Here is a 113,170-nt window from a genome sequence, read left to right as displayed (position 1 = left end):
AGTCCGTGGTCCAGCCCCTGGTCGCCTGGGCCCTCGCGGCGGGCGTCTTCGGCCTGCACGGTGCCCTGCTGCTCGACGTGGTGGTGACGTCCGCGCTGCCGGCGGCGCAGAACCTCTTCACGTACGCGAGCAACTACCGGGTGGGCGAGGTGCTGGCGAGGGAGGCGATCCTGCTGTCGACGGTGCTGTCGGTGCCGGTTCTGGTGGTGGCGGCGGCGGTGCTGGGGTGACTCAGCCTTCCGGAAACTCGCCGGTGTCGATGACAAGGTCGAAGGGAGCCGGCAGCTTGATCGACTCGCCGAACTTCGCGGTGCCCAGGGGGCGGTAGACATCGCCCTTGGGCTCGCCGTAGAGCGTCACGGTGGGGCCGTCGGCAGCCCAGCGGTCCACGAGGAGGTAGAGCGGAATACCGGCAGTGGCGTAGGCGGCCGGCTTGCTGACCCGGTCGTGGCGAGCGTTGGACTTGGACGTGACCTCGACGACGAGTTCGGCGAGGGCGGCCGGGATGTGGGTGTCCGTGTCAGCGTCCTCCCGCACGGGGGCCACCACGAGATCTGGGATGAGCATGCCGAGACGTGACGGCACGGCGATCGCCAGTGTCTGGAAAATCTCCCAGTCCTCGGGGATCACGGAGTAGAGGCGACGCTGGATGCGGGCCGCGATCACATTGTGGCGGTAAGCGGGAGCAGGTGACACGGTGATGATCCCCTCGATGATCTCCACCTTGCTGCCCTCGGGCCAATCCATATCCTCCCAGAACCGGACGAGGTCGTCCCAGCTCTGCTCGGGGTCCTGGCTCACGGTGAGTGCGCTCATGGCGGGTCTCCCATCGGTGCGTCACCGATCCCAGCATGCCGAACGGGACCGGCGGCGGTCCACCGGTCCCGTTCACCCGAAAGGGAAACCCCCAGGTCAGGCGATGCGTTCCAGCACCACCGGCGACGCCGTGAAGTCGGTTCCCGGGGCCGCGATGTCGTAGGAGCCCTCGACCGCCTGGAGGGCGTACTCGAAGCGCTCCGGCGTGTCCGTGTGGAGGGTCAGGAGGGGCTGGCCCTCGGTGACCGTGTCGCCGGGCTTGGCGTGGAGTTCGACGCCCGCGCCCGCCTGCACCGGGTCCTCCTTGCGGGCCCGGCCCGCGCCGAGGCGCCAGGCGGCGACGCCGATGCCGTAGGCGTCGAGGCGGCTCAGGACGCCGGAGGACGGGGCCTTGATCACGTGCTGTTCGCGGGCCACCGGCAGCGTCGCGTCCGGGTCGCCGCCCTGGGCCGCGATCATGCGGCGCCACACGTCCATGGCCGAGCCGTCGGCCAGGGCCTTCGCCGGGTCGGCGTCCTTCACCCCGGCCGCGTCCAGCATCTCGCGGGCCAGGGCGATCGTCAGCTCGACCACGTCCGCGGGGCCGCCGCCCGCCAGGACCTCCACCGACTCGCGGACCTCCAGGGCGTTGCCGGCGGTCAGGCCGAGGGGCGTGGCCATGTCCGTGAGGAGCGCGACCGTCTTCACGCCGTGGTCGGTGCCCAGGCCGACCATCGTGGAGGCCAGTTCGCGGGCGTCCTCGATGGTCTTCATGAAGGCGCCGGTGCCGACCTTCACGTCCAGGACCAGCGAGCCCGTGCCCTCGGCGATCTTCTTGGACATGATCGAGGAGGCGATCAGCGGGATGGCCTCGACCGTGCCGGTGACGTCCCGGAGGGCGTACAGCTTCTTGTCGGCGGGGGCCAGGCCGTCGCCCGCGGCGCAGATCACCGCGCCGGTGGTGTCGAGGACGTTCAGCATCTCCTCGTTGGAGAGCAGCGCACGCCAGCCGGGGATGGCTTCGAGCTTGTCGAGCGTGCCGCCGGTGTGGCCGAGGCCGCGGCCGGACAGCTGCGGTACGGCGGCGCCGCAGGCGGCGACCAGGGGGGCCAGCGGCAGGGTGATCTTGTCGCCGACGCCGCCCGTGGAGTGCTTGTCGGCGGTCGGGCGGGACAGGGACGAGAAGTCCATGCGCTCGCCGGAGGCGATCATCGCGGCCGTCCAGCGGGCGATCTCGCGGCGGTTCATGCCGTTCAGCAGGATCGCCATGGCGAGGGCGGACATCTGCTCGTCGGCGACCTCCCCGCGGGTGTACGCGTCGATGACCCAGTCGATCTGCGCGTCGCTGAGTTCACCGCGGTCCCGCTTGGTGCGGATGACGGAGATGACGTCCATGGCCATGGATTGGCTTCCTTCCGAGGGTTCCAGAAGCCGCACGGCCCCTCTGAGCCGGTCGCGTGAGCAACTCAGAGGGGCCGCACGGGGGTTACTTGCTGAGGTGCTCCGGGCCGAAGGCCTGGGGCAGCATCGCGGACAGCGGCAGGATCCCCGCCGGGGTCTCCAGCAGGAGGTCCGGGCCGCCGAACTCGTGGAGCAGCTGACGGCAGCGGCCGCACGGGACGAGTGTGTCGCCGTTGCGGTCGACGCAGGTGAAGTGCGTCAGCCGGCCGCCGCCGCTGTTGTGCAGCTCCGACACCAGACCGCACTCGGCGCACAGGCCGAGTCCGTACGAGGCGTTCTCGACGTTGCAGCCGGAGATGATCCGCCCGTCGTCGACCAGGGCCGCGACGCCCACCGGGTAGCCGGAGTAGGGGGCGTACGCCCGGGACATGGCGTCCCGGGCCACCGCGCGCAGCTTCTCCCAGTCGACGGCGGGGCCGGCGTCGGTCACTTGCCCTGCCCCTTCCGGTACGGCATGCCGTTCGCCCTCGGCATCCGCAGCCGCTGCGCGGACAGGGCGAGGACCACCAGGGTGATGACGTACGGCGTGGCGGAGACGACCTGGTTCGGGACCTCGTCGGTGGTCGCGTACCAGGCGAACACCAGGGCGCCGGCGACCAGCGTGCACACGGCCGGGACGTACTTCTTGCGGACGATCAGCCAGACGGCGCCGATGATCAGCAGCAGCGCGCCGAGCAGCAGCAGGGCGTGGACGTTGGAGGAGCCGCCGCGCAGGTTGAGGCTGTCGGTGTAGCCGAACAGGCCCGCGCCGAGGGCGAGGCCGCCCGGCATCCAGTTGCCGAAGATCATCGCCGCGAGGCCGATGAAGCCGCGGCCGCTGACCTGGCCCTCCAGGTAGAAGGGGTTGGCCACGATGGACAGGAAGACACCGCCGAGGCCGGCCAGACCTCCGGAGATGACGACGGCGATGTACTTGTACTTGTAGACGTTGACGCCGAGGGACTCGGCGGCCACCGGGTTCTCGCCGCAGGAGCGCAGGCGCAGGCCGAACGCGGTGCGCCACAGGATCCACCAGGTGGCGGGGATCAGCGCGACGGCGATCAGCGTCAGCCAGGACACGTTGGTGACCAGGCCGCCGAGCAGGCCGGCGATGTCGGAGATCAGGAACCAGCCGTGGGCGTTGAGGTCCCGCAGGGCGTCGGACAGTCCGGGCACCGTGAAGTTCCCGAGGGATTCCACCGCCGGGGACTGCTTGGCGGAACCGCCGGTGTGGCCCTCGAAGGCGAGGGGCGCGAGGTAGCGGGTGGCGCCGAGGGCGAGGATGTTGATGGCCACACCGGAGACGATGTGGTTGACGTTGAAGGTGACGGTGACGAAGGCGTGCAGCAGACCGCCGATCGCACCGCCGGCGATGCCCACCAGGACACCGGTCCACGGGCCCCACTGGAAGCCGGCCCAGGCGCCGAACCAGGTGCCGAGGATCATCATGCCTTCGAGGCCGATGTTGACCACGCCCGCGCGCTCGGCCCACAGACCGCCGAGACCGGCGAGACCGATCGGCACGGCGAGCTGGAGCGCGGTGGACATCTGGCTGACGTTGGTGATGCCGTCGGCGCCCGTGATGATGCGGACGATCGAGGTGAGCGCCAGGCCTCCGGCGATGATGAGCAGCAGGACGGGCCACGACAGGCGGCGGCCGGTCGGCGCCGCGGGCTGCAGCGAGGGCTGGTTGACGTCGGTCGCGGTGGTCATCGGCCAGCCACCTCCTTCGTGTTCTGGGCGCCGAGGACGTGACCGGCGGCGAGTTCGGCACCGACGCGGCGCTGCTGGCGGCGCAGGCCCCATTCGCGGACGGCCTCGTAGGAGACGACGACCGAGAGGACGATCAGGCCCTGCATGATGACCGCGATCTCCTTGTCGTAGCCGTGGAAGTCGAGCTCGGGCGAGGCCTTGTCGAGCCAGGCCCACAGCAGGGCGGCGAAGGCGATGCCGACGGGGCTGTTGCGGCCCAGCAGGGCGATGCCGATGCCGAGGAAGCCGATGCCGGTGGGGAAGTTCAGGCTGTAGGTGTGGGTGTCGCCGAGCAGGATCGGCAGGCCGGCGAGGCCCGCGATGCCGCCGGAGATCAGCATGGCGCTGAGCACCATGCGCCTGGGGTCCACGCCACTGGCCGCGGCGGCGGTCTGCGAGGCGCCGGAGGCGCGCAGGTCGAAGCCGAAGCGGGTGCGGTTGAGGACGACCCAGTAGCCGATGCCGAGCAGCACGGCGAGCAGCACCAGGCCGTAGATCTCGCCGGCCGCGCCCATGGGGATGCCGGGGATCCAGCCGGACTCGTACATCTCGCCGGTCGTGTTGTTGTTGCCGACCTTCACGCCGAAGACGTTCGGCAGCCACAGGTAGGCGATCACGGAGGTGGCGATCGCGTTGAGCATGATCGTGGCGACGACCTCGCTGACGCCACGGGTGACCTTGAGGACACCGGCGATGCCGGACCAGAAGGCGCCGGTGAGCACGGCCGTCAGGAGCAGCAGCGGCACCTGGATCGCGGCGGGCATGTTCACATGGGCGCCGACGATGGCGGCCATCATGGCGCCGAGCTGGTACTGGCCGTCGACGCCGATGTTGAACAGGTTCATCCGGAAGCCGATGGCCACCGCGAGGGCCGCGATGTAGTACATCGAGGCCTGGTTGATGATCAGGACCTGGATGTCGGAGAAGCCGAGCTGCTCGAACATCAGGGCGAACGGCTCGAAGGGGCTCTTGCCCGACGCGAGCAGCACGATCGCGCTCAGGACGAAGGCCACGGCCAGCGCGATGACCGGTCCGGCCACCGCGAGGAGCACGCGCTCCTTGTCGAACTTCTTCATCAGCGGGCCTCGTCTTCCGGAGACTCGGGGGCGTCGGCCTTCGAGATCTCGGGGGTGTCGTCGTGCTCCAGGTGCCCGGTGGCGGCACCGGTCATGGCCGAGCCGAGCTCCTCGGGGGTGATGGTGGCCGGGTCGGCGTCCGCGACCAGCTTGCCGTTGTAGATCACGCGCAGCGTGTCGGACAGGCCGATCAGCTCGTCGAGGTCGGCGGAGATCAGCAGCACGGCCAGGCCCTCGCGGCGCGCCTCGCGGATGTGGTCCCAGATGGCGGCCTGGGCGCCGACGTCCACGCCCCGGGTGGGGTGGGCGGCGATGAGGAAGCGCGGCTTGTGGCTCATCTCGCGGCCGACGATCAGCTTCTGCTGGTTGCCGCCGGACAGGGAGGCGGCGGTGACGTCGATGCCGGGGGTGCGGACGTCGTAGTCCGTGACGATCCGCCGGGTGTCCTCCTGGGCCGCCTTCGGGTCCAGCCAGACGCCCTTGGCCAGCGGCTTCTCGGTGACGTGGCCCAGGATGCGGTTCTCCCAGAGGGGCGCTTCCAGGAGGAGGCCGTGGCGGTGCCGGTCCTCGGGGATGTAGCCGATGCCCTGCTCGCGGCGGCGGCGGGTGGGCCAGGCCGTGATCTCCTCGTCGGCGAGCCGGATGGTGCCGGTGTCGGCGGACCTCAGTCCGATGAGGGCGTCGACGAGCTCGGTCTGGCCGTTGCCCTCGACGCCGGCGATGCCGAGGACCTCGCCCGCGTGGATGGTGAAGCTGATGTCGTCGAGGAGGGCCTTGCCGCCGGGGGCCGCCAGGCGCAGCTTGTCGACGCTGATGACCGGGCGGTCGGTGACCGTGGACTCGGCCGTCTCGGGCGTGGGCAGCTCGCTGCCGACCATCATCTCGGCGAGCTGACGGGGCGTCGTCTCGGCGGGGACGGCCGTGCCGACGGTGGTGCCGCGGCGGATGACGGTGATCTCGTCGGCGACGGAGAGCACCTCGCCGAGCTTGTGCGAGATGAAGATGACCGACAGGCCCTCGGAGCGCAGTTCGCGCAGGTTGGCGAAGAGGGCGTCGACCTCCTGCGGCACGAGCACGGCGGTCGGCTCGTCGAGGATGAGGGTGGTGGCGCCGCGGTAGAGGACCTTGAGGATCTCCACGCGCTGGCGGGCGGCGACGCCGAGCTCCTCGACCAGGAGGTCGGGCTCGACGCCGAGGCCGTAGCGCTCGGAGAGCTCCTTGATCTTGCGGCGGGCCTTGGCGCCGATGCCGTAGAGGTTCTCGCTGCCGAGGACCACGTTCTCCAGGACCGTGAGGTTGTCGGCGAGCATGAAGTGCTGGTGGACCATGCCGATGCCGCGGACGATGGCGTCGGCCGGCGACGAGAAGCTGACCTGCTCGCCGCTCACGGCGATGGTGCCCTCGTCCGGCTTCTGCATGCCGTAGAGGATCTTCATCAGCGTCGACTTGCCGGCGCCGTTCTCGCCGACGAGGGCGTGCACGGTGCCCTTGCGGACGGTGAGGTGGATGTCGTGGTTGGCCACGACACCGGGGAAACGCTTGGTGATCCCGGCGAGTTCGACGGCGGTCACCGATTCGTTGACCGCCGCTCCGGCCGGAGGGCTGCTGGACGCGTTGATGGCGCACTCTCCTGGGGACGGGGGCCGTCTACGCGCGTAGCGCCCCTACGGCATACAAAGGGGCCGACGCCCCGCGGCAACGGGGTACGAGGAGCAGCTCCCCGTACCCCGTCGAGCGGACGTAACCCCGGGGGTTACCGCCTGCTTCGAGGCAGTCGCTCGTCAGCTGCTCTTGACCTTGATCTCGCCGCTGATGATCTTCTCCTTGGCCGTCTTGATGGCTGCCTGAAGCTCGGCGTCGTCCGCGAACTTCGGGTTGGAGTTCGACAGGCTCACTTCGCCGGTCTTCAGATCGCCACGAACGATACCGGTCTCGGGCTTGCCGTCCTCGACCGACTTCGCCAGGTTGTACACCGCCTTGGCGACGTCCTTCATCGCCGAGGTCAGGATGGAGTCCTTGTACTTGGCGAGGGCTTCCTGCTGGTACTGGTCGGAGTCGACACCGATGGCCCACACCTTGTTGGCGGCGGCGGCCTCGATGACACCCTGGCCGGACAGGCCGGCGGCCGCGTAGACGACGTCGGCCTTCTTCTCGATCTGGCCCTCGGCAGCCGTCTTGCCCTTGTCGGGGCTGGCGAAACCGCCCTCCTCGGCCGTCTGGGTGAGGTACTGGGAGAGCACCTTGACCTTCGGGTCGGTGTCCTTCACGCCCTGCGCGAAGCCCGCCTGGAACTTGTGGATCAGCGGGATGTCCACACCGCCGACGAAGCCAACGACCTTGCTCTTGCTGGTCTTGGCGGCGGCGACACCGGCCAGGTAGGAGGCCTGCTCCTCGTTGAAGACCAGGTCGGCCACGTTCTTGGTGTTGATCGTGGAGTCGTCGACGATGCCGAAGGTGGTGTCCGGGAACTTCTCGGCGGCACCCTTCACGGCCGAGGCGTACGCGTAGCCGACGCCGATGACCGGGTTGTAGCCCTGCTTGGCCAGCGACGCCAGGCGCTGCTCCTTGTCGGCGTCCGTCTCGCCCTCGGTGGGCTCCACGTCGGCCGTCTGGTACCCGAACTCCTTCTTCGCCTGCTCCAGGCCCGCGTACGCGGCGTCGTTGAAGGACTGGTCGCCCTTGCCGCCGACGTCGTAGGCGATGGCGAGACCCTTGTCGCCCTTCGAGTCCGACGACCCGGCGGAGGTCGAGGTGCCGCCGCAGGCGGAGAGCGCGAGGGCCAGGGAGGCGGTCGCTGCGCCTGCGACCGTGATCCGGGAAATCCGGCGCATGTGTGGGTGCTCCTGTCGTACAACGAGGTCGCACAGCGCCGGGACGGTTCAGCTTCAGCGCTGGCTTCGCCGCAGATTAACGCGCGTAGACCTGCCTGAAAACCCCTTCTGTCCACCTTGTTATGCGCCCGTGGCCAAGCCATCACCGCGCCTTGGCCGGGGCGTTGCCGACCGCAAACGGGGGGTGGCGCTGGGTGATCCGGTTGCTTGATCTGCTGCGTGAGAGGCCGGAAACGCGGAAGCGGGCGGACACCGTGGGGTGTCCGCCCGCTCTTGCCCTGTGAGGGGTCTGCTCCTACTCGGTCTTCACCTTGATGGTGCCGTCGTCGATGCCCTGCTTCGCCTTGTCCACGGCCTCCTTGAGGCCGGCGACCTTGGCGAACTCGGGGTTCGACTCGGACAGGCCCACGCCGTTGACCTTCAGGTCGAAGGTCTTCGTGCCGGTCAGCGGCTTGTCGTCCTGGACCGACTTGGACAGCGCGTAGACCGCTCCGCCGACGTCCTTGAGCGCGGACGTGAGGATGTAGTTCTTGTACGGGGCCAGAGCGGCCTGCTTGTACTGGTCGGAGTCGACGCCGATCGCCCAGACCTTCGCCTTGGCGGCGGCCTCGATCACGCCCTGTCCGGACAGGCCGGCGGCCGCGTAGAGCACGTCGGCCTTCTTCTCGATCTGGCCCTCTGCGGCGGCCTTGCCCTTGTCCGGGCTGGCGAAGCCGCCCTCCTCGGCCGTCTGGGTGAGGTACTGGGACAGGACCTGCACGCCGGGCTTGGTGTCCTCGACACCCTGCTTGTAGCCGGCCTCGAACTTGTGGATCAGCGGGATGTCCACGCCGCCCACGAAGCCGACGACGTCGGTCTTCGTGGCCTTGGCGGCCGCGACACCGGCGAGGTACGAGGCCTGCTCCTCGGCGAAGACGAGGGAGGCGACGTTCTTGCCCTCCACCACGGAGTCCACGATGCCGAAGGTGGTGTCCGGGTACTTGGAGGCGACGGCCTTCATCGCCGGGGCGTAGGCGAACCCGACGCCGATGACCGGGTTGTAGCCCTGCTTGGCCAGCGACGCCAGGCGCTGCTCCTTGTCGGCGTCCGTCTCGCCCTCGGTGGGCTCGATGTCGGCCGTCTTGTAGCCGAACTCGTCCTTGGCCTTCGTCAGGCCGGCGTAGGCGGCGTCGTTGAAGGACTGGTCGCCCTTGCCGCCGACGTCGTACGCGATCGCGACGCCGCGCTCGCTGCTGTCGCTGTCGCCGCTGTCGCTGCTGGTGCCGCCGCAGGCCGTGGCGACGAGCCCGAGCGACGCGACCCCCACCGCGACGCGGGTCAGTTTGGAAATCCGACGCATCTGAAGTTCCCCATTCTCCAAAGCCCCGCAGTGGGTGCTCGGTTCGGCGCACATTAACGCGCGTAGACACTCCTGGGAACGGTTCGCCGCGGGGCCGTTATCCATTCGTGCCGATGGCCGGTTACGCCCTTGTGAACCACGGGATCGAACGGGGTCGAAAGGTGTACTCGGGGACACGGCGCGTGTCTACCTCGCCACGCGCACCAGGCTGCCGTGAGGCTGCGCCGCTCGCAACCGGGGGGTGTTTCGGGGGTGCTGTCGGGGTGGCCCGGGTGGGGGGGCCGTTTGTTGTGTGCCGGGGCGTCGGGGCTGGTCGCGCCGTTCCCCGCGCCCCCCGGGACGGTCGGGTTCCTCTGTGCCCCGAGAGGGGCGGGGTCTGCCGTACGGGTACGGCTTTGAGGGCTTGGGCCGTTGGCCGTGTGCGGGGGCGTCGTGGCCGGCCGCGCAGTTCCCCGCGCCCCAAGAAGGTCGGAGTCCCGCGTGTCGGTACGAAGCTGGGAGCCCCCGCGTGGGCACGAAGGCCGGGGTCCCCCGGGTCGGGGGCTAGCGGAGGCCGTTGACCAGGGCTGCGGCTGTGAAGAGTTCCACTCCTACCGTGATGGCGGACTCGTCGACGTCGAAGTCGCCCTGGTGGAGGTCGCGCACGTGGCGTTCGCCGGGGGTGCGGACGCCCAGGCGGGCCATCGCGCCGGGGACGTGCTCCAGGTACCAGGAGAAGTCCTCGCCGCCGAGGCTCTGCTCGGTGCCCTCGACGGACTCGACGCCGCGCCGGGCGATCATGGCGTCGCGCAGCAGCTCGGTGACGCCGGGCTCGTTGACGACCGGCGGGACGCCGCGCACGTAGTTGATCTCCGACTTGGCGCGGTGGAGGTTGGCGACCTCGTCGATGGCCGCGACCACGACGTCGGGGGCCTGCCGCCACGCCTCGATGTCGAGGCAGCGCACCGTGCCGGAGAGCTCGGCGTGCTGCGGGATCACGTTCGGCGCGTGGCCCGACTCGACGCGGCCCCAGGTGATGGCGAGCCCGCTGCGGCTGTCGAAGCGCCGGCCGACCAGCGCGGGCACGTCGGTGACGACGCGGGCCGCGGCGGTGACCAGGTCGGTCGTGAGGTGGGGGCGGGCGGTGTGGCCGCCCGGGCCGTCGAGGCCGATCTCCAGCCGGTCACAGGCGGAGGTGATGGGGCCCGCACGGAGCCCGATCTTCCCGGCGTCCACGCGGGGGTCGCAGTGGACGGCGATGATCGCGCCGACGCCTTCCAGCGCCCCGCTCTTGATGGCGTCGGCGGCGCCGCCGGGCAGCACCTCCTCGGCGGGCTGGAAGATCAGCCGGACGGGGCGGGGCAGCGCGCCCCGCCGGTGCAGTTCGGCGAGGACCAGGCCCGCGCCCAGGACGACGGTGGTGTGCACGTCGTGGCCGCAGGCGTGCGCGCGGTCGGGCACGGTCGAGCGGTACGGGCACTCCGTCTTGGTGTCCGGGATGGGCAGGCCGTCGATGTCGGCCCGCAGGGCGAGCATGCTGGGGCCGCCGTCCCACTGCGCGCCCTCCACACCGATGTCACAGACGAGTCCGGTGCCCACGGCGAGGACGCGCGGCTTGAGGCCGGCCCGCTCCAGCCGCTCCTTGATCGCGGCGGTCGTGCGGAACTCCTGGTTGCCGAGCTCCGGGTGCATGTGCATGTCGCGCCGGAACGCGATGAGCTCGGCCCGCAGAGCGTCGGGCAGTGCACCGGGGAGCACGGCTCCGCCGGGAAGATCGACCTCGGACTCCAGTGACATCAGTGGCTTCACCCTTTGAAGGGTAGGGCGCCGAGGCGGTCGACCGACCCTGGATCAACAAAACTTCAACCCGAAAGGGGAAGAAAATATGACCGCCGGACGCATAGCTATCAAGTGAGATGGGTATGCTCGCCTGCCTTTTGGGCCGGGACGGGCCATCCATCTCCCGGAGTGTGACTTCGACCACACCAGCGTCACGACTCCGGTATCCATCCATCCTCTCCACGGATACCACGCTCTGCGCGGCGAACACGGGCTCGTTCATCTGCCGGACGAGCGCCCCGCTAGTCTGCGCCCCGTGCGCGCCCCCGATTTCTTACAGTCCACTCAGGCCTCGTACGACGCCATCGCCGAGGCCTACACCGCCGAGCACTCCGACAGCCTGGCCGGAAGACCGCTGGAGCGGGCCCTGCTGACGACCTTCGTGGAGCTGGCGCGGGCGGCCGGCACGGCCGGGCCACCGGTCGCGGACGTCGGCAGCGGCCCGGGGTACGTGACGGCGCGGCTGCACGAGGCCGGGCTGCCGGTGTTCGGGGTCGACGCCTCCCCCCGCATGGTGGCCCTGGCCCGCCGGGCCCACCCGGAGCTGCGCTTCCACGTGGGCTCGATGACGGCGCTGGACCTGCCGGCGGAGACGCTGGGCGGCATCGTCGCGCTCTACTCGATCATTCATGTGCCGGACGATCACCTGCCGTCCGTCTTCGCCGGGTTCCGCCGGGTCCTGCTGCCGGGCGCCCCCGTGCTGCTCGGCTTCCAGTCCGGGGACGAGGACGGGCACCAGCGCCTGACCGAGCGCTACGGGCAGGAGATCTCGCTCGACTACTACTGGCGCACTCCGGACACGGTCGCCGCGCACCTCGAAGCGGCTGGCCTGGAGATGTACGCCCGGGTGCTGCGCGCGCCCCAGGACCAGGAGTCGATGCCGCGCGCGTTCCTGCTGGCGCGCCGGCCGGTGCCGTCGGGCGCGGCTGTCACGGACCAGGCGCCCGCAGCTCCGGTGCAGGTCACCGACGCAGATTCCGGCTGACCGCCACGCGACGCGGCGCGACGCAGGCGAGCCGGCTCCGCATCCGCGGCCACACGTGCCGGGCGGGACGGCGACCGGGGGAATCCGCGTGACGCGACCGGCCCCGGCCGCGGCGACGGCGCGGCACCGGCGCGGCACCGGCGCGGGCAAGGCCGGGAACGCGGGCAGGTCCCGGTCCCGTCGGATCCGCTCGGCCCCCCGGACGGCCATGACCCGGGGCGTTCACCGGGCCCGCACGGCGCCCGAGCCCGGCGTGCGGGCACCGGCTGCCCGCCGGCCGCTGTGACCGATCCGCCGGGCTCGCCTCAGCCCGCGGCCACCGCGCCGGCGGCCCCGGGCGGCGCGGCCGGGCCGGTCAGACCTGCCGGGCCCGGTGGGGCTGTGAAGCCGGCCGTGCCCGCCGATTGCGTGGGGTCGGCCGGCTTCGGTGTGGCCGTCGGGGACAGCCGGTGGACGTCCCGGGCCGTGCCCGTGACTCCGGACAGGAAGCCCTGGGCGCGCGGGGAGGCGTTCTCGGTCAGCCAGGCCGGGTCGATGTCGCAGACCGCCACGCGGACCTCCGTGCCGGACAGGGCGAGGGGCAGGGTGTGGACGACCGTGGAGGGGAAACTGAGGATCGTGCGGCCGATCGGGCCGCGGCGGGCGATCAGCTCAAGGGGCAGCTCGGGCCGGACGATCTCCAGGCCCGTCTCGACGGCGAGGCGGTGGAGCTTGTCGGTGCCCTCGCGGCGGTGGGCGAAGTAGCGCGTGGCACCGTGGGCCTGCGCCAGGACGCGGACGGCCTCCAGGTAGCGGCCGTCGTCCACCACACCGGTCTCCACCAGGGACGTGCCCACCATGTCGGCGCCCTTGGTGATGCGGGGCGGGCCGAAGCGGGCCCGGGTCCAGGCGAAGGTGTTGGCGCCGACCGTGACGCCCGCGGGGGTCTCCTCCATCGGCATGGAGGAGAAGATCTCGATGCGGCGGCCGGCGGAGGGGGTCAGGCGGCGGCGGGCCGAGGCCGACACGGGTGCGAAGATCACGTCGCGGGGGCCGGGGCGGCCGCCCTTGCGGTGCCAGCGCACCAGCCGTTCGCCCCGGGCCAGCTGCCCGACGAACTCCATGGTCGCCGTGCCGTCGTCGACGACGACCAGGTCACGGGCATGGGTGATCGTCAGCAGCAGCTGGACGTAGCGGGAGAAGGGGTCCCCCAGGACGACCCGGCGTGCCCTGCGGAGCAGGCCGGTCAGGCCGCCGATGGTCTGGAAGGGCGCCAGGGGTCCGCCGCGCGCTTCCTCCCAGCGGACCTGGTGCCCCTCGTCGCGGGCCAGGTCGGACATCCGCCGCAGCTGGCCGCGGGTCATCGGGTCGAGGGGCGACAGCACCACGAGGGTGAGCCCCACGCCGGGCGCGTGCGCGTGCGCCCACTCCAGCACGTTCAGCAGCTGTACCGGACTCTCGACGAAGGCGAGGGTGTGGGGGCCGGCGTTCCCGGCGCGGGGGCTCATCGACGTACGACCGTCCCGTCGTAAGGGGGGTTGTGGGGGTGGTGCGTTCAGACGCCGACCGGCTCGCCCGCGGCCGTGGCGATCTCCGCCTCGGCGACCACGCCGGTGACGCGGCGCAGCTTCTTCATCGGGCCCAGCTCGGACTCGTAGACCTTCTTGACGCCGTCGCCGAGGGAGGCCTCGATGGTGCGGATGTCGCGGACGAGGCGGGTCAGGCCCTGCGGCTCCACGGAGGCGGCCTGGTCCGAGCCCCACATGGCGCGGTCGAGGGTGATGTGGCGCTCGACGAAGGTGGCGCCCAGGGCGACCGCGGCGAGGGTGGTCTGGAGGCCGGTCTCGTGGCCGGAGTAGCCGATCGGGACGTTCGGGAACTCCTGCTGGAGGGTGTTGATGACCCGCAGGTTGAGCTCCTCGGCCTTCGCCGGGTAGGTCGACGTGGCGTGGCACATCAGGATGTTGTCGGAGCCGAGGACCTCGACCGCGTGACGGATCTGCTTCGGCGTCGACATGCCGGTGGAGAGGATCACCGCGCGGCCGGTGGAGCGCAGGGCCTGGAGCAGCTCGTCGTCCGTGAGGGAGGCGGAGGCGACCTTGTGGGCGGGGACGTCGAACTTCTCCAGGAAGGCGACGGCCTCGGTGTCCCACGGGGAGGCGAACCAGTCGATGTTCTTGGACTTGCAGTAGTCGTCGATGGCGCGGTACTCGTCCTCGCCGAACTCCACGCGGTGGCGGTAGTCGATGTAGGTCATCCGGCCCCAGGGCGTGTCGCGCTCGATGTCCCACTGGTCGCGCGGGGTGCAGATCTCCGGGGTGCGCTTCTGGAACTTGACGGCGTCGCAGCCGGCCTCGGCGGCGGCGTCGATGAGCTTGAAGGCGTTCTCCAGCTCGCCGTTGTGGTTGATGCCGATCTCGCCGCAGACGTAGACCGGGCGGCCGGGGCCGACCTCGCGCGAACCGAACCGGCGGATACGGGAGTTGGTGCTCATGGCAGATGTCCTTACTTGGTGAGGGAATCGAGAGAGGGGCCGAGGATCCAGCTGGCGATCTCTCGGATCGCGCCGTCGCCACCGGGGACGGTGGTGACCGCGCGTGCGGCGCCGCGCACGACGTCGTGGGCGCTCGCGACCGCCACGGGCCAGCCCACGAGGGCGAAGCACGGGAGGTCATTGACGTCGTTGCCGACGTAGAGCACGCGCTCCGGCGCGATGCCCTGCTCCTCGCACCACTGCTTCAGCGCGAGGTCCTTGCGGTCGATGCCGTGCAGGACCGGGAGCTTGAGCTTCCGGGCCCGGGCGGCGACCACAGGGTTCTGTTCCGTGGACAGGATCAGCATCTTCAGGCCGCTCCTGCGGAGGGCCGCGATACCGAGTCCGTCCCCGCGGTGCACGGAGACGAACTCCCGTCCGTCGGAGTCGACGAGCACCCGGTCGTCGGTCTGGGTGCCGTCGAAGTCGAGGACGACCGCGTCGATGTCGTCGGCGGTCGGGAGCGCGCCGGGCCGGTCCGCGTCGAAGAGCGGGGCGAGGGCCCGGGCGCGGGCGAGGTCGTGCGGGTCGTCGATCTCCAGCACGCGCGCCGGGTCCGTGCGGACCAGTTCGGTGCGGCCGAAGAAGCGGTGCTGGTGCTTGCGGAAGCCGGTCGCCTCCATGGCGTAGGCGGCGCCGGTCTCCAGCAGGTCCTGCGGGCGGTCCTGGCGGCGGGGCCGGAAGGACTTGTCGTGGTTGACGCCGTAGCCGCCGCCGACGGCCGCGTCGGCCTCGGAGACGCTGCCCGCGGCCACCTCGTCGTCGGCGTCGCGCCAGACGAACCCGTGGAAGGGCGCGACGGTGACGGCGGTGTCGGCGCCGTTCTCGACGATCGCGCCGGCGACCCCGTCGACGTCCTCGCGGACGAGGAACGGGCTGGTGCACTGCACGAGCAGGACCACGTCCACGACCGCACCGTGCAGGGCCTCGTGGGCGTCCATGGCGTGCAGTACGGCGGCCTCGGAGGTGGCGGTGTCGCCGGCGATGGCGGCGGGCCGCAGCACGACCTCGGCGCCGGCCTCCCGGGCGGCGGCCGCGATGGCCTGGTCGTCGGTGGAGACCACGACGTCGGTCACCAGCCGGGCCGTGCGGCACTCGCGCACCGTCCGCGCCACCAGCGGGACGCCGCCGACGGGGAGGAGGTTCTTCGCGGGCACGCCCTTGGAGCCGCCGCGTGCGGGGATCACCGCGAGCACGCGGCGCACGGAGGCACCTCGGCCCGTTTCCGGTCGGGACATGGGGTCTACTCCTTGGGCAGGGGTGTCGGGGCGGCTCACAGCTCGCCCATCCGCCGGATGACGGGCGCCACGCGCTGCACGCCGTGCCGGTAGGCGCCGCGTGCCGCCCGGCGCACGATCTGCCGGACCGGTCCGGGGTCCTTGTCGGCGGCGGGCGCGCCGGGCAGCGGGGCGCCGTCCGGGCCGAGGTGGTGGCGGGCGAGGATCCCGGGCAGATAGCCGGGCGCGGTGACGGGGGTGTAGTACGGGTCCAGCGGGGGCAGGCCGCCGGGCCGGTCGAGCAGCTCGGCGATGCGCCCCCGGGCCGCGTCGAAGGCCGAGGCGTAGGAACCGTCCGCCGCGACGCCCTGCCGGGAGACCCACTCCTCGTCGGGCACGGGCCGGTGCCCGGCGTCGAGCTGGTCCCAGGAGGCGAGGCAGCCGGAGCCCACGAAGTGGTGGTTGCCGAGGGACTCGCGGATGCCGAGGTCGGTCAGGACGACCGTGGGGATCCGTCGGTGCAGCGACTCCAGGGCGGCCGTCGAGCTGACCGTCACCAGCAGGTCGGTCCGGTCCAGAACCTCGCCCATGTTGCCGTACACCAGGCGGAAGTTGGCGGGCGGATCGAGGCGCTGCACCAGCTTCTGGTACGGCAACTCCTCGATGTGGGTGGTGTGTTCGCCGGGCTTGGAGCGCAGCTTCAGCAGCACCTCGCGCTCGGGGTGCCGGCGGGCGTGCTGCACCAGCCGGTTCAGCAGGTACGTACGGTCCCTGCGGCTCTCCGGGACGGAGGGCTGGGCGGCGAAGACGACCGTGCAGGGGTCGTGTTCACCTTCGTACGACGCGCCGCCGAGGAAGGGCAGGGCCACCTCGGTCACCGCCGAGGCGTCCGCGCCGACCCCTTCGTACACGGCCCGGAAGCGGTCCGCGTCCTGGCGGGAGTTGGCGAGGACGAGGTCCGCGCCGTGCCGCAGCAGCAGGCCGTCGGCGAGCTTCTCGTAGACGACGCCGACGTAGCCGGTGACGACGACGGGCCGCGCGGTGCGGTCCTGCCAGGCGTGCTTCAGCCCGTGCAGCATTGCCTGCACACCGCCGCCCACGAGGGAGAGGACCAGGAGGTCGTAGGACTCCTCGGCCATGGCGCGCAGGAACTCGACGGCGGTGACCTCCCGCAGTGAGTCGGCGCGCACGCCCACTTCCTGAAGCTGGCGCGGGGTGGGCGTCGCCCGGCCCCGCAGCAGGAATCCGTCGAGTCGGGGGCGGACTTGCGCGCCCTTGCGCGGTGCGGTTTCCATGGACGGTCCCGGTGCGATGCGGTCCGCGGTCAGCGCACCCCATTTCCATCGGGTGTCGGAGTCCGCAAGGACCGCGATTCGCGGGCGCTTCGGTGTACTTACTGGCACGTCGAAGACGCTAGGAAGCGAATCCTAGGTATGGCGGAACCGCGACTCAACGAAAAGTTAACAACAGCCCACCGAGAGCCGAACTGGCCTGCTGGAAGGCGGGAAGTACACGGGGTGCACCGTTCTGACACATGGAGTTCACCCGGTGTACCTTCATCGGAAAGTTCCACTGCCGGGCGGCCTCCTAACGTTTTGCGGGTGCCTAAGCTTTCCGTGATCGTGCCGTTCTACAACGTGCAGCAATATGCCCCGGACACCCTCAGAAGCCTTCGGTTGAACGCCGACCGCGATTTCGAGTTCATCCTGGTCGACGACCATTCGAAGGACGAAACTCCGGCCATTCTCGAACGAGCCGCCGAGGACCTTTCGGATGTCGCCCAGGTGCGGTACATCCGGCATGAGCGAAACGGTGGGCTCGCCACCGCCCGCAACACCGGCCTGGACGCGGCGCAGGGCGAGTACCTGACGTTCCTGGACGGCGACGACTGGCTGGCCCCCGGCTACTTCGCCGAACTGGTGTCCGCGATGGACGACTTGGGGTGCGACTTCGTGCGCACGGACCATGTGCAGGCCACCGCCCGGGCCCGTTCCGTGAGCAGGGTGCCGATCGGCCGGCGCTGGGAGGTGTTCAGCCCGCGCGAGGCGATCCTGCCCGCCCACCGCTCGACCTCGGTGGACTACGCCTACGCCTGGGCCGGCGCCTACCACCGCCGGCTCGTCGACAAGGGCCTGCTCCACTTCACCGACGGGCTGCGCACGGCCGAGGACCGGCCGTGGATCTGGAAGCTGCACCGCGAGTCGGAGTCGTTCGCCGTGGTGAGCCTGCTGGGCGTGTTCTACCGGCGCGGGGTCGCCTCGTCCCTGACGCAGATCGGCGACGTCCGCCAGCTCGACTTCATCCGCGCCTTCGACCAGGTGATCGAGGAGACGGCCGCGGACCGCGACGCCGACCGGCTGCTGCCGAAGGCGGTACGCACCTACTGCGCGATCATCGCCCACCACCTCTCCAACGAGGAGAGGTTCGAACCGGCCGTGGCCAGGCAGCTGCGGTCGATGAGCGCGGCGGCCATCAAGCGCATGCCGCAGGACGCGCTCGCCGACGCACTGGAGGCCATGGACATGGACCGCTCGTCCAAGCTGCGGCGGCTGCGGCGCCGGGTCACCCCGACGGGAGCGGCCGCCTGATGCCCGGGACCACTCAGATCTTCTGCGCCTCGACGCTCTACGGCGTCGCCACCCTGGCCGCCGCGATCGACTCCGGCCTCTTCGAGGAGCCGGACCGCCGGGTGCTGCTGGTGTTCAACAACTCCACGACCCCGGAGACCACTCCGGCCCTCGACGAGATGCCGGGCTTCGCGCCGCTGCGCGAGCACTTCGACGAGGTGCTGTCCTGGAACGAGGCCATCCGCCCCTTCCACCCCGGGGCCTGGGCGCCGCGCGCCGACGACGTCCCGCTCTTCGAGCGCCACCTGCGGCTGCTGTGGGGCCTCGGTGACGACCGGGTCAGCCTGGTGCTGGAGTCGATCCAGGTGGCGCCCGCGCTGACGCTGGCCCAGCTGTTCACCGACGCGCCCATCGACGTCTACGCCGACGGACTGATGAGCTACGGCCCCACGCGCAACAAGCTCGACCCGCTGGTCGGCACACGCGTGCGGCGGCTGCTGCACCTGGATCTGGTGCCGGGGCTCACGCCGGTGCTGCTCACCGAGTTCGGCGTGCCGGCGCACCTGGTGCCGACGCCGGCGTTCCTGAAGGTGCTCGGCGAGGTCACCGAGACGGTGCCCGAACTGCCGGACGTGCCCGGCGACTCGGCGCTGCTGCTCGGCCAGTACCTGTCCGCGCTGAACATCCTCTCTCCCGAGGAGGAAGAGGACCTGCACGTGCGGATGATGCGGGGCGCGGTCGCCCGCGGCCACCGCACGGTCGTCTTCAAGCCCCACCCGACCGCACCGGCCCGCTACAGCCGTGCCCTGGAGACCGAGGCCGAGAAGCTCGGCGTGGACCTCACGGTCCTGGACACGCCCGTGCTCGCCGAGGTGCTGTTCGACCGGGCCCGGCCCGCGCTGGTCGTCGGCTGTTTCTCGACCGCGCTGTTCACCGCCTCCGTGTTCTACGACCTGCCGGCCGCGCGCATCGGCACCGAACTGCTGCTGGAACGGCTGACGCCGTACCAGAACAGCAACCGGGTTCCGGCCACCCTGGCGGACGCGCTGCTGCCCGACCTGGAGAGCGGCGAGGACGGCGACCTCCTGCCGGCCGAGCGGCTGTCCGGCCTCCTGACGGCCCTCGGGTTCACCATGCAGCCGCAGATCTACCCGGATCTGCGCCCGCAGGCCGAGCAGTTCCTCGCCCGGCACCTCGGGCCGCGCACCCGGCGCTACTTCAAGAAGCGCCGCCTGACCGCGCTCGGGCTGCCCGGCGGCATCCCGCAGCGGCTGGCGTTCCTGCCGCGCAACTCCACGGCACGCCGGGTGGTCCGCAGGGCCCGGGCGCTGCGCAAGGCGGTACGCCGCTGAAGCCGGTCCCGCCCGGCGCCCCGCCCCCGGGCGACATCCAGATGAACCCATGGAGACCGGCGGGCGAAGCCTGTCGCCGTCGAACGCGTTTGCGTCAACTCTCGTCCTAGGGTGACAGGCGCCCGCCCACAGGCGGCCCAGACGAAGGACATACGAGCCACACAGAGGTTTCCAGCGTGACCGAGACGGTCGTCAGCACCCGCAAGCCCCAGCCCGGTGTCGCCGTGCTGGTCGATCCACCGGGCGCCACGACCGTCCCACGGCGCAGAAGGGATTCCGGCGGCCGGCTGCGTGCCCTCGACGGACTGCGGCTGGTGGCCGCGCTGATGGTGGCGCTGTACCACTACGGCGGACGCGGCGGTGAGGTCGCCGAGGCCTGGGGCACCTCGCCCAGGGACCAGTTCCCCACCCTGCACTCGCTGTTCGCCTACGGCTGCCTCGGCGTCCAGGTCTTCTTCGTGATCAGCGGGTTCGTGATCTGCATGAGCGGCTGGGGCCGTCCCCTGAAGTCGTTCTTCGCCTCCCGCGCCTCCCGGCTGCTGCCGGCCTACTGGGTGGCGGTGCTCCTCGTCACGGCGGTGTTCGCGCTGCCGGTGGTGGCCTACCGGGCCGTCTCGCCCAGCGACGCCCTGGTCAACCTGACCATGCTTCAGATGCCGCTGGGCGTGGACCGGGTGCTCGGGGTGTGCTGGACCCTGTGGGCGGAGGTCCGCTTCTACGCCCTGTTCGCCCTGTGCGTCGTGCTGCCCGGAGCGAACCGCCGCCGGGTGGTCATGTTCTGCGCGGGCTGGACGCTGGCGGCGGTGATCGCCGAGAACGCGAACATTCCGCTGCTCGACATCGTCCTGATGCCCGAGTACGCGCCCTTCTTCATCGGCGGTGTCGGCCTCTACCTCGTGCACCGCGACCGGCGGGACGTCTACGGCTGGGCCATCGTCGCCGTCAGCTGGCTGATCGGCCAGCACTACGCGGTGCAGGGGCTGTGGCACGCGCCCGACCCGGAGGCCTTCTCCTACCGCTCCTCGTTCGGGATCGTCGCCGTCGTGACGTTCGGCTTCGTGGCGGTCGCCGCCATCGCGCTGGGCCTGCTGGGCCGCGTGAACTGGCGGTGGCTGACGGTCGCGGGCGCGCTGACGTACCCCTTCTACCTGGTCCACGAGCACCTCGGCTGGGTCGTGATCCACGCCCTGCACCGCGGCCTGGGGCTGACCTCAGGGGTGACCTTCGCGCTGACGGTGGCGTCAATGCTGCTGCTGGCGTGGTTGCTGCACAAGTATGTGGAGAAGCCGCTGACGCCCCGGCTGCGGGCGGCCCTGACGAAGACCCGCTGACCCTGTTCACGGGACGTTCAACCGGCCGTCGATCGGGGCAATGCTCGAAGAGAAGGCTCGCCTCATGACCCAAGCACAAGCGACCGACACGCACCCCGGCGAACTCGCCGACGTCCCGGGCTGGTTCCCGCCGCTGGACCAGACGCTGTTCACCTGGTTCCTCGAACAGCAGAAGAAGGCCGGCATAAAGGGCGACCTGCTGGAGCTCGGCGTCTACATGGGAAAGAGCGCGATCCTCCTCGGCCACCACCTCCAGGACGGCGAACAGTTCACCGTCTGCGACCTCTTCGAGGGCGACGCCCCGGACGAGGCCAACAAGGCGGAGTCCTCGAAGTCGTACGCCTCGCTCACCCAGCAGGCGTTCGAGCGGAACTACCTCTCCTTCCACGACACGCTGCCGACGGTGATCACCGGCCCCAGCTCCCTGGTGGACGAGAAGGTGGCCCCGGACACCTGCCGCTTCATCCACATCGACGCCTCGCACCTGTACGAGCACGTGTACGGCGATATCGGCGCGGCCCACGACATCCTGCTGCCCGAGGGCGTCGTGGTCCTGGACGACTTCCGGTCCGAGCACACCCCGGGTGTCGCGGTCGCCGCCTGGGAGGCCGTCCTCAACCGAGGTCTGCGCCCGATCTGTCTCAGCACGCAGAAGCTGTACGCCACCTGGGGCGATCCGGAGCCGCTCCAGGAGGAACTGCTCCAGATGCTGCGGCAGCGCTCGGACGTCGGGCTGAGCCTCCAGGAGGCGGCCGGGCACCGGCTGATCCGGACCCGCTCGCGGGGCATGAAGCCGCCGCCCTTCCCGCCCTCACGGCACTACGTGGAGCCCGTGGCCGCGCCGGCCCCCGCTCCCCGGGTCGCCGAGTCGGCCGCGGCGCGCCCGGCCCGGCCGGCCCCCTCCCGGGCCCGCCGGCTCGCCAAGGACCTGCTGCCGCCCGTGATCACCCGGGCGGTGCGCCGGGCCCGCGCGAAACGGTCCTGACGCGCCGGACCGCTTCATGACACCCCGTAGCGCGCCCCGATCCCCTCGATCACGAGGGCGAGTCCCTCCTCGAAGTGCCGGTCGTAGTCCTCGAAGATCTCCGCGCCCGCCTGGGCCGACAAGGGAAAGTCGGCCATCAGGCGGGCGCGTTCGTCCATGTCGTAGCCCTCGCGGCGCTCGCCCGGCAGCGGCTGGACACCCTGTTCCTCGGTGACGAAGCCCAGCGTGTACAGGTAGGCCGTGGTGAGCGCGCGGGCCGCCTGAGCGAGGGTGAACCCGGCGGCCGTGAACAGGCGCAGGTTGTCCTCCATCTGCCCCGCGTGCTCGACGCCGGTGAAGCGTGAGCCGCTGAACACCTTCGCACCGTCCCGGTAGCCGAGCAGCGCCGCCCGCAGCCCCCGGTTGGTCCTCAGCAGCCGCTCCCGCCAGGTGTCGGCGGGGTCGAGGACGGTACCGGCGATCATCCGGCGGAACATCTCCGTCGCCATCTCGTCGAGCAGCGCCTGCTTGTCCTTGAAGTGCCAGTAGAGGGCGGGCGCCTTCACGTCCAGCTCCCGGGCGATGGCACGCAGGGTCAGGCCGTCCAGGCCCGTCTCGTTCAGCAGCCGCAGCGCGGTGTCCGCGACCCGGCGGCGGTCCAGGGGCTCGCGTCGTTCCGTACTCACGCTTGACAACTTAACACCGTTAAGGCGACCCTCGTGAAAATGAGCTACTTAACAGCGTTAAGGAGAGGGTTGCCGATGAGGACGACCAGGGACACGGACGTGCTGGTGGTGGGCGCGGGCCCGACGGGCCTGGCACTCGGGATCGACCTCGCCCGGCGGGGCGTGGCCGTGCTGGTCGTCGAGCGGGCGGGGGCGTTGTTCCCCGGCTCGCGCGGTAAGGGGATCCAGCCGCGCACGATGGAGGTCTTCGACGACCTGGGCGTGCTGGACGCGATCCGGGCGGCGGGCGGCACCTACCCGGTGGGGATGATCTGGGAGGACGGCCGGCGGGCGGGCGAGCACCGGATGTTCGACACGGCCGAGCCGACCGAGGACGCGCCGTACAACGAACCGTGGATGGTGCCGCAGTGGCGCACGCAGCGGATCCTGCGGGCGCGGCTGGCGGAGCTGGGCGGCGAGGTGGCCTTCGGCATGGAGCTCGTCGGGCTGACGCAGGACGAGGGCGGGGTGCGCGCGCAGTTCGCCTCGGGCGACGCCGTCACCGCCCGGTACGCCGTGGCGGCGGACGGCGGCCGCTCGACCGTGCGCGGGCTGCTCGGCATCGGCATGACGGGCGAGACCGTCGACCCGAACCCGACGCTGGTGGCGGACGTCCGGATCAGCGGCCTCGACCGGGACAACTGGCACGTCTTCCCACCCGGTGAGGGGGAGGGCTTCCTCGCGATCTGCCCGCTGCCGGGCACCGAGGACTTCCAGTTGGTGGCGCAGTTCCCGGACGGGACGGCACCGGACCTCTCCCTGGAGGGCATCCGGAAGGTCGTCGGCACCCGCTCGCACCTCGCGCCGGAGTGCGTCACGGAGCTGCGCTGGGCCTCGGACTTCCGCCCCCGGGCGGCCCTCGCCGACCGATTCCGCTCCGGGCGGGTCTTCCTCGCCGGCGATGCGGCGCACGTGCATTCCCCAGCGGGCGGTCAGGGCCTCAACACCAGCGTCCAGGACGCCTACAACCTGGGCTGGAAGCTGGGCGCGGTGCTGCGCGACGGCGCCGACGCGGCCCTGCTCGACTCCTACGAGGAGGAGCGGCGGCCCGTGGCCGCCGACATGCTCGGACTGTCCACGCGTGTGCACCGCGGCGAGACCCGGCGCGGCGGAGCCACCCGCCAACTCGGGCTCGGCTACCGGAAGTCGCCGCTCACCCGCGAGACCCGGACGGACCCGGGCCCGCTGCGGGCGGGCGACCGCGCACCCGACGGGACGGTGGCCGGCGTCCGGCTCTTCGACGCGTTCCGCGGCCCGCACTGGACGCTGCTGGCCCTGGGCGGCGCGCCGGCACCGGATCCCGGCGGGCGGATCCGGGTCGTGCGGGGCCCGGCACCCGGCCCGTACGGGCCCGGCCTGTACCTCGTCCGCCCCGACGGCTATGTCGGCTGGGCAGCGGACACGGCGGCAGGACTCCCGGACTACCTGGCCCGCTTCGGCCGGTGCTAGCCAGCCTGCCCTACGGACCCGCCAGCGTCAGCTTCACGGCGAAGCCCAGGAACAGGGCACCCGCCGCCGAGGTCGCCCCCGCCGACAGGCGCCTGCGGCGGCGGAAGGCGGCGGCCAGCCTGGTGCCGCCGAATATCAGCGCGCTGAGGTAGAGCACGCTGGCGAGCTGCGCGAGGACGCCGAGGACGACGAAGGACAGGGCGGGATAGGCGTACGCCGGATCCACGAACTGCACGAAGAAGGCGACGAAGAACAGGATCGCCTTGGGATTGAACAGGCTGACGACGAAGGCGCGGCGGAAGGGCCGCTCCTCGGCCGGCGCGGGCGCCTCGCCACCGGAGGTCCGCTCCCCGCGCTCCCGCCACATGCCCCACGCGGCCCGCAGCATGCCGACGGCCAGCCAGGTCAGGTATCCGGCCCCCGCGTACTTGACGACGGCGAACAGCACGGCGTTCGCCTGGAGCAGCGAGGCGACGCCGGCCGCGGACAGGGTCATCAGCACCGTGTCCCCGCACCAGACCCCGGCGGCGCCCCGGTACCCGGCGCGCACGCCACGGCGGGCGGCCACGGACAGCACGTACAGCGAGTTGGGACCGGGCAGCAGGACGATCAGGACGAGGCCCGCCAGATAGGTGGGCAGATCAACGACGCCGAACATGCGCATGAGTGTCGCACGCGGGTCCGACATCCCCGCCCCGGCAGGCGGTCAGAAGGCGTCCGACGGGACGTACGCCCCCCATACCTCGCGCAGGGCGTTGCAGACCTCGCCGACCGTGGCGCGGGCGCGCAGGGCCTCCTTCATGGGGTACAGGACGTTGTCGTCGCCCTCGGCGGCCTTCTTCAGCGCCGCCAGGGCCGCGTCCACGGCCGGCTGGTCGCGCTGTGCCCGCAGCTCGGCCAGGCGTTCGGCCTGACGGGCCTCGATGGCGGGGTCGACACGCAGCGGCTCGTAGGGCTCCTCCTCGTCGAGCTGGAAGCGGTTGACGCCGACGACGACCCGCTCCCCGGAGTCGGTTTCCTGGGCGATGCGGTAGGCGTTGCGTTCGATCTCGTCCTTCTGGAAGCCGTGCTCGATGGCGTCGACGGCGCCGCCGAGTTCCTCGACCCTGTCCATCAGCGCCACGGCCGCGGCTTCGAGGTCGTCGGTCATCCTCTCGATGACGTAGGACCCGGCGAAGGGGTCGACGGTCGCGGTCACGTCGGTTTCGTGGGCGAGGACCTGCTGGGTGCGCAGGGCCAGGCGGGCCGACTTGTCGGTGGGCAGGGCGATCGCCTCGTCGAAGGAGTTGGTGTGCAGCGACTGCGTGCCGCCCAGCACCGCGGCCAGGCCCTGCACGGCGACCCGGACCAGGTTCACCTCGGGCTGCTGGGCCGTCAGCTGCACCCCGGCCGTCTGGGTGTGGAACCGCAGCATCAGCGACTTCGGATTCCGCGCCCCGAACTCCTCGCGCATCACCCGCGCCCAGATCCGCCGCGCGGCACGGAACTTCGCGACCTCCTCCAGGATCGTGGTCCGTGCCACGAAGAAGAACGACAGTCGCGGGGCGAAGTCGTCCACGTCCATGCCTGCGGCCACGGCGGTGCGCACGTACTCGATGCCGTCGGCCAGGGTGAAGGCGATCTCCTGCGCGGGCGAGGCACCCGCCTCGGCCATGTGATAGCCGGAGATCGAAATGGTGTTCCACTTCGGGATCTCGGCCCGGCAGTACCGGAAGATGTCCGCGATCAGCCGCAGCGACGGCTTCGGCGGGAAGATGTAGGTCCCCCGGGCGATGTACTCCTTCAGCACGTCGTTCTGGATCGTGCCCGTCAGCCGGTCCGCGCCGACCCCCTGCTCTTCCGCGACCAGCTGGTACAGGAGCAGCAGCAGGGCCGCCGGGGCGTTGATCGTCATCGACGTCGACACCTGGTCCAGCGGAATCCCGCCGAACAGCACCCGCATGTCCTCGATCGAGTCGATGGCCACGCCCACCCTGCCGACCTCGCCGTGCGCGATCGGGGCGTCGGAGTCATGGCCCATCTGGGTGGGCAGGTCGAAGGCGACCGACAGACCCGTCGTCCCGTGCGCGATCAGCTGCCGGTAGCGGGCGTTGGACTCCGCGGCCGTACCGAACCCCGCGTACTGGCGCATCGTCCACGGACGGCCCGTGTACATCGACGGGTACACACCGCGGGTGTACGGGAACTCCCCCGGCTCCCCCAGCTTCTCGGCCGGATCCCAGCCCTGGAGGGCCTGCGGCCCGTAGACCGGCTCGATGGGCAGTCCGGACTCCGACTCACGCACCATGGTGGGTTGCCTCCCGCTGAGAGTGACCTCGCTCACCACCATGCCCCCTGGTTCGCGGCCGGTCACGCCCGGGGAACATCTCAGGTGACATCCGGGCACACCGGTGAGACGAGCGGGGGGCCGTGTGCGTACCACGGGCATGGGGAGAGCGTTCGTAGCGGGACTCGTCGTGGTGGCCGCGCTGACCGGCTGCACGGTGCAGACCCCCGCCGGCGAGGGGAAGCGCCGCTCGCCGGTGCACATCGAGCTGCCCAGCGGCACCCCGCCCCCGGGCCGCTCCCCCGCCGGTGACGGCGGCGGGCCGGACCCCACGCCGCGGCCGGACGACGACAAGCCCCGTACCGCACCCGCCCCGCCCCGCGTGCTGTGGTCCCGCGGCGACACCGGCCGGGGCGTCCGGGAGCTCCAGGCCCGGCTGCGGCAGGTCGCCTGGCTGTTCGCCGGGCCGACGGGCACCTACGACGAGCCGACGGAACGGGCGGTGAGCGGCTTCCAGGGCAAGCGCGGGCTGCCGCGCACCGGGAAGACCGACACCGTGACCTGGCAGCGGCTGCTGCGCATGACGCGCGAGCCGGGCCGGTGGGACCTGTATCTGATGGGCGGCCAGCGGGCCGACCCGCCGGACGCGCGCTGCCGGACCGGCCGGGTGCTCTGCATCGACAAGACCAGCAGGACGCTGCGCTGGATGGTCGACGGACGGACCGTGTCGACGATGGCGGTCCGCTTCGGTTCGCGGGGCACGCCGACCCGGGAGGGCGTCTTCTCCGTCTACTGGAAGTCCCGCGATCACGTCTCGACGCTCTACGACTCGCCCATGCCCTACGCGATGTTCTTCAGCGGCGGCCAGGCCGTGCACTTCTCGGCGGACTTCGCCGCCCGGGGCTACGCGGGCGCCTCGCACGGCTGCGTCAACGTGCGGGACGAGACGGCGATCGCGCAGTTGTACGCGCAGGTCCGCAACGGGGACAAGGTCGTCGTGTCCTGGTGACGGCGGGGAGAGGAAGTTGGGGCGCGGGCGGGACCGGGGGAACGTGTCCCGCCCGCGCTCAGGTGCACGAGCCGTAGGTACGGGGGGAACCCCGGCTCTGTGCGACGGCCGATGACCAGTCGGCTCACTCATTACTGCGCCGGGGCGGCCGAAAACGTCACACCCTCGGCCGGAGATTTTTCAGGGAGCGCGAAACCGCAGGTCACCGCGGTGCGAGAGCGCTTCCGTCAGTCCTTCTTCCCCGAGCGCCGATCGGACTTCCGGTCGGACTTCCGGTCGCTCTTCCCGTCCTGCTTCCGGTCCGACGTCCGGTCCTGCTTCCGGTCCCGGTCGTGGTTCCGGTCGTGGTCCTGGTTGTGGTCGCGGCCGCGGTCCGCGCCCTTGCCGTGGTGCCGGCCCTGGTCCGCGCGGTCGTCGTGCCGTCGCTCCCCGGAGCGGGGGCCGGCCTCGGACAGCACGCCCTTGCAGTACTTCCACACCCGGAGGCCGTCCGCCGCGTCCCGCAGGGCGCGCCTGCGGTCGTGGTCGAGCCGCTTGCCGTCGCGGAGGTCGCGGCAGGCTGAGGTGATCTCCTCGTGGTGGCCGCCGGAGCGGCCTTCCCGCTCGTCCGGCTTCGCGGCCGCGCCGTCGCGCCGCTCGTCCCGGTCCCCGGTACCGGACCCGCCCGCCGCCGAGCCGCCCGGGGCGTCGCCGGGGGTGGAGCCGCCCTGCACGGCGTCGCTCGGCGAGGGCGAGACCAGCGGGCGTTCCGGGTGCGTGGCGGCGGCCGAGACGGAGGCGCCGGGGTCGGGCTCGTCGCCGCCGAACGGTGCTCTCAGGGCTCCGGTTCCGGCCGCCAGGGCTACCCCGCCGGCCATGCCGACGGCCAGCACGGCGGCCAGGGCGAAGCGCGCGGGACGAGCCCAGCGGGGCCGGCGGGCGGTCCCGCCGCCGCTGCCGCCGGGGGTACCGATACGGACCAGCCCGGCGTCGGTGATCCCGGCAGCCTGCTGTCCGCCGGTGGCCGCACGGGCCGCGGTCGCGTCGGCGCGCTCCGCGCGGGCCTTGCGGAAGGCGGCCACCGCGGCGGCCTCGCCGGGGAGTTCATCGCTGGTCAGCGGGGGTGTGGCGGACAGTGCGCCGAGGGTCCTGGCGAGGTGTTCGGCCTGGTCCCGGCCGGCGCCTTCGACAGCTCCGGGTGGCTCTCCGCTCAGCAAACGCTCCGCCGTTTCGCGGTCCAGCCACCTGTACTGCTCGTCGGCCATCACACATCCTTCTGCGTCCGCGCAACGCTACGCGTCACACCTGCGGACGTCACGGCACCGCCGCGCGGTTCTCGCTGGGGCGGCAGGGCGTCGAGCACCCCGGCCGATTCCGGATCGGCCTGCGGGTCGTCGCCGAGCAGTTCGGCGAGCCGCTTCAGACCCCGGTGCGCCGCCGTGCGGACCGCGCCCGGACGCTTGCCGAGCGTCTCGGCGGCGGTCTTCGCGTCCAGCCCCACCACCACGCGCAGGACGACCGCCTCGGCCTGGTCCTGCGGCAGCCGGGAGATCAGGGAGAACGCGCCGTCGGTGGCGAGCGCCTCGATGGCCTCGCCGGCGGTGTCCGACTCGGCGGCCCGGCCGGTCAGCTCCGTCTCGTCACCGCCGATCGCGGGCCGGCGCCCGCGCATGCGTATGTGGTCCAGGGCACGGTTGCGGGCGATCCGGGCGGCCCAGCCGCGGAACCGGTCCGCGTCGCCGGTGAACCGCTCCAGATCGCGGGCTATCTGGAGCCACGCCTCGGACGTCACGTCCTCGGCGTCGGGGTCGCCGACGAGCGTCCGTACGTACCCGAGCAGCCGCGGGTGAACGGTGCGGTACACAGTCCGGAACGCGTCTTCGTCTCCGTGCTGTGCCGCTCGCACCGCGGCGGTCAGCTCCGCGTCGTCCCCCAGCACCGCGCGCCCTTCTGCGCCTCGACCGGCGCCGCTCTCGCGGACCGGGTTCTCGCCGTTGTGGTTGCTCAATTGGTGGTTGCGGATACAAGCCCGCAGGTGGTTGCGGTGGTCTTGCCGCCTCCGCGTTGGCGCGAATGGCACGTTACGACCTGAAACCACTCCCCGTCCATGGCCGTCCGAGATGCAACCGAGCCGTGACGCGGCGGGGTGTGACAGAAAACGCACACCGGGCGCTGTAGGGAGTACGGGCCGCCGCGCGGCCCGTGCCGCGCGACGGCCGGGGCCTCTCCTGTGGGGGGTGGCGGCCTCGGCCGTCTCCGCGGTTTAGGGCTCTTACTGGGGATTTGCCTGGATTGTCCCCGCGGAGCATGCCTCCGTCCCGCGCGAAGACGAGACCCTGGTCACCCCAGAGCGAGCCGAGCTTCGCCTTCCAGAGAAACGAAGTCCGGCGTCTCCGCCGACGAGTACGCCCGGGAGGTCGCCGCGGTCGTACAGCCGCTGGGAGGCGACGCCACGACCGGCTCCGATTCCGGGCCGGACGGCGTCATCCTCATCATGGCCGCGATGGCGGTGCTGCTCACCCTCATGCTGATCACCGTGGCTGGTCTCTCAGTACTCAACTCCGTGGTCCTCGACACCCGGGAACGCATCCGCGACCTGGGCGTCTGCAAGGCGATCGGCATGTCGCCGCGGCAGACCATGAGCCTCGTGCTCGTCTCGGTGACCGCGATCGGCGTGATCGGCGGGCTGATCGGCGTGCCGGCGGGGTACGCGCTGCACAGCCTCGGACTGCGGCGGTGGGCCGACCACGAGATCCTCGATCCCGGCCTCAGCGGCGACGCACTGGAGTTCGTCGGTCCTCCCCGGGCCGTCGGCGCACCGACGACCAGCGGCACCTGACTGGTTCGAAGACTGGCCGCTCTTGGTGTCAACTGCTGTAGAGGGTGACCAGATCGACCAGGAGGACGTCGTCACGGCGGTCGGCCAGGTCGACCAGATCGGGGTAGAAGCCGTGCAGGGAGTACAGGGCCAGGGCGGTGGCAGCGGTGTCGTACCCCTGATCCGAGAGCAGGGCACGAATACGTTCCAGACGCTCCAGGTCACCGGTGCCCCGGCGGGCGGCGGTCGCCTTGGCCTCGCCCAGCAGCGCGATCCTCACGCGGGGAGCCTGCGGGCGCTCGCCTGCGGCCAGGGCGATCACGTCGACCTCGTGCTTCGTCCGGGCAGCCTGGTCGGCGACCTCGGTGGTGCCTACCGGGCCGGGCAGACCGCCGGGCAGCAGGGTGTGGGCGTAACGACGGGTGAAGTCGCGGGCCAGGTCCTCGAAGTGCGGCCCGAGGATCTTGGAGTTGAAGGTCGGGGCGGCCTGCTGCCACACCTGCTCGGCGAAGCCCTGCTCCACGGCGGCGGCCTGCGGGAGGGTGATGAGCTGGTTGAAGCGGATCACAGGGTCAGCGAGGGTGATGACGGGGTGCCTGGAGCGGAGGATGTCCTGTTCCCGTCGGATGTAGCCGGTGGATTCCAGCACTCCGAGAGGGTGAGCGACAGCGTTGCGCGGACGCTCCAGCGCGGCACCGATCTTGCTCGGGGTGGTGGCCCCGTTCGCGATCGCGGTGAGGATGTCGTAGTACAGCGTGTGCTGCGTGATCCTCGGGTCCTCGCGCAGCAGGTACTCGGTCTCGGTACGCGAGTACACCGCCCGCCCCGGGTCCAGCAGCGTCCGGGTGAGCCAGGTATCGAAGCCGTCGTCCGGATGCGGTCGGCCAGCCACCGGTCGGTAGCCAGGCGCTCCGCCCAGGACCGAGTGCACCTTCAGCGCGGTCAGCGGGTCGGTGATCTTCCAGAAGTCCCGGCTGTTGCGATAGTCGAAGGCACCCAGCCGTAGGTCGACCACGGCACGTCCCCGCAGCGGCTTGGTCCCCGAGAGCAGCTCGTGCATGACGCTCATCGCGGAGCCGCACAGGATCAGCCGTGGGCCCGGCCCGGCACCGGGCCGGGCGCCCTGCTGGCGCTCGTCGTAAAGCTGTTGCAGCAGTCCCGGAATTTCAGGCGAGTGCTGGAGCAAGTACGGCAACTCGTCGATCACCAGGAGCGGATTCGACGAACGGGCCGTCACATCAAGAGCGTTGGACAGAACGTCACGCCAGTCGGTCAGACGCAGACTCCCTGGCCGAAGACCGGCGTGAGTGGCTACCGCGTCGCTGAAGCGCTGGATTGCGGGCAGCCGCCCCTCCTCCCGGACCGCTGTGACGTACAGGCCGCCGACCTGCTCGGACAGGGCCTGAAGAAGGTACGACTTCCCGTGCCGCCGCCGCCCGGAGACGATGCCGAGCCGCATCGCCGGGTCCGGATCGGTGAGGAACTCCGTGAGCAAATTCCACTCCCGGTCCCGATCGACCACGTCGTCCGGCTTGGCCAACAGGCTCTTCGTCACTCGCCCTCCTACACCTGACCACGACGCATTGCGTCTAAGTATACTTAGACAGATTCCGTCGTACTCGAATTAGCCCCTGGATCGGCCTCACACCACCTCACCGAGCGAAACCAGGCCGAAGTGACGCGTTACGGGTCGTCCATGCGGCCGGTCGTCCCTGCGGCCGACAAGGGCCGACCGAAGATTGGTCACGTGACCAGGCGTGACCAGTAGCGGTCAGGAACAGCCGGAAACACCCAGATGAGGGCCAGGCTGGCCGGGAAGCAAAAACCTGCGCCTAAACAGCAAAGCGCCTGGTCAGAGGCCTCTTATGCCGTTGCCGGGCCAGGGGTGGCGGCCTCGGCCGTTGCCAAGGCAGGTGCCGGCGGCTGCGCGCCCCCGGGCGGTGCCGGCCGGCGCTTCGTGGAATCCCTTATCCCTGACGGCCGTTGGGCCGGCCTTCGGGCTGGGAGCGCTTGCCCTCGCTCCCGCTCCTGCCCGCGCCGCTGTCCGGCCCGTCGTCGGCCGCGCCGTTGTCCTTCCCCTTGTCCGCACCGTCGTTCGCGGCCGGTGCGCCGCCGCCCGCTGCGGGCCCGCCGCTCCCGGGGCCGCCGCTCCCGGCCTTCGGCTCGTCCCGTCGCCCGGCGCAGTAGGCCGTGACGTTCCTCTCACCGCCGGCGGCTGCCACGAGCCGCTGCCAGGCCGTCGCGTCCATGGCGTCGCCGCGTCCCCCGACACGCTCGTAGGCGCCGCAGTGGGCCTCGGTGTCCTGGGCGGGGCCCGGCCGGTCCGGCCGGACCGGAGAAGAGCCGGCGCCGGGGCTGTGGCTGCCGCGGGGCGGCTTCTGCGCCGGGTCGCGCGGGGCGCTGCTCGGCGCGGGCGAGCGGTCGGGGGTGTCCTTCGGGCCCTCGTCGGGCGATCCGGCCACGCCGATCGCCGCCACGGCGACACCGCCCAGTGTGAGGCTGGCGAGCAGCACGGAGAGCGTCGTCTTCAGGGACCGCCCCAGGTAGCGCCGCTGCCGCGCACGCCAGTCGTCCCGGCGGCGGGTGCGCGTCCCCGGGGCTCCGGCGTCCCGGGCGGCCCGGAAGGCGGCCACGGCCCGCTGTTCGGCCTCCGCGTCGACGCCGTCCCGGATGAGGGAGGCGATGATCAGCGCCTCCACGTCGGAGTCGAGGAGGGCGTGACGGGAACCACGGCCGGACAGCCCGCCGTCGCTCTGCCGTTCACCCATGTCCGTTTCCGTTCCTGCTCGATCCGATCGATCCGTCCGCTCGGGCGGCCGCGCCCGGTCCGCCGAGCCCCAGTACGTCACGCCGCTCCGCCCTGTTCAGGACGACGGATCCGCGCGACCCGCCCGGCCCGTGAGCGAAACCGCCGGTTCCGCTCACGTCGACTCACCCAGCGTCCGGGGAGCCTCATCCGTCACACTCTTCTCCGCGCCCAGCTGCCCGGCGAGGCGTTTCAGGCCCCGGTGGGCGGCCGTGCGCACCGCGCCCGGCCGCTTGCCCAGCACCCGTGCGGCGGCCGGCCCGTCGAGGCCCACCACCACCCGCAGCAGCACGGCCTCGGCCTGGTCGCGCGGGAGCCCCCGCACCAGTTCCAGGGCGCGTTCGGTGGAGAGTGCCTCCAGCGCCTGGTCGTGCGTGCTCTGCGGTCCCGGCAGTTCCAGGACGTCCTGCTCCAGCGCGGACGACCGGGGCCGTACCCGCTGCCGGCGCAGGTGGTCCAGCGCCCGGTGCCGGGCGATGGTCGCCGTCCAGCCGCGGAAGCCGGCCCCGTCGCCCCGGAACCGCCCGAGGTCCCGGGCGATCTCCAGCCAGGCGTCGGACGCCACGTCCTCCGCGTCGTCACCGACGAGGCCGCGCAGATAGCCGAGCAGTCCGGGCTGCACGAACCGGTACGCGACCGCGAAGGCCGCCTCGTCACCCTGCTGGGCCTTCGCGACGGCCGCGCCGAGTTCCCCGTCGTACGCCTGTCCGCGCCGGCGTTCCGTTCCCTGACCCAAGTACCGTCCTCGTCCGTGCCGGCAGCGCGTCCTCCCACGGTCATCAGCGCCGGTGCTCGCGGAAGTGTCACAGCGCGTCAGGCTCCGGGCGTGGGCGACCGTTCGGGTCAACCCCGCCCGCCGTCCTCGGGAGCCCGGCCCCGGGGAGGTTTCGGCCAAGTGACGCACCGGGGAGCTCTGCTCGCGATGCCACCGCCCACGAAAGGTGAGCGCCGTATGACACCCCGCCTCCTGCGCACCGCCGTCGCCACCGCCCTGGCCCTCGGTGCCCTCGGCCTCGCCCAGCCCGCCCGGGCCGTCTCCTCGGACGAGGTGCACACCGTCCGGGTGCCGGACGGCGACCCCCACGAACGGTCCCTCGCCCCGCGCACCTCCGAGCCGTTCAGCCTGATCGGTATCACCTGGGACGACCCGGACGCGGCCCTGGACGGCATCGCCGAGGTGCGCACCCGCTCCCGGGAGAGCGGCGCGTGGAGCGCGTGGCGCCCCCTGGAGACCGACGTCCGTGCGCCCGAGGCGGGCCCCGACCGCGATCGGCCCGGGGTGCGCGGCAGCACCCAGCCGCTGTGGACCGGGCCCTCGGACGGCTTCCAGGTACGTGTCTCGGGCACCCGCCTGCCGGCCGGGCTGCGTGTCGAACTGGTCGACCCCGAGGCCGAGTCGGACGCCGTGCACACCGCGGTCGTCGAACCGGACGACATCGCGCCGGACAGCGCCGGGCCGGCCGCCGGGCCGCTCTTCGCCGAGCGTCCCGTCGTGACGTCGCGTTCGGCCTGGGGCGCCGACGAGTCCCTGGTGAAGGACCCGCCCACGATGACCGGCGACACCAAGGCGATGTTCGTCCACCACACGGCGGGCAGCAACGACTACGCCTGCTCCGAGTCGGCGTCGATCGTGCGCGGCGTGTTCCTGTACCACGTGCAGAGCAACGGCTGGAACGACATCGGCTACCACTTCCTCGTCGACAAGTGCGGCACCGTCTTCGAGGGCCGCGCGGGCGGCATCGACAAGCCCGTCCTCGGCGCGCACGCCTACGGGTTCAACACCGCCACCAGCAGCGTCTCGGTGCTCGGCGACTACTCCATGGCGGCCACCAACGCCGCGGTGCGCGCGTCGGTGGCGAAGGTCGCGGCGTGGAAGCTCGGCCTCTACGGCATCGACCCGACCGGGACGGTCGTACTGACCGCCGGTGCCGACAACGGCAAGTACAAGCTGGGGCAGAAGGTTACGTTCCACCGCATCTCCGGGCACCGCGACGGCTACCCGACCGCGTGCCCCGGCCAGAACCTGTACGACGACCTGCCCGAGATCCGCACCCTGGCCGCGAACGCCGGCGAGCCGGCCGCGCCGGCAGTGGAACAGCCCGGGCCCTCGGAGGAGGACGAGGACGTGCTCGGGCGCTGACGCTACCGCCGGGGCCCGGTGCTCACCGCGTCCCGGCACAGCAACCGCAGCGAGCCGTGGCCTGCGTAGCAGCGGCGGGCCTCGTCGATGGGGTCCCACAGCCGCCCGTCGGGGGTGCGGATCCAGTGGTCGCCGCCGGTCGCCCACCATTCGGCGCCGGTCTGACGCACGATCACCTCACCGGTGTAGGCGCCGAAGCCGCGCAGTACCTGGTGGACCGCGGCCTCGGGCGCTCCTTCCCGCCGTATCCCCTCGATCATCCGGTCGATGCTCCACAGACTCTGTGCCGAGTAGTCGAGGCGCAGCCGTGCTCCCTCGCGCATCGTCGCCACTGTGTCCGCCGCCCATCGCAGCGGCTTCGCAGCCGCCGATGGCCTGGTCTCCGCTTGAGTCGTCACATCCCGGAAAGCGCTGCGGCGAAGCGTTTCGTCACCCGGATTCGGCGACTTCCCCGAAGCGGCGCAGGACCGCCCCACCTCACCCAAGGGACAGTCACAGGACTTTCCCAGGAACGGGGTTTACGCCGGTCGGGCACCTGAAGGCCCGCCCCGTCAGTCCTGCTGCCGGTTCCGGCGGGAGACCACCGCGCGCAGCACCCGCCGCCCCTCGGTCGACACCTCCAGCGCCCGGCGCAGCCCGGCCGGGCCGTGTCCGGCCAGGACCTCAAGGACGATGACCTGGCGGCGCAGTTCGGCGGCGACGAGGGGTGACATGCCGTCCGTACGGCCCTCGCGGCGGGAGTCGACGGACGAGGCCTCGTCCTGGGCGGTGTCCAGGAGCCGGTGGATCTGAAGGGAGGCGACGGAGCAGGCGTCGGCCCACACCCGGAGCCCCGGTGCCGAGCGCTCGGCGGGAGCGGCCTCCAGCATCCGGTGGGCGAGCGTGACGGCCTCGTCCCCGGCGCCGGCCGCATCCAGCTTGCAGCGCGCCTGCTCCAGCCGCTCGCCCCACTCGCCGGCGCCGGCGTCGTCGGCGAGGCTCGCCCACACCGGCCGCAAGGTCTCGTCGTCGCCGCCCAGCAGGGGCACGCACCGATCGAGACAAGCCAGCCCGCTCGCGGCCAGCCCGCGTTCGTCGGCCTGTGCGATCAACTCCACCAGGCTCATCCACGCCTCCCTCCGCGGGCCTTCTCAGGGGCCCGATCAGGCCGCCACCAGCCCTCACCCCTCACGGAACCCGCACTTCCCCTTACTGCGCGCAACGGCCCCGGAGTGTCACAGGGGCACCACACCCAGTCGGTCGAGGAAGCGGAACAAGAGGTTTTCGGCCAGGGGGTCAGGGTCTGAAGTCAGTACGGCGAGGACGGCGTCGGCGTTCACATCGCACCCGGCCTCGGCGGCCCAGCGCACGGCGCGCTCGGCGGCGTCACCGGGCTCCAGGAAGTAGTCCTCCAGCGTGAGGCCCTCGCGGCCCGCCCCCAGGTACCCGGCCATCGCGGAACGCGCGAGGCAGGTCGTCCACGCCCCGCTCTCCGGAGCGGCGGCCTCCAGCACCACGCACTCGCTGTTCATGACGTACCCGAAGAGCGCGGGCGCCCCGGTCTCCCGGGCCAGGGCGTTCATGTTCCCGATGTCGCCGTCGCTGCTCGGGTACTCCCACACCTGCCACCCGCCCGGCGCCGAGGCGCGCTGCGTCGGGCCCTCCCCGGCCCCCGCCAGCGCGTCCAGCTCCGGCAGCGGCCGCTCCCCCCGGCCCACGACGAAATATCCCCAGTAGCCCATGTCCCGGTTCCCCCCGGCATATTCGACTCCACTCGCGTCAGAAGACCACCACAGCCGTACGGGAGTTCGCAGCCGTATGCGCCAATTCGTTCCGGTCAGCCGAGCCGGTCCGCCAGCGCCCGGAACTCCGCCCAGGACAGCTCGGGCCGGTCCGGGTCCCACAGCTTCTGGACCGTCGCCCGCAGCGGCATCCGGATCCCGGCCGCCACCTGATCCTGTGTCTGGGAGTCCGCGAGGTCGCACCAGACGGCGAAGGACCCGCCGAGGATCTGGCCGTCGTAGCGCGCCGGGACGGCCGCGGTGCCGCGCAGCACCCGGGGTGTCCACTGCTCGTAGATCCGCTGACCCGTCGGGTACACGAAGGTCTGCGGCTCGCCGAGCACGTAGTACAGGAACTCGTCGTTGTAGTTGATCACCTTGCGGCCGGCCTCCAGGTACTCCAGGGGAGCCCGGGCGCCGATCTCCTTGCCCGTCCAGTAGGCCACCTGGATGTCCTTGGCGGCCTGGACGGAGGTACCGCGGAAGAAACCGTCGTTCCAGGCCCGCGGGACGCGCTGGTGCCCCCGGACGGTGTCGGCCCGGTCGTTCAGCCAGCCGGTGGTGAGGTCGGCGACCGTGGCGCCGGAGCCGTACTTCTCCCGGGCGGCGGCGGCCAGCTGCGGGAACGACGCCTCCGGGTTCGACCGGGTCAGCGCCTGGTACTCGTCGCCGCCGAGGTGCCACGGCCCGCCGGGGAAGAGGTCCGCGTACTCGTTCAGCAGGTCGTCGACGATCTCGGCGCTCTCGGCCTTGGAGATGTCGATGGCACCCTGCACCGCCGAGCCCTGCGCGGAGCGCAGCTGGAGGTCGGGGTGGGCGTCGAGGACCGCGCCGAGGTGCCCGGGCGAATCGATCTCGGGGACGATCGTGATGTGCCGGCTCCGCGCCAGGTCGATGATCTTCCGCACCTGGGCCTTGGTCAGGTGCTGCCGCGAGACGACCTCGGGATGGGAGGAGGACTCGATCCGGAAGCCCTGGTCGTCGGAGAAGTGCAGCCCCAGCTGGTTGAACTTCAGGTCGCCCAGTTCCCGGATCCGGTCCTCGATCCAGCCGGCCGTGAAGTTCTTGCGCGCGATGTCCAGCATGAACCCGCGCTGCGGCTTGGCCGGCTCGTCCTTCACGACGCCCTCGGGCGCCGTGCCGCCGTCGTGGGTCTCCTGCTTGAGCGTGCGGGTGCCGTAGAAGACCCCCGCGTCGGAAGGCCCGGCGATCTCCACCCGCCCGTCGCGCACGGTCATCGTGTACGACTCCGGGTTGGCGCCCTCGTCGCCGTTCAGCGCCAGGCGCAGGTCCCCGGCCTTCTTGTCGGCCTTCTCACCCGCGTACGCCATGCCCAGCTCGCCCGCGACCAGCCGGCCCTCGTCGGCCAGCGCCGGGTCGTCCACGACGACCCGGTTGCCCTTCCCGGGCTGCCAGCCCGGGCCGCGCGCCGGTTCGTGGTCGCGCACGGCGGGGATGGTGCGGGGTGCCTCGGACAGGGGGTAGGAGCGCGTCGGACCGGGGGTCGGGGCCGCCTCCGGCGCCTGGTCCGGGGGCGCGGCCGCCGTGGCCCCCTGCGAGGTTCTGGCCTCCGCGCCGGTGGACCCGCCGTCGCCGCCCGAGGCCGCCCAGAGCCCGAGACTCACCCCGGCCGCGACCACGACCAGGGCTACAGCCATGGCCACGACCAGCACCTGCCGCTGTTTCTCCTGCTTCGCCGAAGTCCGGCGCCTGTGCTGACTCACTCAGCCAACCTAAAACCCGGGGCCGCATGGCGCGCGTCCACCACGCGTGCCGAATCTCTCCCTCCCGGGTGAAATTCAGGCATCCTTCGGACACCTCATGGTCGTACTCGATAGCGTGACGTCACATCTCTCACAGCTCGCCCTGCTGACACACGTGACGCCCACGAGGAACCACGCTGCCTGCGCACCGTCTCCCAGACCTCCCCGGCCGACTCGCCATACCGGTGGAGCACTTCAACGCAGCCTCCCCACAGGAGCTGGAGCAGGCCCTGCTCTCCTGCCTGCGCAGCCTCCGCTGGGCCCGTCGCGTCGCGGACCACCGCCCCTACCCGGATGTGGACTCCCTGCTGGCCGCAGCGGACGAGGCGGCCTACGACCTGTCCTGGCCCGACCTCACGGAAGCGCTGACGGCCGAGCCCCTCCCCACCCTCCCGCCGGACACCTACTCCGCGGCGCACACCGCCCTGAGCGCGGCCCACGCCGCTTACGAGGCCCGCTTCGGACACGTGTTCGTCATCTGCCTGGACGGTCTGTCCCCGTCGGAGACCCTGGACCGCCTCCTCGCGTCCATCCGGTCACGATTGACCAACGATGCCGAGGAGGAGCGGGCGGTCGTGGCGGACGAACTCCGGCGCCTCGCGAGGGGACGTCTGCTGCATGCCCTCAGGGGCGCGGGGAACTGCGCGATCAACCCCTGACCGCCCGCACCCCGGCGACCCCACGGACCCCCACCACCCCCCTGGCCGCACTAGCCCACCAGTACCTCTTTGCGTGCCAGTTTGATCACACCCAGGGACCCCGGCGCAGCCCGGCCGCAGCGCATGGCTACGATGCTGGGGGCCGGTGGACCGTACCCGGCCGGGCCCGACCGACACACCAAGCCGGCGCGGCCCCAATCCCCGCTCCCGGAGGAAACTTCCGTGCCGGCTGGAACGCTGTACCGCGGCCGGGAAGGAATGTGGTCCTGGGTGGCTCACCGAGTCACCGGCGTCCTCATCTTCTTCTTCCTGTTCGTTCACGTGCTGGACACCGCCCTCGTCCGTGTGTCCCCGGAGGCCTACGACACCGTCGTGGCCACGTACAAGACGCCGATCGTCGCGCTGCTGGAGTACGGCCTCGTCGCCGCCATCCTCTTCCACGCGCTCAACGGCCTGCGCGTCATCGCTGTCGACTTCTGGATCAAGGGCGCCCGCTACCAGAAGCAGATGCTCTGGACCGTCGTCGCCCTGTGGGTCGTGCTGATGCTCGGGGCCATCTACCCCGTCCTCGGCCACGCCGCTCGTGAACTGTTCGGGAGCTGACGCACATGTCCACGACTGACAAGACCGCTGCCGGCGTCGGCCCCGTCGAGGGCGGCGCCGTCTACACCGTCGACAACCCGGCGCCCTTCATCGAGGCCCCGCGCCAGCGCACCAAGAAGACCCCGAAGACCACCCGGGGCAACTTCGAGCTGGCCGCCTGGCTCTTCATGCGCCTGTCGGGCGTCGTGCTGGTCGTCCTGGTCCTCGGCCACCTGCTGATCCAGCTCGTGCTGGACGGCGGCGTCTCCAAGATCGGTTTCGCCTTCGTGGCGGGCCGCTGGGCGTCCCCGTTCTGGCAGGTCTGGGACCTGCTGATGCTGTGGCTCGCCATGCTGCACGGCGCCAACGGCCTGCGCACGGTCATCAACGACTACGCGGAGCGCGCGAACACCCGGCTGTGGCTCAAGGGCCTGCTCTACACGGCCACGGTGTTCACCATCCTGCTGGGCACGCTGGTGATCTTCACCTTCGACCCGAACATCCGCTAGGCACGGGGCTGCGAGAATCATGAAGATCCACAAGTACGACACCGTCATCGTCGGCGCCGGTGGCGCGGGCATGCGCGCGGCCATCGAGTCCACGAAGCGCAGCCGCACCGCGGTCCTGACCAAGCTGTACCCCACCCGCTCCCACACGGGCGCCGCGCAGGGCGGCATGGCCGCCGCGCTGGCCAACGTGGAGGAGGACAACTGGGAGTGGCACACCTTCGACACGGTCAAGGGCGGTGACTACCTGGTCGACCAGGACGCCGCCGAGATCCTCGCGAAGGAGGCCATCGACTCCGTCCTCGACCTGGAGAAGATGGGCCTGCCGTTCAACCGGACCCCGAACGGCACCATCGACCAGCGCCGCTTCGGCGGTCACAGCCGCAACCACGGCGAGGCCCCGGTCCGCCGCTCCTGCTACGCGGCCGACCGCACCGGCCACATGATCCTCCAGACGCTGTACCAGAACTGCGTGAAGGAGGGCGTGGAGTTCTACAACGAGTTCTACGTCCTGGACCAGCTGATCACCGAGGTCGACGGCGTCAAGAAGTCCGCCGGTGTGGTCGCCTACGAACTGGCCACCGGCGAGATCCACGTCTTCCAGGCGAAGTCCGTGGTCTACGCGTCCGGCGGCTGCGGCAAGTTCTTCAAGGTGACGTCGAACGCGCACACGCTGACCGGTGACGGCCAGGCGGCCGTCTACCGCCGCGGGCTGCCGCTGGAGGACATGGAGTTCTTCCAGTTCCACCCGACCGGCATCTGGCGCATGGGCATCCTGCTGACGGAGGGCGCCCGCGGTGAGGGCGGCATCCTCCGCAACAAGGACGGCGAGCGCTTCATGGAGAAGTACGCGCCGGTCATGAAGGACCTCGCGTCCCGTGACGTCGTGTCCCGCTCCATCTACACGGAGATCCGTGAGGGCCGCGGCTGCGGTCCCGAGGGCGACCACGTCTACCTCGACCTCACGCACCTCCCGCCGGAGCAGCTGGACGCGAAGCTCCCGGACATCACGGAGTTCGCCCGCACCTACCTCGGCATCGAGCCCTACACGGACCCGATCCCGATCCAGCCCACCGCGCACTACGCCATGGGCGGCATCCCGACGAACGTCGAGGGTGAGGTCCTCGCGGACAACACCACCGTCGTTCCCGGCCTGTACGCCGCGGGTGAGGTCGCCTGCGTGTCCGTGCACGGCGCCAACCGCCTCGGCACGAACTCGCTGCTGGACATCAACGTCTTCGGCAAGCGCGCCGGTATCGCGGCCGCGGAGTACGCGCAGAAGGCGGAGTTCGTCGAGCTGCCGGAGAACCCGGCCGAGCTCGTGGTCGAGCAGGTGGAGCGGCTGCGCGACGCCACCGGCAACGAGCGGGTGGCCGAGCTGCGGCGCGAGCTCCAGGAGACCATGGACGCCAACGTCATGGTGTTCCGCACCGAGCAGACGATCAAGACGGCGGTCGAGAAGATCGCGGAGCTGCGCGAGCGCTACAAGAACGTGGCGATCCAGGACAAGGGCAAGCGGTTCAACACGGACCTGCTGGAGGCTGTCGAGCTGGGCAACCTGCTCGACCTCGCCGAGGTCATGGCCGTCTCCGCGCTGGCCCGCAAGGAGTCCCGCGGCGGTCACTACCGCGAGGACTACCCCAACCGCGACGACGTCAACTTCATGCGGCACACCATGGCGTACCGCGAGGTCGGCGCCGACGGTTCCGAAACCGTCCGTCTCGACTACAAGCCGGTCGTCCAGACCCGCTACCAGCCGATGGAGCGTAAGTACTGATGGCTACTCCCGTTCTGGACAAGGAAGACGCGGCCGGCAAGCCCGAGCCCGGTTTCGCCGACTCCCCCTACATCACGGTCACCTTCCGCATCCGCCGGTTCAACCCGGAGGTCGCCGCCGAGGCGGTCTGGGAAGACTTCCAGGTGGAGATCGACCCCAAGGAGCGTGTCCTCGACGCCCTCCACAAGATCAAGTGGGACCTGGACGGCACGCTGACGTTCCGCCGCTCCTGCGCGCACGGGATCTGCGGCTCGGACGCGATGCGGATCAACGGCAAGAACCGTCTGGCCTGCAAGACGCTGATCAAGGACATCAACCCCGAGAAGCCGATCACGGTCGAGGCCATCAAGGGCCTCACGGTCCTGAAGGACCTCGTGGTCGACATGGAGCCGTTCTTCCAGGCGTACCGCGACGTCATGCCCTTCCTCATCACGAAGGACACGAACGAGCCGACGCGTGAGCGGTTCCAGACGGCCGAGGACCGCGAGCGCTTCGACGACACCACGAAGTGCATCCTCTGCGCGGCCTGCACCACGTCGTGCCCGGTCTTCTGGAACGACGGCCAGTACTTCGGCCCGGCCGCCATCGTCAACGCGCACCGCTTCATCTTCGACTCGCGTGACGAGGCCGGCGAGCAGCGCCTGGAGATCCTGAACGACCGCGACGGCGTGTGGCGCTGCCGCACGACCTTCAACTGCACGGACGCCTGCCCGCGCGGCATCGAGGTCACGAAGGCGATCGCCGAGGTGAAGCGGGCGCTGATCACGCGCCGTTACTGAGGTCGACCGCTTGCGCTTGAGGGCCCCGTTTCCGCTGGAGACGGGGCCCTCTGGCATATGCCACACCACCGGGTGAACGAGTCCGGGACCGGACGTGCGGGGGGTGTCCGACCTACGATGATGCTCTCGACACCAGTTCCCAGGAGGCACCTGATGTCCGCAGCTTCCGTCGAGCAGCCCTTCCACGACGGAGAGCCGGTCACCCTGACGACCATCGCCGACGAGATCATGGAGCGCCATCCGGGCTACCGCGTCGAGATCATCGGAGGCCATCTCCTCGTGACCCCGTCCCCGGATGCACCTCACGCCCGAGCCCTGACCAAACTCATGCGTCCGTTCATCGCAGCAGGACTGGACGACGGCGAAACCGAGGTTCTCCAGAACGTAGGACTATGGCTCCCCACCGGCGCCGAGGACTACGCCATCCCCGACCTCGTGGTGGTGGACGCCGACATCGACGACCACCTCGTCGAGAACAACGCCTACGACCCGGCCTGCTTCCGTCTCGTCCTGGAGGTCACCTCCGGCAACTGGAAGGACGACCTCAAGACCAAGGTCGCCGCCTACGCCGAGGCGAAGGTCCCGGTCTACGTCATCGTGGACCGCAAGCACCAACGCCTCCACGTCCTGACCGACCCGGTGGGAAGCGGCTACGAGAACCACCGCCCCCACGCCCCCGGCGAGCTCGTCACCCTCCCCGACTCCGTCGGCGCGAAGGTGACCCTCGACGTGGCGGAGATTCTCCAGGCCGGCCGGGCGAGAACGAGCGACTGAGTCGCGGGGCCCCGGACCGGCCGGATGCAGGCCGGTTCCGGCCACCCGTCGCAGGGCTCCTGACACCTCCAACGGCACGCTGACGATCCCCCGTTCGTCGTCACCGTCTCCTCCGACGGCATACCGCAGCCCGACCTGACCGCCTCCACCGCACGGCGGCACGTCGGGCCCGTTCGTCTTCCCGCCCTCCGACCGGCTCCTCCCATGCCGGGAACGTACGAGAGGCCACTGGCAAGCACTCCGCGCCATCGTGTTGAACATGTTCAAAAGTAGGTCTAGAGTCATCTCCGACAGCGTTTTGAACGTGTTCAAGAAGGGTGGGGCTATGGACCGCACGGTCATCGCCTACGTCATCTACCTGCTGGTCAGCATCGGCCTGACGATCTGGGTGGCCCGCACGCTCAGCCGGAACGGGAGGGTCTTCCTCGCCGACGTGCTGCACGGCAACGAGAAGCTCGCCGATGCCGTCAACCACCTCCTGGTGGTCGGCTTCTACCTCGTCAACCTCGGCTTCGTGGCGCTGTACCTGAGCGACGACGAGACCATCACCGACGCGCGCGGCATCTTCGAGGCCCTGTCGACCAAGCTCGGCGTGGTGCTGCTGGTGCTCGGCGTGATGCACCTGGCCAACGTCTACGTGCTCAACCGGATCCGGCGCCGGGGCGCCATGGAGCGGGAGCAGGTCCCGCCGGTGCCGCCGCAGGGCTGGGTCGCCCCGCAGGCGCAGGCCTGAGCGGAGCGCCTCGTGAACGCCATCGCACCCGTCCGCCGGCTCACCGTCCTGTACGACGCCGAGTGCTCCCTGTGTGCGTTCCTGCGCGACTGGCTCCTGCGGCAGCCGAAGCTGGTGCCGCTGGAGCTGGTCCCGGCCGCTTCCGAGGAGGCCCGGCGGCGCTTTCCCGGCCTCGACCACGGAGCCACCCTCGACGAGATCACCGTCGTCGGCGACGCCGGGCAGGTCTACCGGGGCCCCGCCGCCTGGGTGGTCACCCTATGGGCGCTGCGCGGGCACCGCCGGCTCGCCCACCGGCTGAGCACCCCGTCCGGCGCTCTGCTCGCCAAGGGGGCCGTGCTCGCCGCCGCCAAGTGGCGAGGGGCTCGGGGGCAGCGCGGCGGCGCGCAGTGGGGCGGCCAGGTGTACCGGCGCGCGGACGGCTGGTCGTACGCTCCCGGCAGCGGGTGGAGCCACACCGCGCCGGGCTGCGCCGACGGCACCTGCGCCCCCCGTCAGCCGCACCGGTGCTGACGTTAGGCTCTCTTCCCGTGCCCGCGATGAACGACGGCCCCGACGACGGCGCCACCCCCACCAAGTCCGAGCAGACCCGCGCCCTGATCCTGGAGACGGCCATGCGGCTGTTCCAGGAGCGCGGCTACGACAAGACGACGATGCGGGCCATCGCCAAGGAGGCCGGGGTCTCCGTCGGCAACGCGTACTACTACTTCGCGGGCAAGGAGCACCTGATCCAGGGCTTTTACGACCGGATCGCCGCCGAGCACCAGGTGGCGGTCCGGGAGATCCTGGACCGGGAGCGCGACTTGGAGGCCCGGCTGGCGGGCGTGCTGCGGGCCTGGCTGGACATCGCCGCGCCCTACCACGAGTTCGCGGTGCAGTTCTTCAAGAACGCCGCCGACCCGGACAGCCCGCTCAGCCCCTTCTCCCCCGAGTCGGAGCACGCGCGCGAGGAGGCCATCAGCGTCCACCGGGAGGTGCTCGCCGGGGCAACCAAGACCAAGGTCCCCGAGGAACTGCGGGACATCCTGCCCGAGTTGATGTGGCTGTCCCAGATGGGACTCGTCCTGTACTGGATCTTCGACCGCACCGAGGGGCGCGAGCGCAGCTACCGGCTCGCCGAGCGCGGCGCCCGGCTCACCGCGCGGGGCGTCGCCCTGGCCCGTTTCCGGGTGCTGCGGCCGCTCGTGCGCGAGGTGCACGAGCTGTTCACGGAGTTCCTGCCGGGGATGACGAACGCCATCCCCGATCCGGCGGCCCGGCGGCGCACCGACCCCTGAGCCGCGGCCGGGCGGGCCGTCAGAGCGTGGTGAGGCTCCACAGCCGGAACACGCCCGTGCCGTCCGACAGGTACTGGCCGCCGCCGACGTCCTCGGTGGTGACGACGTACTCCTTGGCCTGCCACAGCGGCAGCACCGGGACGTCCTGGGCGACGGTCTGCTGCACCGAGCGGAAGTCCTGGTCGGCTTCGGTGCGCTCCGCGAAGCGCCGGCTGTCCTTGATGAGCCGGTCGACTGTCTTGCTGCTGTAGCCGGTGTTCATGGCGCTGCCGGTGCCGACGAGCGCGGCGCCGAAGGTGTCCGGGTCGGGGAAGTCGGCGACCCAGCCGACGGCGTACGCGTCGAGCCTGCCGCTCGCCCACTGCTTCTGGAAGGCCGTCCACTCGTAGCCCTTGAGGGTGACCTTGAACAGGCCGCTCGCCTCCAGCTCCTTCTTGATCTCGGCGCCCTCCTGCTCGCCGGCCCCGCGGCCCTTCGCATAGCCGTAGGTGAAGTGCACCGGCAGGCTCACACCGGCCCGGGTGAGCAGCTGCCGGGCCCTTTCCGGGTCCGGCTTCGGGTAGTCGTCGAAGAACGAGGCGGTGTGCCCGGTGAGGCCGGCCGGGATCAGGGAGTACAGCGGGTCGACGGTGCCGTCGTAGACGGTGGCGGCCAGCCGCTCGCGGTCGATCAGCCAGGCGATGGCCCGGCGGACCGCCGCCTCGTGCAGCGGCTTGCCCGCGCGGGTGTTGAAGTACAGGTTGCGGGTCTCGGACCCGTCGGCCTCGTAGACGCGCTGGCTGGGGTCGCTCGGGTTGAGGCCGGCCAGGACGCCGGGCGGCAGCTGGTCGGTCGCGACCTCGACCTGCTTGTCCTTCCAGGCGGTGTCCAGGGCCTCGGGGGTCGCGTAGTAGCGCAGTTCGACGGGCCGGCCGGTGCCGCTGACGGCGCCCCGGTAGTGCTGGTTGGGCGCGAGGACCGCGTCCCGGTCCTTCGCGTACGAGGTGAGGGTGTACGGGCCCGTGCCGTCGACGCGGTCGCCGGTGCGCAGCTTGCCCGCCGGGTACGCGGTGTGGTCGACGATCGAGCCGGCGCCGGTGGCCACCTTGAAGGGGAACGTCGCGTCCGGCGAGGTCAGGTGGAAGGTGACGGTCATGCCGTCGGCGTCGACGGAGCCGAGCGTGCCGAGCAGGGACGCCGGGCCGACCGGTGCCTTGATCTTCAGGATCCGGTCGAAGGAGTACTTCACGTCCTCGGCGTCCATCGTCCGGCCGCTCGGGAAGGTGAGGCCGCCGCGCAGCTCGCAGCGGTAGGTGGTGAGGTCGCCCCGGACGAACGCACAGTTCTTCGCCGCGTCAGGCACAGGGGCGGTGCCGCCCGGCGCGAAGGTCAGCAGCGACTGGAAGACGTTGCTGAACAGCGCCCAGGAGCCCGCGTCGTAGGCGCCGGCGGGGTCGAGCGAGGTGACGCCGTCCGTCGTGCCGACCGTGATGGTCTTCGCGTCGTCCTGCGACGGCAGGAGCTGCCAGGCGCCCACGCCCACGGCGGCCAGGACGAGCAGCCCCGCGAGTATCCGTATGCGAACCGATCGCATCGGCTGTGCCCTCCCCAGGCCCTTTGAGGCCTGTTGAGGCCCTTGTGCGTATGCCACACCCTTCGTGGCGGGCTCACCCAATCACAGGGTTTTGAGCAGGGGGAAGGGAGATCTGGCGAGTTGGGAAAGAACTTACCGAAGGGCGCTTCCGTCCGTTCTCACAGCGTTCCCACAGAGTCGCCGCGCTCAGGCCTGCCTCGACGCCAGCTCGATCAGGGTGATGTCCGACGGGGCGCCCACGCGGGTGGGCGGGCCCCAGGCGCCGGCGCCGCGCGAGACGTAGAGCTGGGTGTCGCCGTAGCGGTCCAGGCCCGCGAGGGTGGGGTTGGCGCCGGAGGCGATGAGGTTGCCGGGCCAGAGCTGGCCACCGTGGGTGTGGCCGGAGAGCTGGAGGTCGACGCCGTGCTCGACGGCGTCGTGGATCTGGACGGGCTGGTGGGCGAGCAGGACGCACGCGCGTGCGGTGTCCCGGTCACCGAGCGCCTTCGCGAAGTCGGGGCCCTGGCCCTCCTCCTCGCCGGCCACGTCGTTGACCCCGGCCAGGTCGAAGTACGGCATCTCCCTGCGGGCGTTCTCCAGGGGGTCGATGCCCAGGCGGCGGACCTCCTCCACCCACTGCTCGGCGCCGGAGAAGTACTCGTGGTTGCCGGTGACGAAGTAGGAGCCGTGACGGGCCCTCAGCTGCGCGAGCGGGGCGGCCGCCGGCCCCAGGTCCTTCACGCTGCCGTCGACCAGGTCGCCGACGACCGCGATCAGGTCGGGCTGGGTCGAGTTGATCGTGTCGACGACCTTCTGCGCGAAGCCGCGACCCAGGACCGGGCCGAGGTGCACGTCACTGACGACGGCGATCCGGTACCCGTGCGCGGCGCGCGGCAGCTTGGCCAGCGGCACGGTGACCCGCTTGACCTGCGGCCCGCGCAGCACGCCGTACGTCCCGTACCCCACGGTCCCGACGGCGGCCGCCGCGGCGGCCCCGGCGACGACACGGGACACGAAGAGGCGCCGGGTGGGGCCGACGGGGGTGGCGGTGCCGGTGGGAGCCGGGGCGGCAGGGGGCTCCGGGGAGCCCTCGGGCGACGCGTCCGCGCCCTGGCCGCTCGGCAGGTGGGGGACGGTGGCGGAGGCACCGCGACCGGACTGCGCGGCGACTGCGGACGCCGGCTGCCCGGGCGCTGGTGCGTGGGTGGTGGCGGTGCCCGCCCGCGAGCCTGTCGCGGTCCCCGAGGCAGGAGTTCCGCCGGCCTCGGGGGCGGGGGCGGTACCGCTGCCGTTCGCCTGCGGCGCGGCGGTCGCGGCCGCGCCGATACCGCCGTCGTGCTGCGAAGCGGCTGCGGGTGCCGCGGAAGCGTTCGCTCCGCCGCCGCCCGCCCGCGCGCCGGCCGCAGGCACGGGGGTCGCGGTGGAGGCCGCGCCATCGCCGTCGGGCTGCGAGGCGGGGGCCGTGGCCGGTGTGCCCCTGGAACCCGACGGGGCGTGCGGGGTGGGAGTAGCCGGGCCGGGCTGTGCGCCCTGGCCCGTCCGTCTCGCCCGGTGTTCGAGGAAGCGGCGCAGCAGCGGTCTGACGATTTCCCCGGCCAGCACCGCCAGCAGCAGGTATATCGACAGGGCCAGCCACAGGAAGCCCGGCCAGGCGAGGACCTGCTGGAGCCAGAACGGGGCGCCCGCGCGCTCGGCGACCAGGGCCGTGATCGCCAGGATCCAGCCGCCGGCGATCAGGACCGCGCCCGCACGGCGCGTGAGGCCGGCGCCCCGGGTCGTGTCGCGGAACAGGCGGCGCCACACGTACCAGTTGGCCGTCACGATGACGGCCATGACCAGCACGGCGACGAGTACGAAAACGATGACCACGGTGTCGTGTCTCCTGATCGCCCTATGACGTCCGGCGCAGTGCGCGCAGACCACGCAACCCGATGGCCCCGACGACCGTCCCCAATACGAAGGAAACGACGGCGAGCACCAGGTGCACCCAGAAGTACCCCGTGGGATGACCGTCGTCGAACGCGAGCCCGCTGCTGTCCTTGACCAGGTTCTTGACGAAAGTGATCCAGATGACCCAGCTCCACACCCCGAAGGCGAGCAGGAACCAGGAGACGGGGCGGCTGAGCTTCATGCACCCAGTATCGCCAAGCCCTGTCCGGTTCCGTTCGCGGGGTGGGGCCGGAGACGGGACTTCACCCCGTACGGCATGTACGTTTCCGACCGTGCCCGCTCCGAAGCAGACCACCAGGCGATCCCTGCTGGTCACCTCCGCCGTCCTGTCGTCCCTCGCCCTGGCCGCGCCCGTCGCCGTCGCCGCCCCGAAGCCCTCGGGCAGCCCGTCGGCGAGCGCGAGCCCCTCGGTCACTCCCCCGGCCTCGATGTCGGGCGTGGGCGGCGCCCGGCTCGGCAGGCCCGGCACGCAGGTGAACCTGGCGAGTGGCGTGCCGGTGCTGCCGAAGGACCTGAGCGCCCGCTCCTGGATCGTCGCGGACGCCGAGTCCGGGGAGGTGCTGGCCGCGCACAACGCGCACTGGCGCCTCGCCCCGGCGAGCACGCTGAAGATGCTGTTCGCGGACACGCTGCTGCCGAAGTTCCCGAGGGACACCAAGCACAAGGTCGTCCCCTCCGACCTCGCCGGTATCGGCCCGGGCTCCAGCATGGTCGGGATAAAGGAGGACGAGACGTACACCGTCCACGATCTGTGGCTCGGTGTCTTCCTTCAGTCCGGCAACGACGCCGTGCACGTGCTGTCCGCGATGAACAAGGGCGTCGAGAACACCGTCGCGGAGATGAACGAGCACGCCGAGGAACTCCAGGCCCTCGACACGCACGTGGTCAGCCCGGACGGTTACGACGCCGAGGGGCAGGTCTCGTCGGCCTACGACCTGACGCTGATCGCCCGCTCCGGGATGCAGAAGAAGGACTTCCGCGAGTACGCCTCGACGGTCACGGCGAAGTTCCCCGGCGAGACGAAGAAGGGCAAGAAGGGCAAGACGGTCCGTAAGCCCTTCGAGATCCGGAACACCAACCGGCTGCTGGCCGGCGACTCCGACGTGCCCGTCTACGAGGGCATCGCGGGCGTCAAGAACGGCAACACCACCAACGCCGGCGCCACCTTCACCGGTGTCGCCGAGCGCGGCGGCAAGGTGCTGCTGGTCACGGTGATGAACCCGGAGAAGCCCGAGCACAACGAGGTCTACAAGGAGACGGCCCGGCTGTTCGACTGGGGCTTCAAGGCGGCCGGGAAGGTCCAGCCGGTGGGTGAGCTGGTGCCGCCCAAGGGCGCCGAGCAGGCCAAGCCCGGCGCGAACCCCTCCGGCGAGGCGGGCGGCTCGGGGGACGGGGCCGGCGGCACGGCCGGGCCCGGTTCGAAGCCGGTGGCCAGTGCCCCGGCCGCGGACGGCTCCAGCGGTATCGGGACCGCGCTCGGCATCACGGGCGGGGTGCTGGTGCTGCTCGCGGGCGGCGCGTTCCTGGTCAACCGCCGCTGGCCGCTGCCGGATCTGGTGCGCCGCCGGACTCGCCCGTGATCTCGGGGACTTCGTCCTCCTTGCTCTGCGTCGCCGTCCAGGAGGCGCAGAACAGCACCAGCTTCGAGGTGAAGTTGATCCACAGCAGCAGCGCGACGGGCACCCCGAACGCGCCGTACATGCTCTTCGCTGCCACGCCCTGTAGATAGCCGCTGAGCAGCAGTTTCAGCAGTTCGAAGCCGATGGCGCCGGTCAGCGCCGCCACGAACAGGCGGTGGCGCGTCGGCTCGACGCCGGGCAGCAGGGTCAGGACGTAGAGCAGGAGCAGGAAGTTGGCGAGGACGGCGATCAGGAACGCGGCGATGTGCAGCAGGACCCCGCCCCAGCCGCCCTCGTCGATGCCGAGTTCCCGGGTGATCCAGCCGATCATCGCGGAGGCGACGGCGGAGGCGGCGATGGTGATGAGGAGCGCGCCGCCGAGGCCGAGCAGGACCCCCGCGTCCTTGCCGTAGCGCAGGGCGGGGTTCTCCTCCTCGTCGTCGAGCTCCCACACCGCCCGCAGGCACTCGCGCATCGAGCCGGCCCAGCTGACGCCGGTGAAGAACAGCAGCGCGCCCGCGATGAGGCCGATCGTGCCGGCGTTGTCCACCAGGCCTGCGATGTCCAGCTGGTCGGAGATGCCGGGGACCTGCTCGGCGAGCTTGTCCTGGAGCTTCTCCTCCTGCCCCGTGCTGAGCGTGGCGGCGGCGATGGTGGCGGACACCGTCAGCAGCGGGAACAGCGCGACGAAACTCGTGAAGGTCATCGCGGCGGCCAGCCGCGTCCACTTCACGCGGTCCAGCCGTTCGTACGACCGCCACGCGTGCGTGATCATCAGCCGTTCCGCCCACGGCCCGATCACCGGTAGCTTTTTCAGCCAGTCCATGATCCGACTCTGCCCTCCGCCCGGAACACCCATGTACGGGTACCCCAGAACCGCAGGACTGTGGCCAGTGCCATACCGATGACCGCGCCGGAGACGGTGTCCGCGCGCTGTGAGGTGAGCCCGAGGCCGTAGTGGCTGACGGCCAGGCAGAGCAGCTGGACGGCGGCTCCGGCGAGGTTCACCGCGAAGAACACGACGTACGGGCGCAGGCCCGGTGCGCGTGCGCTCCGGTAGGGGCCGAGGGCGTTGCCCGCGTAGGCGACCGTGCAGGCGGCCAGGAAGGACAGGGACTTGGCGGGGAGCGGGTCGAGTCCGGCGGGCCCGCGCAGGTACGTGAACAGGGCGAGGTCGACGGCGTAGGCGAGGAGGCCGACAGCCGCGAAGCCGGTCAGTTCCCGGCGGTCCGGGAGCCCGGTGCTCCGCCGGGGGCGCGTGGTCACCAGTTCGCCACGGCCAGGCCGTACATCGCCACCCAGGCCACGCCGATGAGCGCGAGCGCGCGGTCGCGCAGGACGACGTCCTCGGGTTCGCCGGCCGTGCCGCGGTCGGCGAAGACGGCGTACCGGAGGATCGCCAGGATGAAGGCCACCATGGACAGTTGGCGCCAGGGCAGCACGCTGGTGTGCGGGACGCCGCCCTCCTCCATGGCCCACAGGCAGTAGCCGAGGACGGCGACACCGGCGGCGAGCTGCCAGACGAAGCGGAGGTAGCCGGTGGTGTACTCGGTGAGCAACGCCCGGGTGGCGCCCGCCTTTCCGGCCATCTGGACGGCTTCCGAGTAGCGCTTGGCCGACACCATGAACAGGGCGCCGAAGCCGGTGGTGATCAGGAACCAGCGCGACAGCGGGATGCCGAGGGCGAGTCCGCCGATCATCGCCCGCATCAGGAAGCCGGTGGTGACGACCGCGAGGTCGACGACGAGGACGTGCTTGAGGCTGATGCAGTAGGCCAGTTGCATGGCGAGGTAGGCGGTCAGCAGCGCGGCGACGGCCGGGCCGCACAGCCGGGCCGCGGCGACGGGCGCGAGGATGCCGAGGCAGCCGCCGACGGCGTAGGCGACGGGCACGGGAACCTGCCCGGCGGCGACCGGGCGGTGCCGCTTGACGGGGTGGGCGCGGTCGGCGTCGGCGTCGCGGGCGTCGTTGACGAGGTAGACGGCGGCGGCGCAGGCGGTGAAGAGGACGAAGACCAGCGCGAGTTGGGCCAGGGCGTGCCGGGAGAAGAGCTCGCCGGCGGCGGCCGGGGCGGCGACCACGAGGACGTTCTTGACCCACTGCTTGGGGCGCGCGGTCCTGAGGAGACCGGCCAGGAGACCGCCCTTGCGGGGTGGCGCGGGCCGCTCCTGGTGGGCGCGCTGCCGCAGGACGGCCGTCTCAGTCATGGTGGGCGCCTCCCCGCATCCAGCGGGCGCCGAGCCGGGCCGTGAGGGCGCCCAGGGCCGCGCCGGCGGCGACGTCCGTGGGGAAGTGGACACCGGCCACCAGCCGTGCGACGCACACCAGGCCCGCGAGCGGCGGGACCGCGTGTGCTCCGAGCGCGCCGAAGGCGACGGCGGCGGCCGCCGCGGAGGTGGCGTGCGAGCTGGGGAAGGAGTGCCGGCCGGCGGTGCGCACCAAGGGCTCGACGTGGGCGGGGCGCGGTCGGCGCACGACCCGCTTCACTCCCATGCTGACGAGGTGCGCCCCCACGGTGAGGGCCGTGCCGCGCAGCCAGGCGCCGCGTCGTCCGCCGTCGACGGCGGCTCCGGCGAGTCCCGCCGCCAGCCACAGCGCCGCGTGCTCCCCCGCCCAGGACAGGGCACGCGCGGCGCCGGCCACACGCGGGTCGGTGCCGCACTCCCTGAGCGTCGAAACGATCCGGTGGTCCATGTCGTGCAGGTCGTCGAGGTCGTCCATGTGAACTCACTGTTCACGCCCATCAGACCTGAACTCCGGCAATATTGAGCGACATCCCATTAATCACCCATTTCGGGGAGGGATGCCATGTTCGCGAACTAATCGCTCACACCAGGGCGATACGGTCACGGACATGTCTGCCGAGACCGATTTCGACCCGGACGTCATGGGCATGGACCACACCACCGTGACGGGCTGGGGCCGCACCGCCCCCACCGCCGCCTGGCTGATCCGCCCCCGGTCGTACGAGGAAGCCGCGGCAGCCGTCCGGGACTGCGGGGCCCGCGGCGGGATCCCCCGGGGCCTGGGGCGGGCGTACGGGGACGCGGCGCAGAACGCCGGCGGAGCCGTCCTCGACATGACGGCGCTGGACCGGGTGCACGCGATCGACGCCGACGGCGGCACCGTGCTGTGCGACGCGGGCGTCTCCCTGCACCGGCTGATGGAGGTGCTGCTGCCGCTCGGCTGGTTCGTGCCGGTCAGCCCCGGCACCCGGTACGTCACCGTCGGCGGGGCCATCGGCGCCGACATCCACGGCAAGAACCACCACGTCTCGGGCTCCTTCGCGCGGCACGTGCTCGCCCTCGAACTGCTCACCGCGGACGGCGAGATCCGCACGGTCGTCCCCGGCACGCCGCTCTTCGACGCCACGGCCGGCGGCATGGGCCTGACCGGCGTGATCCTCACCGCGACGATCCGGCTCCAGCCGGTCGAGACCTCGCTGATGTCGGTCGACACCGAGCGGGCGACGGACCTCGACGACCTGATGGCCCGGCTCGCGGCCACCGACCACCGCTACCGCTACTCGGTCGCCTGGATCGACCTGCTGGCCCGGGGCGCCGCCACCGGCCGCGCGGTCCTCACCCGCGGCGACCACGCTCCGCTGGACGCGCTTCCCGCCCGCCTGCGCCGGGACCCGCTGGCCTTCCGCACCTCCCGCCTTCCGGCCACCCCCGCGATCCTCCCCGAGGGCCTGCTCAGCCGGACGACCGTGGGCCTCTTCAACGAGCTGTGGTACCGCAAGGCCCCCCGCACCCGGACCGGCCAACTCCAGCGGATCTCCGGTTTCTTCCACCCGCTGGACGGGGTGCCCCACTGGAACCGCGTCTACGGCCGGGGCGGCTTCGTCCAGTACCAGTTCGTCGTCGGCTACGGCCGCGAGGACGCCCTGCGCCGCATCGTGCGCCGCATCTCCGAACGCCGCTGCCCGTCCTTCCTCGCCGTCCTCAAGCGCTTCGGCGAGTCCGACCCGGGCTGGCTGTCGTTCCCCGTGCCGGGCTGGACGCTGGCCCTGGACATCCCGGCGGGCCTGCCGGGCCTCGGCGCGTTCCTCGACGAACTGGACGAGGAGGTCGCCGCCGCGGGCGGACGGGTCTACCTCGCCAAGGACGCCCGGCTGCGCCCGGAGCTGCTCGCGGCCATGTACCCGCGCCTCGGCGACTTCCGCGAACTGCGCGCCCGGCTGGACCCGTGCGGGGTGTTCGTGTCCGACCTGGCCCGCCGCCTCAGTCTGTGAGCAACCTCTAGGAGCTGTCATGAAGGACGCCTTCGGCCTCCCCCAGTCCCTGCTCGTCCTCGGCGGTACGTCGGAGATCGCGCTGGCGACCGCCCGCCGGCTGATCGCCCGCCGCACCCGTACGGTCTGGCTGGCCGGCCGCCCCTCCCCCGCCCTGGAGGAGGCCGCCGGGCAGCTGCGCGGGCTCGGCGCAGACGTGCACACCGTCGCCTTCGACGCACTCGACCCCGCCTCCCACGAGGCCGTCCTCGGCAAGGTCTTCGCCGAGGGCGACGTCGACATGGTGCTGCTCGCCTTCGGGCTGCTCGGCGACCAGGCCCGGGACGAGCGGGAGCCGGAGGCGGCGGTACGGGTCGCGCAGACCAACTACACCGGAGCGGTCTCGGCGGGTCTGGTGTGCGCGCGCTCGCTCCAGTCCCAGGGGCACGGTTCGCTCGTCGTGATGTCCTCCGTGGCGGGCGAGCGGGCCCGCCGGGCGAACTTCATCTACGGCTCCAGCAAGGCCGGCCTCGACGCCTTCGCGCAGGGCCTGGGCGACGCGCTGCACGGCACGGGCGTGCACGTCATGGTCGTACGCCCCGGCTTCGTCCGGACGCGGATGACCGCCGGTCTGCCCGAGGCTCCGCTGGCGACCACGCCCGAGGCGGTCGCGTCGGCCGTGGAGCTGGGGCTGCGGCGCCGCTCGGAGACGGTGTGGGTGCCGGGGACGCTGCGCGTGGTGATGGCGGCGCTGCGGCACCTGCCGCGCGGGGTGTTCCGGCGACTGCCGGTCTGACCCCGCGGGCGGGTCAGCGGATGGGGACGGAGCCGCGCTCCACCCGCCCGGCCTGCGGGGGGACCACCGAGCCGCCGAAGGGGAACTCGCGGAGCTTGCGCCAGACGCCGTCGGCGCCCTGCTCGTAGAGGGCGAAGCCGGTGCACGGCCACTCGGCCTCGTAGTCGGCGAGTTCCTCGAAGGCGCGGTCCATGGCCGCCTCGTCGATGCCGTGCGCCACGGTGACGTGCGGGTGGTACGGGAACTGCAGTTCGCGGTTGGCCGGCCCGGCGGGGTCGCGGACCTGCTGCTGGAGCAGCGTGCAGGCCTCCGCGCCCGCGACGACCTGGACGAACACCACCGGCGACAGGGGCCGGAAGGTGCCGGTGCCGGACAGCCGCATGGGGAACGCGCGGCCGGCGGCGGCGACCTCGGCCAGATGCGCCTCGACGGCCGGCAGGGACGCCTCGTCGATCTCTGTCGGCGGCAGCAGGGTGACGTGCGTGGGGATGCCGTGAGCGGCGGCGTCGCCGAAGCCCGCGCGCAGCTGCTGGAGCTCGCTGCCGTGAGGCTCCGGGACCGCGATCGAGACACCGATCGTTACGGTCCCCACGTCGTCTCCTGTCGTGTCAGTGTGGCCGCTGATACGACCACCCGGTTATCGACTGTACGGCCACGACCGGGTTACGGGCAGGCGCAACCGGAGTGATGTACAGCGCTGTTCGGTGGTACGGCTGTGTGCGGGGGCGTGGTTCAGTGCTTGGCGGGCAGGAAGCCGACCTTGTCGTACGCCTGCGCGAGGGTCTCCGCGGCGACCGCGCGGGCCTTCTCGGCGCCCTTGGCGAGGATCGCGTCGAGCGTCTCGGGGTCGTCCAGGTACTGCTGGGTGCGCTCCCGGAACGGCGTCACGAACTCGACCATGATCTCGGCGAGGTCCGTCTTGAGCGCGCCGTACATCTTGCCGGTGTACTTCTCCTCCAGCTCGCCGATGCTCTCGCCGGTGAGGGTCGAGTGGATCGTGAGCAGGTTGCTGACGCCCGGCTTGTTCTCGGCGTCGTAGCGGATCACCGTGTCGGTGTCGGTGACGGCGCTCTTGACCTTCTTGGCCGTGGCCTTGGGCTCGTCGAGGAGGTTGATGAGGCCCTTCGGCGTGGACGCCGACTTGCTCATCTTGATCGACGGGTCCTGGAGGTCGTAGATCTTCGCCGTCTCCTTGAGGATGTACGGCTTCGGAAGGGTGAAGGTCTCGCCGAAGCGGCCGTTGAAGCGCGTGGCGAGGTCGCGGGTGAGCTCGATGTGCTGGCGCTGGTCCTCGCCGACCGGGACCTCGTTGGCCTGGTAGAGCAGGATGTCCGCGACCTGGAGGATCGGGTAGGTGAACAGGCCGACCGAGGCGCGCTCGGCGCCCTGCTTGGCGGACTTGTCCTTGAACTGGGTCATCCGGCCGGCCTCGCCGAAGCCGGTGAGGCAGTTCATGATCCAGGCGAGCTGGGCGTGCTCGGGGACGTGGCTCTGCACGAAGAGCGTGCAGCGGTCCGGGTCGAGACCCGCCGCGAGGAGCTGGGCGGCGGCCAGGCGCGTGTTCGCGCGCAGGTCCTTCGGGTCCTGCGGGATGGTGATCGCGTGCAGGTCGACGACCATGTAGAACGCGTCGTGGGTCTCCTGGAGGGCCACCCACTGGCGGACGGCGCCGAGGTAGTTGCCGAGGTGGAACGAGCCGGCGGTGGGCTGGATCCCGGAGAGCACGCGAGGTCGGTCAGAGGCCATGCTCACCATTCTCTCAGGTCCCGGGGGCCGATCCGGAACGGGCCGGAAACAGACGGGAGCCCGTTCGGCCCCGGCGGTGTAACAAGGGGTGAGGCGCGGGACCGCCCCCGGGCGGGCTCACGGTGGGGCCGATGCGGAGGGGGACCGGTGCGGGCACGGGGCGGGGCGGGGAGATGCCGGGGCCGAGCGGGTTCGGCTGCGTTGCGGGGCCGGACGGGTTCGGCTGTGTTGGGGGGCCGGACGGGTTCGGCTGTGTTGCGCGGACGGGTGGTGCGATGGGGGCTGGTGGTGTCCGTGACGGCCGTTCTGGCCGGAGGTGGGACGGTCACGACCGCCGGCGCCGTCCCGGCGCGCGGACGGGACGTTCCCGACGTGGCGATGGTCGTCGCGGGCGGGACGGGGCGGACCGTGGCGGTGCGCTCGGGACAGCGCGACTTCGCCCGGTTGTGGCTGTTGCTGGAGCCCACGCACACGGGGACGGAGCAGGTGCCGGAGGAGTGGGCGGAGGGCAGCTTCCCGCCGGTGCGGCTCACGGTGCTCTGGGGGCTGTCCGGGGTCGGCGGGTGGCCGAGCACGAACCGGCCGCCGGGCGGGGACGTGGCCGTCGAGCGGCAGGACCAGCTGCTGGTGGCCGGGGACGGCACGCCCTGGGTGCGCTCCGATCCCAGTCCCACCGTGGAGGACGACGACATCCGCTGGCACCGGGCACCGCGCTCCGTCTTCGAGCGGTTCGACCTGGCCCGGCTGCTCGGCGACGCCGAGGGCGGGCCCGTCGCGAGCCCGGCCGCCGCCGCGGACCCGGACGGTCCGCTGCGGGACGTCGTCCGGTGGGCGGTGACGGCGGCGGCGCTGGGGCTCGCGGCCGGCGCGGGCGGCACGCTGCTGATACGCCGCGCGGCGGCCCGGCGCGCAGCCGGACCGCCGCGGGAGGAGCCGCGTCACGTGCTCATCGACCTGGACGAGTGACGGGCCCGGGGCGTCAGCCCAGGTCGATCTCCGGGTACAGCGGGAAACCGGCCACGAGGTCGGTGGCGCGGCGGGAGATCTCGTCGGCGATCTTGGCGTCGAGGACGTGGGACGCCTTGGAGGGGGCGCCCGACTTGGTCGTGCCCGCCTCCGCGGTGGTGAGGACGCGGTCGATGAGGCCGGCGACCTCGTCCATCTCGGCGGTGCCGAGGCCCCGGGTGGTCAGGGCGGGGGTGCCGATGCGGATGCCGGAGGTGTACCAGGCGCCGTTGGGGTCGGCGGGGATGGCGTTGCGGTTGGTGACGATGCCCGACTCCAGCAGGGCTGCCTCGGCCTGGCGGCCGGTGAGGCCGTAGGAGGAGGCGACGTCGATCAGGTTCAGGTGGTTGTCCGTGCCGCCGGTCACGAGGGTGGCGCCGCGGCGCATCAGGCCTTCGGCGAGGGCGCGGGAGTTGTCGACGATGCGCTGGGCGTAGTCGCGGAAGGACTCCTGGCGGGCCTCCGCGAGAGCGACCGCCTTGGCGGCCATGACGTGCGGGAGCGGACCGCCGAGGACCATCGGGCAGCCGCGGTCGACCTGGTCCTTCAGGGAGTCGTCGCACAGGACCATGCCGCCGCGGGGGCCACGCAGCGACTTGTGGGTGGTGGTCGTCACGATCTGGGCGTGCGGGACCGGGTCGAAGTCGCCGGTGAGGACCTTGCCCGCGACCAGGCCGGCGAAGTGCGCCATGTCGACCATGAGCGTCGCGCCGACCTCGTCGGCGATCTCGCGCATGATGCGGAAGTTCACCAGACGGGGGTAGGCGGAGTAGCCGGCGACGATGATCAGCGGCTTGAACTCGCGGGCGGAGGTGCGCAGCGCCTCGTAGTCGATGAGGCCCGTGGCGGGGTCGGTGCCGTAGGAGCGCTGGTCGAACATCTTGCCGGAGATGTTCGGGCGGAAGCCGTGGGTGAGGTGACCGCCGGCGTCCAGGGACATGCCGAGCATGCGCTGGTTGCCGAAGGCGCGGCGCAGCTCGGCCCAGTCGGCCTCGGAGAGGTCGTTGACCTGCCGGGCGCCGGCCTTCTCCAGGGCGGGGACCTCGACGCGCTGGGCGAGGACCGACCAGAAGGCGACGAGGTTGGCGTCGATGCCGGAGTGCGGCTGGACGTAGGCGTGGCGGGCGCCGAAGAGCTCCTTGGCGTGCTCGGCGGCGAGGGACTCGACGGTGTCGACGTTGCGGCAGCCGGCGTAGAAGCGGCGGCCGATGGTGCCCTCGGCGTACTTGTCGCTGAACCAGTTGCCCATCGCCAGGAGTGTGGCCGGGGAGGCGTAGTTCTCCGACGCGATCAGCTTGAGCATCTCGCGCTGGTCGGCGACCTCCTGGCCGATGGCGTCCGCCACGCGGGGTTCGACGGCGCGGATCACGTCGAGGGCGGCGCGGTAGGCGGTGGAAGCGGTGGAGAGGGGCTCGGCTGACATGGTGGACCTCCGGACGTTGCGTTCAGCGTTCACGGTACGGCCCAGGCGCACGGCTCTCTCTGCACGGGCCGCTCCCCGATGGTTGGTCCATCCCAGCGCGCCAGTCACGGCCCGGGGTCAGCCTACCGGGTGGAGTGGGCGGGGAGCGTCTGCCGGGTTGCTGTTCGGTGCCGGGTGCGGGTGCGTGGGGGCTTGTCGCGCAGTTCCCCGCGCCCCTTTCAGGGCATCTGCCCCGGCCCCGGCCCCGACTAAAGGATCACGTGGGGAAGGAACCTTGCGTACTCGTCCGTGATCAAGCCGGACGACTCTCTGATGCCCAGGCCCGCCGACTCGTTCTCCACCACCCAGGCGCCCAGGACCACGCGGTTGCCGTCGAAGTCGGGGAGGGGGGCGAGCTGCTGGTAGCAGCAGGGTTCGTCGCGGGTGGTGGGGGCGGACCCGGGCTCGTGGATCGTGACGCCCGCTCCCTCGCGGCCCAGCAGGGGCTTGGCGACCCAGCCCTTCGCGGGCAGGTCCCGGGGACCGTCCAGGTACGCGGGGAGGAGGTTCGGGTGGTCCGGATACAGCTCCCAGAGGATCGCCAGGAGCGCCTTGTTGCTGAGGAGCATCTTCCAGGCCGGCTCGATCCACAGGGTGGAGCCGGTGCCGCCGCCGTTGTCGAGGGTGTCCAGGACGTGGTCGGCGAAGCGGTCGGTGGTCAGCCATTCCCAGGGGTAGAGCTTGAAGACGCTGCGGATGAAGCGCAGGCGCTGGTCGACGAAGCGGCCGGAGAGGCGGTCCCAGCCGATCTCCTCCATGGAGATCCAGTCGGTGGCGAGGCCGGCCTGCTCGGCGGTCTCCTTCAGGTAGGCGACCGTCATCATGTCCTCGCCGAGTTCGTCGGCGGAGGAGTACGCGAAGTAGAGGGGGCTGCCCGGCGGGAGGAGGGCGGCCTGCTTCTTCCAGGCGTCGATGAGGCGCTCGTGCAGGGAGTTCCACTGGTCGGCGCCGGGGAAACGGTCCTCCATCCAGAACCACTGGGGGGACGCGGCCTCGACCAGTGAGGTGGGGGTGTCGGCGTTGTACTCCAGGAGCTTGGCCGGACCGGTGCCGTCGTAGCGGAGGTCGAAGCGGCCGTAGACGGAGGGGAGTTCGGCTCGGCGGTGCCAGGCCTCGGCGACCCTGCGGGCGATGCGGGGGTCGGTGATGCCCAGGTCGGCGAAGCGGTCCTCGGCGACGATGTGGCCGGCCGCCGCCAGGCACATGCGGTGGAGGTCCTCGACCACCTCCTCCAGGGCCTCGATCTCCTCCAGGGAGAAGACGTAGTACGCGCTCTCGTCCCAGTAGGGGCGCAGGGAGTCGTCGGGGTAGCGGGTCAGGGGGTAGATCAGGCCCTGTTCCTCGACGGTCTGCTGCCAGCCGGGGCGGGGCTCCATGGTGCGGCGTTCCATCGCCGGGCCCGCCCGTCAGCCGCCGCCGCTGCCGGAGCCGGAGCAGCCGAAGCCGCCCCGGTCGACGGCCTCGTCGCGGCTGAAGGTGCCGTCGTCGGCCCAGCCGGCGTTGACGTCGGCGTCGTAGTACCAGTCGGCGTCGACCCTGGACGAGCCGGTCTTCTTGCGGCCCTTGCCGGCGGAGGACGAGCCGGACGAGCAGTTCTTGTCGGCGACGATCTTGTAGCCGTTGATGTAGTCGTAGCTGTCCCGGTCCACACAGCGGCGGTCGGGGTCGGAACCGCACGCGGACAGGGCCGCCGCGAGGACGCCCATACCGCCCAGCACCACCGTGCTCGAACGCAACCGTCGCCGTGTTTCAGCCATGTGCGTGTCTCCCCGCATCTCCCCGTGTGCACTGACAGACGGTCAGCCTAGAGATCGGTGTGAACGGCCGCGCATGGCCCCCCGCCCCCGGACGCTCCCCTACTGTCGATTTGTGATCTTTGGAATGGTGTGTGCCCTCGGCGCGGCGGTCTGCTTCGGTACGGCGACCGTGTTGCAGGCGATCGCCGCACGGGCGGCGGCGGCGACCGGGCCGGGCGGGGACGTGGCTCTGCTGTGGCGGGCGTTGCGGCAGTGGCGGTACCTCGCCGGACTCGCGCTGGACGGGCTCGGTTTCGTGCTCCAGATCCTCGCGCTGCGCTCGGTGCCGATCTACGCCGTGGGGGCGGCACTGGCGGCGAGCCTCGCGGTGACGGCCGTGGTCGCGGCGCGGCTGCTCAAGGTGCGGCTGAGCCGCGTCGAGTGGGCGGCGGTCGCGGTGGTGTGCGCCGGGCTGGCGCTGCTGGGGCTGGCCTCCGGGGCGGAGGGCGACGAGGAGGGGCCGGCCTGGCTGAAGTGGGCGATGCTCGGGGCGGCGGCCGGGGTGCTGCTGCTCGGGGCGGTGGCCGGGCGGCTGCCGGAACGGGGGCGGGCATTGACGCTTGGACTGGGGGCGGGGCTCGGGTTCGGGGTGGTGGAGGTGTCGGTGCGGCTCATCGACGGGTTCTCACCCGGGGAGCTGTTCCCCAACCCGGCGACGTACGCGCTGCTGCTCGGTGGCGGGGCGGCGTTCCTGCTGCTGACCTCGGCCTTGCAGCGCGGGTCGGTGACCACGGCGACGGCCGGTCTGGTGCTCGGGGAGACGGTCGCGCCCGCGCTGATCGGCGTGGTGTGGCTCGGGGACCGTACGCGGCCGGGGCTGGGGTGGCTGGCGATCCTCGGTTTCGCGGTGGCGGTGGCGGGGGCGCTGGCGTTGTCGCGGTTCGGGGAGGCGCCGGTGGAGGCGGAGGAGAGCGCGGTCACGCCGGGTTGAGTGCACGCGCTTTCCGACCTGCGGAGATTCTTCACCTTCGGGGTGACTTTCCGGGCGACCGGAAAATTCTTTGTTGAATCTTGAACGCGCGGTGAGCGCTTTCCGTATGGGACGGCGTGACCAGTAATCCCGTCACGGTCACCGTGGCCTATCGCGTGATGCCGGGCCGTGCAGCCGACTTCCACTCCTGGGGGTGGGCGATGCTGGGCGCGACCGCGCGGCAGCCGGGATTCATGGGGGGTGGGGTACTTGTCGACGGAGGGGCGGAGTGGCATGTCGTCTATCGCTTCGCCAGCGAGGGTCTGGCCCTGGCCTGGGAGAAATCACCCTCCCGGGAACAATGGGACGCCCGGCTGGCGGGCGTCGCCCAGGAGGCGGAGCGCAGGCGGGTGCCGGGCGCCCGGGCCTGGTTCGACGCGCAGACGCTGACGCCCCCGCCGCCGGCTCCACCGTCGAAATGGAAACTGTGGTTCGTGAATATGAGCGCGGTTTTCCCGCCGGTGCTCCTGTTCAATCTGACGGTGCTTCCCTATCTCGGTGACCTCAATGCACTGTTTCGCACGCTGTTGTTGTGCCTGTGTGTAACGGCCCTTGTCACCTGGATTCTCATGCCGCGGCTCCAGCGTTTCTTCCGGAAATGGCTGTACCCGTCGCTCCAGGCACTGCGCGGGCGGCACAAACGCCGGGCCGTATAGGCCCGCGAACGAACAGAGGGAGGTGGGCGGGTGAAGACCCTGCTCATCGACAATTACGACTCGTACACGTACAACCTGTTCCAGCTGATCGCCGAGGTCAACGGCGAGGAGCCGGTGGTCGTCCGGAACGACGCTCCCGTCGACGGTCTTCCCGATCTCCGGGCGTTCGACAACCTCGTGGTGTCCCCGGGGCCCGGGCATCCGGGCGAGGCGCGTGATCTCGGTATCGGCAGCAGGCTGCTCGCGACCTCCCCGGTTCCGGTGCTCGGTGTGTGCCTGGGGCATCAGGGCATCGCGCTCGGGGAAGCCGGACTGGTGGGGCCCGCTCCGGAACCGCGGCACGGGCATCTGTCCACGATCCGGCATGACGGCCGGGACCTGTTCCACGGTCTGCCGCAGCACTTCACCGCCGTCCGCTACCACTCGCTGGCCGTGCGCGAGCCGTTGCCGGAGACGCTGGAGGCCACGGCCTGGGCGGAGGACGGCGTCCTGATGGGGCTCAGGCACCGCAGCCGGCCGCTGTGGGGAGTGCAGTTCCATCCGGAGTCGGTCCTCACGGAGTACGGACACCGCATGCTCGTGAACTTCCGCAACCTCACCGCCGAGCGGGCGGGCAAGCTGCGCACGAAGAACACGGCCGTGCCCTCGCACGAGCAGGTCCGGCGGCGGGTCGTCGTCCCGGAGTGCGACGCGGGGGCCCGGCGTCCTCTGGGCGGTCTTCTCGGCCTCGGCGGCCTTCGTCGCCCGGTGGCCGCGGCCGTCTTCCAGGTCGCCGCCGTCACCCGGGCGAAGGCCAACGCGCCCGGCGGCCCCGGGACGACGCGGCTCGACGAGACCACGCCGTCGAGCAGGCCGGCTCCGACGGCGGGGGGTGACCCACGCCCCGAGTCCGAGGCGTCCGCCCCGGCCGCCGTGACACCCGACGGGGCCGCCCCCGCTGCGGGGGTCGGGCCACGCCCCGAGTCCGTGGCATCGTCCCCGGCAGCCGTGACACCCGGCAGGGTCACCCCGACAGCCGCCCCGGGAGCCGACCCCGGAGCTGTCACCTCCACCCCGGCCGCCGTGACACCCGACGGAGACGCCCCCGCTGCGGGGGTCGGGCCACGCCCCGAGGCCGCGGCATCGTCCCCGGCTGCGACCGTGCCCGGCAGGGCCGCCCCGGGAGCCGACCCCCGAGCTGTCGCCTCCACCCCGGCAGCCGTGACACCCACCGAAGACGCCCCCGCTGCGGGGGTCGGCCCGCGCCCCGAGGTGGCGGCATCGTCCCCGGCTGCGACGGTGCCCGGGGAGGGCGCCCCCGGAGCGGGACCGGGGACGAACCCCGGGGATGCCACCGTTCCGGCTGCGAGGCCCGGGCCACGCTCCGAGGACGCCTCATCCGACCCGACTGCTCCTGCGCCCGGCGGCGCCGGCCCGGCCGCCTCCGCAGGTGCCGGTGATACGGCCGCCGACGCGCCCGCCTCCGCCCGGGGAGGGCAGACGCCCGCCCGGGTCGCACCGGACTCCGTCGCCATCCCCCGGCCCCGTCGGCCCGATCGGGTCGGGTATCGGCTGCACACCCGGAGGGTCAGCGGTGCCGTCGATGCCGAGGCGGTCTTCAGCCGGATGTTCGCGGGGTCGCCGCGGAGCTTCTGGCTGGACAGTTCACTGGTCGAGCCGGGGCGGTCACGGTTCTCGTTCCTCGGGGACGACCAGGGGCCGCTCGCCGAGTTCGTGCGGTACGACGTCGGTGCCGGGCGGTGTGAGATCGAGCGGGCGGGGCGGCCCCTGCGGCGGGTGAGGGCGAGTGTCTTCGACTACCTCAAGCGGCAGTTGACCAACCGCCGGGTGGACGCGACCGGGCTGCCGTTCGACTTCACCGGCGGCTACGTCGGCTACTTCGGCTACGAGATGAAGGCCGACTGCGGGTCGGCCAACCGGCACCGCTCCCCCACCCCGGACGCCGCGTGGCTGTTCGCCGACCGGGTGATCGCGGTGGACCACGAGGAGGGCTTCACCTACGCCGTGTGCCTGGCGGAGGACACCCCGCAGGCCGCGCGGGAGGCCGCCGACTGGCTGGAGGGCGTACTGGCCGGCCTCTCCTGCGTGGCGACGGAACGCCCGCCGCTGCCCGGACCGCCGGCGCCGGCCGACCCCGGCGCCGCCGAGCCCTGGCTGGTGCGGGACCGGGCGACGTACCTCGCGGACATCGAGGCGTGCCGGCAGGCGCTGCGCTCCGGCACCAGCTACGAGGTCTGCCTGACGAACGCCGCCCGGCTGCCCGCTCCGCCCGACCCGCTGGAGTTCTACCGGACCCTGCGCCGCGACAACCCGGCCCCATATGCGGCGTTCCTGAGGTTCGGGGAGCTGGAGGTGGCCGGTTCCTCGCCCGAGAGGTTCCTGCGGATCGGCCGGGACGGCACCGCCGAGGCCCGGCCCATCAAGGGCACCGCGCCCCGGGGCGAGGGGCCGGAGGAGGACGCCCGGCTGCGGGACGCGCTCGCCTCCGACGCCAAGACCCGGGCCGAGAACCTGATGATCGTGGACCTGCTCCGCAACGACCTGGGGCAGGTCTGCCGGACCGGCACCGTACGGGTCTCCAAGCTGATGGCCACGGAGACCTACGCCACCGTGCACCAGCTCGTGTCCACCGTGCAGGGCAGACTGCGGGAGGGCACGGACGCGGTGGACTGCGTGCGGGCCTGCTTCCCGGGCGGGTCGATGACGGGCGCGCCGAAGCTGCGCACGCTGGAGATCATCGACACGCTGGAGACCGAGGCCCGCGGCGTCTACTCCGGCGCCCTCGGCTACTTCGGCTGCGGTGGCGGTGCCGACCTGAGCATCGTGATCCGGACCGCCGTCTTCGCCGACGGTCTGACGCACCTGGGAGCGGGCGGCGCCATCGTGCTGGGCTCCGATCCGGACGCCGAGTACGAGGAGATGCTACTGAAGACGGCGGCCCCCATGCGCGCCCTCCAGCGGCACACGGCCGGCCGGTCGCGGCAGCAGAGCCCGCCGGGGCAGAGAGCCGGGGCGGCCGGGGAGGCCCGGCGATGACCACTCCCCAGGCCATGCTGAGCCCGGCGGAGACCGAGGCGCCCGGGAATCTCGCGGCCCACCTCGCGGAACTCGCCGAGCGGCGTGGGTGGAGCGGGCGGACCGCATTCCACCAGGGGCACCGGGCCTGGACCCACGGCGAGGTGCACGACCTCGCGGCCCGCGCGGCCACCGTGCTGGCCGGCCACGGGGTGCGCCCCGGCGACCGGGTGCTGCTCGCGCTGCCGGACTCCCCGGCCTGGGTGACGGCGTTCCTCGCCACGGCCCGCCTCGGCGCCGTGGCGGTGCCGGTCAACCCCGACCTCCCCGCAGCCGACCACGCGTTCCTGGCCGAGGACACCGCCGCCGTGCTGTGTGTGACCGGGCCGGGCCTGGAGGACCGGTTCGCCGGCCGGCCGGGCCTCGGCGCCGACCAGCTGATGGCGCCGGCCCCCACCGCCGGGCCCGCCCCCGCCCACCAGGTCGACGCGCACGCCCCGCTGTACGTGCAGTACACCTCCGGCACCACGGGCCGGCCCAAGGGCGTCGTGCACACGCACGGGGATCCACGGACGTACCACGATCTGATCGGGCGGCGGGTGCTGCGGATCACCGCGCAGGACGTCACCCTGTCGGTGTCGAAGCTGTTCTTCGCCTACGGGTTCGGCAACGCGTTCGTCTTCCCGCTGTTCTCCGGCTCGTCCGCCGTGCTGGTGGACCGGCGTCCCGGCCCGGCGGTCATCGACGAGCTGGTCGCGCGACACCGGGTGACGCTGCTGTACTCCGTGCCGTCCGCGTACGCCGCGCTGGTCGCCGAGCGGGGCCACGGGCACGAGGGCTGCTTCGCCTCGGTGCGGGCCGCGGTGTCGGCCGGCGAGGGGCTGCCGGAGGGGCTGGCCGCGCAGGTGACCGCGCTGCTGGGCGCCCCGGTGCTGGAGCAGATCGGCTCCACCGAGGCCGGTCACGCGTTCTGCGCCAACGGCTTCGCCCACAACCGCCCGGGCACGGTCGGTCCGCCCGTCCCCGGCTTCGAGGTGGAGCTGCGCGACCGCGACGGCCACCCGGTGCCGGACGGCGAGGAGGGCGAGATGTGGGTGCGCGGGCCGACGGTGACGCCCGGCTACCTCAACCGGCCCGAGGAGACGGCCCGGACCCTCGTGGGCGGCTGGCTGGCCACGCGGGACCGGGCCCGCCGCGAACCGGACGGCACCTACCGGCACCTGGGCCGGGCCGACGACATGGAGATGGTCGGCGGCATCACCATCTCCCCGCTGGAGGTGGAGGCCGTGCTGGGTTCCCATCCGGCGGTGCGGGAGGTGGCGGTCGTCGCCGTCCCCGACGGGCGCGGCGCGAGCCGGCTGCGGGCCTTCGTGGTCCCCGTCCCGCCCGTCCGGGACGGTCTGGCCGAGGAGTTGACCGGCCTGGCGCGCGAGAGCCTCGCCGCGTTCAAGGTCCCGCGCAGCGTCAGCTTCGTCCCGTCGCTGCCCCGCACCCCGACCGGGAAGCTGCGCCGCCATCTGGTGCGCGAGGGCGCCTGGTGAACACCACGGAGAGGAACGACCCCATGCGACAGCCCCTGCTCGCGGACCGCGGCTTCTACCTGGGACCGCTCTTCCGGCGTGCGGCCGACCGGCACGGGGCGGTCTTCGTCACCCTCGACCGGCCGCTCGACGTCGCCCCCTCCCTCGGCACCGACCTGAGCTACATGGTGCTGGCCGAGGTGGTCGAGGAGTTGTCCGGGCGGCTGTGGGAGGCCGGGGTGCGGCCCTCGGAGCAGGTCGCCGTGCACAAGGCGGACAACGTCGACATCATGCTGCTGACCTGTGCCGTCTCCCGTATCGGGGCCGTGCCCGTGCTGCTGTCGCCCGCGCTGGCCCCGGAGGTGGCCGGGCAGCTCCTCGGACGGCTGCGGCAGCCCTGGCTGATCACCGACGCCGCGACGCTGGACGGCCTGAAGGACGTCGCCCTGTCCGGGCTCGTGCGCCGGACGCTGTCCGTGGACGACGCGCCCCGTGCCGAGCCCCTGGCGAAGTACACCGGCGCCGAAGCGCCCCCGCCCGTCCGGCTGCACCCCCGTGAACCCGCCCTGATCACCCACAGCTCGGGCACCACCGGCGTCCCCAAACTGGCCGTGCACTGCGCGCGGACCATGTGGAACCGGCTCGTGCCGCAGCAGGCGATGGGCCGGCCCACCCGGGGCGAGACCGCCGCGCTGCACATGTCGTTCGTGCACTCGCGCTTCTACCATCTGCTCGGGGTCCTGCTGCACTTCGGCAGCCCGCTCGTGCTGATCACCGACCCGGACCCGGCCTCGGTCGGCCCGCTGCTGGTCCGGCATCGGCCCGGCATCGTGGAGACGCATCCCAACACGTTCGTGCTGTGGGAGGAGCTGGCCGGTGCGCCCGGGGCGCCGCTGTCCCGGGTCCGGTCGTACGGCTCGACGTTCGACGCGATCCATCCGCGGACCGTGCGGCGGCTGCTGGACGCCTCGCGGCGCCGTACGCCCTGGCTGGTCCAGCTGTACGGGCAGAGCGAGACGGGCCCGGTGGCGTTCCAGGTGGTGACCCGGCGCAGTGCGGCCCGGGCGGACGGCCGCCGGGTCGGGTTCGGGATACCCGGCTTCACCCGGGTCCGGGTGACCGACGCCGAGGGCCGGCGGGTCGCGCCCGGCACTCCGGGCCGTATCGAGGCACGCACGCGTGGCCGCATCCTGACCTACCTCGGCATGCCGGACCGCTACGACCGTCAGCTGAGCGACGGCTGGTGGGAGATGGGCGACCTGGGCTACCGCGACCGTCTCGGCGCGCTGTACCTGATCGACCGGGAGATCGACCGGATCGACGCCGTGCACAGCAACCTGGAGGTCGAGGACGCGCTGATGTCCCGGCTGGAGGAGCTGCGGGAGGTCGTGATCGTGCCGGGGGCGGGCCGTGAGCCGGTGCCGGTGGTGTGCGTGCGCGGCGAGCGGCCCCTGGATCCGGAGCGCTGGCGGCGGGCCACGGCCGGGCTGCCGACGATGGCGGAGCCGCGGCAGTGGCGTTTCGAGGAGCTGCCGATGACGGCGACGTGGAAGGTGAAGCGGGTGGAGGTCGCCCGGATGCTCGGCGAAGGCGTCAGGGCATGACACCGGTCGTGGTCGTGGGGGCCGGCCCGGTCGGCCTGTCGGCGGCCCTCGCGCTGCGCTCCCACGGGCTGCCCGTCACCGTGCTGGAGGCCGACCCGCAGGATCGTGAACGGCCCGGCAGCCGGGCCCTGTTCGTGCACCGGGAGACCCTCGGCCTGCTGGACGCGATGCTGCCCGGCCTCGCCGCCGAGATCACGGCGTACGGGCGGACCTGGCACACCAGGCGCACCCTCTACCGGGGGCGTGAGGTCTACGCCCGGACCTTCCCGCCCCCGTCCGGACCGCCGCCCTTCACCAGCCTGCGCCAGACGGACACCGAGCGCTTCCTGCGCGCGGCCTGTGCGCGGGCCGGGGTCGGCTTCGAGTGGGGCGCCCGGGTGACGGGCGTGCGCAGCACGGAAAGCGGGGTCCGGCTGACGGGCGCGGACGGGCGGGAGCGGAGCGCCGACCACGTCGTCGCCGCCGACGGGGCCCGCTCCGCGGTCCGGCGCGAGCTGGGCATCGAGCTGGAGGGCACCCGTGGCGAGGGCTTCCACGTCGTCGTGGACGTCGCCGACGTGCCGGGCGCGGAGCTGCCGTTGGAGCGGGTCTTCCACTACGAGCATCCGGGGGCGGGCGGGCGCAGTGTGATGCGGGTGCCGTTCACCGGGGGCTTCCAGATCGACCTCCAGTGCCGCGACGACGACCGGCCGGAGGAGTTCGGCACCGACGAGGCCGTCCGCCGCTGGCTGCCGGCGATCGTCGGGGAGGGCTACGGCGACCGGATCCTGTGGGTGTCGACGTACCGCTTCCTGCGTAAGGTGGCCGCCTCGTTCACCGATCCGCACCGGCGGGTGCTGCTGGCCGGTGAGGCGGCGCATCTCTTCCCGCCGTTCGGGGCGCGCGGCATGAACAGCGGGATCGCGGACGCGGCGGCCGCCGCCGGGGCGATCGCCGCCGGGACCGCGGAGGCGGTCGAGCACTTCGCGGAGGTGCGGCGCGCGGCGGGCCTGTTCAACATGGCCGCCGCCGGCACGGCCCTGGACCATCTGCGGCCGCACCGCCGGATCGTCCGGGTCAGGCAGCGGGCCGCGGCGGCCCTGGCGCCGGTGCTGCCGTGGTGTGGATCCTGGCTGGAGCACGCGCCGTACGGGCCCCGGCACGGGGCGCCCGCCGTCGCGGGCCGCAGGTACTGAGGAGAGGACCCATGGTGCCAAGACCGGCGGTGGCGGAGGGCCTGTGGGCCTGGACGCCCGGCCGCGGCCTGGCCCCGGCCCCGGAGCGGGCGGCCGGGGGGCGGCTGCTCGTCGCGGACTCCTGGCTGCTGCGCGAGGGCCGGGTGCGGGCCTACGCCCGGCACCGGGAGCGGTTCTCGCGGTCCTGCGGTGACTGCGGCGGGCCGGAACCGCGCCGGCTCACGGCGTTCTGGCAGGACGTGACCGCCGCCCTGCCCAGAACCGGGGAGTGGTTCCCCCGGGTGGAACTAGCGGCGGGGTCCCTGGAGCTGCGGCTGCTGCTGCGGCCGGCTCCGCCGCTGGGTACGGGGGTGCGCCTGTGGGCGGCGGGCCAGTCCGATCCGCGGACGGTGCCCCGCCGCAAGGGCCCGGACCTCGACACCCTGGCCCGGGTGCGCCGCCGGGCCACGGGCGAGGGCGCGGAGGAGGCGGTGCTGATCGCCCGCTCGGGCACGGTCCTGGAGTCGGCCACGGCCAGTGTCCTGTGGTGGGAGGACGACACCCTGTGCCTGCCCCCGCCGCGGCTGCCCGTCCTGCCGGGTGTCACGGCGGGGCTGGTGCAGGAGCGGGCGCTGCGCTCCGGGCTGCGGATCGCGCACCGCGAGCGGACCGTGGCGGAGCTGGACGGCCGGGAGGTGTGGCTGGTGAACGCGCTGCACGGGATCCGGCCCGTGACGGGCTGGGTCGGACGGCCGATGCGAGTGCCTCCGGCGGACCGGGCCGAAGAATGGCGGACGTGGCTCGACGGCATGATGGAGCCGCTGCCGGCCGACTGAATTACAAGGGAAAGCGGGGTGAAAGAAACGCCGGGCCGCATTCGACCCGGCGCACGTCCTGTTTCTTTTTTCAGCTTTTCGGGACCATGCGGGTCGCTATCGCGATCCGGTTGTAGGCGTTGATGACGGTGGCCGCCCAGATGAGGGCCGCGATCTGGTTCTCGTCGAAGACCCCGGCCGCCTCGGCGTAGACGGCGTCCGGGACGCGGCCGTCGTGGACGAGCGTCACGGCCTCGGTCAACGTCAGTGCGGCGCGCTCGCGTTCGGTGAAGAAGGGCGCCTCCCGCCAGGCGTTCAGGGTGTGGATGCGCTGCTCGGTCTCACCCCGCTCGCGGGCGTCCCTGGTGTGCAGGTCGAGGCAGAACGCGCAGCCGTTGATCTGTGAGGCGCGGATCCTGACCAGTTCCAGCAGTGCTGGTTCGAGCTTTGCGTCCTCGGCCGCGGAAACGGCGGCGGCATGCAGGGAACCCATGGCCGCTGAGACGTCGGGGGTGATTTTCTTCAGGGCCACGCGAGAGGGGGAAAGGCTTTCACTCATGAGGTGACCATATCCGCCGGGCGGCATTTCCGAGGGTGAATTCGAGCGATTATCCGGGCAGTACTGCGGACAGCGCGTCCAGCGCCCCCGACCAGGCGTGGTCCGGCGGCGTGCCGTAGCCGACGACCAGGGCGTCGACGGGCTCGGCCCGCGCGGCGGGGTGGGTGTAGCGGGCGAGTCCGTGGAGCGCCAGGCCCCGCCAGTGCGCCGCCTGGACCACCGACTGCTCGGCGCCCGGCGGCAGACGCAGCAGGACGTGCAGACCGGCCGCGATGCCGGTGACGCGGGCCTGAGGGGCCCGGGCGGCGACAGCGGCGACCAGGGCGTCCCGGCGGCGCCGGTAGCGCAGGCGGGCCGCGCGCACGTGCCGGTCGTAGGCGCCGGAGGTGAGGAACTCGGCCAGGGTCAGCTGGTCCAGCACCCCGCAGGTGTCGACGCCGCCCTTGGCCGCGGCGACCTCGTCGGCGAGGCGCGGCGGCAGCACCATCCAGGCCAGCCGCAGCCCGGGCGCGAGGGACTTGCTCGCGGTGCCCAGATAGACCACCCGGTCGGGGTCCAGGCCCTGGAGCGCGCCGACGGGCTGCCGGTCGTAGCGGAACTCCCCGTCGTAATCGTCCTCCAGGACCAGCCCGCCGGTGCGCCGGGCCCAGTCCACGACGGCCGTACGGCGGTCGCGGTGCAGGGGCACGCCCATGGGGAACTGGTGGGCGGGGGTGAGCAGCAGCGCGTCGGCTCCGGACAGGGCGCCCGGGTCGGTGCCCAGCCGGTCGAAGGGCAGCGGGGCGGTGTCCAGTCCGGAGGCGGCCAGGATCCGCCCGTGCACGTCGAGGCCGTACGACTCGACCGCGACCGTCCGTGCGCCGCGGGCCCGCAGGACCGTGCCGAGCAGCTTCAGGCCGTGCGCGAACCCGGCGCACACCACGATCCGTTCGGGGTCGGTGCGCACGCCCCGGGCCCGGGAGAGGTACCCGGCGAGCGCGGCCCGCAGCTCGGGGCGGCCGCGGGGGTCGCCGTAGTCGAACGCGTGGTGCGGGGCGGCGTTGAGGGCGCGGCGGGCGGCCTTGAGCCATTCCGTGCGCGGGAAGGACGCGAGGTCGGGGCTGCCGGGGCGCAGGTCGTAGGCCGGGCGGGCGGGGGCCCGGGGGTGGGGTGCCGTGCCGGACGGCGGGACGACCTCGCGCGCGGCGACCCGGGTGCCCGACCCCTGCCGGGCGGTGAGCCAGCCCTCGGCGACCAGGTCGGCATAGGCGTCGGCGACGGTGTTGCGGGCGATGCCCAGGTCGGCGGCGAGCGCGCGGGAGGAGGGCAACCGGGTTGCCCGGGGCCAGCCGGCCGGAGCGCACCGCCTCGCGCAGGGCGTCGGTCAGCCCCCGGCGCAGGCCCGGCCCGGTCGGCTCCACATGCAGGTCGATGCCCAGAGTGGCCCAGGGTTCCGCCATGGAAATGGACCATACTCCTGGGCTGCTTCCCTCCTAGGGTCGAGGGCATGACGACGCACACCGACACCCCGGCGACCGTGGAGTACGCCCCCGAACAGCCCGCCCGCCTGGAGTGGGCCAAGCACGCGCCCGAGGTCTACAGAGCGATGGTCCGGCTGGAGACCGCCGCACGGACGGGCCTCGACCCCACGCTGTACGAGCTGGTGAAGATCCGCGCCTCGCAGATCAACCACTGTGCGTTCTGCATCGACATGCACACCAAGGACGCCCTGGCGGCGGGCGAGAGCGTCGAGCGGATCGTGCAGCTCAGCGCCTGGGACGAGTCGCGGCACTTCTACACCGCGAAGGAGATCGCCGCGCTGGAGCTGACGGAGGCGGTGACGGTCCTGACGGACGGCTTCGTGCCGGACGAGGTCTACGACAACGCCGCCCGGCACTTCGAGGAGGCGGAGCTGGCGCAGGTCATCGCGGCGATCACGGTGATCAACGCCTGGAACCGGTTCGGGGTGACCTGCCGGATGGCCCCGGGGCACTACGAGCCGGGCCAGTACAGGTGACGACCCGGACCCGGCTGCTGGATCCGGCGGTCGGCCGGGCCATGTCGGCTCTCAGCGCCGCCGCGAAGAGGGGCCTGGGCGACCCGGCCCTCGCCGAACTCGTCGTCATCCGCGCCTCGCAGCTCAACCACTGCGCGTTCTGCCTCGACATGCACCTCGCGATCGCCCGTGAGTACGGGGTGAGCGAGCGGCAGCTCGATCTGCTGGCCGCGTGGGAGGAGGCGGAGGGCGTCTTCGACGAGCGGGAGCGGGCCGCGCTGGCGCTGACGGAGGCGGTGACCGTGCTGACCGGGGGCTTCGTGCCGGACGAGGTGTACGAGCGGGCCGCACAGCACTTCGACGAGGCCGGGCTGGCCCATCTGATCGGCCTGGTCGTCGCCATCAACAACTGGAACCGGGTGATGGTCGCACGCCGGATTCCGCCAGGGGGATACACACCATGAGCAAAACCGACGAGTTCCGCGCCCTGCACCACCACCGGGCGCCCGGCGACCCGCTGGTCCTCCCCGGGCCGTGGGACGCGGCCAGTGCGCGGGTGTTCGCCGAGGCCGGGTTCCCCGCGCTCGCCACGCCCAGCGCCGGGGTCGCCGCCTCGCTCGGGTACGAGGACGGTCAGGTCCCGGCCAACGAGATGTTCGCCGCGGTCGCACGGATCGTCCGGGCAGTCGACGTGCCCGTGTCCGCGGACGTGGAGGGCGGGTACGGGCTCGCGCCGAAGGACCTCGTGGAGCGGCTGCTGGAGGCGGGGGCGGTCGGCTGCAACCTGGAGGACTCCGCGGACGGGGTGCTGAAGGACCCCCGCGCGCACGCCGCCTGGCTGGCCGAGGTGCGGGAGGCGGCCGGTGACCGGCTGTTCGTCAACGCGCGCATCGACACCTTCGCCTGCGGCGTCGACGATCCCGCACGCGCCATCGAGCGGGCCGCGTTGTACGTCGCCGCGGGGGCCGACTGCGTGTACCCGATCGCGGCCCCGCCAAAGATCCTGCCGCTGCTGCGGGCCGGCATCGAGGGGCCGGTCAACGTGGGGGCCCTGACGGACGAGGGCCCCTCGCCCGCCGAACTCGGCGAACGAGGGGCCACCCGGATCACCTACGGTCCGGGGCTCCAGCGGCGGGCCACCCGCGCACTGCGGGAGATCGCCGCGGGGCTGCGACGGTAAGGACGCTCAGGACAGCCACTTCTTCCACGTGGACTCGTGGCTGTCCACCCACTTCTTCGCCGCGTCCTCCGGCGTCATCTTCTGGTCGGCGATCATCAGGGAGACCTCGTTCTGGTCCTCGGTCGTCCACTTGAACTTCTTCAGGAAGGCCGCCGCCTTGCCGCCGCTCTTCGCGAAGTCCGCGTTGAGGTACTTCTGAAGCGGCGTGTGCGGGTAGGCGCAGGCGACCTTCTCCGGGTCGGCGTCGCATCCCTCCTTGTACGGCGGCAGCTTCACCTCGGTCATCGGGACCTTCTTGAAGAGCCACTGCGGGGAGTACCAGTAGGTGAGGAAGGGCTTCTTCTCCTTGGCGAACTGTTTCATCTGCGTGATCTGCGCCGCCTCGGACCCGGCGAACACCACCTGGTAGTCCAGCTTCAGGTTCTTCACCAGCGCCTTGTCGTTGGTGACGTAGGACGGCGAACCGTCCATCAGCTGGCCCTTGCTGCCGCTCTCCGGGGTGCGGAACTGGTCGGCGTACTTGTTGAGGTTCTTCCAGTTCGTGACGTCCGGGTGCTTCTTGGCGAAGTACGTCGGGACGAACCAACCGATGTGGCCGGTGACGCCGAGTTCGCCGCCGGGCGCGATCGTCTTCTTGTCCTTGACGTACCGCTGCTCCTGCTCGGGGTGACCCCAGTCCTCCAGGAGGGCGTCGACGCGGCCCTGGCTGAGGGCGTCCCAGGCGGGCACCTCGTCGACCTGGACGGTGTCGACGCGGTAGCCCAGCTCGTGCTCCAGGATGTACTGGGCGACGGCCACGTTGGACTGCGCGCCCACCCAGGACTGCACGGACAGCGTCACGGTCTTGGAACCCTGCGCGTTGGCGAAGGGCGAGGCCTGCTTGGTCATATCGGCCGCGCCGCAGCCGGTGAGCAGCGCCAGGGAGCTCACCGCGGCGACCGCGGCGGTCGTACGGATCCGCATGTCAGGCTCCCTTCTTCGCGCGGCGTTCGGTGGGCTGGGTCACCCGGTCGAGCATCAGGCCGAGGCAGACGATCGCCGCGCCGGCCACCAGACCGGTCGCCAGGTCGCCCTGGGCGAGGCCGAAGACGACGTCGTAGCCGAGGGCGCCACCGCCGACCAGGCCGCCGATGACGACGACGGCGAGCACCAGGACGAGGCCCTGGTTGACGGCGAGCAGCAGTGCCGGGCGGGCCAGCGGGAGTTGCACCTGCCGCAGCTGCTGCCAGCTGGTCGCGCCGAGCGAACTGGAGGACTCCAGCGCGGCCGGGTCGACCTGACGCAGGCCCTGGGTGGTGATGCGGACGACGGCCGGCAGCGCGTAGACGATCGCGGCGGCGACGGCCGGGGCGCGGCCGACGCCGAACAGGGCGACGACCGGGATCAGGTACACGAACTGCGGCATCGTCTGGAACACGTCGAGGACCGGGCGCAGGGCCCGCTCCAGGCGGTCGCTGCGGGCCGCGGCGATGCCGACGGCGAAGCCGACGACCAGGGTGACGGCGACGGCCGCCAGGACCTGGGAGAGGGTGTCCAGGGACGGCTTCCAGACGCCGAGGACGCCGATCGCGGCCATGGCGAGGACGGCGGTGAGCGCGGTGCGCCAGGTGCCGATGACCCAGGCCAGGGCGGCGACGACCAGCAGCACCGACCACCAGGGCAGCGCCTGGAGGCCATCACGCATCGGGTCGAGGACCCAGGTGGTGAAGTGGCCCGCCCAGTCGGCGGTGCCGCCGACGACGGGGACGCCCGAGTACAGGTGCGCGGTCATCCAGTCGACGGCGCGGTTGACGGGCTCGGCGATGGCGACGACCCAGGAGTCGGGCCAGTCGAGGCGGCCCGCGAGGCGCCCGGCGACCGCCACGGCGACGACACCGGCGAGGGCGTAGAGCCAGCCGCGGCCGCTGTGGGGCTCGGGTTCGGCGCCGAGCTTCTCCCCCGCCGCGCCGGTGACGCGGTCCAGGACGACGGCCAGCAGCACGATCGGGATGCCGGCGGCGAGCGCGGCACCGACGTCGACCGAGGCCAGGGCCTGGTAGACGCGGTCACCGAGACCGCCCGCGCCGATGACGGCCGCGATGACGGCCATGGACAGCGCCATCATGATCGTCTGGTTGACGCCGAGCAGGAGTTCCTTGCGGGCCAGTGGGATCCGGGCGGTCAGCAGGCGCTGGCGTGCGGTGGAGCCGAGTGACTCGACCGCCTCCAGCACCCCCTTGTCGGCGCCGCGCAGCCCGAGGGAGGTCAGGCGGGCCATGGGCGGGGCGGCGTAGATGACGGTGGCCAGGACGGCCGCCGGGACGCCGATGCCGAAGACCAGCACGACCGGAAGCAGGTAGGCGAAGGCGGGCAGCACCTGCATGGTGTCCAGAACCGGGCGCAGCACCCGGTCCATCCGGTCGGACAGTCCGGCGGCGAGCCCGAGCAGCATGCCGACGGCGACCGACGCGAGGACGGCGACGACCATCAGGGCGAGGGTCTGCATGGTCGGCACCCACATGCCGAGCAGCCCGCAGGCGAGGAACGCGGCGGCCGTGCCGAGCGCCAGCTTCACGCCCGCCACGCGCCAGGCGACCAGGGCGCCCAGGGCCGTGACGCCCGCCCAGCCGACGGCCAGGAGGGTGAGGTAGACGGCCCGTACGGCGATGACGACGACATTGCTGACGTGGCCGAAGAAGTACAGGAACAGCGGGTGGCTGTCGCGGTTGTCGATGATCCAGTCGCTGGCCTTGGCGAGCGGCTCGGAGAAGTCGACGGTCAGCGCGCTCGGCCAGGTGCCGCTCGCCCAGCGGGCGTTGGCCAGCGGCACGAGGATCGCGGCGGCGAGGGCGAGCAGGAGCAGCTTGTGGACGGCCCGGTGCTTGAGGAGGGCGGGCAGGCCGACACGCGGCGGGGACGCGGTGATGGTCGCCATCACACCGCCTCCTTGGGCTGCCGCGTTCCTGGCGGAGCGGGCTGCTCCGTCCCGGCGACGACGCCGAGGAGCGTGTCGGAGTCGACCACGCCCACGCACCGGCCCTTGTCGACGACCCGGGCCGGAGCGCCGGCGCGGGCGACCGCCTCGATCGCCTCGGACACCGTCGCGTCGGGGGGCACGGCCGGTCCGCTGCCGTCCTGGTCCGCCGAGGGGCGGCGCATGGCCGTGCGGACCGTGAGGACCTGCTCGCGCGGGACGTCCCGGACGAACTCGCGGACGTAGTCGTCGGCGGGCGCGCCCACGATCTCCTCGGGCGTGCCGAGCTGCACGACCTTGCCGTCGCGCATCAGGGCTATGCGGTCGCCGAGCTTCAGGGCCTCCTGGAGGTCGTGCGTGATGAAGACCATCGTGCGGCCCTCCTCGTGGTGCAGCCGGACGACCTCCTCCTGCATGTCCCGCCGGATCAGCGGGTCGAGCGCGCTGAACGGCTCGTCGAAGAGCAGCACTTCGGGGTCGGCGGCAAGCGCGCGGGCGAGGCCGACGCGCTGCTGCTGGCCGCCGGAGAGCTGGCCGGGGCGGCGGTGCTCCATGCCTTCGAGGCCGACCTTGGCGACGACCTTCGCGGCCCGCTCGCGCCGCTCGGCCTTGCCCATGCCCTGGATCTCCAGGCCGTAGGCGACGTTGTCGAGGACCGAGCGGTGCGGCAGCAGGCCGAAGTGCTGGAAGACCATCGCGGCGCGGTGGCGGCGCAGTTCGCGCAGCCGGGAGCGGTCCATGGCGCGGACGTCCTCGCCGTCGATGGCGATGGTGCCGGCCGTGGGCTCGATCAGCCGGGTCAGACAGCGCACCAGCGTGGACTTGCCGGAGCCGGACAGGCCCATGACGACGAAGACCTCGCCCTTGCGGACGTCGAAGCTGACGTCGCGCACGGCGGCGGTGCAGCCGGTGCGCGAGCGCAGCTCGGCGGGGTCGAGGGCGGTGAGTTCGGGGTCGGCGGGAACGCGCTCGGCCTTGGGGCCGAACACCTTCCACAGCCCCTCCACCGAGAAGACGGGCGCGGTGGTGTCCATGGTCTGCTCCGTCGGGGGTTCGAGGGTCGCGGTCACTTGACACCACCACCGATCAGCTCGGCGGCCTTCTCACCGACCATGAGGACTCCGATCATCGGGTTGACGGTGGTCATCGTGGGGAACACGGAGGCGTCGGCGATGCGGATGCCCTCCAGGCCGCGGATGCGCAGCTCGGGGTCGACGACAGCCTGCTGGTCGTCGGCGGCGCCCATCTTGCAGGTGCCGGCGGGGTGGTAGACGGTGTGCGCGACCTTGCGGGCGTACTCGCTGAGCTCCTCGTCACCGGTGACGTCCGGTCCGGGGGCCACCTCGCGCTTGAGCCAGCCGGCCAGCGGCTCGGTCTTGGCGATCTCGCGGGCGATCTTGATGCCGTCGACGAGGGTCTGACCGTCGTAGTCGTCCTCGTCGGTGAAGTAGCGGAAGTCCAGGGCGGGCTTGACCTCGGGGTCGGCGCTGGTCAGGTAGAGCCGGCCGCGGCTCTTGGGCTTGGGGATGTTCGGTGTCATCGAGACGCCGAACTCCGGCCGCCGGTAGCCCAGTCGCTCCGGGTTGTCCGTGAAGGGGATCTGGTAGAAGTGGAACATCAGGTCGGGGTGCGCCAGTTCGGGGTCGCGCCGCACGAACAGGCCCGCGTCGGAGTCCATCGCGGAGTTCTCCGGGATGGGTCCGTTCGTCTCCCAGACGATGACCGACTCGGGGTGGTCGAGCAGGTTCTCGCCGACACCCGGCAGGTCGAGCGTGACGGGGATGCCGAGCTTCTCCAGGTCGGCCTTGGGGCCGATGCCGGAGTGCATCAGCAGCCGGGGCGAGTCGACGGCACCGGCGCAGAGCAGGACCTCGCCCCGCGCCTTGACGAGGATCTCCTCGCCGTCCTTGGTGCGCACGTGCACGCCCTCGGCGCGGTTGCCGTCCAGCTGGAGTTTGTACGCCCAGGTCTCCAGCATGATCGTCAGGTTGGGCCGCTCCTCCATCACCGGGTGGAGGTACGCGACCGACGCCGAGGACCGCTTGTTGTTCTCGGGGTGGTAGGCGAGGTCGAAGAAGCCGACGCCCTCGGTGAAGGGCTTCTTGTTGAAGCCCTCGACGCGCGGCACGCCCAGGGCCTCCTGGGCCGCGTCGACGAAGTCACGGGCGATGGCGTTCCGGTCCTTCTCGTCGACCGGGACGATGTTGTTGAGCAGCCGGGCGAAGTAGGCCTCCATCTGCACCGCGCCCCAGCCCTTGGCGCCGGCGTCCTCCCACTCGTCCCAGTCGGCGGGCAGCGGCTTGAAGGCGATCAGGGTGTTGTGCGAGGAGCAACCGCCCAGGACGCGGGCCCGGCTGTGCCGGATATGCGAGTTTCCGCGTGGCTGTTCGGTGGTGGGGTAGTCGTAGTCGAGCTCGCCGCCGAGCAGGCCCATCCAGCGGCGCAGGGTCAGTACGTCGTCACGGCCGACGTCACTGGGGCCGCCCTCGATGACGGCGACGGTGACGTCCGGGTTCTCGGTCAGGCGGGAGGCGATGACGGAACCCGCGGTTCCGCCACCTATCACGACATAGTCGTACTCATGGCTGGTGTGGGACATGGCGTACTTGCTCCAGTGGGGATGAAGTGAACGGGCTCGGGGGACGGGGACGTTCAGCCCGGGGTGTGGGGGTGAGCCCGGGATGAGGGGTCGGCGGCCCGGCGGGCGGTGGGGTCAGCCCGCGAACCAGCGCACCGGCTGGGGAGCGAGGTTCTGGTAGACGTGCTTGGTCTCCCGGTACTCGGCGAGTCCGGCGGGGCCGAGTTCGCGCCCCACTCCGCTCTTGCCGAAACCGCCCCACTCCGCCTGCGGCAGGTAGGGGTGGAAGTCGTTGATCCAGATCGTGCCGTGGCGCAGCCGGCCGGCCACGCGGCGGGCGCGGCCCGCGTCGGCGGTCCACACGCCGCCCGCGAGTCCGTACTCGGTGTCGTTGGCGAGGGCGACAGCCTCGTCCTCGGTGCGGAAGGTCTCGACGGTGAGGACCGGCCCGAAGACCTCCTCCCGGATGACGCGCATCTCGCGGTGGCAGTGGTCGAGGACGGTCGGCTCGTAGAAGTAGCCGTTCTCGGGCCGCTGCGGGGACGGCTCGGGGCGCTTGCCGCCGGACCGCAGCACCGCGCCCTCCTTGAGGGCCGACTCGACGTACATCTCGACCTTGGCGCGCTGCTGCTCGGAGACGAGCGGGCCGCACTCGACGCCGTCCTCGGTGCCGCGGCCGAGGCGGATCTTCTCGGCGCGCCGGGCGAGTTCGGTGACGAAACGGTCGCGGACCGACTCCTCGACGATGAGGCGGGCGCCGGCCGAGCAGACCTGGCCACTGTGGATGAAGGCGGCGTTGAGAGCCTGGTCGACGGCGGTGTCGAAGCCCTCCTCGGTGGCGCAGGCGTCGGCGAAGACGACGTTGGGGTTCTTGCCGCCCAGTTCCAGGGCGACCTTCTTGACGGTGGGCGCGGCGGCCTGGGCGACCTTGGTGCCGCTGACCAGGCCGCCGGTGAAGGAGACCAGGTCGACGTCGGGGTGCTCGGACAGGCGCGCGCCGACCGAATGCCCCGGGCCGGTGACGATGTTGGCGACGCCCTCGGGGAGCCCGGCCTCGACGAGCAGCTCGATGACCGCGATCGTCGTCATCGGCGTGATCTCGCTCGGCTTGATCACGAAGGTGTTGCCGGCGGCGAGGGCGGGGGCGATCTTCCAGCTGGCCTGAAGCAGCGGGTAGTTCCAGGGCGTGATCATCGCGCAGACGCCGATCGGCTCGTGCACGACGACGCTGTGGATGTCGGCCGAGCCCGCGTCCACGACCCGGCCGGGGGCCTCCCCGGCGACCAGGTCGGCGAAGTAGCGGAAGGCGTCGGCGACGCAGTCGATGTCGACGCGGCCCTCCTCGACGGTCTTGCCCGCGTCCTGGGCCTCCAGCCGGCCGAGCTTCTCGCGGTCGCGCACGAGGAGATCGGCGACGCGCCGCAGCAGCGCGGCCCGCTCGGCGACGGGGGTGTGCGGCCACGGTCCCTCGTCGAAGGCGCGCCGGGCGGCGGCGATCGCCAGATCGGTGTCCTTCTCGTCACCCTCCGCGACCACGGCGAAGGGCAGGGCGTCCGCGGGGTCGAGGATCTCGCGGGTGGCCCCGGAGGTGGCCGCCCGCCACTCTCCTCCCGCATGGATGGTTTCGCGTGCCTGAAGTTCGGTACTTTCCGCCATGGTCGCTCTTCGCCTTCCGTTCCTGATCAGCGCCCCTGTGTCACATTCGTGTCACTAAGAGACCGAGTTCGCCTGCCCTGCTCCCTCGGATGCATGCGCGTCGATGGCCGAAAGTGCGCTGTGTCACGGGAGATGTGGACGAACAGGAACAAAACGGGCGGAGATGTGCCTCGCCGGCCTGCGGAAAGCCCGCAGGCCCCGCACCGGGTGTCCGGTGCGGGGCCTGTGTACGGAGGTGCGAGCGGCTCCGGTCAGATGAGGCCGAGGCCGCGGACCGCCTCGCGCTCCTCCTCCAGCTCCTTGACGGAGGCGTCGATCCGGGCGCGGGAGAACTCGTTGATCTCCAGGCCCTGGACGATCTCGTACGTGCCGTCCTTGGTGGTCACGGGGAAGGAGGAGATGAGCCCCTCCGGCACGCCGTAGGAACCGTCGGACGGGATGCCCATGGAGACCCAGTCGCCGTCGGCGGTGCCGTTGACCCACGAGTGGACGTGGTCGATGGCGGCGTTCGCGGCGGAGGCGGCCGACGAGGCGCCGCGGGCCTCGATGATGGCGGCGCCGCGCTTGGCGACGGTCGGGATGAAGTCCTCGGCCAGCCACTTCTCGTCGTTGACGACCTCGGCGGCGTTCTTGCCGGCGATGGTGGCGTGGAAGATGTCGGGGTACTGGGTGGCGGAGTGGTTGCCCCAGATGGTCAGGCGCTTGATGTCGGCGACCGTCGAGCCCGTCTTCTTCGCGAGCTGGGTCAGCGCGCGGTTGTGGTCCAGGCGGGTCATCGCGGTGAACCGCTCGGCCGGTACGTCCGGCGCGGCGGCCTGGGCGATGAGGGCGTTGGTGTTGGCCGGGTTGCCGACGACCAGGACCTTGATGTCGTCCGCGGCGTGGGCGTTGATGGCCTGGCCCTGCGGCTTGAAGATGCCGCCGTTGGCCTCCAGCAGGTCGCCGCGCTCCATGCCCTTGGTGCGGGGGCGGGCGCCGACGAGCAGACCGACGTTGGCGCCGTCGAAGGCGACGTTCGGGTCGTCGGTGATGTCGATGCCCTGGAGGAGCGGGAACGCGCAGTCGTCCAGCTCCATGGCCGTGCCCTCGGCCGCCTTCAGGGCGGGCGTGATCTCCAGCAGGCGCAGCTTCACCGGCACGTCCGCGCCGAGCAGCTGACCGGAGGCGATGCGGAAGAGCAGGGCGTAACCGATCTGGCCGGCCGCGCCGGTGACGGTGACGTTCACGGGAGTGCGGGTCATGGCGTTCTCCGTATGACAGCTGGCGGTGGGGCGGTCCCTGCCCCGGACGTTTGATCGATCTCTTGGCGTCAAGAGATCCGACCAGCGGTCAGGCTATCGCGCATCCGGGATCCCGGACGTCCGGGTCGGTGTGGCCCGGCCCACAACTCCGCCCCGTCCTCGGGCGCGCACCCGCCCCCATGCGAGAGGCGGCCGCCCGTCCGGGAGAGGAGGACGAAGGCGGCCGCCTGGGGGGATACCGACCATGCCGGACTCCCGTGGGGGTACGGTTCGCGTGCCCCCGATCCGGGCGGGCATTCCTCCCCTTCGGGAATTCCTCACCCGGGCCGGTGGCACCGCTGCGCGCCGGGGCCGTGGCCTAGTCGGTGCAGCCCTTTCCACCGGCCGTCAGCGTCGCGCAGGCCTTGGCGTCGGCGGCGCCCTTCACGGCGACCATCGGGGTGTAGGCGATGGTGTCGCCGGCCGCGGTGATGCTGCCGGTCTGCTTCGCCTTGCCCGAGCTGATCTCGACCTCGTCGCCCTGTGCGGCCTGGGTGATACGCCCCCAGGCCGCCTTGCAGGTCTCGCTGTAGCGGACCTCGACGACGGTCGTGCCGACGGTCGCGGTCCGGGCCGTGGTGACCAGGTCACCACTGCACCCCATGGCCTCGGCGTCCTTGCCGGTGCAGTCGGCGCCGCTGCACTTCACGCCGGGCGGCAGCTTCGGATCGGCGCTGACGGTCGGCGAGGGCGACTTCGAACCGCCCTTGGTCTCGTCGTCGCCACCGCCGCCGGTGAGGTAGAACGCGCCGGCGATCACCACCAGCACGCCCACGACACCCGCGACGAAGGTCGCCGTCCGCTTCTTGCCCGCGGGGGCGGAGGGGGCGCGGCGGGTCCCGCCGGCGCCACTGCCGCCCGCGCCACCGGCCCGGGCCGGGACCGCGTCCTGCGGTTCACCGTACGAGCCGGCGCCGGGGGTCCGGCCGCCGGGCGATCCTGCGGGGGTTCCGGGACGTGAGCCGGACCGGGACCCCCGGTCGGCACCGGGTCCGGCGGAACGCCCGCCCGTCGGAGACGGGCCCTGGTAACCGGCCAGTCCCCACGAGTTGACCTCGGGCGCGCCGGCCCGGCCGCTGTCGTCCCGCACACCCGAGCCGCTGGAGTCCTGGACCTCGGGGGCGGTCGGCTGCGACGGCACGCTCGGGGCCACACCGGCCGGCCCCGCGATGCCCGGCGTGACCGTGGTGCCGCCGCTCCGGCGGGCGGGCTTGCCGCTGCCCGCCGAGGCGGCTCTGCCCTCGCCCGCCGAAGCCGCCTTGCCGCCGGCCGAGGGGTCGGTGAAGTCCTGCCCGCCGAATTCCCCGAGCGCGGCGCGCGCCTGGGAGATCCGGATGGCCTCCATCGTCATGTCGTGCCGCATCTCCGAGCGGCTCCAGGCACGCTCGGCGAGCTCCCACATGGTGGTCAGGTGCACCGGATTGGTGCCGGTGACCTCGGCCAGGGCCACGATCGCGCCCTTCGGTGCGAGCAGCCGGCCGTTCAGGTAACGCTCCCACGACGTCTTGCTGTAGCCCGTGCGGTCCGCCACCGACGCGATGCTCAGACCGCTGCGGTCCACGAGCCTGCGCAGCTGACTGGTGAACTCCCTGATCTGCGGATCGAGCTCATCCGGCAAGGCCTTCCAACGAGGCATTGCTCCCCCTCTTCCCCCCGTACGTGCTGATATTTCTCGCGCTTTTTCGCCCCGCGCGTGGCGGCCTTGGCCGAGTCCCCGTTCTGGATACCCACAGGGATGCGCCCAGTCAGGATCTCAGTTCCCTGACGGGGGGCGCACAGGAGCATGGTGACCGCGCGCGGTACACCCTGGACCGTCCTGATTGTCCCTGCCAACCCCCGCGTCGCACCACTTTGTGCGGTATCGGAAGCGAGACGTACCGGAACTGTCACTTCCGTGCCACAGCGCACTGACAGCCGTTGAACAGGCCGTTCGCCGTGCAGGAGGGTGGTGCGTGACGGCGGCCCGTCCTTCCTCGGGGGAGAGGACGGGCCGCCGTCCCGTCACTCGTTGGTGACCGTGAAGTGCAGGGTGTCCTTCAGGAACGGGATCTGGAGCAGCGGATTCGGCTGGGCCATCAGCGCCAGCAGCACGATCACGGTGCCCAGCAGTCCGTAGGTGACGATGTCCGTGAACCGGGAGCGGACGGCGAGCATGCCGACGCCCGGCAGCAGCCAGCGCATCGCGCCGCCGCCCAGCAGGGCGGCACCGATCAGCAGCGTCCCGATCCGGAACTGGCCGAACGCCGTCACCAGCAGTCCGAGCCCGGCCAGCCCCAGCACGGCGAGCACGGGCCACTGCCGCGCCGGCGCGGGAGCGTCCCCGGGCGCGGCCCGGCCGCCGCCCTCGGGCCGCGCGGTGTCCCTGGTGAACAGCGGGAAGCGCCGGGTGACCCGCCGCGGCCGCCCCGCGGCGTCCGGCGCGCTGATGGGGTCCCGGACGGAGATGTCCTCCGGCGCCTCATGCCCGCCGGACGTCTCGTGCCCACCCGGCGCCTCGTATCCGCCCGGCTCCTCATGCCCGCCCGGCGCCTCGTGCCCGGTCGGGGCCCGGTGCTCAGCCGACACTGCGCTCCGCCGCCTCGACCACGTTCACGAGCAGCTGGGCGCGGGTCATCGGGCCGACTCCGCCGGGGTTCGGGGAGATGAAGCCGGCGACCTCGGCGACGTCCGGGTGGACGTCGCCCACGATCTTGCCCTCGGCGCTGCGGGAGACGCCCACGTCGAGGACGGCCGCGCCGGGCTTCACGTCCTCGGCGCGGATCAGATGGGCGGAACCGGCCGCGGCGACGATGATGTCCGCGCGCTTGAGGTGCGCCGACAGGTCACGGGTGCCGGTGTGGCACTGGGTCACGGTCGCGTTCTCGCTGCGGCGGGTCAGCAGCAGCGGCATCGGGCGGCCGATGGTCACACCGCGCCCGACGACCACGACCTCGGCGCCCTTGATCTCCACGCCGTAGCGGCGGAGCAGCGTCAGCACGCCGTTCGGGGTGCAGGGCAGCGGGGCGGGCTCGTTGAGGACGAGGCGCCCCAGGTTCATCGGGTGCAGCCCGTCCGCGTCCTTGTCCGGGTCCATCAGTTCCAGGATGCGGTTCTCGTCGATGCCCTTGGGCAGCGGCAGTTGCACGATGTACCCGGTGCAGGCCGGGTCCTCGTTGAGCTCGCGGACGGCCGCCTCGATCTCCTCCTGGGTCGCCGTGGCGGGCAGTTCGCGCTGGATGGAGGCGATGCCCACCTGCGCGCAGTCGCGGTGCTTGCCGGCGACGTACTTCTGGCTGCCGGGGTCGTCCCCGACCAGGATCGTGCCGAGGCCGGGCGTGACGCCCTTCTCCTTCAGCGCCGCCACGCGGGCGGTCAGATCGGACTTGATCGCGGCTGCGGTGGCCTTGCCATCGAGAATCTGGGCGGTCATGGCCCCATCCTCGCGGATGACCCCGCCACGGTTCCAATCCGACCGCAATCCGGGCACCGCGGGGCCCCTCGCCCCGTATCCGCCCATGATCAGCGATGTTGCACTTGCACAACACATCGGGAATGCGGCTGGACAAGCCGGTCAGTGGTGAAGAACGATGACCCGACAAGTGCCGCGGGCAGCTCAACGGGGGGACGGTCGCAATACTGAAGGTTTTCCTCCGTGCGGATGTCACGCGTCGTCCCCGCACTCGGACCAACGGAGGAAAGTCCCCCATGAGCTACGGCGACCCGAACAACCCCTACGGCGCTCCCCAGGGGCAGCCGCAGCAGCAGCCGGGCTACGGCTACCCGCAGAACCAGGGTCAGGCTCCCGGCTACGGCTACCCGCAGGCCCCTCCGGTCTCCCCCTACGGCGGCCCCGCCGCGCCGACCACGATGCCCGGTTCGGTGGGCGCGGCCCGCGTGATGATGTGGGTCATCGTCGGTCTCCAGGTCGTCGGCATCGCCATCTTCGCCTTCGCCGCCGCGGCACTCAACGCCGCGAAGGACGAGGAGTCCCTCAAGGACGACACCGCGTTCCAGGACCTGGTCGGCAACTCGACCGGCGTGATCTGGGGCTACGTGGTGTTCGGCCTGGCCTGGCTGGTGTTCGCCGCCGTCCTGGCGACGAAGTTCAAGAACGGCGGCAACGGCGCCCGGATCACCATCCTGGTCTTCGCCATCATCACGGCGGTCCTCGGCATCTACCCCTTCATCCTCGTCGGCCTGGTGCACACCGTCCTGGCCGTCCTGGTCGCGGTGTTCGTCGGCAACGCCAACGGCAAGGCCTGGTTCAACCGGCCCCGCTACTGAACGGACCGGTCCACCGGACCAGTTCACGCCATTCACTTCCAAGGGCCGTGTCTCACCCGTACGAGGGGGGCACGGCCCTGGTGCGTCGCCCTAGTCTGACGGTGGTAGCTGTTCAGGCACGGGGAGAGCACCTTGTTCAGCATCGTCGTGGTACCTCCGCCGACCACGGAGGACGAGCGAAACCGCACCCCCATCAGAAGCGCGCGCGGCGCCGTCCGGATGCCGGGCACCCTCCGCCCGCCCGGGGCGACCCGGTGACCGAGGCCTACGCCGTACCCGTGCCCAAGGGCTACCGGGTCGGCGTCTGGCAGGTGCGCGAGCCCATCGCGACGGGCGCCTTCGGCAGTGTGTACGCGGCCCGGCGCGTCGGTGCCGGCACCGAACTGCCGCCCACGGCCGCGCTGAAGTTCCTGCCCACCGGGACGGCCACGCCCCGCCGCCTGGCCCACCTGCGCGAACTGATCGAGCGGGAGGTCGAGCTGTACCGGCGGCTGAGACATCCGCGGCTGGTGCGCATGTACCAGACGCTGACGGTCGACGACCCGGACCGTCCGGAGCTGGACGGCGCCACCGTCCTCGTCCTGGAGAAGGCCGAGGGCTCCCTGTCGGCCCTGCTCGCCGCCACGCCCCGCCCCGCGGCCGGTCCGGCACTGCTCGCGCAGATCGCCGAGGGCCTCGCCCAGCTGCACGACGCCGGCTGGGTGCACGGCGACCTGAAGCCGGCCAACGTGCTGCTGATGGCGGACGGTTCGGTCCGTCTGGCCGACTTCAACCTGGCCGCCGAGCTGGAGGGCACCCACGCCTACACTCCGGCCTTCTCCACCCCCGACTACACCCCGCCGGAACTGCTGTGGACCGAGATCGGCGAACGCGGCCGCCGCATCCGCCCCTCCGCCGACATCTGGGCCTTCGGCGTCCTCGCCCACCTCGTGCTCACCGACGCCTTCCCGCTGCCCGGCGCCACCCCGACGGCCCGTCGTGACGCGGCGGCGGCCTATGCCCGCGGCGTCGACCAGCTGCGTCTGTCGCCGGAGCTGCCGGACGACTGGCGGGAGATCGTGCGGGCCTGTCTGACGCGGACGCACCAGCAGCGCATCGGCGGCGCGGCGCTGCTGCGCCGTGCGACGGCGACCGCGGGCCAGGGCCGGCGCGCCTCCCGCCTGCCCGCGCTGCGCTCCGCCCGCCACCGCTCGCGCCGCGGATCCCTCGCGGCCGTCCTGGCCGCGGCCGCCGCTGCCCTGGCCGCCCTGCTGGCCTACGGCATCGGCGTCTCGGCCGGAGGGGACGGCGCCGGCAGCGGCCCCGGCGCGACCGCGAACGTCTCGGCCGCCGCGTACGGAGCCTCCGAGCTCCGCACCGACCGGGGCGTGCCGCCCGCCTACCGCCTGCTGATCGTCGAGACGGCGCACGACTGCGACCAGGAAGAGGTCAGCCCGGTCCTGATCGCCGCCATGCTGAAGGTGGAGAGCGACTTCGACCCGGACCTCTCCGACCCCGCGAACGACGAGTACGGCATCGCCCGCTGGACCCCGCGCGTCCTGCGCTGGTGGATGAACGAGGACGGCGCCCCCGGCGAGACGGTCCCCGAGCCTCCCTTCCCACCGGCCGAGTCCATCCCGGCGATGGGCCGCTACCTGTGCTGGATCGCCCCGCGCCTGCACGGCGACCTGCCCGGCGACCGGCGCGTCCTCGTCGCCGCCGCGTACCGCAGGTCGTACCGGACGGTGAACGCGGCGGGCGGCGTGCCGCCGGACGTCCGCGCATACGCCGACCGGGTCGCGCACTTCCTGCGGGAGTACGCGCCCGAAGACCGGAAGTGACCTTCGAACAAGGGGCGTTGAGGACGCCATCGACGGCACGCCGGAGGAGCTGGGGTACTTCCGGGAGGCCGGACGCCACGAGGTGGACGGCTGACACGCCGGAGCGGGCCGGCGATGCAGCCGGCCCGCTCCGTCCGTCACCTGTCTCAGTGGAAGAAGTGCCGCGTCCCCGTGAAGTACATCGTGACGCCGGCCTTCTGCGCGGCCTCGACGACCAGCTCGTCGCGGACGGAACCGCCGGGCTGGACCACGGCCTTCACCCCGGCCTCGGTGAGGATCTCCAGGCCGTCCGGGAAGGGGAAGAACGCGTCGGACGCGGCGTACGCACCCGCGGCACGCTCGGCACCCGCCCGCTCGACGGCCAGCTTCGCGGAGTCGACGCGGTTGACCTGCCCCATGCCGACGCCGACCGAGGCACCGTCCTTGGCGAGCAGGATCGCGTTGGACTTCACCGCACGGCAGGCCTTCCAGGCGAACGCCAGCTCGGCCAGCTCGTCGGCGCTCAGCGCGTCACCGGTCGCCAGCGTCCAGTTGGCCGGGTCGTCCCCGTCGGCCTGGAGGCGGTCGGTGACCTGGAGCAGCGCACCGCCGTCGATGGGCTTGACCTCGACGGGGGCGGCGGGCCCCTCGGCGCAGCGCAGCACACGGATGTTCTTCTTCTTGGTGAGGGCCTCCAGGGCCCCGTCCTCGTAGCCGGGCGCGACGATGACCTCGGTGAAGATCTCCGCGACCTGCTCCGCCATCTCCTTGCTGACCGGGCGGTTGACCGCGATCACGCCGCCGAACGCCGACAGCGGGTCACAGGCGTGCGCCTTGCGGTGCGCCTCGGCGACGTCCGCGCCGATCGCGATGCCGCAGGGGTTGGCGTGCTTGATGATCGCGACGGCCGGCTCGGTGTGGTCGTACGCGGCACGGCGGGCGGCGTCCGTGTCCGTGTAGTTGTTGTACGACATCTCCTTGCCGTGCAGCTGCTCGGCCTGGGCGAGGCCGCCGGTGCCGGAGACGTAGAGGGCCGCGGGCTGGTGCGGGTTCTCGCCGTAGCGCAGGGTGTGCTCGCGCTCCCAGGTGGCGCCCAGGAAGTCGGGGAACTGCGACTCGTCGACCGGCGCGTAGGAGGAGGCGAACCAGGAGGCGACGGCGACGTCGTAGGCGGCCGTGTGCTGGAAGGCCTCGGCGGCGAGCCGCTTGCGGGTGGTGAGGTCGAAGCCCCCGCTCTGGACGGCCTTGAGCACGTCGGCGTAACGGGCCGGGCTGGTGACGACGGCGACCGAGGGGTGGTTCTTGGCGGCGGCGCGGACCATCGAGGGGCCGCCGATGTCGATCTGCTCCACGCACTCGTCGGGCGAGGCGCCGGAGGCGACGGTCTCGCGGAACGGGTAGAGGTTGACGACGACGAGGTCGAACGGCTCGACCCCCAGCTCGGCGAGCTGCCGCTGGTGGTCTTCCAGGCGCAGGTCGGCGAGGATGCCGGCGTGGACCCTCGGGTGCAGGGTCTTGACGCGGCCGTCCAGGCACTCGGGGAAGCCGGTGAGCTCCTCGACCTTGGTGACGGGGACGCCGGCAGCGGCGATCTTCGCGGCGGTGGAGCCGGTGGAGACGAGCTCGACCCCGGCCTCGTGGAGTCCGCGCGCGAGGTCCTCGAGCCCGGTCTTGTCGTAGACGCTGACGAGCGCCCGGCGAAGGGGCCGCTTGTTGCTCTCGGCGGTCACTGGATAACTACCTTTCGTCCCTCAATGCGATAGCCGTTGCGGGCGAGGCGCCCCACGACCTCGACGAGCAGCCTTCGCTCGACTTCCTTGATGCGCTCGTGGAGAGCGCCTTCGTCGTCCTCGTCCCGGATCTCCACCACGCCCTGCGCGATGATCGGCCCGGTGTCGACGCCGTCGTCGACGAAGTGGACGGTGCAACCGGTGACCTTGGCGCCGTACGCGAGCGCGTCCCGCACGCCGTGCGCCCCCGGGAAACTGGGCAGCAGGGCGGGGTGCGTGTTGACGAACCGCCCCCCGAACCGCGCGAGGAACTCCTTGCCGACGATCTTCATGAACCCGGCGGAGACGACGAGGTCGGGCTCGTGGGCGGCGACGGCCTCGGCGAGGGCGGCGTCCCACTCCTCGCGGCTGCCGTGGTCCTTGACCTTGCACACGAAGACCGGCAGTCCGGCCCGCTCGGCGCGCGCCAGCCCCTCGATGCCCTCGCGGTCGGCGCCGACGGCCACGACCTCGGCCCCGTACTCCTGCGCACCGACGGCGGCGATCTCGTCGAGCAGCGCCTGAAGGTTGGTGCCGGATCCGGAGACCAGCACGACGAGGCGCTTGGCGCGCGGGGCCACGGGCTTGGCGGCCACGGTGGGGCCTTTCTCGGGGGAGCGTCTGTCCAAGGCGGCCGGCACCCGACCGTTTTGTACATTCATACGAATGCTTTGCGTCCCCGGATACGGGGAAGCCTACGAACCGGCCGACCGTCAGCAACGATACCGGCACACCGGGCGGCCCCCACGGGACGGGGGCAGGGCCGGGAGGTAGCGTCTGGACGGAGCCGGTTCGGGAACGACGTCCGGACGTGGTGCGTTCAGGAGGTGACGGACCCGGGTCCGACGCCGTTCCGTTCTGTCCACTCATTCCTCCTCACCAACGGGAAGACGCTCACCTGATGCCGGACCGCAGCCTGCGACTCCTCACGTTCCCCCAGCTGTCGCCACAGGGAGGGGAGCGCGGCGCCGTGCTGCTGCGGGAGCGCCCCAGCTCACCGCCCGACGCGCCTTCGGGCGGCGACGGCGGGCAGGGGCGGGGCCGCGGGTCCCAGGAGGACAACCCCTTCGCCCCGCCGCCCGAGGGCACACCGGACCGGCCCTGGCAGCCGCGGCGCCCGACGGGTGACGACTCCCAGGGCTCCGGCAGCGGCGACGGTGGAGACCGCTCGCCCTGGGGCAGCCAGTGGAGCGACCGGCAGCCCGGCCGCTCCTCCGGCGGCTTCGGTGATCGCCCCCGCAGCGGGCCCGAGGGCCAGGGCGGCCCCCAGGGCGGCGGCCCGAACGTGCGCTGGGACCCGACGGATCCCGCGCAGCGCCGGGCGCGCTACGCCCTGCTGTCGGGCATGTGGGCCTTCTTCTTCGCCCTCTTCAGCTGGCCGTACGTGGCCCTGCTGCTCGGCGCGCTCGCCCTCTACTGGGCCATCAGCTCGCTGCGCGCGGGGCCCCGCAGGCCCGACCCGTCCTCCCCCGCCCCCGAGCAGCAGGGCGGCAGCCGCCCCCAGACGACGGCGGCGGTGAGCGGTCTGGTCACGGCGTCGCTGGCGATCGCCCTGGTCGCCGCCTCCTTCACGGCGCAGCTGGTCTACCGCGACTACTACACGTGCACCAACGACGCCCTCACGAACGAGGCGAAGCAGTCCTGCACCCAGCTTCTGCCGGAGGAGCTCCGCGGGCTGCTGGGGACGGACGGCTGACGCCTCAGGGGGTTTCCGGCGGCTGGGACCGGCCGGGCGGGGCCGGAATGTCGTACGGCTCGGGTGAAGGGCCGGACGTCAGGAAGTCGTAGAGGCCGAAGTCCGTCTCGCCGTCCTGGTCGCGCGGGTCCGACCCGTGGGGAACGCGGGGCGCGTCCGGGGTGGGTTCCGAGGGGTGGGGCGACGGCGTGCCGTCGGCCGGTGAGGCGTCGGTCCTGCTGCGGCCCCAGTTGTCGGTCCCCCGGGCGGCTCCGGGATCCCCGAGGCCCCAGGCCTCTCCGCCGGCCTCGTCCCGCCCCGCCCGTCCGGCGTCCCGGGCGCCCTCGGCGGCTCCGGCCACCCCGGCCACCCCTGCGACGCCGGTGCGCGTGAACCAACCGCGGCCGTGCTTCCGGACCCGCCGTTGCCCCCGCGTGGCGTAGGCCGCCGTCTCCCGCTGCTTGCCGGTCTTCGGCTCCTCCGGCCGGGCCGAGCGGCACCGCCAGGCCCGTACCCCCATCGCCGTCGGGACGGCCAGCAGTCCCAGCCAGACCAGCGTCGCGGCGGCGACCTGCCACCACACCGGGCCGAAGCGGGACAGCACGGCGGAGCCGATGGGGCCGCCCGACACCGCGGCCAGCCCCGCGAGCACAGCCGCGCAGAGCAGCGAAGCCACCGCGGCGGCCCGGGCGGTGCGGCCGGCCGACCAGACCGCGGGCCGCGTGCCGCCGCCCGGTTTCGTGCCGCCGCCCGGTTTCGTGCCGCCGCCCGGCTTGGTGCCGCCGCGCTCCGCGGATGCCGCGTATGTGGCCACCGTCCAGCCCACGACCAGCGCGGCGACCACCGGCACCGCCCCGGCCGCCCAGTGCACCGGCGCCCCCTCCCCGGGCTCCGGCACCGCCGCCAGCAGCGGAAACGGCGGCAGGAACGGAGCGGGCGCCGAGGCGAGCGGGCCGACCGTGTGGCCCGCGCCGAGGGCGAAACCCGGGCCGAGGGCATAGGCGGCGCCCCACACCGCCGCGTTCGGCACCAGGGCCGCGCACAGCAGGAGTACGGCGAACCGCCCCGACCATCCCTCGGTCAGCCGGAGCAGCGACGCCTGCGTCGCCGCACCATGGCCGACCATCGACGCCACCACCAGCAGCGCACCGCCCCCGAGGAGCACCACGGCCCCGGCCGCCGCGGCCCGGGCCGCGACACCGGGGCGCCCGTCCGGGCCGAGCACCAGCGGGCGCACCCCCGTCGGCAGCATTCCCAGCAGTCGCCGCAGCGGCCGGCCCGGACGGCCGTACGCCGACCACACGCCCGCCGCCGCCGCCACGACGGCGACCAGCGGGACGCACACCCCCGTCCACACCCATGACGGCCGCAGCACACCGCCCGCGGCGTACAGGGCGGCGGGCGCGGCGACGGCGAGGTAGCCGAGGACGACGCCCGCCCACGCCACGCGAGGGGAGACCAGGGGCGGGTCCGCGAGCGCCACGGGGTACTCCTCGAAGTCGTCGTCCTCGTCTCCTCCCCCGCCGTCCGCTGCGTCCCGGGCCGCCCGGTGCAGCAGCCACACCGGCAGCGCGAGCAGCAGCAGGGGCGGCAGGCCGAGGGGGGCGGGGACGCCGGAGAGCGTGTCGGTGCGGACCAGTTCGGCGCCGTGCGCCAGCAGCCACAGCGCCGCCGCCACGTGCATGGCGCCACCGGGCCCGCTGTCGGGGTAGGGCGAGCTGATCCACAGCAGCATCACGAGCACGGCGAACGACGCCAGCCCCAGGCCCGCCGCGAGCGCGCCCCCCAGGAGGCCGCCGACCAGCCCGGGGGAACGGTCGCGCATCCGGGCGAGCAGGGGCGCCGGCGATCGTCGGCGAGCGGTCATCTCGATCACGATCGCCATGCTCCCAACGACACGCGCTTTACCGGCGTAACAGGCGAACCTTCGCTGTGTCGCTAAAAATACGTTTATGTTCTTTTCTGGACGGAGGCGCGCCCTGTGACACAGAGCCCTGCCATCCCGCTCCCTCCGCCCAAGGAGCGCCGACGCCTGCGTGAGGCCGCCTCGCTGACGCGGGCTCAGCTGGCCTCCCGGGTGGGCGTCACCAGCGAGACGGTGCGGGGGTGGGAGACCGGCCGCTCCACACCGCGCGGCCGCAAGGGGGAGAAGTACGCGAAGCTGCTCGATGCACTGGGCGACGAGGCGGGAATGTCGCCCGCTCAGGACGAAGCCGCCGACGCCGCCGACTCCGCCGACCCGGAACCGGAGCCCGGGGCGGTCCTCTCGCGCCGCGCCGCACGCGCCCGGCGCAAGACCGCCACCCCCGACCGGAAGCGGCCCGCCGCGAAGGACCGGGGGCGCGGCCCCGTCACCGTCCCCGACCGGAGCCGCACCCCCGTCCCGCACGGGCACCGCGTCATTCTCACCGAACGCCCGCGGACGACGCCCCCGCGCCGGCCGGACGACGCCATCGCCGCCCTGACCCCCGATCAGGCCTTCGACGCGCTGTACGCCTTCTGCGCCCCCGCCCTCGTCCGGCAGACCTACCTGCTGACCGGCCGCCGTGAACTGGCCCGGGAGTCGGTGGAGCGGGCCTTCCAGATCGCCTGGCAGCGCTGGCCCGAGGTGGCCCGGGACCGCGACCCCGCGGGCTGGGTGCGCGCGATGGCGTACGAGTGCGCGCTCTCCCCGTGGCACCGGTTCCGGCCGCGCTACCGGCACCCCGAGCCGCCGCCACCCGACGCGTTCGACCGCGCGCTGATGGGTTCCCTGCTGAAGCTCCCGCCGTCCTACCGCCGCACCCTGGTGCTCTACGACGGGGTCGGGCTCGGCCTGCCCGAGACGGCGGCGGAGACGGAGGCGAGCACCCGTGCGGCCGTGAACAGGCTGGCTCACGCGCGCGAGGCGGTCGCCGAGCGGCTGCCGGAGCTGGCGGACCCGGAGACACTGCACTGGCGGCTCGTCGAACTGGCCTCCGTCGAGCGGCTGCGGGCCGCGAAACCGTCGGTCGTACGCAAGGGCGGGGAACGCCGGGCCCGCTTCTGGACCCGGGCCGCCATCGCGTTCACGATCGCCCTGATCGGCACGACGGCCCTCACCGTGCGCACGGCCCCGACCCACTACGAGCCGCCGGTGCCCGAGGGGGAGACGGTCCAGGGCGTACCGCCGCGGATGGCGCCCGGGCCGCTGTCGGAGTCGGAGCGGAAGCTGCGGGCGAAGCTGCGCAAGGAGGAGCAGCGAGGGCCGGACCGGCTGCTGCCCCAGCCGTGGTGACACCGGCCCGCGCAGGAGGGCCGCGGAAGCCGGTGGTGGAAACGACGACGGGCCCGCCCCCCGTGCGGGGAGCGGGCCCGTCTGTGAGCCGTGGGGCGCTGCTCAGCCGGCGAGGATGGCGCGGGCCAGCTTGGCCGTCTCGGTCGGCGTCTTGCCGACCTTGACGCCGGCGGCCTCCAGGGCCTCCTTCTTGGCGGCGGCCGTGCCGGAGGAGCCGGAGACGATGGCGCCGGCGTGGCCCATGGTCTTGCCCTCGGGCGCGGTGAAGCCCGCGACGTAGCCGACGACCGGCTTCTTCACGTTCTCCTTGATGAAGGCCGCGGCCCGCTCCTCGGCGTCGCCGCCGATCTCACCGATCATGACGATCAGGTCGGTGTCGGGGTCCGCCTCGAACGCGGCGAGGGCGTCGATGTGGGTCGTCCCGATGACCGGGTCGCCACCGATGCCGACGGCGGAGGAGAAGCCGATGTCCCGCAGCTCGTACATCATCTGGTACGTCAGCGTGCCGGACTTCGAGACCAGGCCGATGCGGCCCGGCTTGGTGATGTCGCCCGGGATGATGCCGGCGTTGGACTGGCCCGGCGTGATGAGACCGGGGCAGTTCGGGCCGATGATCCGGGTCTTGTTGCCCTTGGACACGGCGTACGCGTAGAACGCGGCCGAGTCGTGGACGGCGATGCCCTCGGTGATGACGACCGCGAGCGGGATCTCGGCGTCGATGGCCTCGACGACGGCGGCCTTGGCGAAGGCCGGCGGGACGAAGAGGACGGACACGTTGGCGCCCGTCTTCTCGATCGCCTCGGCGACCGTGCCGAAGACCGGGATGTCGTTGCCGTCGATGTCGACGGACGTGCCCGCCTTGCGGGGGTTCACGCCACCGACGATGTTCGTGCCGTCGGCCAGCATGAGCTTGGTGTGCTTCATGCCCGTGGCACCGGTCATGCCCTGGACGATGACCTTGCTGTCCTTGTTGAGGAAGATAGCCATGGCTGTTTAGTCCCTCGTCCCTTACTTCGCAGCCGCGAGCTCGGCGGCCTTGTCGGCCGCGCCGTCCATGGTGTCCACGCGCTGGACCAGCGGGTGGTTGGCGTCGGAGAGGATCTTGCGACCCAGCTCGGCGTTGTTGCCGTCCAGACGGACGACGAGGGGCTTGGTGACTTCCTCGCCCTTGTCGGCGAGCAGCTGGAGCGCCTGGACGATGCCGTTGGCGACCTCGTCGCAGGCGGTGATGCCACCGAAGACGTTGACGAAGACGGACTTGACGTCCGGGTCGCCGAGGATGATCTCCAGGCCGTTCGCCATGACGGCGGCGGAGGCGCCGCCACCGATGTCGAGGAAGTTGGCCGGCTTCACGCCGCCGTGCGCCTCACCGGCGTACGCGACGACGTCCAGGGTGCTCATGACGAGACCCGCGCCGTTGCCGATGATGCCGACTTCGCCGTCGAGCTTGACGTAGTTGAGGTTCTTCTCCTTGGCGGCGGCCTCGAGCGGGTTGGCCGCGGCCTTGTCCTGGAGGGCCTCGTGCTCCGGCTGACGGAACTCGGCGTTCTCGTCCAGGGAGACCTTGCCGTCCAGGGCGATGACCTCACCGGAGGCGACCTTGGCCAGCGGGTTGACCTCGACCAGGAGGGCGTCCTCCTTGATGAAGGTGTCCCACAGCTTGACCAGGACGTTCACGACCTTGTCGGCGACCTCGGCCGGGAACTTGGCGGCCGCGACGATCTCGCGGGCCTTGGCCTCGGTGACACCCTCGTTGGCGTCGATCGGCGTCTTGGCGACGGCCTCCGGACGGGTGGCCGCCACCTCCTCGATCTCCATGCCGCCCTCGACGGACGCGATGGAGAGGAAGGTGCGGTTGGCACGGTCCAGGAGGAAGGAGACGTAGTACTCCTCCACGATCTCCGGGGCCGTCTCGGCGATCATCACCTTGTGGACCGTGTGGCCCTTGATGTCCATGCCGAGGATGTTGGTCGCGTGCTCGACCGCCTCGTCGGCGGTGCCGGCGAGCTTCACGCCGCCCGCCTTGCCACGGCCGCCGACCTTCACCTGGGCCTTGACGACGGACTTGCCACCGAGGCGCTCGGTGGCTGCGCGGGCCGCCTCAGGCGTGTCGATGACTTCACCGGCCAGCACCGGTACATCGTGCTTGGCGAAGAGGTCCCTCGCCTGGTACTCGAACAGGTCCACGCGCTTCCGTCCCTATCAGTGATCTCGCGGTTCGTTGTCTGCGTGGGCGTGCCGCGAGGGCAACGTGACGTCCGCTGTCTGTCACAAGGGAGGCGCACACGGTGTCCGAGCGCGCGGCATGTCCGTCTCGCAGGTTATCGCTGCTTCCGGGAGGCCTCTAAATCGAGGGTCACACCTGAGCGGTGATACCTGTCACATGATGCCGCGCTCTCTGGCACGGCGTGCCGGATGTGAGGAGCGGGTGAGGGGCCTCACCGGGATGGGGTTGACCCGGTGAGGCCCGCCGGACGCCCCGGAGGGAGCACGACGGCCCTGTTCAGGGCCTGGCTCTCCGGGGCGCCTGGTCGGGCGTCCCCCACCCCAATGGGGGCCGCCCGACCCATCCACGAGGTTGCGGCCTCGGACCGCCGACGGCTTTCGGCCGTCCGGGCGTGACGCCTCGTGAAGCACTGGGAGCGGGAGGGGTGCCGCGGGGCACCCCGGGCGGGGTCGGTCGGGCGAGGAGCTCCCCCGGGGGCCCGGGGCGGGGAGACCTCGACAGCCGTCCGTGCTAGCCGGGGAAGAGAGGGATGTCCCGGTGACCGCACCCGGTCCCGGCCAGGGGTGTGCCGGCCCCCACAGCGGACACGAGCGCGAGCGGCGTCGCCCAGGGGTTCGGGGTGACGGCGTGGGCCTCGCCGTGACGCGACGAGCCGCTGTCGGCCACCGACCGGTTGCCGAGCACCCCGTCGGGGCGACCGCCGGTCGAGTGACCGACGGCCGGGAAACGTCCCGCGCGCGGCGAGGATCCGGGGTGGCCGGGGTGGCGGGGGTGGCTCAGGTGGCTGGGGCGGCCGAGGTGATCTCCGTGGCGGAGGGAATGGGCGGGTCTGAGGTGGACGGCGGATCTGAAATGGGGGGCGGGTCTCAGGTGGGGGGCGGGTCTGAGGTGGGCGGCGTCGATGTCGTGGGTCTTCGAGCCGGCGGGGGCGGCGTGGGGCTCGTGGCCGGTGGACGCGGCGCCCGCCTTCCCGACATGTCGCGAGGGATCGGCTTCGTCCGCGGGCACGGTCCCCGAGTCCGGCGCCGCCGCCCCGCCCGGTTGGGGGCCGGCAGTGGCAGGGGCGGGGGAGGCGGGGAGATGGGGTGGAGCGAGTGGAGCGGGTGGAGCGAGGGCTCCCGGGAGTTCGGCGTCGGGGTCACCGGGGGGTGGGGCCACGCCGGGCAGGTCCGGCAGGTCCGGCAGCGCGGGCGAGTCCGGCAGCGCGGGTGAGTCCGGCAGCGCGGGTGAGTCGGGCAGCATGGGCAGGGCTGGCAGCGCCGGTGCGTGCGGCAGCCCCGGCGAGCCGTCGGGGGCCGGGAGGTCTGAGACCGCCGGGACGCCCGAGACAGCCGAGAGGTCCGGCACCACCCGGTGCGGCTGCGGCCCGGGCAGCTCCCGACACTCCACGCCCGACGGCCGCTCCGGCGGCTGCGCCCGCGAGGACGGCGATGACGGCGATGACGAGGGTGACGACAATGACGAGGACGCTTTCACCCACGCGTCCACCGCACCCCGGCGCTCAGCTCCCCCCACCTCACCGGCCGCCCGAACGAACCTCTGGCTGCTGACGACCTCCCCCGCCCGGCCCTCCGGCCGTGCCGGCACCACCACACCGTCCACACCGCTCTCCGCATGGGCCTGCTCGCCCCACAGCAGCCCGATGACGAGCAACCCGCCCACCAGAAAGGCCACTTGGAGCGCACGCCGCCCGGCCGCCGTGCGCAGCGTGCGCAACGCGGCTCCGGGCAGGGCTGCGGACCAGCTCAAGAGGGGAAGCTTCCTCCCGTGCGACGGAAGCGGTACCACGCGGCCGGCACCCAGCGCGGCCGAGCAGGCGCCGATCCTCGCACGGGAGTGCGGAGGTTGCGCAAGCCCTTGCTGATCGATGGGCCGTCATGTCCGCTTTGCTGCATCAAGTCGGACGACGACCCATCGACACATCGTCATCTGCCGCCACCTCCAGGGCACTTCACACGGCGTCCGTCACGCCGCATCCGGTATCGGCAACGGCCGCTTCTCGATCGCCGCCGCCATCACCTCCGGGAACAGGTCGGGCGTACAGGCGAACGCCGGTGCCCCCAACGCCGCCAACGCGGCCGCGTGCTCCCGGTCGTACGCCGGTGCCCCTTCGTCCGAGAGCGCCAGCAGCGTCACGAACTGCACGCCCGATGCCTTCATCGCGGACACCCGCTTGAGCATCTCGTTGCGGATGCCGCCTTCGTACAGGTCGCTGATCAGCACGACCACCGTCTCCGCGGGCCGGGTGATCTGCGACTGGCAGTACGCGAGCGCCCGGTTGATGTCCGTGCCCCCGCCGAGCTGCGTGCCGAACAGCACGTCGACCGGGTCGTCCAGCTGGTCCGTGAGGTCGACGACCGCCGTGTCGAAGACGACGAGTCGCGTGGAGATCGTCCGCATCGAGGCGAGCACCGCCCCGAACACCGATGCGTAGACAACCGATGCCGCCATGGATCCCGACTGGTCGATACAGAGGATGACCTCCTTCTTGGTGGACTGGGCAGCCCGCCCGTACCCGATGAGCCGCTCCGGCACGATCGTTCGGTACTCGGGCAGGTAGTGCTTGAGGTTGGCCGCGATGGTGCGGTTCCAGTCGATGTCGTGGTGGCGGGGCCGGTTGATCCGGGCGCTGCGGTCGAGGGCGCCGGTGAGGGTGGCCCGGGTGCGCGTGGCGAGCCGCTTCTCCAGGTCCTCGACGACCTTGCGCACGACGGCCCGGGCCGTTTCCTTCGTCGTCTCCGGCATCGCCTTGTTGAGCGACAGCAGCGTGCCGACGAGGTGGACGTCGGCCTCGACCGCCTCCAGCATCTCCGGCTCCAGCAGCAGCGTGGCGAGACCGAGCCGGTCGATGGCGTCGCGCTGCATGACCTGCACGACGGAGGCGGGGAAGTACGTCCGGATGTCCCCGAGCCAGCGCGCCACCGACGGCGCCGAGGCCCCGAGGCCCGCCGCACGCTCCCGGCTTCCCTGCGACCTGCCGTCCTTCTTGCCGTAGAGCGCGGTCAGCGCTCCGTCCATCGCCGCGTCCTGCCCCGACAGCGCGCAGCCGGTACCGTCCGCCGCGTCGCCCCCGAGGACGAGCCGCCAGCGCCGCAGCCGCTCCTGCGCCGGGTCCGTCGTCCCGGACGTCATGCCCGCCTTCCCTTCAGAGGCCGTTCCCACAGCGGGATCACCGGCACGGTCGTCGACGACCGCCTATCCGCCCGGAACCCGCCCGTCACGGTGGCTCCCGTCTCCGGTGCCGTCGCCCGCTCCCTCAGTGCCTCGGTCGTCATCCCGTCACCCCCGCCAGGTTGTCGTCGGTGCTGTTGTCAGTGTTGTTGTCGGTGCTGTCGTCGGTGTTCTCGTCCATGTCGTCCAGTCCGAGCAGCAGCCGCACGACCGGCAGCACCGCGTCCGCGCGCTCGGTGTCCACGTCGGCCGCGAAGCCGGGCGTTGCGGCACCGGCGGCTGTCGCGCCGCCCCCGGTTCCCGGTCCGCGTCGGACCAGTTCGCCGAGGGTCCGGCGCACTCCGGGCTCGTACGCCGAGAACGTCCGCCGCAGCAGGGGCAGTACGTCCGTGAAGGCCTCGGCCGGCACCCCGGTCAGCCACGCGTCGACCAGCCCGAGCAGCCGCTCGTCGTGCACCAGGAGCATCCCGCCCCCGGAGCCCCCTCCGACGAAGCCCTCGATCCACGTGGCCGCGTCCGCCGGCGGTGTGCCCGGTGACAGGGCGAGTCCCATCAGCAGTGCCGCCTCGTCCTGGGCCAGCTGTCCGTCGTCGAGCAGCAGCCGGACGGCCCGCCCCCGGATGACCCCCGGCACGGTGTCCCGCCCGGACAGCACGCGCAGTACCGCCTGCCAACGCCCTCTCAGCCGGCCGTGCCCCGCTGCTGGGGCGTCGCCCAGCAGGGCCACGGCCCCGTGCACCGCGTCCACGTGGCCCCGCATCTCGTCGGCGGCGTCCGCGTCGAGCGCGGCGCAGGCCGGGGGAAGACCGACGAAGACCCGCTCGGCCAGTCCCGCGGCGACCTCCGCCAGGGCTCCGGTGTCCGTGCCGCGCACGTCTCCGTAGCGCAGGGAGCGGACCAGCGCCGGCAGGGCCTGGGCGAGATGGCCGACGTCGGTGTCGAGGGCCGCCCGGTCGGCGAGGACCCGCATCACCGTGGGGAGGGCGTCGGGCAGTTCGGCCAGCAGGCAGTGCTCGGCGAGCCCGGTGACGCCGGCGAGGCCCTCCGCGCCGACGGCGTCCGCCTCGGCCTTGGCGGTCGCGGCGGACAGGACGGTCGTCCCCCACACGCCGGCCTCGGCGACCCGCACGGACAGTTCGGGCTCCCAGCGCAGCCGCCACGTCTCCCGGAAGGTGCCGGTGCTGCCCCGCGATGCGGCCGGTTCGCCCCACCCGATGCCGAGCAGTCGCAGCCGGTGCAGCAGCCTGCTGCGGGCGGTGTCGTTCTCCTTGCGCAGGTCGAGCTCCAGCTCCCGCTCCAGCGCCTCGGGCTTCAGCCGCAGCCGGCGTTGCAGCCGGGTGAGGTCCCGCTGCAACGGCACGGCCGGTGCCGACGGCGGCACCTCACCCAGCTCGTACCCCACGACCAGCCGGTCCCGGACGAGTGCCAGCGGCACGTCGGAGCCCTCGCACATCACCGCCCGCACGGCGTCGGTCGTCTCGCTCAGGCCCGGCAGCGGACGGCCGCGCATCGCGGCGAGCGTCTCGGCGAGCCGCACCGCCTCGATGACGTGGGCGGAGGAGACGATCCGGTCCTCGGCGCGCAGCAGCCCAGCGACCTTGGTCAGCCACCGCTCCACCGGCCGGTCCGGGGCGCTGAACAGGTGCCCGTACCAGCCCGGTGAGTCGATGCCGGCTCCGTACCCGCTGGTCCGGGCGAGCCGGCGGTGGGTCCACGGCACCCAGGTCATGTCCGTCTTGACCTTGGGCAGCCCCTTCAGCAGCGCCTTGTCGGCGGCGACGGTGGTCTTCCCCCGCAGTGCGGGCACGTGCCACGCCCCGCAGACCACCGCGACGTCGTCCCCGAACTCCCGCTGCGCGGCCCGCACCTGGAGTCGCATGTACGCCTCCCGCACCAGGTCCCGGTCGTGACCCCCGCTGCCGTAGGTCTCCCGCAGCGCGCCCATGGCCTCCTCCAGCACGGTGAACGGCGCGAGCGCGTCGCCCCCTCCCGTGCCCCGGTGCTCCACGACGTCCTCCCACCAGCGCTCCGGGTCGTCGTAGCCGGCGGCGTCGGCGAGCACGCCGAGCGGATCGATCCGGAGCTCGGTGGCGGCGGGAACGGTGTCTCCCTCCGGCGGCTCCCCGACTGCCGGCGGACCTTCGCCCTCGGTTTCCGCCTCGTCCTCCTGTCTCCCCCAGGCCAGCGTGTGCGTGGCCGGCAGGTCGATGAAGCGGGCCGGGACGCGGTGTTCCAGGGCCCAGCGGAGGGCGATCCACTCCGGGGAGAATCCGGCCAGTGGCCAGAACGCGGAGCGGCCGGGCTCGTCCACGGCGTGGGCGAGCAGGGCCACCGGCGGCCGCATCTCCTCGTCGGCGGCGAGCGGGATCAGGGCGTCGGCCTCGGGCGGCCCCTCGATCAGCACGACCCGCGGCCGGACCTCCTCCAGCGCCGCCCGCACCGCCCGGGCCGACCCCGGTCCGTGATGCCGCACGCCGAGCAGCACCGGCCCCGCCCCGGCCCCCCGGCCCGCGGTCTGTTCCACACCGGTCATGTCATCCCCCTCCCGTCCCGCACGCCCCGCCCGGTCCCGCGGGCGGCCGCCGCCCCGTCACCCGGCGCCACCGCCCCGCGTCGCTCACACGCTCACCTCGCGGCAGGCCCGGTAGAAGTCCTTCCAGCCGTCACGCTCGCGGACCACCGTCTCCAGGTACTCCTGCCAGATGACCCGGTCCGCCGCCGGGTCGCGGACCACCGCGCCGAGGATGCCCGCGGCGACGTCGCCCGGCCGCAGCACGCCGTCGCCGAAGTGGGCAGCCAGGGCGAGCCCGTTGGTGACGACGGAGATCGCCTCGGCCGTGGACAGGGTGCCGCTGGGCGACTTGAGCTTCGTCCGGCCGTCGGCGGTGACCCCGTCGCGCAGCTCGCGGAAGACCGTGACGACCCGGCGGATCTCGTCGAGCCCGTCGGGCGCGGCCGGCAGGTCGAGGGAGCGGCCGATCTGGTCGACGCGCCGCGAGACGATGTCGACCTCGGCCTCGGGGCTCTCCGGCAGCGGCAGCACGACCGTGTTGAAGCGGCGGCGCAGGGCGCTGGACAGGTCGTTGACGCCGCGGTCGCGGTCGTTGGCCGTGGCGATCAGGTTGAATCCGCGGACCGCCTGCACCTCCTGGCCCAGTTCCGGTATCGGCAGCGTCTTCTCCGACAGGATCGTAATGAGCGTGTCCTGCACGTCGGCCGGGATACGGGTCAGTTCCTCGACGCGGGCCGTCATGCCGTCGGCCATGGCCCGCATGACGGGGCTGGGCACGAGGGCGTCGCGGCTCGGGCCGTGGGCGAGCAGCTGCGCGTAGTTCCAGCCGTAGCGGATGGCCTCCTCCGGGGTGCCGGCGGTGCCCTGCACCAGCAGCGTGGAGTCGCCGCTGACCGCGGCGGCCAGGTGCTCGGACACCCAGGTCTTCGCGGTGCCCGGGACGCCGAGCAGGAGCAGGGCGCGGTCGGTGGCGAGCGTGGTGACGGCGACCTCGACGAGGCGGCGCGGGCCGACGTACTTGGGGCTGATCACCGTGCCGTCCGGCAGGGTGCCGCCGAGCAGGTACGTCGCCACGGCCCAGGGCGACAGCTTCCAGCGGGCCGGGCGCGGCCGGTCGTCCTGGGCGGCCAGGGCGGCGAGTTCGTGGGCGAAGGCGTCCTCGGCGTGCGGTCGCAACGCCTGGGTCGGTCCCGTCTCCCCCGCTTCGGCGGATGTCGGCTCCACGGACACGGTCATGGCAAAGTCCCCCTCCAGCTCGGCCGGTTCGGATCTGTCGCCAACGGTGCACCACACCACTGACAATGCGTTCTGACCTGGGGAGATGCCCGCCCGGGGCGGTCGGCGGGCCCGATTGTCAGTGGTGGGATCTACCTTCGGTGGCATGACTCAGCAGGGGGTGCGCTGGACCGCGGACCAGGTGCTGGCACTGGCGCCTGACGCCGCATCACGCAAAGCGGGAAGCAAACTCGGCGCGGCGGGGCCGTGGTCCGAGGCGGGGAGTTCCGACGAGGGGACGGTGTGGGGGCTGTGCAAGGGCAGCGGGAGCAAGCCGTATCAAACGGTCGTGGACATCGCGGACGCCGCGGGTCCCGCGTACAAGTGCAGTTGTCCGAGCCGCAAGTTCCCGTGCAAGCACGCGCTGGGGCTGCTGCTGCTCTGGGCCGCCGACGAGGCGGCGGTGCCGCCGGGGCAGGCGCCCGAGTGGGCCGCGCAGTGGACGGCGGGGCGGCGCGAGCACGCGGCGGCGAAGAAGGCCGGCGCCGGCTCCGGCGCGCCGTCCGGGTCCGCTGATCCCGAGGCGGCCCGCCGCCGGGCGGAACGCCGGGCCGAGCGGGTCTCGGCGGGCGCGGTGGAGCTGGAGCAGCGCCTGGTCGACCTGCTGCGCGGTGGCCTGGCGACCGCGGAGCAGTCGGGGTACGGCCTCTGGGAGGAGACGGCGGCCCGCATGGTCGACGCGCAGGCCCAGGGGCTTGCAGGCCGGGTGCGGGAGTTGGGGGCGATCCCGTCGACCGGCCCGGGCTGGCCGGTGCGACTGCTGGAGGAGTGTGCGCTGCTGCACCTCCTGGGGCGGGGCTGGCAGCGCCGCGACCGGCTCCCGGCCGCTCTCGCCGCCACGGTCCGCTCCCGCATGGGTCTCCCGGTCTCCGCGGACGGCCCGCCGCTGCGCGACCGCTGGCTGGTCCTCGCCCAGTACGACACGACGGACCCGCGCCTGACGACCCGCCGGATCTGGCTGCACGGCGCCGCCTCGCACCGCACCGTGCTGCTCCTCTCCTACGGCGCGGCCGGCCGCGCCCCGGAGCTGGCGCTGCCGGTGGGCCTGAGTCTGGACGCGGAGGTGTCCGCGTACCCGGGCGCCGGGCAACCGCGGGTGGCCCTGGGCGAGCAGATCTCCGCGCCCGTGCCCACGGCGACCCGTCCACCGGGGATGACCACGGCCCAGGCTGCGGCCCGTTACGGCGACGCCCTGCGCGAGGACCCGTGGCTGGAATCCGTCCCGGTGACGCTGGACCGGGTCGTTCCCACGCCGGACGGCGACGGCTGGCAACTGGCGGACTCCGACGGGGACGCGGCGTTGCCGCTCACTCCCGCCGCGCGCTCCCGGCCGGGCCTGTGGCGGCTCGTCGCCCTGTCGGGCGGGGCCCCGGTCAGGGTCTTCGGCGAGTGCGGCCACCAGGGCTTCACTCCCTTGACGGCCTGGCCCGAGGGTCCGGGCGACGCGGTCACGCTGTGCTGAACCGGCGGCAGCGGCCCCGCCCGCGACACGTCGGCCGGCCCCACCCATCCCACGGGTCCACGCATTTTTCAGGCATCACGGGACAACCGGTAAGGGCGAGCCTTCAACTACCGGGCGCCCAGGGGAAAGGAAGCTCATGACCAGGACCTCCGTTCCTGTGGACGCGCCCGGCGCGGACGCCTGGGAGAGGCTCGTCACCACCGCGCTGCTGGGCACCGACCGGCGCACCCCGCCGGGCACCGTGCCGGGCCCGGACGCACCCCTGGCCCTGCTGGACGCGGCGGCCGTGGAGACCGTACGGCGCCGGGCCGGTCTGCGCCCGGCGCGGGCGGCCGAGCGTCCGCAGGCGGCTCCGGAGGACGTCCGACCGGCGCTGCCGCCTGCGGCCGCCCGCCGGCTCGCCATGCTGCTGGCCGACCGCCCGGGCCCGTCCGGCGGAGGGCGGCGGGGCGCCGCGCCGGATCTGACGGAGCTGCTGCCGCAGTGGCTCGCGGTGGCGAACGCCCGTGGCTTCGCGCCGCCTCCGCAGGCACTTCCGGCGTTGCTGGACGCGGCCCGGGGGCGTACCGACCTGCGACCGGCGGCGCTGGAGTTCGCCGGGCCGCGAGCCCTGTGGCTGGCCCGTCTGAACCCCGACTGGCGGTTCGCCCTGCGCGCGACCCCGGGCGGCGGAGCGGCCCTGCCGCACCTCCAGGACGACGACGGCATCCGGCAGTTGTGGCAGGAGGGCCTGTTCGCCGAACGCATCGCCCTGCTGTCCGCGCTGCGTTCTCGTACCCCGGCCGCCGCGCGCGACCTGCTCGCGACGACGTGGGGGACGGAACGGGCCGAGGACCGGCTGATGTTCCTCGACTCGCTGCGCGAGGGTCTCGGCCCGGACGACGAGCCGTTCCTGGAACAGGCCCTGGCCGACCGCAGCCGCAATGTCCGGGCGACGGCCGCGGAACTGCTGTCGGCCCTGCCCGGTTCGGCGCTCGCCGCGCGGATGGCGGTCAGGGCGGAGGCGTGCGTCGCCATCGACCACATGGGGTCCGCCCGGCCCCGGGGGACGGAGTCCGGGGGCGGCATACCCGGGGGGAGCACACAGACCACTCCGACGATCGCCGTCGAGGCGCCGCACGCATGCGATCCGGACATGGAACGCGACGGCGTCGTGGCGAAGGCCCCGGCAGGGCGCGGCGAACGGTCCTGGTGGCTCGGTCAGCTGGTGGAGGCGGCACCACTGGGCACGTGGTCGCTGCGGCTCGGCGGGCGCACGCCCGGGGAGATCGTGGCGCTGCCGGTGGCGGACGGCTGGCAGGGCGAGCTGCACGCGGCGTGGTGCCGGGCGGCGGTGCGCCAGCGGGACGCCGCGTGGTCACGAGCGCTGCTCGGCGATCCGTCAGCGCCGGAGGCGGGCGGTCCGGGGGCGGTGTCCCTGGCCGAACGCGCCAAGCTGCTCGGCACGCTGGGCGCCGCCGAACGGGCCGAGTGGGTGGCCGGCTTCATCGCCGCGCACGGCCTGTCCGAGGCCTTCCAGCTGCTCGGGGTGTGCGCGGTGCCGTGGGCGGCGCCGCTCGGGCGGGCCGTGGTGGACGCGCTCAACATCGCTCGGGACGCAGGGAGCTATCCATGGAGTTTCAGCGGGGTCATGGGCTTGGCGGAGCGCTGCCTCGACCCGTCCGAGGCCTCCCGGCTCGACGCGCTGCTGGCCGTACCCGACGAACCGGAGAACGCGTCGCCGGGAGCCGGGGGCTACTGGGCGGAGGCCTTCCAGCGCCTGGTGACGACCCTGCGTCTGCGTGCGGCGATGGCCGAGGAGCTGGGAGCGGCCTGATCCCCGCCCGCGCCCTCGGGGGCGGGCGCCCTGCGGCGAACGGCTGCCTCCGGGTGTGCCGACGGCCTGGGCGGCCGCCGGAGTCGGTCGCGGCCGGCGGCCCGACGACGGAGCCCCACCGCACCGGGAGCCCACCGGCTCCGGCCGGGCCGGGGCACCCGGGCCGGTCCGCCGGAGGCCTACGCCTCCGCGGGCTGGCGGGCGTTCGTCCGGACCCAGTCCACGATCGAGGCCGTCGTCGCACCCGGCGTGAAGATCTCCGCGACGCCCTTCTCCTTCAGCAGGGGGATGTCCGCCTCGGGGATGATCCCGCCGCCGAAGACGAGGATGTCCTCCGCGTCCCGCTCCCTGAGCAGATCGATCACGGCCGCGAAGAGCGTGTTGTGCGCTCCGGAGAGGATGGACAGCCCGATCGCGTCGGCGTCCTCCTGGAGCGCGGTGTCGACGATCTGCTCGGGGGTCTGGTGGAGCCCGGTGTAGATGACCTCCATACCGGCGTCGCGCAGGGCACGCGCGATCACCTTGGCCCCGCGATCGTGGCCGTCGAGCCCCGGCTTGGCCACCACCACGCGGATCGGACCGGCTGCCACACCCATCACTGCCTCCATGAAGCGACTACATCCATCCGTACCGACAAGTACCGCACACATCGGGCAAGCCGTACACGCCGCACCGCACGGACACCCCGCCCCGAACCGGCCGGGCAAGTGAACGAACGTTATCTCCAGCATCCCGCAACCGGCAGTTTCGCGGTGGATACCGAGGGGGAAATCACACGATGGGACAAGCGCAAGGGGAGCCGCACCGAGGTCGCCGTACGACCGCACCGTCCACCACGGGCCGCGACAGCACGGCACTTCGGCGAAAGCACGCAGGGCAAGCACCGCACGTACAGCACGCAGGGCAGACACGGCGCACCAGCGGGGAGCCTCGTCACCCCACCGATCGGGGACCTCCGTCGCACCACCGGCGTCACACACGCCACACGCCGCGCTCTGCCCCCGCAGCTCACGCGGCTCACGCCGCTCTCGCGGTCATCGCCGGCCGTCTTCGCAGCTGCTTTCCACGAGGGCACACGGGGGGCGGAGGCGTCCTCCCGCGTGCCGACAGGAGGTCGGCCATGAAGGTCACCAGGGCGGCTCTGCCCTTTCTTCCGTTCTGCGAGCGTCTGCTGCCGGGCAGACTGGCGGGACTCTCCCTGGCCCTGCTGAAGGCCACCGCCCTGGAGATCGCGATCCTGGCGGGGCACCTCCTCCTCTACCCGTCCGGCATCACCCAGGAGCGCCGCGCCCCCGTCCCGGCACTGCCGGAAGACGGCGCAGCCCAACTGCCCACGGAGGCCAAGCCGCCGGTCCTGCTGCTGCACGGATTCATCGACAACCGCTCGGTCTTCGTCCTGCTGCGCCGCAGCCTCGCCCAGCACGGCAGGCAGCAGATCGAGTCGCTCAACTACTCACCGCTGACCTGTGACATACGGGTCGCCGCCGAACGGCTCGGCCGGCACATCGAGGAGCTCTGCGAGCGCACGGGGGCCGACCGGGTCGACGTCGTCGGGCACAGCCTCGGCGGACTGATAGCGCGCTATTACGTGCAGCGGCTCGGCGGCGACACGCGCGTGCGGACCCTGGTCACGCTCGGCACGCCGCACTCGGGAACCCGGGTGGCGCCCTTCGCCGACGCGCACCCCATCGTGCGCCAGATGCGCCCCGGCTCACCGGTGCTCGACGAGCTCGCGCTGCCCGCCCCTGACTGCCGTACGCACTTCGTCAGCTACTGGAGCGACCTGGACCACGTGATGGACCCGCTGGAGACGGCGTGCATCGACCATCCCGATCTGACGGCGCAGAACGTGCGCGTGACCGGCATCGGACATCTCGCCCTGCCCGTGCACCCCGCCGTCGCCAACGGCATACGACAGGTTCTGGACACGGCACACGCGGGTGAACCGTCCACCGAACACACCGGCGGTCTGACGGTCGCCTGAGAATCGTCATACAGCGATCACTCAGCGCCGAAGCACCGATCAACCTCGAACAAACTTCGAACACAGGGCCAAACCCGTGCCCGTCGTCCGCCAAAACACGGCCGAATGCCCGTTTCCTGCGCGCGCGAAACCTGCCGAAGATTGTCGTGCCCGCGTACCGCCGGGTACAGTCGCCGCACTGCTCTGGCAGCCCCTGTTGTCGAGGCGAAAGAGAAGTTGGTGAACGACCGTCACCCGTCGGGGACCATGACCCCGGCTCCGGCTTCCGACGCCGCCTCCGCGCACTACGCGTCGTACGGCACCCAGGAAGCCCAGTACGGCGACTTCACCACGTACGGCGACTATGCCGCCACCGGTTTTGATCCCACCGGTACCCACGGCGCTGGTTTCGACGCCACCGGGCACACCACCGCGAGCTTCGCGACCGACCCCCTCTTCGGCGACATGCCGGGCAGCGGCCAGGACACGGGCAGTTACGACACCGGCCACTGGCCCACCGGCACGCACGAGAACGTGCACTACGACGCCTACGCGGCCCAGCACCACGCCGCCTACGACACCGGCGTCTACGACACGACCTCCTGGACGGCCGAGCAGCAGCCGATGTCGGCCATCCCGTCCCAGGCCCCCTCCCCCGACGCCACCGGGCAGTGGGAATCCGGCGCCTGGCTCCAGCCGGACCAGTCCGGCAACCCCGCGGACCGCACCCAGCAGTGGGAGTGGGGCACGCAGACCTTCGACACGGGCGCCTACGACGCCACGCAGTGGAACTCCGACGGCACCGCCGCACCGGAGCCCGACGCGTACGAGCACCCCGGCGAAACCTTCGACCAGCACGAGACCTCGACGTTCGAGCAGGTCGCCTACGACGCATCAACCGAAGCGGGCTTCCACGACGCCGCCGTGGAGGGCGACGAACCGGCCGCCACCGGTGAACTGCCCGTCGTCGCCCCGCTCCTGGACGGCCAGGAGGACGTCGCCCCCGCCCCGTCGGGGCGTGCGGCCTCGCGCGCCGCTTCCCGTTCGCGCCGCCGCACACCGCCCAAGCGCTCGGCGCTGATGACCATCGCGGTGCCCTCGGCCTGCGTGATGGGTGTCGCCGGCATCGCCGCCGCCTCCGTCGGCGGTTTCGCCGACGACAGTGCCGCGGAGGCGCGGACGACCGCGGCGGACGCGCAGCCGGTCAAGCCGGCCGCGGCCAACAACAAGCTGGACACCCAGCTCCAGAGCCTCTCCGCCGGCGCCGACGACTTCGCCGACCGGGCCAGCCGCACGCAGGAGCGCATCGACCTCAAGGCCCAGCAGGCGGCCGAGAGGAAGCGCGCGGCGGAGGAAGCGGCCCGCAAGGAGCGGCTGCGCCCCAAGTTCGCCCTGCCGGTCGCGCGGCACGGACTCAGCGCCTACTACGGCCAGTCCGGCATCAACTGGATGTCCCTGCACACCGGTATCGACTTCCCCGTCTCGTACGGCACGACCGTGATGGCCGCGACCGACGGCACCGTGCGCACCCAGTGGAACAGCGCGTACGGCAACATGATGATCGTGACCGCCAAGGACGGCACGGAGACGTGGTACTGCCACCTCTCCACCTACACGGTCCCCTCGGGTACGACCGTGAAGGCGGGCGATCCGATCGCCCGCTCGGGCAACTCCGGCAACTCCACCGGCCCTCACCTGCACTTCGAGGTGCGCCCGGCCGGCGGCTCGGCGATCGACCCGCTCCCGTGGCTGCGCAGCCACGGCGTCGACCCGACGTAACGTCCCGCCTGCCCCGCCGGTCCGGCCGGCGGGGCTCACCTCACCGGACTACAGCTTCTCCACCGGCGCGTACCGCAGCAGCAGCCGCTTCGGCTTGGTGTCCCCGAAGTCGATCGTCGCCTCGGCGTTGCCGCCCGTGCCCTTGACCGCGACGACGGTCCCGAGCCCGAACTGGTCGTGGGTGACGCGGTCCCCGACCGCCAGGGACACCACGGGCTTCTCCGAGGTGCGCCGCGTGGCGAAACCGGAGGCGCCCGACGCCGAAGAGCGCGAGCGGGACGACGACAGCGAGGCCGCCACCGCCGAGACCGGCCCGGAGGACGCGGGCGCGGTCGCTCCCGTCCGCTTCCACTCCACGTGGGTCG

General features: G+C 72.3%; 99 protein-coding genes, 1 pseudogene and 1 riboswitch (2 of these 101 running past the window's edge). Of the genes and pseudogenes, 41 read left to right on the top strand and 59 right to left on the bottom strand.

Translation table 11 applies throughout. The features are described 5' to 3' along the window. Positions 1-230, top strand: the 3' end of a protein-coding gene (locus AB0E85_RS07405) for an AEC family transporter (RefSeq protein ID WP_361923586.1). The gene continues 691 nt to the left of window position 1, outside the view; only the last 230 of its 921 coding nucleotides appear in the window; the start codon falls outside the window, past its left edge; its stop codon occupies positions 228-230. 1 nt (position 231) lies between these two features. Here AB0E85_RS07405 and AB0E85_RS07400 read toward each other — a convergent pair whose 3' ends face one another. The 9 genes from AB0E85_RS07400 to AB0E85_RS07360 form a co-directional block, all read right to left on the bottom strand. After that, on the bottom strand, positions 232-816 hold the full coding sequence (locus AB0E85_RS07400) for a Uma2 family endonuclease (protein WP_361923583.1): 585 nt from the start codon (positions 814-816) through the stop codon (positions 232-234). A gap of 96 nt (positions 817-912) precedes the next feature. Beyond that, a complete protein-coding gene (locus AB0E85_RS07395) occupies positions 913-2,190 on the bottom strand; it encodes a thymidine phosphorylase (RefSeq protein WP_361923712.1) in 1,278 nt (425 codons plus the stop codon). 91 nt (positions 2,191-2,281) lie between these two features. Continuing rightward, positions 2,282-2,686 carry a cytidine deaminase gene (locus AB0E85_RS07390; protein ID WP_361923580.1) on the bottom strand — a complete coding sequence of 135 codons (405 nt, stop codon included), beginning with the start codon at positions 2,684-2,686 and terminating at the stop codon, positions 2,282-2,284. Next, on the bottom strand, positions 2,683-3,948 hold the full coding sequence (locus AB0E85_RS07385) for an ABC transporter permease (protein ID WP_361923577.1): 1,266 nt from the start codon (positions 3,946-3,948) through the stop codon (positions 2,683-2,685). Before AB0E85_RS07385 ends, AB0E85_RS07390 begins: the two co-directional genes overlap by 4 nt. Then, positions 3,945-5,063, bottom strand: coding sequence for an ABC transporter permease (locus AB0E85_RS07380; RefSeq protein ID WP_361923574.1), 1,119 nt, complete (start codon positions 5,061-5,063; stop codon positions 3,945-3,947). Before AB0E85_RS07380 ends, AB0E85_RS07385 begins: the two co-directional genes overlap by 4 nt. After that, positions 5,063-6,634 (bottom strand): ABC transporter ATP-binding protein, encoded by a 1,572-nt coding sequence (locus AB0E85_RS07375; protein ID WP_361923571.1) that lies wholly within the window; start codon positions 6,632-6,634, stop codon positions 5,063-5,065. The genes AB0E85_RS07380 and AB0E85_RS07375 overlap by 1 nt, the downstream gene beginning before the upstream one ends. A gap of 210 nt (positions 6,635-6,844) precedes the next feature. Further along, positions 6,845-7,894 carry a BMP family ABC transporter substrate-binding protein gene (locus tag AB0E85_RS07370; protein ID WP_361923568.1) on the bottom strand — a complete coding sequence of 350 codons (1,050 nt, stop codon included), beginning with the start codon at positions 7,892-7,894 and terminating at the stop codon, positions 6,845-6,847. 295 nt (positions 7,895-8,189) lie between these two features. Continuing rightward, positions 8,190-9,233 carry a BMP family ABC transporter substrate-binding protein gene (locus AB0E85_RS07365; protein ID WP_361923565.1) on the bottom strand — a complete coding sequence of 348 codons (1,044 nt, stop codon included), beginning with the start codon at positions 9,231-9,233 and terminating at the stop codon, positions 8,190-8,192. Between the two features lie 543 nt (positions 9,234-9,776). After that, positions 9,777-11,009, bottom strand: coding sequence for a M20 family metallopeptidase (locus AB0E85_RS07360; protein WP_361923711.1), 1,233 nt, complete (start codon positions 11,007-11,009; stop codon positions 9,777-9,779). Positions 11,010-11,307: 298 nt separating this feature from the next. On the opposite strand from AB0E85_RS07360, the gene AB0E85_RS07355 reads away from it, so the two are divergent. Next, complete coding sequence (locus AB0E85_RS07355) at positions 11,308-12,036, top strand: class I SAM-dependent methyltransferase (protein WP_361923562.1); 729 nt, start codon at positions 11,308-11,310, stop codon at positions 12,034-12,036. A gap of 305 nt (positions 12,037-12,341) precedes the next feature. Here the strand turns inward: AB0E85_RS07355 and AB0E85_RS07350 are convergent, their stop codons facing one another. Genes AB0E85_RS07350 through AB0E85_RS07335 form a run of 4 tightly spaced genes read right to left on the bottom strand, consistent with a single transcriptional unit; the run spans position 12,342 to position 17,168 of the window. Continuing rightward, the gene (locus tag AB0E85_RS07350; RefSeq protein WP_361923559.1) at positions 12,342-13,523 is read right to left on the bottom strand and encodes a hypothetical protein; all 1,182 of its coding nucleotides are present in this window, start codon (positions 13,521-13,523) and stop codon (positions 12,342-12,344) included. Positions 13,524-13,570: 47 nt separating this feature from the next. Continuing rightward, positions 13,571-14,509: an N-acetylneuraminate synthase family protein gene (locus AB0E85_RS07345; protein WP_107455781.1), complete on the bottom strand. Its 939-nt coding sequence runs from the start codon at positions 14,507-14,509 to the stop codon at positions 13,571-13,573. A gap of 11 nt (positions 14,510-14,520) precedes the next feature. Beyond that, complete coding sequence (locus AB0E85_RS07340; protein WP_361923556.1) at positions 14,521-15,786, bottom strand: N-acylneuraminate cytidylyltransferase; 1,266 nt, start codon at positions 15,784-15,786, stop codon at positions 14,521-14,523. A gap of 35 nt (positions 15,787-15,821) precedes the next feature. After that, on the bottom strand, positions 15,822-17,168 hold the full coding sequence (locus tag AB0E85_RS07335) for a DUF6716 putative glycosyltransferase (protein WP_361923553.1): 1,347 nt from the start codon (positions 17,166-17,168) through the stop codon (positions 15,822-15,824). A gap of 198 nt (positions 17,169-17,366) precedes the next feature. Here AB0E85_RS07335 and AB0E85_RS07330 point away from each other — a divergent pair, with 198 nt between their 5' ends. From AB0E85_RS07330 to AB0E85_RS07315, 4 genes are all read left to right on the top strand, one after another. Then, positions 17,367-18,353, top strand: a complete 987-nt coding sequence (locus AB0E85_RS07330) for a glycosyltransferase family 2 protein (RefSeq protein ID WP_361923550.1) — start codon at positions 17,367-17,369, stop codon at positions 18,351-18,353. After that, the gene (locus AB0E85_RS07325) at positions 18,353-19,684 is read left to right on the top strand and encodes an alpha-2,8-polysialyltransferase family protein (protein WP_361923547.1); all 1,332 of its coding nucleotides are present in this window, start codon (positions 18,353-18,355) and stop codon (positions 19,682-19,684) included. Before AB0E85_RS07330 ends, AB0E85_RS07325 begins: the two co-directional genes overlap by 1 nt. Before the next feature lie 224 nt (positions 19,685-19,908). Continuing rightward, a complete protein-coding gene (locus AB0E85_RS07320) occupies positions 19,909-21,015 on the top strand; it encodes an acyltransferase (protein WP_361923710.1) in 1,107 nt (368 codons plus the stop codon). A 64-nt stretch (positions 21,016-21,079) separates the two neighbouring features. Further along, the gene (locus AB0E85_RS07315) at positions 21,080-22,000 is read left to right on the top strand and encodes a class I SAM-dependent methyltransferase (protein WP_361923544.1); all 921 of its coding nucleotides are present in this window, start codon (positions 21,080-21,082) and stop codon (positions 21,998-22,000) included. A gap of 14 nt (positions 22,001-22,014) precedes the next feature. On the opposite strand, the gene AB0E85_RS07310 is transcribed toward AB0E85_RS07315, so the two are convergent. Next, on the bottom strand, positions 22,015-22,665 hold the full coding sequence (locus tag AB0E85_RS07310; RefSeq protein WP_361923541.1) for a TetR/AcrR family transcriptional regulator: 651 nt from the start codon (positions 22,663-22,665) through the stop codon (positions 22,015-22,017). Between the two features lie 75 nt (positions 22,666-22,740). Between AB0E85_RS07310 and AB0E85_RS07305 the strand changes: the two genes are divergently transcribed. Beyond that, positions 22,741-24,153, top strand: a complete 1,413-nt coding sequence (locus AB0E85_RS07305) for an FAD-dependent oxidoreductase (protein WP_361923538.1) — start codon at positions 22,741-22,743, stop codon at positions 24,151-24,153. A 10-nt stretch (positions 24,154-24,163) separates the two neighbouring features. Here the strand turns inward: AB0E85_RS07305 and leuE are convergent, their stop codons facing one another. Further along, on the bottom strand, positions 24,164-24,811 hold the full coding sequence (gene leuE, locus AB0E85_RS07300) for a leucine efflux protein LeuE (RefSeq protein WP_361923535.1): 648 nt from the start codon (positions 24,809-24,811) through the stop codon (positions 24,164-24,166). A gap of 48 nt (positions 24,812-24,859) precedes the next feature. Beyond that, complete coding sequence (locus tag AB0E85_RS07295; protein WP_361923532.1) at positions 24,860-26,440, bottom strand: methylmalonyl-CoA mutase family protein; 1,581 nt, start codon at positions 26,438-26,440, stop codon at positions 24,860-24,862. 139 nt (positions 26,441-26,579) lie between these two features. Between AB0E85_RS07295 and AB0E85_RS07290 the strand changes: the two genes are divergently transcribed. Continuing rightward, positions 26,580-27,428, top strand: a complete 849-nt coding sequence (locus tag AB0E85_RS07290; RefSeq protein WP_361923529.1) for a L,D-transpeptidase family protein — start codon at positions 26,580-26,582, stop codon at positions 27,426-27,428. Positions 27,429-27,655: 227 nt separating this feature from the next. Here the strand turns inward: AB0E85_RS07290 and AB0E85_RS07285 are convergent, their stop codons facing one another. Both AB0E85_RS07285 and AB0E85_RS07280 read right to left on the bottom strand, forming a co-directional pair. Then, positions 27,656-28,672 carry a hypothetical protein gene (locus tag AB0E85_RS07285; RefSeq protein ID WP_361923526.1) on the bottom strand — a complete coding sequence of 339 codons (1,017 nt, stop codon included), beginning with the start codon at positions 28,670-28,672 and terminating at the stop codon, positions 27,656-27,658. After that, complete coding sequence (locus AB0E85_RS07280) at positions 28,672-29,346, bottom strand: RNA polymerase sigma factor (RefSeq protein WP_361923708.1); 675 nt, start codon at positions 29,344-29,346, stop codon at positions 28,672-28,674. The genes AB0E85_RS07285 and AB0E85_RS07280 overlap by 1 nt, the downstream gene beginning before the upstream one ends. A gap of 555 nt (positions 29,347-29,901) precedes the next feature. Here AB0E85_RS07280 and AB0E85_RS07275 point away from each other — a divergent pair. Further along, a complete protein-coding gene (locus AB0E85_RS07275; RefSeq protein ID WP_361923523.1) occupies positions 29,902-30,246 on the top strand; it encodes an FtsX-like permease family protein in 345 nt (114 codons plus the stop codon). A 28-nt stretch (positions 30,247-30,274) separates the two neighbouring features. On the opposite strand, the gene AB0E85_RS07270 is transcribed toward AB0E85_RS07275, so the two are convergent. The 3 genes from AB0E85_RS07270 to AB0E85_RS07260 all read right to left on the bottom strand — a co-directional run bounded on the left by AB0E85_RS07270 (position 30,275) and on the right by AB0E85_RS07260 (position 33,767). Further along, positions 30,275-31,780, bottom strand: a complete 1,506-nt coding sequence (locus AB0E85_RS07270; RefSeq protein ID WP_361923520.1) for an ATP-binding protein — start codon at positions 31,778-31,780, stop codon at positions 30,275-30,277. 412 nt (positions 31,781-32,192) lie between these two features. Beyond that, positions 32,193-32,993: a hypothetical protein gene (locus AB0E85_RS07265; RefSeq protein ID WP_361923517.1), complete on the bottom strand. Its 801-nt coding sequence runs from the start codon at positions 32,991-32,993 to the stop codon at positions 32,193-32,195. A gap of 153 nt (positions 32,994-33,146) precedes the next feature. Then, positions 33,147-33,767: an RNA polymerase sigma factor gene (locus AB0E85_RS07260; RefSeq protein ID WP_361923514.1), complete on the bottom strand. Its 621-nt coding sequence runs from the start codon at positions 33,765-33,767 to the stop codon at positions 33,147-33,149. A gap of 216 nt (positions 33,768-33,983) precedes the next feature. Between AB0E85_RS07260 and AB0E85_RS07255 the strand changes: the two genes are divergently transcribed. After that, entirely contained in the window at positions 33,984-35,171 is a 1,188-nt protein-coding gene (locus AB0E85_RS07255; protein WP_361923511.1) for an N-acetylmuramoyl-L-alanine amidase, read from the top strand. Positions 35,172-35,173: 2 nt separating this feature from the next. On the opposite strand, the gene AB0E85_RS07250 is transcribed toward AB0E85_RS07255, so the two are convergent. The 4 genes from AB0E85_RS07250 to AB0E85_RS07235 form a co-directional block, all read right to left on the bottom strand. After that, entirely contained in the window at positions 35,174-35,569 is a 396-nt protein-coding gene (locus tag AB0E85_RS07250) for a hypothetical protein (protein WP_361923508.1), read from the bottom strand. Positions 35,570-35,722: 153 nt separating this feature from the next. Next, complete coding sequence (locus AB0E85_RS07245) at positions 35,723-36,277, bottom strand: hypothetical protein (protein ID WP_361923505.1); 555 nt, start codon at positions 36,275-36,277, stop codon at positions 35,723-35,725. Positions 36,278-36,385: 108 nt separating this feature from the next. Then, entirely contained in the window at positions 36,386-36,892 is a 507-nt protein-coding gene (locus AB0E85_RS07240; protein WP_361923502.1) for a hypothetical protein, read from the bottom strand. A gap of 95 nt (positions 36,893-36,987) precedes the next feature. Beyond that, the gene (locus AB0E85_RS07235; RefSeq protein ID WP_361923706.1) at positions 36,988-38,589 is read right to left on the bottom strand and encodes a glycoside hydrolase family 20 protein; all 1,602 of its coding nucleotides are present in this window, start codon (positions 38,587-38,589) and stop codon (positions 36,988-36,990) included. A 290-nt stretch (positions 38,590-38,879) separates the two neighbouring features. On the opposite strand from AB0E85_RS07235, the gene AB0E85_RS07230 reads away from it, so the two are divergent. The 9 genes from AB0E85_RS07230 (at position 38,880) to AB0E85_RS07190 (ending at position 45,781) form a co-directional block, all read left to right on the top strand. Further along, entirely contained in the window at positions 38,880-39,353 is a 474-nt protein-coding gene (locus tag AB0E85_RS07230) for a 2-oxo-4-hydroxy-4-carboxy-5-ureidoimidazoline decarboxylase (protein ID WP_361923499.1), read from the top strand. A 222-nt stretch (positions 39,354-39,575) separates the two neighbouring features. Then, positions 39,576-39,956: a succinate dehydrogenase, cytochrome b556 subunit gene (gene sdhC / locus AB0E85_RS07225; protein ID WP_031107855.1), complete on the top strand. Its 381-nt coding sequence runs from the start codon at positions 39,576-39,578 to the stop codon at positions 39,954-39,956. 5 nt (positions 39,957-39,961) lie between these two features. Beyond that, positions 39,962-40,444: a succinate dehydrogenase hydrophobic membrane anchor subunit gene (locus AB0E85_RS07220; protein WP_189591659.1), complete on the top strand. Its 483-nt coding sequence runs from the start codon at positions 39,962-39,964 to the stop codon at positions 40,442-40,444. A gap of 19 nt (positions 40,445-40,463) precedes the next feature. Then, complete coding sequence (gene sdhA, locus AB0E85_RS07215; RefSeq protein ID WP_361923495.1) at positions 40,464-42,218, top strand: succinate dehydrogenase flavoprotein subunit; 1,755 nt, start codon at positions 40,464-40,466, stop codon at positions 42,216-42,218. Then, complete coding sequence (locus AB0E85_RS07210) at positions 42,218-42,997, top strand: succinate dehydrogenase iron-sulfur subunit (RefSeq protein WP_030842154.1); 780 nt, start codon at positions 42,218-42,220, stop codon at positions 42,995-42,997. Before sdhA ends, AB0E85_RS07210 begins: the two co-directional genes overlap by 1 nt. Before the next feature lie 153 nt (positions 42,998-43,150). Next, entirely contained in the window at positions 43,151-43,771 is a 621-nt protein-coding gene (locus tag AB0E85_RS07205) for a Uma2 family endonuclease (RefSeq protein ID WP_361923492.1), read from the top strand. Positions 43,772-44,096: 325 nt separating this feature from the next. Continuing rightward, positions 44,097-44,504: a hypothetical protein gene (locus AB0E85_RS07200; protein ID WP_031107864.1), complete on the top strand. Its 408-nt coding sequence runs from the start codon at positions 44,097-44,099 to the stop codon at positions 44,502-44,504. A 12-nt stretch (positions 44,505-44,516) separates the two neighbouring features. Continuing rightward, positions 44,517-45,017, top strand: a complete 501-nt coding sequence (locus AB0E85_RS07195; protein ID WP_361923489.1) for a DCC1-like thiol-disulfide oxidoreductase family protein — start codon at positions 44,517-44,519, stop codon at positions 45,015-45,017. Positions 45,018-45,034: 17 nt separating this feature from the next. Then, positions 45,035-45,781 (top strand): TetR family transcriptional regulator, encoded by a 747-nt coding sequence (locus tag AB0E85_RS07190; RefSeq protein WP_361923486.1) that lies wholly within the window; start codon positions 45,035-45,037, stop codon positions 45,779-45,781. A gap of 19 nt (positions 45,782-45,800) precedes the next feature. Here AB0E85_RS07190 and AB0E85_RS07185 read toward each other — a convergent pair whose 3' ends face one another. The 3 genes from AB0E85_RS07185 to AB0E85_RS07175 form a co-directional block, all read right to left on the bottom strand. Beyond that, positions 45,801-47,354, bottom strand: coding sequence for an ABC transporter substrate-binding protein (locus tag AB0E85_RS07185; RefSeq protein ID WP_361923483.1), 1,554 nt, complete (start codon positions 47,352-47,354; stop codon positions 45,801-45,803). A gap of 186 nt (positions 47,355-47,540) precedes the next feature. After that, complete coding sequence (locus tag AB0E85_RS07180; RefSeq protein ID WP_361923480.1) at positions 47,541-49,202, bottom strand: metallophosphoesterase; 1,662 nt, start codon at positions 49,200-49,202, stop codon at positions 47,541-47,543. A 22-nt stretch (positions 49,203-49,224) separates the two neighbouring features. Then, positions 49,225-49,464, bottom strand: coding sequence for a hypothetical protein (locus tag AB0E85_RS07175; protein WP_361923477.1), 240 nt, complete (start codon positions 49,462-49,464; stop codon positions 49,225-49,227). Positions 49,465-49,555: 91 nt separating this feature from the next. Between AB0E85_RS07175 and AB0E85_RS07170 the strand changes: the two genes are divergently transcribed. Beyond that, positions 49,556-50,863, top strand: a complete 1,308-nt coding sequence (locus AB0E85_RS07170; protein WP_361923474.1) for a D-alanyl-D-alanine carboxypeptidase — start codon at positions 49,556-49,558, stop codon at positions 50,861-50,863. Here AB0E85_RS07170 and AB0E85_RS07165 read toward each other — a convergent pair. From AB0E85_RS07165 to AB0E85_RS07150, 4 genes are read right to left on the bottom strand one after another with little or no spacing between them, the layout of a single operon-like run. Further along, a complete protein-coding gene (locus AB0E85_RS07165; protein WP_361923471.1) occupies positions 50,811-51,728 on the bottom strand; it encodes a YihY/virulence factor BrkB family protein in 918 nt (305 codons plus the stop codon). The two genes, AB0E85_RS07170 and AB0E85_RS07165, sit on opposite strands and share 53 nt — an antisense overlap. Further along, positions 51,716-52,168 carry a GtrA family protein gene (locus AB0E85_RS07160; RefSeq protein ID WP_361923468.1) on the bottom strand — a complete coding sequence of 151 codons (453 nt, stop codon included), beginning with the start codon at positions 52,166-52,168 and terminating at the stop codon, positions 51,716-51,718. Before AB0E85_RS07160 ends, AB0E85_RS07165 begins: the two co-directional genes overlap by 13 nt. After that, positions 52,165-53,109, bottom strand: a complete 945-nt coding sequence (locus tag AB0E85_RS07155; RefSeq protein ID WP_361923465.1) for a decaprenyl-phosphate phosphoribosyltransferase — start codon at positions 53,107-53,109, stop codon at positions 52,165-52,167. The genes AB0E85_RS07160 and AB0E85_RS07155 overlap by 4 nt, the downstream gene beginning before the upstream one ends. After that, entirely contained in the window at positions 53,102-53,623 is a 522-nt protein-coding gene (locus AB0E85_RS07150) for a phosphatase PAP2 family protein (protein WP_361923462.1), read from the bottom strand. The genes AB0E85_RS07155 and AB0E85_RS07150 overlap by 8 nt, the downstream gene beginning before the upstream one ends. A gap of 133 nt (positions 53,624-53,756) precedes the next feature. Between AB0E85_RS07150 and AB0E85_RS07145 the strand changes: the two genes are divergently transcribed. Beyond that, positions 53,757-55,139 carry an FAD-binding oxidoreductase gene (locus AB0E85_RS07145; RefSeq protein WP_361923459.1) on the top strand — a complete coding sequence of 461 codons (1,383 nt, stop codon included), beginning with the start codon at positions 53,757-53,759 and terminating at the stop codon, positions 55,137-55,139. 19 nt (positions 55,140-55,158) lie between these two features. Further along, positions 55,159-55,914, top strand: coding sequence for a decaprenylphospho-beta-D-erythro-pentofuranosid-2-ulose 2-reductase (locus AB0E85_RS07140; RefSeq protein WP_107455813.1), 756 nt, complete (start codon positions 55,159-55,161; stop codon positions 55,912-55,914). Positions 55,915-55,927: 13 nt separating this feature from the next. Here AB0E85_RS07140 and AB0E85_RS07135 read toward each other — a convergent pair whose 3' ends face one another. After that, positions 55,928-56,506, bottom strand: coding sequence for a 2'-5' RNA ligase family protein (locus tag AB0E85_RS07135; RefSeq protein WP_361923456.1), 579 nt, complete (start codon positions 56,504-56,506; stop codon positions 55,928-55,930). 140 nt (positions 56,507-56,646) lie between these two features. Continuing rightward, positions 56,647-57,660, bottom strand: coding sequence for a tryptophan--tRNA ligase (gene trpS, locus AB0E85_RS07130; RefSeq protein WP_361923453.1), 1,014 nt, complete (start codon positions 57,658-57,660; stop codon positions 56,647-56,649). Positions 57,661-58,038: 378 nt separating this feature from the next. Between trpS and AB0E85_RS07125 the strand changes: the two genes are divergently transcribed. Further along, on the top strand, positions 58,039-58,626 hold the full coding sequence (locus tag AB0E85_RS07125) for a hypothetical protein (protein ID WP_361923704.1): 588 nt from the start codon (positions 58,039-58,041) through the stop codon (positions 58,624-58,626). 13 nt (positions 58,627-58,639) lie between these two features. Here the strand turns inward: AB0E85_RS07125 and AB0E85_RS07120 are convergent, their stop codons facing one another. From AB0E85_RS07120 to AB0E85_RS07110, 3 genes are all read right to left on the bottom strand, one after another. Continuing rightward, complete coding sequence (locus tag AB0E85_RS07120; protein ID WP_361923450.1) at positions 58,640-60,121, bottom strand: glycine hydroxymethyltransferase; 1,482 nt, start codon at positions 60,119-60,121, stop codon at positions 58,640-58,642. Next, positions 60,121-60,206: riboswitch (ZMP/ZTP riboswitch) on the bottom strand. It overlaps the preceding gene by 1 nt. A 130-nt stretch (positions 60,207-60,336) precedes the next feature. Next, complete coding sequence (locus AB0E85_RS07115; protein WP_361923447.1) at positions 60,337-61,518, bottom strand: glutathionylspermidine synthase family protein; 1,182 nt, start codon at positions 61,516-61,518, stop codon at positions 60,337-60,339. A gap of 15 nt (positions 61,519-61,533) precedes the next feature. After that, positions 61,534-61,884, bottom strand: a complete 351-nt coding sequence (locus tag AB0E85_RS07110; RefSeq protein WP_361923444.1) for a hypothetical protein — start codon at positions 61,882-61,884, stop codon at positions 61,534-61,536. Positions 61,885-62,008: 124 nt separating this feature from the next. On the opposite strand from AB0E85_RS07110, the gene AB0E85_RS07105 reads away from it, so the two are divergent. From AB0E85_RS07105 to AB0E85_RS07075, 7 genes are all read left to right on the top strand, one after another. Then, a complete protein-coding gene (locus tag AB0E85_RS07105; protein ID WP_361923702.1) occupies positions 62,009-62,854 on the top strand; it encodes a hypothetical protein in 846 nt (281 codons plus the stop codon). A 116-nt stretch (positions 62,855-62,970) separates the two neighbouring features. Further along, positions 62,971-63,549: a hypothetical protein gene (locus AB0E85_RS07100; protein WP_184849188.1), complete on the top strand. Its 579-nt coding sequence runs from the start codon at positions 62,971-62,973 to the stop codon at positions 63,547-63,549. A 30-nt stretch (positions 63,550-63,579) separates the two neighbouring features. Next, a complete protein-coding gene (gene pabB / locus AB0E85_RS07095; RefSeq protein ID WP_361923441.1) occupies positions 63,580-66,585 on the top strand; it encodes an aminodeoxychorismate synthase component I in 3,006 nt (1,001 codons plus the stop codon). Then, positions 66,582-68,105, top strand: a complete 1,524-nt coding sequence (locus AB0E85_RS07090) for an AMP-binding protein (protein ID WP_361923438.1) — start codon at positions 66,582-66,584, stop codon at positions 68,103-68,105. Before pabB ends, AB0E85_RS07090 begins: the two co-directional genes overlap by 4 nt. Positions 68,106-68,128: 23 nt before the next feature. Beyond that, positions 68,129-69,688 carry an AMP-binding protein gene (locus AB0E85_RS07085; protein WP_361923435.1) on the top strand — a complete coding sequence of 520 codons (1,560 nt, stop codon included), beginning with the start codon at positions 68,129-68,131 and terminating at the stop codon, positions 69,686-69,688. Continuing rightward, positions 69,685-70,863, top strand: a complete 1,179-nt coding sequence (locus AB0E85_RS07080; RefSeq protein WP_361923432.1) for an FAD-dependent monooxygenase — start codon at positions 69,685-69,687, stop codon at positions 70,861-70,863. The genes AB0E85_RS07085 and AB0E85_RS07080 overlap by 4 nt, the downstream gene beginning before the upstream one ends. Before the next feature lie 11 nt (positions 70,864-70,874). After that, complete coding sequence (locus AB0E85_RS07075) at positions 70,875-71,678, top strand: aminotransferase class IV (protein WP_361923430.1); 804 nt, start codon at positions 70,875-70,877, stop codon at positions 71,676-71,678. Between the two features lie 70 nt (positions 71,679-71,748). Here AB0E85_RS07075 and AB0E85_RS07070 read toward each other — a convergent pair whose 3' ends face one another. Continuing rightward, on the bottom strand, positions 71,749-72,216 hold the full coding sequence (locus AB0E85_RS07070) for a carboxymuconolactone decarboxylase family protein (RefSeq protein ID WP_361923427.1): 468 nt from the start codon (positions 72,214-72,216) through the stop codon (positions 71,749-71,751). A 49-nt stretch (positions 72,217-72,265) separates the two neighbouring features. Further along, positions 72,266-73,655, bottom strand: a pseudogene (locus tag AB0E85_RS07065) (PLP-dependent aminotransferase family protein). A gap of 47 nt (positions 73,656-73,702) precedes the next feature. On the opposite strand from AB0E85_RS07065, the gene AB0E85_RS07060 reads away from it, so the two are divergent. From AB0E85_RS07060 to AB0E85_RS07050, 3 genes are read left to right on the top strand one after another with little or no spacing between them, the layout of a single operon-like run. Next, on the top strand, positions 73,703-74,212 hold the full coding sequence (locus AB0E85_RS07060) for a carboxymuconolactone decarboxylase family protein (RefSeq protein ID WP_361923425.1): 510 nt from the start codon (positions 73,703-73,705) through the stop codon (positions 74,210-74,212). Then, complete coding sequence (locus AB0E85_RS07055) at positions 74,209-74,655, top strand: carboxymuconolactone decarboxylase family protein (RefSeq protein ID WP_361923422.1); 447 nt, start codon at positions 74,209-74,211, stop codon at positions 74,653-74,655. Before AB0E85_RS07060 ends, AB0E85_RS07055 begins: the two co-directional genes overlap by 4 nt. Then, the gene (locus AB0E85_RS07050; RefSeq protein WP_361923419.1) at positions 74,652-75,371 is read left to right on the top strand and encodes an isocitrate lyase/phosphoenolpyruvate mutase family protein; all 720 of its coding nucleotides are present in this window, start codon (positions 74,652-74,654) and stop codon (positions 75,369-75,371) included. Before AB0E85_RS07055 ends, AB0E85_RS07050 begins: the two co-directional genes overlap by 4 nt. Before the next feature lie 6 nt (positions 75,372-75,377). On the opposite strand, the gene AB0E85_RS07045 is transcribed toward AB0E85_RS07050, so the two are convergent. From AB0E85_RS07045 to AB0E85_RS07005, 9 genes are all read right to left on the bottom strand, one after another. Beyond that, the gene (locus AB0E85_RS07045) at positions 75,378-76,334 is read right to left on the bottom strand and encodes an ABC transporter substrate-binding protein (RefSeq protein WP_361923416.1); all 957 of its coding nucleotides are present in this window, start codon (positions 76,332-76,334) and stop codon (positions 75,378-75,380) included. A gap of 1 nt (position 76,335) precedes the next feature. After that, positions 76,336-78,285, bottom strand: a complete 1,950-nt coding sequence (locus AB0E85_RS07040; RefSeq protein ID WP_361923413.1) for an ABC transporter permease subunit — start codon at positions 78,283-78,285, stop codon at positions 76,336-76,338. Continuing rightward, positions 78,285-79,358: a glycine betaine/L-proline ABC transporter ATP-binding protein gene (locus AB0E85_RS07035; protein WP_361923700.1), complete on the bottom strand. Its 1,074-nt coding sequence runs from the start codon at positions 79,356-79,358 to the stop codon at positions 78,285-78,287. The genes AB0E85_RS07040 and AB0E85_RS07035 overlap by 1 nt, the downstream gene beginning before the upstream one ends. 32 nt (positions 79,359-79,390) lie before the next feature. Beyond that, a complete protein-coding gene (locus tag AB0E85_RS07030; RefSeq protein WP_361923410.1) occupies positions 79,391-80,923 on the bottom strand; it encodes a GMC oxidoreductase in 1,533 nt (510 codons plus the stop codon). Between the two features lie 114 nt (positions 80,924-81,037). Next, positions 81,038-82,558: an aldehyde dehydrogenase family protein gene (locus AB0E85_RS07025; protein WP_361923407.1), complete on the bottom strand. Its 1,521-nt coding sequence runs from the start codon at positions 82,556-82,558 to the stop codon at positions 81,038-81,040. A 251-nt stretch (positions 82,559-82,809) separates the two neighbouring features. Continuing rightward, entirely contained in the window at positions 82,810-83,799 is a 990-nt protein-coding gene (locus tag AB0E85_RS07020) for a malate dehydrogenase (protein WP_361923404.1), read from the bottom strand. 358 nt (positions 83,800-84,157) lie between these two features. Further along, positions 84,158-85,456 (bottom strand): DUF2690 domain-containing protein, encoded by a 1,299-nt coding sequence (locus AB0E85_RS07015; protein WP_361923401.1) that lies wholly within the window; start codon positions 85,454-85,456, stop codon positions 84,158-84,160. A gap of 383 nt (positions 85,457-85,839) precedes the next feature. Further along, the gene (locus AB0E85_RS07010; protein ID WP_361923698.1) at positions 85,840-86,283 is read right to left on the bottom strand and encodes a DUF3017 domain-containing protein; all 444 of its coding nucleotides are present in this window, start codon (positions 86,281-86,283) and stop codon (positions 85,840-85,842) included. Positions 86,284-86,392: 109 nt separating this feature from the next. After that, on the bottom strand, positions 86,393-87,247 hold the full coding sequence (locus AB0E85_RS07005; protein WP_059423424.1) for a bifunctional methylenetetrahydrofolate dehydrogenase/methenyltetrahydrofolate cyclohydrolase: 855 nt from the start codon (positions 87,245-87,247) through the stop codon (positions 86,393-86,395). Positions 87,248-87,522: 275 nt separating this feature from the next. Here AB0E85_RS07005 and AB0E85_RS07000 point away from each other — a divergent pair, with 275 nt between their 5' ends. Beyond that, complete coding sequence (locus tag AB0E85_RS07000; protein ID WP_361923398.1) at positions 87,523-88,101, top strand: hypothetical protein; 579 nt, start codon at positions 87,523-87,525, stop codon at positions 88,099-88,101. 254 nt (positions 88,102-88,355) lie between these two features. Then, entirely contained in the window at positions 88,356-89,921 is a 1,566-nt protein-coding gene (locus tag AB0E85_RS06995) for a protein kinase (RefSeq protein WP_361923395.1), read from the top strand. A 146-nt stretch (positions 89,922-90,067) separates the two neighbouring features. Here the strand turns inward: AB0E85_RS06995 and purH are convergent, their stop codons facing one another. Together purH and purN are read right to left on the bottom strand one after the other, a co-directional pair. Continuing rightward, positions 90,068-91,630 (bottom strand): bifunctional phosphoribosylaminoimidazolecarboxamide formyltransferase/IMP cyclohydrolase, encoded by a 1,563-nt coding sequence (gene purH / locus AB0E85_RS06990; RefSeq protein WP_361923392.1) that lies wholly within the window; start codon positions 91,628-91,630, stop codon positions 90,068-90,070. Further along, positions 91,627-92,265, bottom strand: a complete 639-nt coding sequence (gene purN / locus AB0E85_RS06985; RefSeq protein WP_062928676.1) for a phosphoribosylglycinamide formyltransferase — start codon at positions 92,263-92,265, stop codon at positions 91,627-91,629. The genes purH and purN overlap by 4 nt, the downstream gene beginning before the upstream one ends. Positions 92,266-92,570: 305 nt before the next feature. On the opposite strand from purN, the gene AB0E85_RS06980 reads away from it, so the two are divergent. Then, positions 92,571-93,365: a hypothetical protein gene (locus AB0E85_RS06980; RefSeq protein ID WP_361923389.1), complete on the top strand. Its 795-nt coding sequence runs from the start codon at positions 92,571-92,573 to the stop codon at positions 93,363-93,365. Between the two features lie 4 nt (positions 93,366-93,369). Here the strand turns inward: AB0E85_RS06980 and AB0E85_RS06975 are convergent, their stop codons facing one another. Then, positions 93,370-95,229, bottom strand: a complete 1,860-nt coding sequence (locus AB0E85_RS06975) for a DUF6350 family protein (protein WP_361923386.1) — start codon at positions 95,227-95,229, stop codon at positions 93,370-93,372. A 96-nt stretch (positions 95,230-95,325) separates the two neighbouring features. On the opposite strand from AB0E85_RS06975, the gene AB0E85_RS06970 reads away from it, so the two are divergent. Then, complete coding sequence (locus AB0E85_RS06970; RefSeq protein WP_361923383.1) at positions 95,326-96,600, top strand: helix-turn-helix domain-containing protein; 1,275 nt, start codon at positions 95,326-95,328, stop codon at positions 96,598-96,600. Positions 96,601-96,702: 102 nt separating this feature from the next. Here AB0E85_RS06970 and sucD read toward each other — a convergent pair whose 3' ends face one another. The 6 genes from sucD to AB0E85_RS06940 form a co-directional block, all read right to left on the bottom strand. Next, entirely contained in the window at positions 96,703-97,587 is an 885-nt protein-coding gene (gene sucD, locus AB0E85_RS06965; RefSeq protein WP_062928672.1) for a succinate--CoA ligase subunit alpha, read from the bottom strand. Positions 97,588-97,608: 21 nt separating this feature from the next. Next, positions 97,609-98,787, bottom strand: coding sequence for an ADP-forming succinate--CoA ligase subunit beta (gene sucC, locus AB0E85_RS06960; RefSeq protein WP_184559479.1), 1,179 nt, complete (start codon positions 98,785-98,787; stop codon positions 97,609-97,611). A 550-nt stretch (positions 98,788-99,337) separates the two neighbouring features. Beyond that, the gene (locus AB0E85_RS06955) at positions 99,338-100,576 is read right to left on the bottom strand and encodes a hypothetical protein (protein WP_361923380.1); all 1,239 of its coding nucleotides are present in this window, start codon (positions 100,574-100,576) and stop codon (positions 99,338-99,340) included. A gap of 216 nt (positions 100,577-100,792) precedes the next feature. Further along, positions 100,793-101,959 (bottom strand): VWA domain-containing protein, encoded by a 1,167-nt coding sequence (locus AB0E85_RS06950; protein WP_361923377.1) that lies wholly within the window; start codon positions 101,957-101,959, stop codon positions 100,793-100,795. 139 nt (positions 101,960-102,098) lie between these two features. Continuing rightward, complete coding sequence (locus tag AB0E85_RS06945; protein ID WP_361923374.1) at positions 102,099-104,531, bottom strand: DUF5682 family protein; 2,433 nt, start codon at positions 104,529-104,531, stop codon at positions 102,099-102,101. 84 nt (positions 104,532-104,615) lie between these two features. Then, positions 104,616-105,746: an AAA family ATPase gene (locus AB0E85_RS06940; RefSeq protein WP_361923371.1), complete on the bottom strand. Its 1,131-nt coding sequence runs from the start codon at positions 105,744-105,746 to the stop codon at positions 104,616-104,618. 145 nt (positions 105,747-105,891) lie between these two features. Between AB0E85_RS06940 and AB0E85_RS06935 the strand changes: the two genes are divergently transcribed. Then, positions 105,892-107,247 carry an SWIM zinc finger family protein gene (locus tag AB0E85_RS06935; RefSeq protein WP_361923368.1) on the top strand — a complete coding sequence of 452 codons (1,356 nt, stop codon included), beginning with the start codon at positions 105,892-105,894 and terminating at the stop codon, positions 107,245-107,247. A 136-nt stretch (positions 107,248-107,383) separates the two neighbouring features. Next, the gene (locus AB0E85_RS06930) at positions 107,384-109,063 is read left to right on the top strand and encodes a DUF5691 domain-containing protein (protein WP_361923365.1); all 1,680 of its coding nucleotides are present in this window, start codon (positions 107,384-107,386) and stop codon (positions 109,061-109,063) included. A gap of 179 nt (positions 109,064-109,242) precedes the next feature. Here the strand turns inward: AB0E85_RS06930 and AB0E85_RS06925 are convergent, their stop codons facing one another. Next, a complete protein-coding gene (locus AB0E85_RS06925) occupies positions 109,243-109,659 on the bottom strand; it encodes a cobalamin B12-binding domain-containing protein (RefSeq protein WP_161369103.1) in 417 nt (138 codons plus the stop codon). 524 nt (positions 109,660-110,183) lie between these two features. Between AB0E85_RS06925 and AB0E85_RS06920 the strand changes: the two genes are divergently transcribed. Next, positions 110,184-111,047: an alpha/beta fold hydrolase gene (locus AB0E85_RS06920; RefSeq protein ID WP_361923362.1), complete on the top strand. Its 864-nt coding sequence runs from the start codon at positions 110,184-110,186 to the stop codon at positions 111,045-111,047. Between the two features lie 105 nt (positions 111,048-111,152). After that, positions 111,153-112,805, top strand: a complete 1,653-nt coding sequence (locus AB0E85_RS06915; RefSeq protein WP_361923359.1) for a M23 family metallopeptidase — start codon at positions 111,153-111,155, stop codon at positions 112,803-112,805. A 48-nt stretch (positions 112,806-112,853) separates the two neighbouring features. Here AB0E85_RS06915 and pcrA read toward each other — a convergent pair whose 3' ends face one another. Beyond that, positions 112,854-113,170, bottom strand: partial view of a DNA helicase PcrA gene (gene pcrA, locus AB0E85_RS06910; RefSeq protein WP_361923356.1) — the end only. 2,161 nt of this gene lie beyond the right edge of the window; 317 of the gene's 2,478 nt are visible here — the last part of the coding sequence; its start codon lies beyond the right edge, outside the window — the gene reads right to left on this strand; its stop codon occupies positions 112,854-112,856.

Source organism: Streptomyces sp. NPDC029044 (genome assembly GCF_040637495.1).
Lineage (GTDB): Bacteria > Actinomycetota > Actinomycetes > Streptomycetales > Streptomycetaceae > Streptomyces.
This window is presented reverse-complemented; position numbering and strand designations above follow the sequence as displayed.

Excerpts from the sequence above, each read along its gene's own strand:
- AB0E85_RS06940 (WP_361923371.1), bottom strand. The coding sequence starts at position 105,746 with ATGACCGTGTCCGTGGAGCCGACATCCGCCGAAGCGGGGGAGACGGGA.
- AB0E85_RS07005 (WP_059423424.1), bottom strand. The coding sequence starts at position 87,247 with ATGACCGCCCAGATTCTCGATGGCAAGGCCACCGCAGCCGCGATCAAG.
- AB0E85_RS07125 (WP_361923704.1), top strand. The coding sequence starts at position 58,039 with ATGGTCGTCGCGGGCGGGACGGGGCGGACCGTGGCGGTGCGCTCGGGA.
- AB0E85_RS07050 (WP_361923419.1), top strand. The coding sequence starts at position 74,652 with ATGAGCAAAACCGACGAGTTCCGCGCCCTGCACCACCACCGGGCGCCC.
- AB0E85_RS07285 (WP_361923526.1), bottom strand. The coding sequence starts at position 28,672 with ATGGCCGACGAGCAGTACAGGTGGCTGGACCGCGAAACGGCGGAGCGT.
- AB0E85_RS07275 (WP_361923523.1), top strand. The coding sequence starts at position 29,902 with ATGGCCGCGATGGCGGTGCTGCTCACCCTCATGCTGATCACCGTGGCT.
- AB0E85_RS07040 (WP_361923413.1), bottom strand. The coding sequence starts at position 78,285 with ATGGCGACCATCACCGCGTCCCCGCCGCGTGTCGGCCTGCCCGCCCTC.
- sdhA (WP_361923495.1), top strand. The coding sequence starts at position 40,464 with ATGAAGATCCACAAGTACGACACCGTCATCGTCGGCGCCGGTGGCGCG.
- AB0E85_RS07345 (WP_107455781.1), bottom strand. The coding sequence starts at position 14,509 with ATGAGCACCAACTCCCGTATCCGCCGGTTCGGTTCGCGCGAGGTCGGC.
- AB0E85_RS07110 (WP_361923444.1), bottom strand. The coding sequence starts at position 61,884 with ATGGCTGAAACACGGCGACGGTTGCGTTCGAGCACGGTGGTGCTGGGC.
- AB0E85_RS07020 (WP_361923404.1), bottom strand. The coding sequence starts at position 83,799 with ATGACCCGCACTCCCGTGAACGTCACCGTCACCGGCGCGGCCGGCCAG.
- AB0E85_RS07150 (WP_361923462.1), bottom strand. The coding sequence starts at position 53,623 with ATGGACGACCTCGACGACCTGCACGACATGGACCACCGGATCGTTTCG.
- AB0E85_RS06925 (WP_161369103.1), bottom strand. The coding sequence starts at position 109,659 with ATGGGTGTGGCAGCCGGTCCGATCCGCGTGGTGGTGGCCAAGCCGGGG.
- AB0E85_RS07000 (WP_361923398.1), top strand. The coding sequence starts at position 87,523 with ATGAGCTACGGCGACCCGAACAACCCCTACGGCGCTCCCCAGGGGCAG.
- AB0E85_RS06950 (WP_361923377.1), bottom strand. The coding sequence starts at position 101,959 with ATGACGTCCGGGACGACGGACCCGGCGCAGGAGCGGCTGCGGCGCTGG.
- AB0E85_RS07045 (WP_361923416.1), bottom strand. The coding sequence starts at position 76,334 with ATGCGGATCCGTACGACCGCCGCGGTCGCCGCGGTGAGCTCCCTGGCG.
- AB0E85_RS07165 (WP_361923471.1), bottom strand. The coding sequence starts at position 51,728 with ATGGACTGGCTGAAAAAGCTACCGGTGATCGGGCCGTGGGCGGAACGG.
- sucD (WP_062928672.1), bottom strand. The coding sequence starts at position 97,587 with ATGGCTATCTTCCTCAACAAGGACAGCAAGGTCATCGTCCAGGGCATG.
- AB0E85_RS07245 (WP_361923505.1), bottom strand. The coding sequence starts at position 36,277 with ATGAGCCTGGTGGAGTTGATCGCACAGGCCGACGAACGCGGGCTGGCC.
- AB0E85_RS07210 (WP_030842154.1), top strand. The coding sequence starts at position 42,218 with ATGGCTACTCCCGTTCTGGACAAGGAAGACGCGGCCGGCAAGCCCGAG.
- AB0E85_RS07400 (WP_361923583.1), bottom strand. The coding sequence starts at position 816 with ATGAGCGCACTCACCGTGAGCCAGGACCCCGAGCAGAGCTGGGACGAC.
- AB0E85_RS06945 (WP_361923374.1), bottom strand. The coding sequence starts at position 104,531 with ATGACCGGTGTGGAACAGACCGCGGGCCGGGGGGCCGGGGCGGGGCCG.
- AB0E85_RS07290 (WP_361923529.1), top strand. The coding sequence starts at position 26,580 with ATGGGGAGAGCGTTCGTAGCGGGACTCGTCGTGGTGGCCGCGCTGACC.
- AB0E85_RS07220 (WP_189591659.1), top strand. The coding sequence starts at position 39,962 with ATGTCCACGACTGACAAGACCGCTGCCGGCGTCGGCCCCGTCGAGGGC.
- AB0E85_RS07365 (WP_361923565.1), bottom strand. The coding sequence starts at position 9,233 with ATGCGTCGGATTTCCAAACTGACCCGCGTCGCGGTGGGGGTCGCGTCG.
- AB0E85_RS07175 (WP_361923477.1), bottom strand. The coding sequence starts at position 49,464 with ATGAAGCTCAGCCGCCCCGTCTCCTGGTTCCTGCTCGCCTTCGGGGTG.
- AB0E85_RS07025 (WP_361923407.1), bottom strand. The coding sequence starts at position 82,558 with ATGGCGGAAAGTACCGAACTTCAGGCACGCGAAACCATCCATGCGGGA.
- trpS (WP_361923453.1), bottom strand. The coding sequence starts at position 57,660 with ATGGCCTCTGACCGACCTCGCGTGCTCTCCGGGATCCAGCCCACCGCC.
- AB0E85_RS07380 (WP_361923574.1), bottom strand. The coding sequence starts at position 5,063 with ATGAAGAAGTTCGACAAGGAGCGCGTGCTCCTCGCGGTGGCCGGACCG.
- AB0E85_RS06975 (WP_361923386.1), bottom strand. The coding sequence starts at position 95,229 with ATGGCGATCGTGATCGAGATGACCGCTCGCCGACGATCGCCGGCGCCC.
- AB0E85_RS07305 (WP_361923538.1), top strand. The coding sequence starts at position 22,741 with ATGAGGACGACCAGGGACACGGACGTGCTGGTGGTGGGCGCGGGCCCG.
- AB0E85_RS06915 (WP_361923359.1), top strand. The coding sequence starts at position 111,153 with ATGCCCGTTTCCTGCGCGCGCGAAACCTGCCGAAGATTGTCGTGCCCG.
- AB0E85_RS07325 (WP_361923547.1), top strand. The coding sequence starts at position 18,353 with ATGCCCGGGACCACTCAGATCTTCTGCGCCTCGACGCTCTACGGCGTC.
- AB0E85_RS07255 (WP_361923511.1), top strand. The coding sequence starts at position 33,984 with ATGACACCCCGCCTCCTGCGCACCGCCGTCGCCACCGCCCTGGCCCTC.
- AB0E85_RS07395 (WP_361923712.1), bottom strand. The coding sequence starts at position 2,190 with ATGGACGTCATCTCCGTCATCCGCACCAAGCGGGACCGCGGTGAACTC.
- AB0E85_RS06935 (WP_361923368.1), top strand. The coding sequence starts at position 105,892 with ATGACTCAGCAGGGGGTGCGCTGGACCGCGGACCAGGTGCTGGCACTG.
- AB0E85_RS07140 (WP_107455813.1), top strand. The coding sequence starts at position 55,159 with ATGAAGGACGCCTTCGGCCTCCCCCAGTCCCTGCTCGTCCTCGGCGGT.
- AB0E85_RS07185 (WP_361923483.1), bottom strand. The coding sequence starts at position 47,354 with ATGCGATCGGTTCGCATACGGATACTCGCGGGGCTGCTCGTCCTGGCC.
- AB0E85_RS07235 (WP_361923706.1), bottom strand. The coding sequence starts at position 38,589 with ATGGCTGTAGCCCTGGTCGTGGTCGCGGCCGGGGTGAGTCTCGGGCTC.
- leuE (WP_361923535.1), bottom strand. The coding sequence starts at position 24,811 with ATGTTCGGCGTCGTTGATCTGCCCACCTATCTGGCGGGCCTCGTCCTG.
- AB0E85_RS07070 (WP_361923427.1), bottom strand. The coding sequence starts at position 72,216 with ATGAGTGAAAGCCTTTCCCCCTCTCGCGTGGCCCTGAAGAAAATCACC.
- AB0E85_RS07240 (WP_361923502.1), bottom strand. The coding sequence starts at position 36,892 with ATGGGCTACTGGGGATATTTCGTCGTGGGCCGGGGGGAGCGGCCGCTG.
- AB0E85_RS07080 (WP_361923432.1), top strand. The coding sequence starts at position 69,685 with ATGACACCGGTCGTGGTCGTGGGGGCCGGCCCGGTCGGCCTGTCGGCG.
- AB0E85_RS07315 (WP_361923544.1), top strand. The coding sequence starts at position 21,080 with ATGACCCAAGCACAAGCGACCGACACGCACCCCGGCGAACTCGCCGAC.
- AB0E85_RS07060 (WP_361923425.1), top strand. The coding sequence starts at position 73,703 with ATGACGACGCACACCGACACCCCGGCGACCGTGGAGTACGCCCCCGAA.
- AB0E85_RS07115 (WP_361923447.1), bottom strand. The coding sequence starts at position 61,518 with ATGGAACGCCGCACCATGGAGCCCCGCCCCGGCTGGCAGCAGACCGTC.
- AB0E85_RS06930 (WP_361923365.1), top strand. The coding sequence starts at position 107,384 with ATGACCAGGACCTCCGTTCCTGTGGACGCGCCCGGCGCGGACGCCTGG.
- AB0E85_RS07155 (WP_361923465.1), bottom strand. The coding sequence starts at position 53,109 with ATGACTGAGACGGCCGTCCTGCGGCAGCGCGCCCACCAGGAGCGGCCC.
- AB0E85_RS07145 (WP_361923459.1), top strand. The coding sequence starts at position 53,757 with ATGTCTGCCGAGACCGATTTCGACCCGGACGTCATGGGCATGGACCAC.
- AB0E85_RS07090 (WP_361923438.1), top strand. The coding sequence starts at position 66,582 with ATGACCACTCCCCAGGCCATGCTGAGCCCGGCGGAGACCGAGGCGCCC.
- AB0E85_RS07030 (WP_361923410.1), bottom strand. The coding sequence starts at position 80,923 with ATGTCCCACACCAGCCATGAGTACGACTATGTCGTGATAGGTGGCGGA.
- AB0E85_RS06980 (WP_361923389.1), top strand. The coding sequence starts at position 92,571 with ATGCCGGACCGCAGCCTGCGACTCCTCACGTTCCCCCAGCTGTCGCCA.
- AB0E85_RS07340 (WP_361923556.1), bottom strand. The coding sequence starts at position 15,786 with ATGTCCCGACCGGAAACGGGCCGAGGTGCCTCCGTGCGCCGCGTGCTC.
- AB0E85_RS07360 (WP_361923711.1), bottom strand. The coding sequence starts at position 11,009 with ATGTCACTGGAGTCCGAGGTCGATCTTCCCGGCGGAGCCGTGCTCCCC.
- AB0E85_RS07085 (WP_361923435.1), top strand. The coding sequence starts at position 68,129 with ATGCGACAGCCCCTGCTCGCGGACCGCGGCTTCTACCTGGGACCGCTC.
- AB0E85_RS07370 (WP_361923568.1), bottom strand. The coding sequence starts at position 7,894 with ATGCGCCGGATTTCCCGGATCACGGTCGCAGGCGCAGCGACCGCCTCC.
- AB0E85_RS06920 (WP_361923362.1), top strand. The coding sequence starts at position 110,184 with ATGAAGGTCACCAGGGCGGCTCTGCCCTTTCTTCCGTTCTGCGAGCGT.
- AB0E85_RS07075 (WP_361923430.1), top strand. The coding sequence starts at position 70,875 with ATGGTGCCAAGACCGGCGGTGGCGGAGGGCCTGTGGGCCTGGACGCCC.
- AB0E85_RS07205 (WP_361923492.1), top strand. The coding sequence starts at position 43,151 with ATGTCCGCAGCTTCCGTCGAGCAGCCCTTCCACGACGGAGAGCCGGTC.
- AB0E85_RS07200 (WP_031107864.1), top strand. The coding sequence starts at position 44,097 with ATGGACCGCACGGTCATCGCCTACGTCATCTACCTGCTGGTCAGCATC.
- AB0E85_RS07035 (WP_361923700.1), bottom strand. The coding sequence starts at position 79,358 with ATGGACACCACCGCGCCCGTCTTCTCGGTGGAGGGGCTGTGGAAGGTG.
- AB0E85_RS07350 (WP_361923559.1), bottom strand. The coding sequence starts at position 13,523 with ATGAGCCCCCGCGCCGGGAACGCCGGCCCCCACACCCTCGCCTTCGTC.
- AB0E85_RS07105 (WP_361923702.1), top strand. The coding sequence starts at position 62,009 with ATGGTGTGTGCCCTCGGCGCGGCGGTCTGCTTCGGTACGGCGACCGTG.
- AB0E85_RS07295 (WP_361923532.1), bottom strand. The coding sequence starts at position 26,440 with ATGGTGCGTGAGTCGGAGTCCGGACTGCCCATCGAGCCGGTCTACGGG.
- AB0E85_RS07265 (WP_361923517.1), bottom strand. The coding sequence starts at position 32,993 with ATGGGTGAACGGCAGAGCGACGGCGGGCTGTCCGGCCGTGGTTCCCGT.
- AB0E85_RS07385 (WP_361923577.1), bottom strand. The coding sequence starts at position 3,948 with ATGACCACCGCGACCGACGTCAACCAGCCCTCGCTGCAGCCCGCGGCG.